The 114,594-nt window shown below is 65.3% G+C and carries 105 protein-coding genes (2 of these 105 cut by a window edge); 48 read left to right on the top strand and 57 right to left on the bottom strand.

Annotation, left to right across the window (positions count from 1 at the left end; all coding sequences use genetic code 11):
• The 4 genes in view from ACPXCG_RS04105 to ACPXCG_RS04090 are tightly spaced (at most 25 nt apart) and all read left to right on the top strand, a layout consistent with a single transcriptional unit that may run on beyond the window.
• Window positions 1–748: the 3' portion of an enoyl-CoA hydratase/isomerase family protein gene (locus ACPXCG_RS04105; RefSeq protein ID WP_425789326.1), read on the top strand. 98 nt of this gene lie to the left of the window's left edge; the window shows 748 of its 846 coding nt (coding positions 99–846); its start codon lies off the left edge, out of view; the stop codon is at window positions 746–748.
• Window positions 741–1,886 (top strand): thiolase family protein, encoded by a 1,146-nt coding sequence (locus ACPXCG_RS04100; protein ID WP_425789324.1) that lies wholly within the window; start codon window positions 741–743, stop codon window positions 1,884–1,886. Before ACPXCG_RS04105 ends, ACPXCG_RS04100 begins: the two co-directional genes overlap by 8 nt.
• Window positions 1,887–1,898: 12 nt before the next feature.
• Window positions 1,899–3,047, top strand: a complete 1,149-nt coding sequence (locus tag ACPXCG_RS04095; RefSeq protein ID WP_425789322.1) for an acyl-CoA dehydrogenase family protein — start codon at window positions 1,899–1,901, stop codon at window positions 3,045–3,047.
• Between the two features lie 25 nt (window positions 3,048–3,072).
• A complete protein-coding gene (locus ACPXCG_RS04090) occupies window positions 3,073–4,614 on the top strand; it encodes an AMP-binding protein (RefSeq protein WP_425790489.1) in 1,542 nt (513 codons plus the stop codon).
• 38 nt (window positions 4,615–4,652) lie between these two features.
• Here ACPXCG_RS04090 and ACPXCG_RS04085 read toward each other — a convergent pair whose 3' ends face one another.
• Complete coding sequence (locus tag ACPXCG_RS04085; RefSeq protein WP_425789320.1) at window positions 4,653–5,537, bottom strand: SDR family NAD(P)-dependent oxidoreductase; 885 nt, start codon at window positions 5,535–5,537, stop codon at window positions 4,653–4,655.
• Window positions 5,538–5,541: 4 nt separating this feature from the next.
• Complete coding sequence (locus ACPXCG_RS04080; protein ID WP_425789318.1) at window positions 5,542–6,456, bottom strand: LLM class F420-dependent oxidoreductase; 915 nt, start codon at window positions 6,454–6,456, stop codon at window positions 5,542–5,544.
• A gap of 292 nt (window positions 6,457–6,748) precedes the next feature.
• Here ACPXCG_RS04080 and ACPXCG_RS04075 point away from each other — a divergent pair, with 292 nt between their 5' ends.
• A complete protein-coding gene (locus ACPXCG_RS04075) occupies window positions 6,749–7,381 on the top strand; it encodes a TetR/AcrR family transcriptional regulator (protein WP_425789316.1) in 633 nt (210 codons plus the stop codon).
• Complete coding sequence (locus tag ACPXCG_RS04070; RefSeq protein WP_425789314.1) at window positions 7,378–7,884, top strand: hypothetical protein; 507 nt, start codon at window positions 7,378–7,380, stop codon at window positions 7,882–7,884. Before ACPXCG_RS04075 ends, ACPXCG_RS04070 begins: the two co-directional genes overlap by 4 nt.
• 38 nt (window positions 7,885–7,922) lie before the next feature.
• On the opposite strand, the gene ACPXCG_RS04065 is transcribed toward ACPXCG_RS04070, so the two are convergent.
• From ACPXCG_RS04065 to ACPXCG_RS04045, 5 genes are read right to left on the bottom strand one after another with little or no spacing between them, the layout of a single operon-like run.
• Entirely contained in the window at window positions 7,923–8,630 is a 708-nt protein-coding gene (locus ACPXCG_RS04065) for an SDR family oxidoreductase (RefSeq protein WP_425789312.1), read from the bottom strand.
• Between the two features lie 11 nt (window positions 8,631–8,641).
• Window positions 8,642–9,643 carry an NADPH:quinone oxidoreductase family protein gene (locus ACPXCG_RS04060; RefSeq protein WP_425790487.1) on the bottom strand — a complete coding sequence of 334 codons (1,002 nt, stop codon included), beginning with the start codon at window positions 9,641–9,643 and terminating at the stop codon, window positions 8,642–8,644.
• A 7-nt stretch (window positions 9,644–9,650) separates the two neighbouring features.
• Window positions 9,651–10,433, bottom strand: coding sequence for an enoyl-CoA hydratase/isomerase family protein (locus ACPXCG_RS04055; protein ID WP_425789310.1), 783 nt, complete (start codon window positions 10,431–10,433; stop codon window positions 9,651–9,653).
• A complete protein-coding gene (locus tag ACPXCG_RS04050) occupies window positions 10,430–11,449 on the bottom strand; it encodes a phosphotransferase family protein (protein ID WP_425789308.1) in 1,020 nt (339 codons plus the stop codon). The genes ACPXCG_RS04055 and ACPXCG_RS04050 overlap by 4 nt, the downstream gene beginning before the upstream one ends.
• A complete protein-coding gene (locus tag ACPXCG_RS04045) occupies window positions 11,446–12,747 on the bottom strand; it encodes an acyl-CoA dehydrogenase family protein (protein WP_425789306.1) in 1,302 nt (433 codons plus the stop codon). Before ACPXCG_RS04045 ends, ACPXCG_RS04050 begins: the two co-directional genes overlap by 4 nt.
• A 108-nt stretch (window positions 12,748–12,855) precedes the next feature.
• On the opposite strand from ACPXCG_RS04045, the gene ACPXCG_RS04040 reads away from it, so the two are divergent.
• The 5 genes from ACPXCG_RS04040 (at window position 12,856) to ACPXCG_RS04020 (ending at window position 18,712) form a co-directional block, all read left to right on the top strand.
• A complete protein-coding gene (locus ACPXCG_RS04040; protein WP_425789304.1) occupies window positions 12,856–13,455 on the top strand; it encodes a TetR/AcrR family transcriptional regulator in 600 nt (199 codons plus the stop codon).
• A 249-nt stretch (window positions 13,456–13,704) separates the two neighbouring features.
• On the top strand, window positions 13,705–15,246 hold the full coding sequence (locus ACPXCG_RS04035) for an acyl-CoA synthetase (RefSeq protein ID WP_425789302.1): 1,542 nt from the start codon (window positions 13,705–13,707) through the stop codon (window positions 15,244–15,246).
• Between the two features lie 36 nt (window positions 15,247–15,282).
• The gene (locus ACPXCG_RS04030) at window positions 15,283–16,737 is read left to right on the top strand and encodes an aldehyde dehydrogenase family protein (RefSeq protein ID WP_425789300.1); all 1,455 of its coding nucleotides are present in this window, start codon (window positions 15,283–15,285) and stop codon (window positions 16,735–16,737) included.
• A gap of 26 nt (window positions 16,738–16,763) precedes the next feature.
• On the top strand, window positions 16,764–17,834 hold the full coding sequence (locus tag ACPXCG_RS04025; protein WP_425789298.1) for a dihydrodipicolinate reductase: 1,071 nt from the start codon (window positions 16,764–16,766) through the stop codon (window positions 17,832–17,834).
• A 38-nt stretch (window positions 17,835–17,872) separates the two neighbouring features.
• Window positions 17,873–18,712 (top strand): mycofactocin-coupled SDR family oxidoreductase, encoded by an 840-nt coding sequence (locus ACPXCG_RS04020; RefSeq protein ID WP_425789296.1) that lies wholly within the window; start codon window positions 17,873–17,875, stop codon window positions 18,710–18,712.
• A gap of 307 nt (window positions 18,713–19,019) precedes the next feature.
• On the opposite strand, the gene ACPXCG_RS04015 is transcribed toward ACPXCG_RS04020, so the two are convergent.
• Complete coding sequence (locus ACPXCG_RS04015; RefSeq protein WP_425789294.1) at window positions 19,020–19,583, bottom strand: nuclear transport factor 2 family protein; 564 nt, start codon at window positions 19,581–19,583, stop codon at window positions 19,020–19,022.
• 138 nt (window positions 19,584–19,721) lie between these two features.
• Between ACPXCG_RS04015 and ACPXCG_RS04010 the strand changes: the two genes are divergently transcribed.
• Window positions 19,722–20,363 carry a TetR/AcrR family transcriptional regulator gene (locus ACPXCG_RS04010; protein WP_425789292.1) on the top strand — a complete coding sequence of 214 codons (642 nt, stop codon included), beginning with the start codon at window positions 19,722–19,724 and terminating at the stop codon, window positions 20,361–20,363.
• A gap of 145 nt (window positions 20,364–20,508) precedes the next feature.
• On the top strand, window positions 20,509–21,717 hold the full coding sequence (locus tag ACPXCG_RS04005) for a CaiB/BaiF CoA transferase family protein (protein ID WP_425789290.1): 1,209 nt from the start codon (window positions 20,509–20,511) through the stop codon (window positions 21,715–21,717).
• Between the two features lie 14 nt (window positions 21,718–21,731).
• Here ACPXCG_RS04005 and ACPXCG_RS04000 read toward each other — a convergent pair whose 3' ends face one another.
• The gene (locus tag ACPXCG_RS04000; protein ID WP_425789288.1) at window positions 21,732–22,595 is read right to left on the bottom strand and encodes an SDR family NAD(P)-dependent oxidoreductase; all 864 of its coding nucleotides are present in this window, start codon (window positions 22,593–22,595) and stop codon (window positions 21,732–21,734) included.
• Window positions 22,596–22,739: 144 nt separating this feature from the next.
• On the opposite strand from ACPXCG_RS04000, the gene ACPXCG_RS03995 reads away from it, so the two are divergent.
• On the top strand, window positions 22,740–24,038 hold the full coding sequence (locus ACPXCG_RS03995; RefSeq protein WP_425789286.1) for an amidohydrolase family protein: 1,299 nt from the start codon (window positions 22,740–22,742) through the stop codon (window positions 24,036–24,038).
• A 99-nt stretch (window positions 24,039–24,137) separates the two neighbouring features.
• On the opposite strand, the gene ACPXCG_RS03990 is transcribed toward ACPXCG_RS03995, so the two are convergent.
• The 5 genes from ACPXCG_RS03990 to ACPXCG_RS03970 all read right to left on the bottom strand — a co-directional run bounded on the left by ACPXCG_RS03990 (window position 24,138) and on the right by ACPXCG_RS03970 (window position 28,462).
• Window positions 24,138–25,145: an SDR family NAD(P)-dependent oxidoreductase gene (locus tag ACPXCG_RS03990; protein ID WP_425789284.1), complete on the bottom strand. Its 1,008-nt coding sequence runs from the start codon at window positions 25,143–25,145 to the stop codon at window positions 24,138–24,140.
• A 22-nt stretch (window positions 25,146–25,167) separates the two neighbouring features.
• The gene (locus ACPXCG_RS03985) at window positions 25,168–26,532 is read right to left on the bottom strand and encodes a cytochrome P450 (protein WP_425789282.1); all 1,365 of its coding nucleotides are present in this window, start codon (window positions 26,530–26,532) and stop codon (window positions 25,168–25,170) included.
• A gap of 18 nt (window positions 26,533–26,550) precedes the next feature.
• Window positions 26,551–26,769, bottom strand: coding sequence for a ferredoxin (locus tag ACPXCG_RS03980; protein ID WP_425789280.1), 219 nt, complete (start codon window positions 26,767–26,769; stop codon window positions 26,551–26,553).
• A 57-nt stretch (window positions 26,770–26,826) separates the two neighbouring features.
• The gene (locus ACPXCG_RS03975; protein ID WP_425789278.1) at window positions 26,827–27,591 is read right to left on the bottom strand and encodes an SDR family NAD(P)-dependent oxidoreductase; all 765 of its coding nucleotides are present in this window, start codon (window positions 27,589–27,591) and stop codon (window positions 26,827–26,829) included.
• A gap of 100 nt (window positions 27,592–27,691) precedes the next feature.
• Entirely contained in the window at window positions 27,692–28,462 is a 771-nt protein-coding gene (locus ACPXCG_RS03970) for an SDR family NAD(P)-dependent oxidoreductase (protein ID WP_425789276.1), read from the bottom strand.
• A 93-nt stretch (window positions 28,463–28,555) separates the two neighbouring features.
• Between ACPXCG_RS03970 and ACPXCG_RS03965 the strand changes: the two genes are divergently transcribed.
• Window positions 28,556–29,743 carry a cytochrome P450 gene (locus ACPXCG_RS03965; protein ID WP_425789274.1) on the top strand — a complete coding sequence of 396 codons (1,188 nt, stop codon included), beginning with the start codon at window positions 28,556–28,558 and terminating at the stop codon, window positions 29,741–29,743.
• A gap of 196 nt (window positions 29,744–29,939) precedes the next feature.
• Here ACPXCG_RS03965 and ACPXCG_RS03960 read toward each other — a convergent pair whose 3' ends face one another.
• The 10 genes from ACPXCG_RS03960 to ACPXCG_RS03915 form a co-directional block, all read right to left on the bottom strand.
• Window positions 29,940–31,541: a GMC family oxidoreductase gene (locus ACPXCG_RS03960; RefSeq protein ID WP_425789272.1), complete on the bottom strand. Its 1,602-nt coding sequence runs from the start codon at window positions 31,539–31,541 to the stop codon at window positions 29,940–29,942.
• Between the two features lie 104 nt (window positions 31,542–31,645).
• Complete coding sequence (locus ACPXCG_RS03955) at window positions 31,646–32,440, bottom strand: NAD(P)-dependent oxidoreductase (protein WP_425789270.1); 795 nt, start codon at window positions 32,438–32,440, stop codon at window positions 31,646–31,648.
• The gene (locus tag ACPXCG_RS03950) at window positions 32,433–33,257 is read right to left on the bottom strand and encodes an NAD(P)-dependent oxidoreductase (protein WP_425789268.1); all 825 of its coding nucleotides are present in this window, start codon (window positions 33,255–33,257) and stop codon (window positions 32,433–32,435) included. The genes ACPXCG_RS03955 and ACPXCG_RS03950 overlap by 8 nt, the downstream gene beginning before the upstream one ends.
• A 23-nt stretch (window positions 33,258–33,280) precedes the next feature.
• The gene (locus ACPXCG_RS03945; RefSeq protein WP_425789266.1) at window positions 33,281–34,189 is read right to left on the bottom strand and encodes an alpha/beta hydrolase; all 909 of its coding nucleotides are present in this window, start codon (window positions 34,187–34,189) and stop codon (window positions 33,281–33,283) included.
• Window positions 34,186–35,847: a thiolase C-terminal domain-containing protein gene (locus ACPXCG_RS03940; protein WP_425789264.1), complete on the bottom strand. Its 1,662-nt coding sequence runs from the start codon at window positions 35,845–35,847 to the stop codon at window positions 34,186–34,188. Before ACPXCG_RS03940 ends, ACPXCG_RS03945 begins: the two co-directional genes overlap by 4 nt.
• 5 nt (window positions 35,848–35,852) lie before the next feature.
• The gene (locus tag ACPXCG_RS03935; protein WP_425789262.1) at window positions 35,853–37,217 is read right to left on the bottom strand and encodes a cytochrome P450; all 1,365 of its coding nucleotides are present in this window, start codon (window positions 37,215–37,217) and stop codon (window positions 35,853–35,855) included.
• 27 nt (window positions 37,218–37,244) lie between these two features.
• Complete coding sequence (locus tag ACPXCG_RS03930; protein ID WP_164307280.1) at window positions 37,245–37,460, bottom strand: ferredoxin; 216 nt, start codon at window positions 37,458–37,460, stop codon at window positions 37,245–37,247.
• A gap of 59 nt (window positions 37,461–37,519) precedes the next feature.
• Window positions 37,520–38,380 carry a mycofactocin-coupled SDR family oxidoreductase gene (locus ACPXCG_RS03925; RefSeq protein ID WP_425789259.1) on the bottom strand — a complete coding sequence of 287 codons (861 nt, stop codon included), beginning with the start codon at window positions 38,378–38,380 and terminating at the stop codon, window positions 37,520–37,522.
• An 84-nt stretch (window positions 38,381–38,464) separates the two neighbouring features.
• The gene (locus ACPXCG_RS03920; RefSeq protein ID WP_425790485.1) at window positions 38,465–39,172 is read right to left on the bottom strand and encodes an SDR family NAD(P)-dependent oxidoreductase; all 708 of its coding nucleotides are present in this window, start codon (window positions 39,170–39,172) and stop codon (window positions 38,465–38,467) included.
• Window positions 39,169–39,975 (bottom strand): TauD/TfdA dioxygenase family protein, encoded by an 807-nt coding sequence (locus ACPXCG_RS03915; protein ID WP_425789257.1) that lies wholly within the window; start codon window positions 39,973–39,975, stop codon window positions 39,169–39,171. Before ACPXCG_RS03915 ends, ACPXCG_RS03920 begins: the two co-directional genes overlap by 4 nt.
• A 232-nt stretch (window positions 39,976–40,207) precedes the next feature.
• On the opposite strand from ACPXCG_RS03915, the gene ACPXCG_RS03910 reads away from it, so the two are divergent.
• Genes ACPXCG_RS03910 through ACPXCG_RS03895 form a run of 4 tightly spaced genes read left to right on the top strand, consistent with a single transcriptional unit; the run spans window position 40,208 to window position 45,248 of the window.
• Complete coding sequence (locus ACPXCG_RS03910; protein ID WP_425789255.1) at window positions 40,208–41,701, top strand: aldehyde dehydrogenase family protein; 1,494 nt, start codon at window positions 40,208–40,210, stop codon at window positions 41,699–41,701.
• Window positions 41,698–42,903, top strand: a complete 1,206-nt coding sequence (locus ACPXCG_RS03905) for a CaiB/BaiF CoA transferase family protein (RefSeq protein ID WP_425789253.1) — start codon at window positions 41,698–41,700, stop codon at window positions 42,901–42,903. Before ACPXCG_RS03910 ends, ACPXCG_RS03905 begins: the two co-directional genes overlap by 4 nt.
• A 12-nt stretch (window positions 42,904–42,915) precedes the next feature.
• Complete coding sequence (locus ACPXCG_RS03900; protein ID WP_425789251.1) at window positions 42,916–44,088, top strand: OB-fold domain-containing protein; 1,173 nt, start codon at window positions 42,916–42,918, stop codon at window positions 44,086–44,088.
• On the top strand, window positions 44,085–45,248 hold the full coding sequence (locus tag ACPXCG_RS03895) for a thiolase C-terminal domain-containing protein (protein WP_425789249.1): 1,164 nt from the start codon (window positions 44,085–44,087) through the stop codon (window positions 45,246–45,248). The genes ACPXCG_RS03900 and ACPXCG_RS03895 overlap by 4 nt, the downstream gene beginning before the upstream one ends.
• Window positions 45,249–45,279: 31 nt before the next feature.
• On the opposite strand, the gene ACPXCG_RS03890 is transcribed toward ACPXCG_RS03895, so the two are convergent.
• From ACPXCG_RS03890 to ACPXCG_RS03865, 6 genes are all read right to left on the bottom strand, one after another.
• Complete coding sequence (locus ACPXCG_RS03890) at window positions 45,280–45,849, bottom strand: hypothetical protein (RefSeq protein ID WP_425789247.1); 570 nt, start codon at window positions 45,847–45,849, stop codon at window positions 45,280–45,282.
• A 75-nt stretch (window positions 45,850–45,924) separates the two neighbouring features.
• On the bottom strand, window positions 45,925–47,379 hold the full coding sequence (locus ACPXCG_RS03885) for an aldehyde dehydrogenase family protein (protein ID WP_425789245.1): 1,455 nt from the start codon (window positions 47,377–47,379) through the stop codon (window positions 45,925–45,927).
• A gap of 9 nt (window positions 47,380–47,388) precedes the next feature.
• Window positions 47,389–48,669: a cytochrome P450 gene (locus ACPXCG_RS03880; protein ID WP_425789243.1), complete on the bottom strand. Its 1,281-nt coding sequence runs from the start codon at window positions 48,667–48,669 to the stop codon at window positions 47,389–47,391.
• A gap of 122 nt (window positions 48,670–48,791) precedes the next feature.
• Window positions 48,792–50,264, bottom strand: coding sequence for an aldehyde dehydrogenase family protein (locus ACPXCG_RS03875; RefSeq protein ID WP_425789241.1), 1,473 nt, complete (start codon window positions 50,262–50,264; stop codon window positions 48,792–48,794).
• 34 nt (window positions 50,265–50,298) lie between these two features.
• Window positions 50,299–51,132, bottom strand: a complete 834-nt coding sequence (locus ACPXCG_RS03870) for a mycofactocin-coupled SDR family oxidoreductase (RefSeq protein WP_425789239.1) — start codon at window positions 51,130–51,132, stop codon at window positions 50,299–50,301.
• Window positions 51,133–51,213: 81 nt separating this feature from the next.
• Window positions 51,214–51,969 carry a carboxymuconolactone decarboxylase family protein gene (locus tag ACPXCG_RS03865; RefSeq protein ID WP_425789237.1) on the bottom strand — a complete coding sequence of 252 codons (756 nt, stop codon included), beginning with the start codon at window positions 51,967–51,969 and terminating at the stop codon, window positions 51,214–51,216.
• Between the two features lie 74 nt (window positions 51,970–52,043).
• Here ACPXCG_RS03865 and ACPXCG_RS03860 point away from each other — a divergent pair, with 74 nt between their 5' ends.
• The 3 genes from ACPXCG_RS03860 to ACPXCG_RS03850 all read left to right on the top strand — a co-directional run bounded on the left by ACPXCG_RS03860 (window position 52,044) and on the right by ACPXCG_RS03850 (window position 54,010).
• On the top strand, window positions 52,044–52,700 hold the full coding sequence (locus ACPXCG_RS03860; protein ID WP_425789235.1) for a TetR/AcrR family transcriptional regulator: 657 nt from the start codon (window positions 52,044–52,046) through the stop codon (window positions 52,698–52,700).
• Window positions 52,701–52,922: 222 nt separating this feature from the next.
• Entirely contained in the window at window positions 52,923–53,759 is an 837-nt protein-coding gene (locus ACPXCG_RS03855) for a mycofactocin-coupled SDR family oxidoreductase (protein WP_425789233.1), read from the top strand.
• Window positions 53,760–53,779: 20 nt separating this feature from the next.
• Entirely contained in the window at window positions 53,780–54,010 is a 231-nt protein-coding gene (locus ACPXCG_RS03850; protein ID WP_425789231.1) for a ferredoxin, read from the top strand.
• A gap of 63 nt (window positions 54,011–54,073) precedes the next feature.
• On the opposite strand, the gene ACPXCG_RS03845 is transcribed toward ACPXCG_RS03850, so the two are convergent.
• The 4 genes from ACPXCG_RS03845 to ACPXCG_RS03830 form a co-directional block, all read right to left on the bottom strand.
• Window positions 54,074–54,712, bottom strand: coding sequence for an FMN-binding negative transcriptional regulator (locus ACPXCG_RS03845; protein ID WP_425790483.1), 639 nt, complete (start codon window positions 54,710–54,712; stop codon window positions 54,074–54,076).
• A 463-nt stretch (window positions 54,713–55,175) separates the two neighbouring features.
• Window positions 55,176–56,606, bottom strand: a complete 1,431-nt coding sequence (locus ACPXCG_RS03840; protein ID WP_425789229.1) for a FadD3 family acyl-CoA ligase — start codon at window positions 56,604–56,606, stop codon at window positions 55,176–55,178.
• Window positions 56,603–57,784, bottom strand: coding sequence for an amidohydrolase family protein (locus ACPXCG_RS03835; protein ID WP_425789227.1), 1,182 nt, complete (start codon window positions 57,782–57,784; stop codon window positions 56,603–56,605). Before ACPXCG_RS03835 ends, ACPXCG_RS03840 begins: the two co-directional genes overlap by 4 nt.
• Window positions 57,785–57,815: 31 nt before the next feature.
• The gene (locus ACPXCG_RS03830) at window positions 57,816–59,363 is read right to left on the bottom strand and encodes an AMP-binding protein (RefSeq protein WP_425789225.1); all 1,548 of its coding nucleotides are present in this window, start codon (window positions 59,361–59,363) and stop codon (window positions 57,816–57,818) included.
• A gap of 124 nt (window positions 59,364–59,487) precedes the next feature.
• Here ACPXCG_RS03830 and ACPXCG_RS03825 point away from each other — a divergent pair, with 124 nt between their 5' ends.
• From ACPXCG_RS03825 to ACPXCG_RS03810, 4 genes are all read left to right on the top strand, one after another.
• Window positions 59,488–60,204 carry an enoyl-CoA hydratase/isomerase family protein gene (locus ACPXCG_RS03825; protein WP_425789223.1) on the top strand — a complete coding sequence of 239 codons (717 nt, stop codon included), beginning with the start codon at window positions 59,488–59,490 and terminating at the stop codon, window positions 60,202–60,204.
• 17 nt (window positions 60,205–60,221) lie between these two features.
• Window positions 60,222–60,668, top strand: a complete 447-nt coding sequence (locus tag ACPXCG_RS03820) for a carboxymuconolactone decarboxylase family protein (protein WP_425789221.1) — start codon at window positions 60,222–60,224, stop codon at window positions 60,666–60,668.
• Complete coding sequence (locus ACPXCG_RS03815; protein WP_425789219.1) at window positions 60,661–61,563, top strand: NAD(P)-dependent oxidoreductase; 903 nt, start codon at window positions 60,661–60,663, stop codon at window positions 61,561–61,563. The genes ACPXCG_RS03820 and ACPXCG_RS03815 overlap by 8 nt, the downstream gene beginning before the upstream one ends.
• Window positions 61,564–61,705: 142 nt before the next feature.
• Window positions 61,706–62,227, top strand: coding sequence for a DoxX family protein (locus ACPXCG_RS03810; protein ID WP_425789217.1), 522 nt, complete (start codon window positions 61,706–61,708; stop codon window positions 62,225–62,227).
• Between the two features lie 39 nt (window positions 62,228–62,266).
• Here the strand turns inward: ACPXCG_RS03810 and ACPXCG_RS03805 are convergent, their stop codons facing one another.
• Window positions 62,267–63,775 (bottom strand): glutamate--cysteine ligase, encoded by a 1,509-nt coding sequence (locus tag ACPXCG_RS03805; protein WP_425789215.1) that lies wholly within the window; start codon window positions 63,773–63,775, stop codon window positions 62,267–62,269.
• Window positions 63,776–63,800: 25 nt separating this feature from the next.
• Here ACPXCG_RS03805 and ACPXCG_RS03800 point away from each other — a divergent pair, with 25 nt between their 5' ends.
• Window positions 63,801–64,187, top strand: a complete 387-nt coding sequence (locus ACPXCG_RS03800) for a sterol carrier family protein (RefSeq protein ID WP_425789213.1) — start codon at window positions 63,801–63,803, stop codon at window positions 64,185–64,187.
• A 32-nt stretch (window positions 64,188–64,219) separates the two neighbouring features.
• Here ACPXCG_RS03800 and ACPXCG_RS03795 read toward each other — a convergent pair whose 3' ends face one another.
• Window positions 64,220–65,002, bottom strand: coding sequence for a CPBP family intramembrane glutamic endopeptidase (locus ACPXCG_RS03795; RefSeq protein WP_425790481.1), 783 nt, complete (start codon window positions 65,000–65,002; stop codon window positions 64,220–64,222).
• A gap of 177 nt (window positions 65,003–65,179) precedes the next feature.
• Here ACPXCG_RS03795 and purF point away from each other — a divergent pair, with 177 nt between their 5' ends.
• Together purF and purM are read left to right on the top strand one after the other, a co-directional pair.
• Entirely contained in the window at window positions 65,180–66,760 is a 1,581-nt protein-coding gene (purF, locus tag ACPXCG_RS03790) for an amidophosphoribosyltransferase (RefSeq protein ID WP_425789211.1), read from the top strand.
• Window positions 66,761–66,956: 196 nt separating this feature from the next.
• Window positions 66,957–68,078 carry a phosphoribosylformylglycinamidine cyclo-ligase gene (purM, locus tag ACPXCG_RS03785; protein ID WP_425789209.1) on the top strand — a complete coding sequence of 374 codons (1,122 nt, stop codon included), beginning with the start codon at window positions 66,957–66,959 and terminating at the stop codon, window positions 68,076–68,078.
• A gap of 389 nt (window positions 68,079–68,467) precedes the next feature.
• Here the strand turns inward: purM and ACPXCG_RS03780 are convergent, their stop codons facing one another.
• From ACPXCG_RS03780 to ACPXCG_RS03770, 3 genes are all read right to left on the bottom strand, one after another.
• Window positions 68,468–68,644: a DUF3073 domain-containing protein gene (locus tag ACPXCG_RS03780; protein WP_425789207.1), complete on the bottom strand. Its 177-nt coding sequence runs from the start codon at window positions 68,642–68,644 to the stop codon at window positions 68,468–68,470.
• Between the two features lie 157 nt (window positions 68,645–68,801).
• A complete protein-coding gene (locus tag ACPXCG_RS03775; protein WP_425789205.1) occupies window positions 68,802–69,458 on the bottom strand; it encodes an MOSC domain-containing protein in 657 nt (218 codons plus the stop codon).
• Window positions 69,458–70,636, bottom strand: a complete 1,179-nt coding sequence (locus tag ACPXCG_RS03770) for a YgfZ/GcvT domain-containing protein (protein WP_425789203.1) — start codon at window positions 70,634–70,636, stop codon at window positions 69,458–69,460. Before ACPXCG_RS03770 ends, ACPXCG_RS03775 begins: the two co-directional genes overlap by 1 nt.
• 74 nt (window positions 70,637–70,710) lie before the next feature.
• Between ACPXCG_RS03770 and ACPXCG_RS03765 the strand changes: the two genes are divergently transcribed.
• The 6 genes from ACPXCG_RS03765 (at window position 70,711) to ACPXCG_RS03740 (ending at window position 79,829) form a co-directional block, all read left to right on the top strand.
• Window positions 70,711–71,580 (top strand): aminodeoxychorismate lyase, encoded by an 870-nt coding sequence (locus ACPXCG_RS03765; protein WP_425789201.1) that lies wholly within the window; start codon window positions 70,711–70,713, stop codon window positions 71,578–71,580.
• Window positions 71,581–71,830: 250 nt separating this feature from the next.
• Entirely contained in the window at window positions 71,831–73,399 is a 1,569-nt protein-coding gene (locus ACPXCG_RS03760; RefSeq protein WP_425789199.1) for a cytochrome ubiquinol oxidase subunit I, read from the top strand.
• A gap of 11 nt (window positions 73,400–73,410) precedes the next feature.
• Window positions 73,411–74,493, top strand: coding sequence for a cytochrome d ubiquinol oxidase subunit II (gene cydB, locus ACPXCG_RS03755; RefSeq protein ID WP_425789197.1), 1,083 nt, complete (start codon window positions 73,411–73,413; stop codon window positions 74,491–74,493).
• Window positions 74,490–76,232 carry a thiol reductant ABC exporter subunit CydD gene (cydD, locus tag ACPXCG_RS03750; protein ID WP_425789195.1) on the top strand — a complete coding sequence of 581 codons (1,743 nt, stop codon included), beginning with the start codon at window positions 74,490–74,492 and terminating at the stop codon, window positions 76,230–76,232. Before cydB ends, cydD begins: the two co-directional genes overlap by 4 nt.
• On the top strand, window positions 76,222–78,015 hold the full coding sequence (gene cydC / locus ACPXCG_RS03745) for a thiol reductant ABC exporter subunit CydC (RefSeq protein ID WP_425789193.1): 1,794 nt from the start codon (window positions 76,222–76,224) through the stop codon (window positions 78,013–78,015). Before cydD ends, cydC begins: the two co-directional genes overlap by 11 nt.
• Before the next feature lie 485 nt (window positions 78,016–78,500).
• Complete coding sequence (locus ACPXCG_RS03740; RefSeq protein WP_425789192.1) at window positions 78,501–79,829, top strand: hypothetical protein; 1,329 nt, start codon at window positions 78,501–78,503, stop codon at window positions 79,827–79,829.
• 13 nt (window positions 79,830–79,842) lie between these two features.
• On the opposite strand, the gene ACPXCG_RS03735 is transcribed toward ACPXCG_RS03740, so the two are convergent.
• Window positions 79,843–80,493, bottom strand: a complete 651-nt coding sequence (locus ACPXCG_RS03735; protein WP_425789190.1) for an FABP family protein — start codon at window positions 80,491–80,493, stop codon at window positions 79,843–79,845.
• A 166-nt stretch (window positions 80,494–80,659) separates the two neighbouring features.
• Here ACPXCG_RS03735 and ACPXCG_RS03730 point away from each other — a divergent pair, with 166 nt between their 5' ends.
• Window positions 80,660–81,109, top strand: coding sequence for an SRPBCC family protein (locus ACPXCG_RS03730; protein ID WP_425789188.1), 450 nt, complete (start codon window positions 80,660–80,662; stop codon window positions 81,107–81,109).
• Window positions 81,110–81,215: 106 nt separating this feature from the next.
• Here ACPXCG_RS03730 and ACPXCG_RS03725 read toward each other — a convergent pair whose 3' ends face one another.
• The 3 genes from ACPXCG_RS03725 to ACPXCG_RS03715 form a co-directional block, all read right to left on the bottom strand.
• Entirely contained in the window at window positions 81,216–81,521 is a 306-nt protein-coding gene (locus tag ACPXCG_RS03725) for a DUF1416 domain-containing protein (protein ID WP_161060271.1), read from the bottom strand.
• A 2-nt stretch (window positions 81,522–81,523) separates the two neighbouring features.
• Entirely contained in the window at window positions 81,524–82,363 is an 840-nt protein-coding gene (locus ACPXCG_RS03720; RefSeq protein ID WP_425789185.1) for a sulfurtransferase, read from the bottom strand.
• A gap of 489 nt (window positions 82,364–82,852) precedes the next feature.
• On the bottom strand, window positions 82,853–83,773 hold the full coding sequence (locus ACPXCG_RS03715) for a DUF2993 domain-containing protein (protein WP_425789183.1): 921 nt from the start codon (window positions 83,771–83,773) through the stop codon (window positions 82,853–82,855).
• 144 nt (window positions 83,774–83,917) lie between these two features.
• Between ACPXCG_RS03715 and ACPXCG_RS03710 the strand changes: the two genes are divergently transcribed.
• Window positions 83,918–84,703: a winged helix-turn-helix transcriptional regulator gene (locus tag ACPXCG_RS03710; protein ID WP_425789181.1), complete on the top strand. Its 786-nt coding sequence runs from the start codon at window positions 83,918–83,920 to the stop codon at window positions 84,701–84,703.
• Window positions 84,693–85,607, top strand: a complete 915-nt coding sequence (gene mshD, locus ACPXCG_RS03705) for a mycothiol synthase (RefSeq protein WP_425789180.1) — start codon at window positions 84,693–84,695, stop codon at window positions 85,605–85,607. Before ACPXCG_RS03710 ends, mshD begins: the two co-directional genes overlap by 11 nt.
• Before the next feature lie 27 nt (window positions 85,608–85,634).
• Here the strand turns inward: mshD and ACPXCG_RS03700 are convergent, their stop codons facing one another.
• A complete protein-coding gene (locus ACPXCG_RS03700) occupies window positions 85,635–86,501 on the bottom strand; it encodes an alpha/beta fold hydrolase (protein ID WP_425789178.1) in 867 nt (288 codons plus the stop codon).
• Window positions 86,502–86,735: 234 nt separating this feature from the next.
• Between ACPXCG_RS03700 and pstS the strand changes: the two genes are divergently transcribed.
• The 4 genes from pstS to pstB all read left to right on the top strand — a co-directional run bounded on the left by pstS (window position 86,736) and on the right by pstB (window position 90,727).
• Window positions 86,736–87,818: a phosphate ABC transporter substrate-binding protein PstS gene (gene pstS / locus ACPXCG_RS03695; protein WP_425789176.1), complete on the top strand. Its 1,083-nt coding sequence runs from the start codon at window positions 86,736–86,738 to the stop codon at window positions 87,816–87,818.
• Window positions 87,819–87,939: 121 nt separating this feature from the next.
• Window positions 87,940–88,977, top strand: a complete 1,038-nt coding sequence (gene pstC, locus ACPXCG_RS03690; RefSeq protein ID WP_425789175.1) for a phosphate ABC transporter permease subunit PstC — start codon at window positions 87,940–87,942, stop codon at window positions 88,975–88,977.
• Between the two features lies 1 nt (window position 88,978).
• Entirely contained in the window at window positions 88,979–89,881 is a 903-nt protein-coding gene (gene pstA, locus ACPXCG_RS03685) for a phosphate ABC transporter permease PstA (RefSeq protein ID WP_425789173.1), read from the top strand.
• A 69-nt stretch (window positions 89,882–89,950) separates the two neighbouring features.
• Window positions 89,951–90,727, top strand: a complete 777-nt coding sequence (gene pstB, locus ACPXCG_RS03680) for a phosphate ABC transporter ATP-binding protein PstB (protein ID WP_425789171.1) — start codon at window positions 89,951–89,953, stop codon at window positions 90,725–90,727.
• A gap of 195 nt (window positions 90,728–90,922) precedes the next feature.
• Here pstB and ACPXCG_RS03675 read toward each other — a convergent pair whose 3' ends face one another.
• From ACPXCG_RS03675 to ACPXCG_RS03645, 7 genes are all read right to left on the bottom strand, one after another.
• Window positions 90,923–91,255, bottom strand: a complete 333-nt coding sequence (locus ACPXCG_RS03675; RefSeq protein ID WP_425789169.1) for a hypothetical protein — start codon at window positions 91,253–91,255, stop codon at window positions 90,923–90,925.
• Window positions 91,256–91,417: 162 nt separating this feature from the next.
• Window positions 91,418–92,080 (bottom strand): phosphate signaling complex protein PhoU, encoded by a 663-nt coding sequence (gene phoU, locus ACPXCG_RS03670; RefSeq protein WP_425789167.1) that lies wholly within the window; start codon window positions 92,078–92,080, stop codon window positions 91,418–91,420.
• Between the two features lie 100 nt (window positions 92,081–92,180).
• The gene (locus ACPXCG_RS03665) at window positions 92,181–94,295 is read right to left on the bottom strand and encodes an LCP family protein (RefSeq protein ID WP_425789165.1); all 2,115 of its coding nucleotides are present in this window, start codon (window positions 94,293–94,295) and stop codon (window positions 92,181–92,183) included.
• A 158-nt stretch (window positions 94,296–94,453) separates the two neighbouring features.
• Window positions 94,454–95,587: a tRNA dihydrouridine synthase DusB gene (dusB, locus tag ACPXCG_RS03660; protein ID WP_425790479.1), complete on the bottom strand. Its 1,134-nt coding sequence runs from the start codon at window positions 95,585–95,587 to the stop codon at window positions 94,454–94,456.
• Between the two features lie 155 nt (window positions 95,588–95,742).
• A complete protein-coding gene (locus ACPXCG_RS03655; RefSeq protein WP_425789163.1) occupies window positions 95,743–96,735 on the bottom strand; it encodes an acyl-ACP desaturase in 993 nt (330 codons plus the stop codon).
• 318 nt (window positions 96,736–97,053) lie between these two features.
• Window positions 97,054–97,566, bottom strand: a complete 513-nt coding sequence (locus ACPXCG_RS03650; protein WP_425789161.1) for a nuclear transport factor 2 family protein — start codon at window positions 97,564–97,566, stop codon at window positions 97,054–97,056.
• A gap of 43 nt (window positions 97,567–97,609) precedes the next feature.
• Window positions 97,610–99,013, bottom strand: coding sequence for a glutamate decarboxylase (locus ACPXCG_RS03645; RefSeq protein ID WP_425789159.1), 1,404 nt, complete (start codon window positions 99,011–99,013; stop codon window positions 97,610–97,612).
• A 146-nt stretch (window positions 99,014–99,159) separates the two neighbouring features.
• Between ACPXCG_RS03645 and ACPXCG_RS03640 the strand changes: the two genes are divergently transcribed.
• Window positions 99,160–100,560 carry a WS/DGAT/MGAT family O-acyltransferase gene (locus ACPXCG_RS03640; RefSeq protein ID WP_425789158.1) on the top strand — a complete coding sequence of 467 codons (1,401 nt, stop codon included), beginning with the start codon at window positions 99,160–99,162 and terminating at the stop codon, window positions 100,558–100,560.
• A gap of 26 nt (window positions 100,561–100,586) precedes the next feature.
• Here ACPXCG_RS03640 and ACPXCG_RS03635 read toward each other — a convergent pair whose 3' ends face one another.
• From ACPXCG_RS03635 to ACPXCG_RS03625, 3 genes are read right to left on the bottom strand one after another with little or no spacing between them, the layout of a single operon-like run.
• Window positions 100,587–102,602 (bottom strand): NAD(+) synthase, encoded by a 2,016-nt coding sequence (locus tag ACPXCG_RS03635; protein WP_425789156.1) that lies wholly within the window; start codon window positions 102,600–102,602, stop codon window positions 100,587–100,589.
• 17 nt (window positions 102,603–102,619) lie between these two features.
• Window positions 102,620–103,777 carry an acyl-CoA dehydrogenase family protein gene (locus tag ACPXCG_RS03630; protein ID WP_425789154.1) on the bottom strand — a complete coding sequence of 386 codons (1,158 nt, stop codon included), beginning with the start codon at window positions 103,775–103,777 and terminating at the stop codon, window positions 102,620–102,622.
• 12 nt (window positions 103,778–103,789) lie between these two features.
• A complete protein-coding gene (locus ACPXCG_RS03625; protein ID WP_425789152.1) occupies window positions 103,790–104,989 on the bottom strand; it encodes an acyl-CoA dehydrogenase family protein in 1,200 nt (399 codons plus the stop codon).
• 516 nt (window positions 104,990–105,505) lie between these two features.
• On the opposite strand from ACPXCG_RS03625, the gene ACPXCG_RS03620 reads away from it, so the two are divergent.
• Genes ACPXCG_RS03620 through ACPXCG_RS03610 form a run of 3 tightly spaced genes read left to right on the top strand, consistent with a single transcriptional unit; the run spans window position 105,506 to window position 109,102 of the window.
• Complete coding sequence (locus ACPXCG_RS03620) at window positions 105,506–106,639, top strand: thiolase family protein (RefSeq protein ID WP_425789151.1); 1,134 nt, start codon at window positions 105,506–105,508, stop codon at window positions 106,637–106,639.
• Window positions 106,640–106,655: 16 nt separating this feature from the next.
• Entirely contained in the window at window positions 106,656–107,420 is a 765-nt protein-coding gene (locus tag ACPXCG_RS03615; RefSeq protein WP_425789149.1) for an SDR family NAD(P)-dependent oxidoreductase, read from the top strand.
• Window positions 107,417–109,102 carry a class I adenylate-forming enzyme family protein gene (locus ACPXCG_RS03610; RefSeq protein ID WP_425789147.1) on the top strand — a complete coding sequence of 562 codons (1,686 nt, stop codon included), beginning with the start codon at window positions 107,417–107,419 and terminating at the stop codon, window positions 109,100–109,102. Before ACPXCG_RS03615 ends, ACPXCG_RS03610 begins: the two co-directional genes overlap by 4 nt.
• Before the next feature lie 152 nt (window positions 109,103–109,254).
• Here ACPXCG_RS03610 and ACPXCG_RS03605 read toward each other — a convergent pair whose 3' ends face one another.
• Complete coding sequence (locus ACPXCG_RS03605; RefSeq protein ID WP_425789145.1) at window positions 109,255–110,505, bottom strand: DUF222 domain-containing protein; 1,251 nt, start codon at window positions 110,503–110,505, stop codon at window positions 109,255–109,257.
• 696 nt (window positions 110,506–111,201) lie between these two features.
• Window positions 111,202–112,404, bottom strand: coding sequence for an acyl-CoA dehydrogenase family protein (locus ACPXCG_RS03600; protein ID WP_425789143.1), 1,203 nt, complete (start codon window positions 112,402–112,404; stop codon window positions 111,202–111,204).
• Between the two features lie 119 nt (window positions 112,405–112,523).
• Here ACPXCG_RS03600 and fabG point away from each other — a divergent pair, with 119 nt between their 5' ends.
• Window positions 112,524–113,282: a 3-oxoacyl-ACP reductase FabG gene (gene fabG, locus ACPXCG_RS03595; protein ID WP_425789141.1), complete on the top strand. Its 759-nt coding sequence runs from the start codon at window positions 112,524–112,526 to the stop codon at window positions 113,280–113,282.
• 49 nt (window positions 113,283–113,331) lie between these two features.
• Entirely contained in the window at window positions 113,332–114,570 is a 1,239-nt protein-coding gene (locus ACPXCG_RS03590; protein WP_425789139.1) for an acetyl-CoA C-acetyltransferase, read from the top strand.
• A 19-nt stretch (window positions 114,571–114,589) separates the two neighbouring features.
• Here the strand turns inward: ACPXCG_RS03590 and ACPXCG_RS03585 are convergent, their stop codons facing one another.
• On the bottom strand, window positions 114,590–114,594 hold the 3' portion of the coding sequence (locus tag ACPXCG_RS03585; RefSeq protein WP_425789137.1) for a LysR family transcriptional regulator. Its footprint extends 865 nt past the window's final position; the window shows 5 of its 870 coding nt (coding positions 866–870); the start codon falls outside the window, past its right edge; it ends in the stop codon at window positions 114,590–114,592.

Below are 114,594 nucleotides of genomic sequence, written 5' to 3'. Positions count from 1 at the left end.
CGACTGGACGGCGTGGTGCGTGCTCCGCGACGTGCTGGAGGACACCGCGCGCTCGCACGGCCCCCGGGCCCTGATCCTGACCGGTGCCGGTGGCTCGTTCTGTTCGGGCGCCGACATCTCGAAGCCCGATCCGCGCCATCCCGTGGACAAGATGCGCATCCTGGCCGATGTCGCGATGGCAGTCCACGACCTGCCGATCCCGACGATCGCCAAGGTGGACGGGGTCGCGGTCGGTGCCGGGTGGAATCTGGCCCTCGGCTGTGACCTGGTGGCCGCCACCCCCGATGCACGCTTCTCGCAGATCTTCGCGCGCCGCGGCCTGTCCATGGATCTCGGCGGGTCGTGGCACCTCCCGCGGCTCGTCGGGCTGCAGCAGGCGAAGCGACTTGCGTTGTTGGCGGAGATGATCGACGCCGCGCAGGCCCACACGTTGGGCTTGGTGACCTGGGTGGTGGCCGCCGACGAGATGGACGCCTTTGTGGAGAAGATAGCGCAGCAACTGGCCGCAGGTCCGCCCGTGGCGCTCGCGCAGATCAAATCCCTGCTGAACGAGGGGGCCGATGGATCGCTGCACGAAGCACTGGCCCGTGAGTCGCGCGCGCAGGTGATCAATTTCGGGACCACGGACGCGGCCACGGCGTACGCCGCGTTCGCCCAGAAGAAGGAGCCGGCGTTCACCGGAGGTTGGGCAGTACCTCCGCCAGGGAGCGTGCCGCGCAACGAGATCGGAGAGAGTGGAAATGCGTGAAGTCGTCATCGTCGAAGCTGTTCGCACAGCGGTCGGCAAGCGCAACGGCGGAATGTCGGAGATGCATGCCGCAGACCTCTCCGCGGTGGTGCTGCAGGAGTTGTCCCGTCGCACGGGGATCGATCCGTCGGTCGTCGACGACGTCGTCTGGGGCTGTGTCTCGCAGGTCGGCGATCAGTCCAGCAACATCGGTCGGTACGCGGTGCTGGCGGCCGGATGGCCCGAGTCGATCCCGGGTACGACCATCAACCGCGCGTGCGGTTCCAGTCAGCAGGCCCTGGACTTCGCCGCCCAGGCCGTGATGTCGGGCCAGCAGGACGTCGTCGTCGCGGGCGGTGTGGAGGTGATGAGCCGGGTGCCACTGGGTTCTGCGCGCTCCACCGGGATGCCATACGGTCCCAAGGTCTTGGCCCGTTATGACGACTTCTCCTTCAACCAGGGGATCTCGGCCGAGCTCATTGCCGAGAAGTGGGGTTTGTCCCGCGCTGTCCTGGACGAGTTCGCGGTCCGGTCACATGAATTGGCCGCCGCAGCCATCGATCGAGGTGCGTTCGTCGAGCAGATCGTCCCGGTCGAGACGGGTACCGGGACGGTCTCGGTCGACGAAGGGGTTCGGCGCGGTTCCACCGTCGAGAAACTCGCCGGTCTCCGGCCGGCGTTTCGCGACGACGGTGTGATCCACGCGGGTAACTCGTCCCAGATCTCCGACGGCGCCGCTGCCCTGCTCATCACCACCCCCGAGCGTGCGCGCGAACTCGGCCTCACACCGATCGCGCACTACCGGGGCGGCGCGGTGGCGGGCGCGGACCCGGTGCTGATGCTGACCGGACCCATCCCGGCGACCGACAAGGTACTCGCGAAAGCCGGTGTGTCGCTGTCCGACGTGGGGACCTTCGAGGTCAACGAGGCCTTCGCGCCGGTGCCGTTGGCCTGGCTCGCCGAGACCGGTGCGCCGACGGATCGGCTCAATCCGCTCGGCGGCGCGATCGCTCTCGGACACCCGCTCGGAGGCTCCGGAGCGATACTGATGACCCGAATGCTGCACCATATGCGCGACAACGGCATTCGATACGGATTGCAGACCATGTGTGAAGGCGGAGGAACCGCCAACGCCACCCTGGTCGAGCTGACGGCCTGAGGGGAATCCGACATGCGACGTGGGATCTACCACGAGGATCACGAGGCGTTCCGTGCTCTCGTCCGGGAATTCGTGACGAAAGAGGTCGTCGGGGAGTACCCGAAGTGGGAGAAGGCCGGGCAGATGCCCCGCGACGTCTTCGCCCGGCTCGGCGAACTCGGTGTGCTGGGCATGGCCATCCCGGAGGAGTACGGCGGGGCCGGTCAGGAGGACTTCCGTTACAACGTGATCCTCCAGGAAGAGGCCTCCCGGGCGCTGGTCACCCTGTCGACGGTGCGCACCCAACTCGACGTGATCCTGCCGTACTTCCTGCGCTATGCGAATGCCGAGCAGCGTGATCGCTGGTTCCCCGGCCTGGCGACCGGACAACTGCTCACCGCCGTCGCGATGACAGAGCCGGGGACCGGATCGGATCTCGCAGGCGTGAGCACCAGTGCAGTCCGCGATGGCGATCACTTCGTCCTCAACGGCGCCAAGACCTTCATCACGGGTGGGCTGCTCGCCGATCTGGTCATCGTGGTCGCGCGGACCTCCACCGATCCCGAGAACCGCCGTGCCGGACTGAGTCTGCTCGTCGTCGAGGACGGGATGGAAGGCTTCGAGCGCGGGCGGGTGCTCGACAAGATGGGCTGCAAGGTCCAGGACACAGTGGAGTTGTCGTTCACCGATGTGCGGGTTCCGGTGACCAACATCCTCGGTGAGGAGGGCGCGGCCTTCGGATATCTGGGGCACAATCTGTCCCAGGAGCGGATGACCGTGGCGGCGGGTTCGGTCGCACAGGCGCGGGCGGCGCTCACTGCGACCATCGACTATGTCTCGGAGCGCAAGGCGTTCGGCAAACCGGTCTCCGGATTCCAGAACACCAAGTTCGAGCTGGCGTCGATCTCGACGGAGGTGGAGGCGGCGCAGGCGATGCTCGATCAGGCCGTCGTGGCTCTGGTGGAAGGGGAGCTGTCGGGTGCCGACGCTGCGCGGGTGAAGCTGTTCTGCACCGAGATGCAGGCCCGGGCCGTGGATCGGTGCCTCCAGCTGTTCGGCGGCTACGGATACATGATGGAGTACCCGATCGCTCGCCTCTACACCGACGCACGCGTGGCCCGGATCTATGCGGGGACGAGTGAGGTCATGCGGACCATCATCGCGAAATCGCTCGGGTTGTGATCCGCCGGTGAGTACCACGGTCCCGATGCGATCGATGTCCGACGACCTGAGGAGCCACTACCTGACGATGGGGTGGTGGAGCGATGAGTCGCTGGGGACGATGCTCGGCCGCGGATTGCACGAGCATGCCGACCTCGGGTTTCACGTCCACTCGAAGGTGCGGCCCTACACCGGAACTCTCGCCGATGTGGAGCTGGTGGCTCGCCGCTTGGCCGCGGGCCTCCGGGCGCGCGGTGTGGGGCCCGACGACGTGATCGCTTTTCAGTTGCCGAACTGGATGGAAGCGGCCGCAACCTTCTGGGCCTCATCGATTCTGGGCGCCGTCGTGGTCCCCATCGTGCACTTCTACGGACCGAAAGAGGTGGCGTTCATCCTCTCAGATGCGCGGCCGAAGGTCTTTGTCACCGCCGAGCAGCACGGACGTATGACCTACGATCCGGCGGTGAGTGCCGACGTGCCCATCGTCGGCGTCGTCGGCAGCAGTTTCGAGGGACTACTCGAGGACGAACCGTTGGGTGGTGTCCTCGACGTGGACCCCGGTCATGCGGCACTGATCGCCTACACCTCAGGGACGACCAGCGACCCGAAAGGTGTGGTTCACACGCATCAGACTCTCGGATTCGAGACTCGCCAGCAGATCGCCAACTACCAGCCGGACCGCGGTCGCCAGCTCAACGCGCTTCCGGTCGGACACTTCATGGGCATGCTGACAGCGTTCTTGATACCGATCCTCGAAGGCACCCCGGTCGACCTGTGCGACGAATGGGATCCGAAACTGGTGCTCGGCCTGATGGACTCCGACGGCATCGGCTTCGGGGGCGGACCGACGTACTTCGTCACCAGTCTGCTCGATCACCCGGATTTTCGCAGCGACCACCTGAGGTATGTCAGCCACATCGGGCTCGGGGGATCCACGATTCCCGCTGCCGTGACCAGGCGTCTCACCGACCTCGGTATCACCGTGACGCGGGCGTACGGCAGCACCGAGCATCCGTCTGTGACCGGTACGAGTGGTTCTGCGCCGCAAGACAAGCGACTGTGTACAGACGGAACGCCACGAATCGGGGTCGAGATCCGATTGGGGGACGACGGCGAGGTCTTGAGTCGCGGTCCGGACCTGTGCCTCGGCTATACCGACGAAACCCTGACCACCGGTGCTTTCGACGACGACGGCTGGTACCACACCGGAGATATCGGCGCGATCGATGCCGACGGCTACCTGACCATCGTCGATCGCAAGTCCGACATGATAATTCGTGGTGGAGAGAATGTGAGTGCCGCCGCGGTGGAAGAGGTTCTGCTGACCTTGCCCGCCGTCGCGGACGCGGTGGCGGTGTCTGCTCCGGATGCGCGTCTCGGAGAGCGTGTTGCGGCGGTGGTGCGGCTGCGCAGTGGTCATCCGATGCTCACCATGGAAGAGTTACGAGCGCATTTCGAAGAATCCGGCGTGGCACGCCAGAAGTGGCCGGAGGAGATCCACGAGGTCGAGGACTTTCCGCGCACTCCGTCGGGCAAAGTGCAAAAGCATCGAGTCCGTGAGTTGGTTGCCCGGGCGGGCCGCGGATAACCGATTCGCTGATCGAATCGGTGCTCGCCGCACTGCGCCTACACTTCGGACTGATCCGTGGCTACGGTGTTCAGCCGGTCCAGTACAGACGCCGGCGCATAGTTGGCCCAGCCGTTCTCGGGCCAGTTGAACCATCCCGATGAGGCGAGAGTGCCACCGTCGGGGTGCAGGGTGGTGCCGGTGATGTAGCTCGACAGTCCCGAGGCGAGGAACACCACGGCGTTCGAGACGTCCGACACCTCGCCCACGCGCCCCATCGGGATCGCGATGCGAGCGCCGGCCGCCGTGGCCATCGGTGGGGTCTCGCCGTGCCCGAACTTCGCGAGATTAGGGGTCGGGACGAAGTCGGGTGCGACGTTGTTGACCCGTATCCGATCGGGTGCGACCTCGATCGCCAGCGTCCGGGAGAACTGCTCGACGGCGGCTTTCGCCGCCGCGTAGACAGCGAATCCGGGTGCGGCACGATGTGCCTCGATGGTGGTGATGTTGATGATGCTGCCGCCTCGCCCGGCCGCCTGCATACGCGGCACTGCCAGTGAGCACGCATGTAGAACATGGTGAAAATTGGTGCGCAGCAGAGCATCCCAGCCCTTGGGAGTGCTGTCGACGAAATCGGCACGAAAGGTGCCACCCACAATGTTCACCAGGATGTCGACCCGGCCCCAACGCTCGGCCACCGTACCGAACAATGCCGCGAGTGCGCCCGGGTCGCGAGCGTCCCCGCAATGCACGATCGCGTCATGTCCCTGCTCGGTGAAAGCTCGGCGTAACACATCCGCCGCTGTCTCGTCGATGTCGATCACGGCCGGGCGAACGCCGTTAGCGGCGAGGTCCCGGGCGATACCCTCGCCGAGTCCGCCTGCGCCGCCGGTGATCACGGCCACCGCGTCATCGAGTCGGCTCCGATCGTCGAACCAGCTCACGAGATCACCGCCCTCCGGCGGCCAGGTACGTGGCGCCGAACGCGTCGAGGAAATCGGCGGTTGCGGAGAAGTCGGTGGTCCCACTCGACACCAGGATCCAGGTGACACCGACCTTCTCGAGCTGCGCGAATGCTTCCCGGTGTCGGTCGGCGTCGGCGGCAGGATCGGCGATCCCCGCTGCCTGGTAGGAGTAGAGGACGTCGATCGGCTCGGTCCGGCCGGCCGTGTCGGCGGCGCCACGTAGTTCGGCGATGATGTCGCCGAGTTCCGATCCCGGATCGAGCATCGGGGTCCGGGCAGTCGAACTCAACTGCGCGCCACCGGTCATCGGCATCCAACCCTGGCCCGCCCGGGCGACCCGGCGACGACTGAGCCGCGAGTTCCCGCCGATCCAGATCGGGATCGGTGTCTGCACCGGGCGGGGGCGGCACATCACGTCGCGGGCGCTGAAATGCTTGCCCTGGAAGCTGAACGGCTCTCCACTCCAATGCCGTGGGAGGACGTCCAGGGCCTCGTCGAGCAATGCGTTGCGCTCCGCGATGTCGACGCCGAGGGCATGGAACTCGCTCTTCTGATACCCGGCTCCGAGTCCGAGGATCAGCCGCCCGCCGGAGAGGGTGTCGAGAGTCGCCGCGGATTTCGCCAGCAGCAGCGGGTTCCGGTACGGCGCCACGGCGAGATAGGTGAGGAGTTTCAATCGTTGCGTTGCGGCGGCCACATAGCCCAGCGTGACGAACGGATCGAGGGTCTGATGACCGCCGGTGGCCAGCCACCTGGCGCCGGGAGCAGGATGCTCGCTGAGCGAGAATGCGTCGAATCCCGCGTGCTCGGCGCGGACGGCCACCTCCTTGATCCCACCGGCGGCGAACAGATCGCCGTCGGGGCCACTGGTCTCTGGGTAGTGATAAATGAAGCGCATGATCTCCTCGTGTTAGAGCTCTGACGTGCACGGTTTGCCGGACGTGTTCGACGGATGCCGCAGATCCTCGCGCGCAAGTCTGCCGAGAACGATACTATCGCGACGGGAGAGCTTCATTCTCGCGATTCCCGATCGGGCGGCCCACGTTGCCCGATCGTCTGGTGTGACCGCAGCATTGATTAATCTCAGAAGAGACGCTTGTCACATCACCGAAACCTACCTACTATGTGTTCACTAGGTTGGATTCGGGCAGCCCCCCGAACTTGTTCACTGGTCAGTCAGGAACGACATTGTGAGTCAGGCGTCTGGTACACGTCCGTATGACGCACTCCTCGCCAAAGGTGAGGAGCGCAAGCGACGCATCCTGGAAGTGGCACAGCAGTTGCTGGGCCGAAACGGATGGCGCAATACGACGCTGGCCCAGATCGCGGCGGAGGCGGGCGTGACGCCTGCGGGTCTCCTCCATCATTTCGAGTCGAAGGCGCAGCTGCTCCACGCGGTGTTGGAGCTTCGTGACGCCGACGACGACGAGCACGCGGATCGCACGGGCGACATCCTCGAGCAACTCGAGAACGTCGCACTTCGATTCGAACGGTCACCGGAGCAGGTCCGGATGTTCACCGTGTTACAGGCGGAGAACCTCGAACCGGACGCGCCGCTCCATGACCGGCTGTTGTTCCGTTATCACGCGGCGGTCGAGACCGTGGCCGAGGGAATTCGGCGTGGTCAGCGTGAGGGGCGCTTCCGTTCGGACCTGGACGTGGCCGCAAAGGCCGTGGAAGTCATCGCCTTTATCAATGGAATGGAAACATCATGGTTGCTCGATCCGACAATTCCACTGGTGCCCGTATTCCGGGAGTACACGAGATCTCTCGAGCGCGAACTGTCGCGAGGCGTCGTCCCTTGCGCTACCGGCTCGCAGTGATCGCCACCGATCCGTTGGAGGCGATCGAACACGCGGGTGGCTGGCTGTTCGATCAGTCGATGGCCGGCTGGGATGTCTCGGTCCACGTGATCGAGGAAGGGGACACCCGACCGTTGGCGATCCTCGGCGCACCGCTCTTCGATCTCAGGGATTCCCTCGTGGGCCGGCAGGCTTTCGATCAGCCCGGCGCCGGCCCGTGGCCACAGGCCCTGGCGATCTCGGCGAGGGTCTTCGCCGCCGACGAGCGGATCCGGGCCGGGGCCACATCGGTGATCGATCGGGGACTCGCCGACATTCGACTGTGGGGCGAGGGGTTGCCGATGGAGCTGGACGAGCGTTGCCTGACCACCTCGCACCGGCTCAGTTGTGCGGCACAGGCATTCAAACGCCAGGCCTTCGCGGCGGCCCACGTCGACCCGGACTTGCTGACTCCGGTCGAGTCCTTCCGGATGGTGGCCGACCACGCGATGACCCCGCCGCTCGGCCTGGTTCCGGCGAGCTGACACCTCTCGGTCATGGTCGGGGGACGTCGCCGCACCGCTCAGGGAATCGGTGCGGCGACGTACGGCATCGGTGACCTCCCCGGCAGAACGACGAGTTCGGTTCCCGGACTTGGCCTCAGGAGTAGCTCCTCGATGGCGGCCGCGACCTCGTCTGCGGTCAGCATGGGTATGCCGGCGGCCTGGAACCGGTCGCGGGCAGGCGAGGTGAGGGGAGTGTCCACGAGCCCCGGGCACACCGCGGCGAGACTGATTCCCTCACGTGCCAACTTTCCCGACAGTGCGCGCACGAGTCCGATGACCGCATGTTTGGTCATCGTGTAGATCGGGTCCTGCTCCACCCCGTGGAGCGCCGCGAGTGATGCCGTGACGGCGATCGACCCACGCCCTCGTCGCCGCATGACGGGTAATGCGGCGCGCAATCCCCACACGACCGCATGCTGGTTGACACCGACCACTGCGCGATATCGGTCGCGATCGAGAGATGCCGGGTCTTTGTCGACGGAGTTCATGCCGGCGTTGAGGACCAGCAGATCCAGATGGTCCCCGGCCACCTCGACGGCACGTTCCGAGGTCTCGGGTTCGGTGAGATCACCCAGCACCGCCTGACCGCCGACCGCGGCCGCCACCTCTTCGACGCGCGGGTTCTGGTCGACGAGGACGCATCGGTGTCCTGCCGCGGACAGTCGGCGTGCGGTGGCGGCGCCGATGCCTCCGGCCGCACCGGTGATGATTGCAGTGTCAGGCAACGGAGATCTCCTCATTCGTGTGGTGTGCCAGGGTCGAGACCCTCCGGGCCGCGGACGCGGATGAGGACCTTCCCGATCGCCCGGCCGTCGGCGACCGTGCGTAGGGCCTGTGCGGCCTCGTCGAGGGGGAACTCCGCACCCACGTGCGGGACAACCTGACCCGAGCCGAGAAGCTCGCGCAGCTCTGCCTCGTTCCGGGTGAACTCGTCGGCCGCGATGTCCCCGAACTGGAACCCGAGAATCTGAATTCCCTTGACCAGGACCAGATTGAGGGGAATGCGGGGTATCGCGCCAGATGCGAACCCGATGGTCACGAAGCGACCGCCGCGGCACAACGAACGCAGCGCCGGTTCCGACAGGGACCCGCCGACCGGATCGATCACCGCGGCCGCTCCCCGGGGGAGTAGAGCCTTCAGGGATGTGCGCAGGTCGGCCTCTCGATGATTGATCAACCCCGTCGCTCCGTATTGTTTTGCCGCGTCGAGCTTTTCCTGCGATGACGCGACTGCGATGACGTCGGCCCCAAGAGCTGATCCCAGGCCGACAGCGGCGAGGCCGACGCCACCGCCGCCGCCCAGCACGACGATCGAATCGCCCGGCTCGACCCGCGCGACCGACCGAAGCGAGTGGTATGCGGTGCGGTACGCGACGCCGGCCGCGGCCGCCAGACGTGTGTCGATGCCATCCGGGACGTGGCTGAGCGAGCGCGTCTCGGTCACCACCTCGACAGCGAACGCGCCGAACAGACCTGTCCCCATCACCCGGTCGCCGATCGCGAACCCGACATCCTTGCCGCCGACTTCGGAGACGATGCCGGCGAACTCACTGCCCGGTATGAACGGGGTCGGGACCTTCACCTGATACTCGTTCGCCACGACCAGCACGTCAGGGAAGTTCACAGCGGCGAAATCGACCTGGACCCGCACCTGACCTGCCGACAATGCGGGAACCGGGACCTGCTGGACAGTCACGCTTTCCGGCAGGCCATGACTCGCGCACACGGCCGCGCGGATCGTCACCTCAACGGCCCTTCCACTGCGGGTCCCGCTTCTCCATGAACGCGGTGGCCCCTTCGATCGCGTCCTCGCTGGTGAAAACCACCGACTGCCAATGCGACAGTCTTTCGGTGACCATGGTCGGGTCGGTCACCGCCAGCCGGACCAACTCCTTGCAGGCGGCGAGGCTCAACGGCGCGCACGCACCCACGCGCCGCGCGTAGTCGAGGGCGGTGGCGATGAGGTCGGTGGCATCGACCACCGCGTTCACCAGCCCGAGGTCGTAACCTCGCTGTGCACTGACGAACTCCCCGGTCATGGTCATCTCCAGAGCGGCGCCGAGCGGGATTCGGGTGCCGATGTTGGTCCCGCCGCCGCCGGGAAACAGGCCGCGTCTGGCCTCCGGTAGTCCGAATCGTGCCTCACGACAGGCGATGATGAGATCGCAGCCGAGGAGTAGTTCGAGACCGCCGCCGATGGCAGCACCGTTCACCGCAGCGATGATCGGAATCGGTGTCTCTCCCCGGGTGAGTCGGTAGTACGCCTCCGTGGCGGGATCCGATCCGCTGCCCACGTCGCCACCCTCGGCGAAGGCGCGCAGGTCCATGCCGGCGCAGAACGCGCGGTCGCCGCTGGCGGTCAGCACGATCGCCCGGGTGTCCGTGTCGCTCTCCGCTGTGAGCAAGGCATTACCGATAGCTCGGATCAGGCTGCCGGTGAGGGCGTTCCGCGCGTCGGGGCGGTTGAGGGTCAACACGACGACCTGGCCGTGTCGCTCGTGCAGGAGCTCCTCGGTGGCGGTCGTCATGACCGGTAGTCCGTGGATTCGGCGAGGTCGGCTGCCGACCGCATCAACTCGGGCACGATCGCCCCGAACGCCTGGAGCTTGTGGTCGTCCCCGGCACGTTGGAAGCCCTGTTCGAGAACGATCGCCAGCTTCCATTTGGCCAGCACGAGATAGTAATCGAGATCGTCGACCTGACGGCCCGAGACCTCCGCGTAGTGCTGCACCATCTGAGCTCGTGAAGGCATACCGCGGAGGTCGACATAGCTGGACTCGGAGGCCTTCTCGGAGGAGGTGTCCGCCGGCCAGCCCTGGACCATCCAGGCGAGATCGAGCTTGGGATCGCCGACGGTCCCCATCTCCCAGTCGACGATGGCGGCGAGGCGCGCGGGTGTGCCGTCGCGGAACATGACATTCGCGAACTGATAGTCGCCGTGCATCAGCCCGGGGATGAAGTCGATCGGTCGGTTGTCCTCGAGCCATCGGGTGGCGACATCCATCCCATCGAGTTCGCGGCCCTTGATGCGCTCGAAGAATCCCGTCCAGCGGCTCACCTGGCGCTCATGGAATCCGTCGGGCCTGCCCAGGCCCTCGAGACCGCGCGCACGCCAATCCACCTTGGAGAGAAGGGCGATGCCCTCGGCGAGCTGATAGCCGAGCTGCGGTCGCATGGTGAGATCGGAGGTGAAGGGTTCGGTCCACCGCTTGTGCTCCATGGGTGACCAACCGTCCACGAATCCCATGAGATAGAACGCTCTGCCGAGGACCGAGGCATCCTCGCAGGCCGCGATCGCCGTGGTGTGCGGGACGTCGGTGCCATCGAGCGCCTCGATGATGCGCCATTCACGCAGGATCCCCTTGTCCCGGTCCTTCGGGGCGGCCGCCGGCGGGATGCGGATCACGCAGCGCTCCTCGCCGCGGCGGATCTCGTAGATCTCGTTCTGCGTCCCGCCCGAGAGGAATCGGGCCTCGATGGGTTCACCCTTGCCTGGTAGCCCGGTGCCGTCCATCCAGTCGGCCAGTCGTTCGGTGTCGATCATCGGTTACCCACTTCGTGTTCGAGGAACTCGGCATACTTCTCGCGTGCGGCCGCTTGCTTCTTGGGGATCCACTCGGTCGGCCAGACGTCGTCGGTCGGTGAGTGATCCCGGAGCACCTGCCGCGCAACAGTGGTCTTGTGCACCTCGGTGGGACCGTCCGCCAGACCCATGACGCCTGCACCGTGGATCATCATGAAGAACGGCATCTCGTTGGTGACCCCGAGCGCGCCGTGTACCTGCATGGCCCGCCAGGCGATGTCGTGCAGCACGGTGGGCATCACCACCTTCACCGCGGCGATGTCCTTTCGCACCCTCTTGTAATCCTGGTACTTGTCGATCTCCCAGGCGGTGTAGAGCACGAACAACCGGAACTGTTTGAGCTGCGCATACGAATCGGCGATGTAGCCCTGGACGAATTGCTTGTCCGACAACGTGCTGCCGGCGGTGACGCGGCTCAGTGCCCGCTCACACATCATGTCCAGCGCCTTCTGCGCCAGTCCGATGGTGCGCATCGCGTGATGGATACGTCCACCACCGAGGCGCGTCTGCGCGATCGCGAACGCCTGCCCGGCCCCGCCGAGCAGATCATCGTCGGGAACGCGAACGTTGTCGTAGTGGATCAGGGCGTGGGAGCCGCCGTTCATCGGTTCGCCGTACAAGCCGACATTGCGCACGATCTCGATGCCGGGTGTGTCCGACGGGACGAGGAACATCGACATGCCCTTGTACACACTCACATCGGGATCGGTCACCGCCATCACGATCAGGAACGACGACGTGGCCGCGTTGGACGAGAAGTACTTCCAGCCGTTGATGACCCAGCCGTCGCCATCGCGGGTCGCGCGGGTCTCGAACCTGCTCGGGTCCGCGCCGGCCTGCGGTTCGGTCATCGAGTAAGACGAGAAGATCTCGCCTTCCAACAGGGGGCGGAGATAACGCTCCTTCTGTGCGGAGGTACCGAAGTGCGCGATGATCTCGGCGTTGCCGGTGTCGGGAGCCTGACAGCCGAACACCACCGGCGCCCACGACGACCGCCCGAGGATCTCGTTGAGAAGTGCCAGCTTGAGCTGCCCGTGTCCCTGGCCGCCGAGTTCCGGGCCCAGGTGCGTGGCCCAGAGGCCCCGTTGGCGCACTTGTTCTTTCAGTGGGTCGATCGCCTTTCGGCGAGCGCCGTCCAGCGGGACGAACTGCTCGTGCGGCCAGACGAGGTCGAGTGGCTCCACCTCGGTCCGGACGAACTCGTCCGCCCAGTCCAGTTGTTCCTGATACTCCGGATCGGTCTCGAAATCCCATGCCATGTTGTCCCCTCTCTGCAATGAGAATATAGTTCTCGCAACACAGAATGCAATTCTGAATTGCCAGAACAGCCGAAGGATCGGGGAACGCGCATATCGGACGGATCGGGGGTGGCCCGGCGGATCGCCGCACGGTCCGTCGCGAAGCGCGAGTCGGGCTATGCCGACGAGATCCGTCGGCTCATCGATGCCGGCCGAAACGTGATGGCCGAGTCGGGTTACGTGTCTGTGCCTCGCGTTGCAGACATCGTTGCCGCGGCCGGACTGTCGAATGACGCCTTCTATCGCCACTTCCGTTCGAAGGACGACCTGATCGCCGCGATCCTCGAGGACGGCACCGATCGGCTCTGCAGCTATCTGGCCCATCAGATGGGCAAAGAGGGGACTGCTCGTGGACAGGTCGTTCGCTGGGTGGAAGGTGTGCTGTCTCAGGCGCAGACCGACTCGGCGCAGACGACTCGTGCGGTGTTGTGGAACGTCGGGAGCGTGAACCAGGAGGTCATGTCGTCACCCCCGTCCGTCAACGCACGTCTCGCCGAACTGCTGCACGAGCCACTGCGCGAACTCGGCAGTGGGGATCCCGTTTTCGATGCGCGACTGATCTCGAACACCACTGTCGGGGCGCTGTCGGACTACTTGTGGCGCAAGGATTCGCCGACCGGGCATGACATCTCGCGGATCGTCTCGGCCTGTCTTCGGCTCGTCGAGTGACTCCCTGAACGCTGGTCGCCTCCGGTGACGCGAGTTGGCCGCGGTGACGCGGGCGGTCATCGACCCGCGTTCACCCGGTCTGCCCCCGTGAGCTGAGTTGGTGAACATTCCGGCCTTCAGCTCTGTGCTGAGCGATCGCTCAGGATTCTTTCTCGAAACTCTTGTCGATCGCTTCGCGGAATGCCATTCTTTCTATGACAGAATTCTGTTCTTCTCCGGAGGGGGTGCCCGATCGTGAATGCTGCGCCGATGACACTCGCCTGGCACGCACTGCGGACCCCCACCAAGCCGGCGATCGTGATGGGAGCCGACGGCGAGACGGTGACGTTCCGAGACCTCGAGGTGCGATCGAGGCAGCTCGCCGGGGCTCTGCGGCAGCGGGGGATCGAGACGGGTGCCGTTGTCGCGATCCTCCTGGAGAACAACCGTTCGTACCTCGAGGTGACGTGGGCGGCACAACGCAGCGGCCTGTACTTCACCGCCATCAACAGGCATCTGACCGCCGCGGAGGTCCAGTACATCCTGGATGACAGCGGGGCGGTGGCCCTGGTGACGAGCGAGCAGCTGGCCGATGTGGTCGATGATCTCGATCTGAGTCGGATCTCGGTACGGATCTCCGCGAAAGGCGAGGTCGACGGCTTCGAGTCCTATGAGCAACTCCTGCGCGATTCGCCACCCACCCCTCTCGACGGTGAGTGCGAGGGACGCGAGATGCTCTATTCGTCGGGAACCACCGGGCTGCCGAAGGGCGTCCGCAAGCCGTTGCCGCTGACCCCTCTGGGAGATCCGGCCGCGCCGACCGTGCAGATCGCGGCAGGTCTGGCGATGACCGGGGATACCGACGACGCCGTGTATCTCTGTCCGGCTCCGCTCTACCACGGTGCGCCCCTGATCTTCTCGATGTCGTGGCAGCGGCTGGGCGCGACGGTGGTCGTCATGGAGCGCTTCGATGCAGCGCAGGGCCTGGATCTCATCGACAGGTATCGCGTCACCACCGGGCAGTTCGTGCCGACCATGTTCACACGATTCCTCCGGCTGCCCGCCGAAGAGCGGGAACGCCACGACCTGTCGAGTCTGCGAAACGTGATCCACTCGGCCGCACCGTGCCCCATCGGGGTGAAGGAACAGATGATCGAGTGGTGGGGTCCGATCATCAGCGAGTACTACTCGGGCACCGAAGATGTGGGGACCACCTTCATCACTGCGCAGGAGTGGCTGTCCCATCGGGGATCGGTGGGGCGCCCGATGGAGACGTGTCACATCGTCGGCCCCGACGGGACGGAACTGCCCCCCGGCGAGATCGGTGAGGTCTACTTCGAGGGCGGGCGTCCGTTCGAGTACCACAACGATCCCGGCAAGACGGCGGCGGCCACCAACGACAAGGGCTGGCGAACGCTCGGCGACATCGGACAGCTCGACGAGGACGGGTATCTCTACCTGACCGATCGGGCCGCGCACATGATCATCTCCGGCGGGGTGAACATCTACCCGCAGGAGGCGGAGGACGTGCTCGCCACGCATCCGTCGGTGGCCGATGTCGCGGTCATCGGGGTACCCGATGACGAGATGGGTGAGTCCGTGCTGGCGGTCGTGCAACCGGTCGACGGCGCGACCACGGGCGACGGACTCGCCGCCGAACTCCTGGAACACGTCCGATCCCGCATCGCGGGCTACAAATGCCCGCGGGCAATGGATTTCGTCGAATCGCTACCCCGGGATCCCAACGGGAAGCTCTACAAACGCAGACTGCGCGAAAAGTATTGGTCCGATCACGATTCCCTCGTGGTGTAGTCCGCGAGGTCACCCGAGTCAAGTGAGGTATCGAGGATGGTTGTACAGACAATAGTGGACGAGCTCGGCAAGCGCGCCGGATACGGTGACGTCATCCCGGTCATCGATCCGGTGACCGAGGAGCAGATCGCGGAGTTCACCGACGGCGGGGCCAAAGCCGTCGACGAGGCCGTCGCGAGGGCCCGGGAGGCCTTCACATCCGGTGTCTGGGTGGGCAAGGCCCCCAGCGAGCGCGCCAAGATCCTGTGGCGCGTCGCGGATCTGATCGACGACCGCGCGGCAGACCTGGCCGAGCTCGACTCGTTCAACACCGGGATGCCGGTCGACCAGGCGCAGGCGATCATGGGTACCGCCGCGGAGATGTTCCGGTATTACGCCGGCTGGTGTACCAAGATCAACGGCATCGCCCACGACATCCAGATGACGGGCGGGGTCGCGCAATTGTTCTCCAACGCGCACGGTTACACCCTGCGGGAGCCATATGGCGTTGTCGGACTGATCTTCCCGTGGAACGGACCCGTCTTCAACTGGGCGACCAAACTCGCACCCGCTCTGGCGGCGGGCTGCAGCTGCGTGGTCAAGCCCGCCGAGGAGACCCCGCTGTCGGCGATGCTGTTGCACAAGCTCCTCGACGAGGCGGGCGTCCCGGAGGGAGTCGTGAATCTCGTCCAGGGGTACGGGCACACGGCCGGCAAGGCCCTCACCGAACACCCGGATGTCGACAAGATCGCGTTCACCGGTTCCACCGAGGTCGGTAAGCAGATCGTGGCCGCCGCGGCCGGAAACCTCAAGCGGGTCACGCTCGAACTCGGCGGCAAGTCCCCGGTGTTGATCTACGACGATGCCGACCTCGACCAGGCGATCCTGATGGCGTCGATGGGAATCTTCATCCATTCCGGTCAGGGTTGTATCTGCGGGTCACGGATCTTTGTGCAGCGCGGGGTCTATGAGCAGGTCGTCGAGGGTATTGCCGGTGTGGCGAACGGTCTGCAGCTCGGCGGTCCCAAGGAGGAGAACGTCCACATCGGGCCGTTGATCAGTGAGAAGCAACTCAACCGCGTGATGGGCTTCATCGACGAAGGCAAAAAAGACGGCGTCGAGGTGGTGACCGGCGGACATCGTCTGGACCGGCGCGGGTACTTCGTGCACCCGACCGTGGTGACCGACGTCGATCCCGAGATGCGCCTGTTCCAGCGCGAGATCTTCGGCCCGGTGGTCGCGGTCCTGCCGTTCGACGACGACGACGAGGTGATCGCCATGGCCAACAACTCGAGCTACGGACTCGCGGCCACCGCGTGGACGAACGACGTGAGTCGCGCACACGGTCTCGCCAAGCGACTCGAGGCCGGCACGGTCACTCTCAACTGCCAGATGGTCTACGACCATGCGATGCCGTTCGGCGGCTACAAGCAGTCCGGATGGGGACACGAGTTCGGGCGTGAGGGCATCGAGGCCTACCTGCAGACCAAGACGGTCTACACCAAGATCTGACCCGGCAGACACGAGGAGCAGATCGCATGTCCGACAGACCCGTTCACCGCGTGGTGCAGTGGACCACCGGCAATGTGGGCCGCAGCTCGGTCGCGGCCATCGCGTCGAATCCCGACTACGAGCTCGTCGGCTGTTACGCCTGGTCGAAAGACAAGGTCGGGAGAGATGTCGGCGAACTCGCCGGCGTCGGGCCCGTGGGTGTAACGGCGACCGACGATGTCACGGAACTCTTGGGGCTCAAACCCGATGTCGTGGTCTACAACCCGATGTGGATCAACGTCGACGAGCTGGTCCGGATCCTCGAGTCCGGGATCAACGTGGTGGCCACCGCGTCGTTCATCACCGGACACAATCAGGGTGAGGGGCGCGAGCGGATCGCCGAGGCGTGCCGGCGCGGCGGAACGAGCATGTTCGGCTCGGGGATCAGTCCGGGTTACGTCAATCAGTTGTCGATCGTCGCCGCCGGGATCTGTGATCGCGTCGACCGGATCACCGTCAACGAGGCCGCCGACACCACGTTCTACGACTCCCCGGAGACCGAGAAACCGGTCGGTTTCGGCCGGCCTATCGATGATCCGGCATTGCAGACGATGACCGCGCAGGGCACCGGGGTCTTCGGCGAGGCCGTGCGCATGGTCGCCGATGCGCTCGGGATCGAGCTCGACGATGTGCGCTGCGACGCCGAGTATGCGCAGACCACCGAGGATCTGGACCTCGGTTCCTGGACCATTCCGGCCGGTTGCGTCGCCGGGGTCCATGCCGGCTGGAAGGGGATCGTCGGTGACCAGACGGTGGTGGAGATCAACGTGCGGTGGCGAAAAGGTCAGACGCTGCAACCTGATTGGAAGATCGAGCAGGACGGCTGGGTCATCGAGGTGGCCGGTCGGCCGACGGTGACGATGACGGTCGGATTCTTGCCACCGCCGGATTTCGAGGCGACCACGATGGAGGAGTTCATGGTGCTCGGGCACATCATGACGGCCACCCCACCGTTGAACGCGATCCCCGCCGTCGTCGCCGCACCGCCGGGGATCGTCACCTACAACGATCTCCCGCTGATCTTGCCGCGCGGAGTCGTCCGGCGCGACGGAACCTGAACAGACCGAAGGTAATTGATGACGAAAGGTTGGGAGACATGGGTGGACGCCTAGAGGGCAGGGTTGCCTTCATCAGTGGGGCAGCGCGAGGGCAGGGGCGCAGTCATGCGGTCCGGTTGGCATCCGAAGGCGCGGACATCATCGCGGTCGACGTCTGTGGGCCGGTCACCGCCGATTCCGCGATCGCCGCCGCCACCTCGGCAGATCTCGCCGAGACGGTGGAGCTGGTCAAAGGCCAGAATCGTCGTATCGTCGCGACCGAGGTCGATGTCCGGGACTACGACGCGCTCAAGGCCGCGGTCGACAACGGAGTCGAACAGCTGGGCCGACTCGACGTGGTGGTGGCCAATGCCGGAATCGGTAACGGCGGTGAGACGCTGGACAAGACCAGTGAGTCGGACTGGCAGGACATGATCGACGTGAACCTCGCCGGCGTCTGGAAGACCGTGAAAGCGTCTGTGCCACACTTGCTCGCGTCCGGAAACGGCGGGTCTGTCGTGCTGACGAGTTCGGTGGGTGGCGCCAAGGCGTATCCGAACACCGGCCACTACATCGCGGCCAAGCACGGCGTGATCGGCCTGATGAAGAGCTTTGCCGTCGAGCTGGGCGCCGAGTCGATCCGGGTCAACTCCGTCCTCCCCACGAACGTCAACACCCCGATGTTCATGAACGAGGGCACGATGAAACTGTTCCGGCCGGATCTGGAGAACCCGGGACCCGAGGACATGAAGATCGTTGCGCAGATGATGCATGTGCTGCCGATCGGTTGGGTCGAGCCCGAGGACATCAGCAACGCCGTACTGTTCCTGGCGTCTGACGAATCGCGTTTCATCACCGGTGTTGCACTTCCGGTCGATGGTGGCAGCCTGCTGAAATAGCCCGACTGCCGCAATGGTCTCGCGGGCAACTGTGCTTACGGAACCCTTGTGACGGTGCTGTTCTGGATCCTCGGAGCGACCCACACGATGAGCTGATCACGGCACATCGTCTGGGTCGTTCCGGCATTCCAATGGTCGGGATGTGTAGACATACCTCGAACCCTCTGGTTCCGTTGCGATAGTCCAGAAGTGGCTTTGTCCGTCGACCACGAGATCGGTTCTGGGCTTGCCGGATAGAACCGAACCTCCGCTTCGGTCACGCCGGCCATGTATGCATTCCTTTCGGCCGGCGATTCGTTGCGCTGGTCTACCAGCGAGCGGGAGGTGGGGTATCGATGGAGAGCGGGCGCTCGTAGGACAGATCGGTGCGGTCACGCGTGCCGACGTGATAACCCTGCGCGGTGAAGAATTCCGACTTCAGCACACGGGAGTCGGCGATGAACATCCCCTCGACCGTCGACCGTCGAACGGCGAGCCGCCACATCCCATCTCGGTGTTCCAAGCGGTCGAGGTAGCGGCCGGTGATGACTTGGGCGCTCTTGGTGTCGGGGCTGATCAGGATCACGATCACGTAGCTCTCGGCATGGGCGGTGTCACCGTCGATCTCGCAGGTATGGGTGGTGATGTTGTGGGTGTGGACCCGGGAGGTCTGGGCATGTGATCGGTTGGCCCACGCACCGTACTCGGGCCCGGAGTTGACGGAGTGACCGTGTTCATCGACGCCGTCAGCGTGATATGCGGCGGTGATCAGGTCGATGTCGTGACGGTCGCATCCGCGGGCATGTCCAGCGATGCAATCGAGGATCGCTGTGCGATCCATGAGATAGCGGACGTCCTGGCGCAAGGTGTCCAGGTCTGTGTCGACGGTCATCGGTCTCCAGCCGTTCGTGTTGACAGTGGCAGCGTCAGGCCGGGGCTACCGATGTGGGGATCCGACCATGACGATGACTATACAAATGTACAGCATCGAGAAGTGGAGAATGGGCCAATTCGATCGACAGCGGAAACGATGGCAGCATCGACGCGGCGCGTCGGTGCCGAGACTTCCAAGACCGGGAACGCACTGCTGGACAGTGTCGAGACGATGATGCTCGACGTCGGCTATGCGGGAGAGAGCTATCGCGCGTTGGGCGCCGACGCGGGAGTCACACCGAGTTTGGTCCAGTACTACGTCCCGACACTCGACGACATCTTGCTGGTCGCGATTCAGCGCTGCTCGGAGCGCAACCTCGCGTTACTCGAGTCGGCACTCGCTGAGCGCAAAGAGGATCCGATCCGGGCGCTGTGGGAATTCGGTAGGGCTGAGGCAACCAGTCGGCTGATTGCCGAGTTCATGGCACTCGGCAATCACCGTAAAACCGGCTGCGCCGAGATCGCGGGTGTGACCGAGCGGGTGCGGCAGATGCAGCTCGATGCGCTCATCGCTGAGTACGGACGCGATGCCCGGCCTGACGGCCACCTGTCGCTGCCGGCTTTGCAGCTGCTGTTCAGCGGTCTGCCCAAGTTGCTCACGCTCGAGAAGGGCGTTGGTGTCGACACCGCCCACGACGAGGTCACTACGGCATTCGAGCAATACGTCGAGATGGTCGAGGACGGCGATCTCCCCACCGCGGCCGCGGGTGTCGCGAAGAGGTCGTGTGGACGCTCCTGAAGCGTCCTGGAAAAAGCGCCGCCCTGAGCGCGAACGGGATTCGTATCGGCCAATTCCGACGCTCATGCTGTACACACGTATAGCATGGGTGTCGGCGATCCGTGCACACGCCGGGTCGGTGACATCTGATTATGGAGGCGGCAGCGTGAGTGGACCATTGGAAGGGATTCGTGTCCTCGAGGTCGCGATGTACGGATTCGTCCCCTCGGCCGGCGCTGTGCTCGGCGAATGGGGCGCCGACGTCATCAAGGTCGAGCATGCCGTCACGGGCGATCCTCAACGAGGTCTGCGGCAGACCGGCATCCTTCGGGTCGAGGGGGACCCGAATCCGAACATCGAGCACGCCAACAGGGGCAAGCGCAGCATCGGGATCGACATGTCCGTCGCCGAGGGCAACGAACTGCTCCTGAACCTCGCCCGCAACGCCGACGTGTTCCTGACGAGCTTCTTGCCCGCGCACCGTAGAAGATTCGGCATCGACGTCGACGACATCCGTGCCGTCAATCCGTCGATCATCTACGCGCGCGGCAGTGCTCTGGGCCCTCGCGGCAGTGAGTCGGAAAAGGGTGGCTACGACATGACGGCGTTCTGGTGTCGCGCCGGTACTGCCGCGACCATCACGCCCCCTGGCGCGCCGGGCATGGTCCCTCCTCCGGGGCCCGCATACGGGGACACCATCTCGGGAACCAATCTCGCCGGCGGGGTCGCGGCTGCACTGATGCGGCGTGAGCGTACCGGTGAACCGTCCGTGGTCGACGTGTCGTTGCTCGGAAGTGGATTGTGGGCAATGGGGCACACGGTGGCGGTGACCAATCACCTCGACCAGGTGCTCGAGGCGCCGGCCCCGGGTATGCACGGTTCACCGGTCAATCCGTTGGTCGGCGTGTATCCCACTGCGGACGGGAGATTCGTCTCGCTGGTGATGATGCAGCCCACCAAGTTCTGGGCCGACGTCTGCCGGCACATGGAACTCGAGCACCTGATCGACGATCCGAGGTTCGCCACCTACGAGTCGATCGCCGAGAACACGGCCGCAGCCGTCGAGATCCTCACCGATGCGATGGGCAAACGGCCCTTGGCGGAATGGAGCGAGCGCTTCGCGACCCTCGAGGGGCCCTGGGCTCCGGTCCAGGACACACTTCAGGCCGCCAAGGATGCACAGGTTCGCGACAATGAGTACATGATTCGTGCCGGAGACCTCGAGTTGGTCGCGAACCCTGTGCAGTTCGATGTGGCCGCACCCCAGAGCGGGCCCGCCCCGGAGTTTGCCGCGCACACCGATGACATCCTGGCCGAGCTTGGACTCGACTGGGACCGGATCATCGCGTTGAAGGCGGCAGGCGCAGTCACCTGAGCCTGTGACTCGACTCAGCGCATGACGTGCGGATACTGGGTAGATGGATGCACGTCGAACAGATCCCGGTACGACGGCGGCTGCCGGTCGCCGTCGTCGCGGATGCCGTATCGGGTGGCAAGTTCGGCGCCGATCAGGGTCTGGCCGCTGACCTTCATGAGGTCGGGGTCGTTGAAGAGCGCCCAGATGACATGCCCCGTGAGTTCCGGGGTTTCGGCACTGTCGAGGATGTGTCCGAACTTTTCCGGCTTCGCGGCGATGATGGTGCGTACGCGTTCGGTGAGCAGGGAGCCCATCCAGAGCGAGATCGATGCCACGTCGAACTCGGAAAGGTCGTGCGCCATGTCGGCGGCCATCTTGTCGATTCCGGCCTTCGGGACGCCGTACGCCGGACCGAATGCGTAATGTACTGAGCCCGAGGAGGATGTGAAGATCACGAGGCCACGTCGGTGCGGAATCATCAGAGGCGCCGCGAATACGGTTGCGACGTAGCTACTTCGCAGACCGACGTGGAATGTGTCGAGCACGCTCAGCGGCTCGTCCCAGAACTTTGTGCGCCCCATCATCTCGTCGCGGATCGTCGCGGCATTGTTGACCAGGATGTCGAGCCTGCCGTGCTCGTCGGCAATCCGCTCGAAGAGCTGACGGACCTGTTCGTCATCGCCGTGATCCACTCGGACGGGGATGCCCGTACCGCCCGCGGACTCAACGAGTTCGGCGGTGTCGTGAATCGTTCCGTTCAGTGACGAATCACTCTGGTGTTCACTTCGTCCCGTGACATACACAGTCGCACCGTGGCTCCCGAGGGCATGGGCGATGCCCCTGCCTGCTCCGCGGCTGCCTCCGGTGACGACGGCGATGGGTGCGTTGTCGCTCATGCTTCTGACTCCTGTGCCAAGACGTTCGAATCGGACTCCGAGTCCGCCGAAGCGGCTCGGTTGTGTGATCTCGAGCGTATGCTATACGAACGTACAGCGGTACCCGTTCCGCCTCTGCGCCACCCTTCTACCCAAGGATCGCCAATGAAACCGGACGACATGATTCTCATCAGCGTCGACGACCATATCGTCGAACCATCGGACCTCTTCGAGGGCCATCTGCCGGCGAGGTATGCCGACGATGCGCCGCGTCTGGTGCACAACCCCGACGGCAGTGACACGTGGGAGTTCCGCGACGCGGTGATCCCCAACGTCGCCCTCAACGCGGTCGCCGGCCGCCCCAAGGAGGAGTACGGTCTCGAGCCTCAGGGGCTCGACGAGATCCGTCCGGGATGCTTCGATCCGAACGAGCGGGTCAAGGATATGAGCGCGGGCGGTGTGCTTGCGACCATGAACTTCCCGTCGTTTCCCGGGTTTGCCGCCAGACTGTTTGCAACCGACGACCCCGACTTCTCACTCGCATTGGTGCAGGCCTACAACGATTGGCACATCGACGAATGGTGTGGCAGCAATCCAGGACGTTTCATCCCGATGGCCATACCGGTGATCTGGGATGCAGAGCTGTGCGCCAAGGAGATCCGCCGTGTGTCCGAGAAAGGGGTGCATTCGCTGACCTTCACCGAGAATCCGGCCGCGATGGGATATCCGTCGTTCCATGATCTGGATTACTGGGAACCGGTCTGGAAGGCGTTGGTGGACACCGACACCGTGATGAACGTACACATCGGATCGTCGGGCAAGCTTGCGGTCACCGCAATGGACGCGCCGATGGACGTGATGATCACGCTGCAGCCGATCAACCTCGTGCAGGCTGCGGCGGACCTACTCTGGTCGGCACCGATCAAGCAGTATCCCGGGCTCAAGATCGCTCTCAGTGAGGGCGGTACCGGCTGGGTCCCGTACTTCTTGGACCGTGTGGATCGCACCTACGAGATGCACTCGGTGTGGACTCACCAGGACTTTGGTGGAAAGAAGCCGTCGGAGGTCTTCCGCGATCACTTCCTGACCTGTTTCATCTCCGATCCGATCGGGGTGAAGAACCGGCACGAGATCGGGATCGACAACATCTGTTGGGAGATGGACTATCCGCACAGCGACTCGATGTGGCCGGGTGCGCCGGAACAGCTGGCCGCGGTGTTCGACACGTACGACGTCCCGGATGCCGAGATCAATCAGATGACGTACGAGAATGCCATGCGCTGGTACAACTTCGATCCGTTCAAACACATCCCGAAGGAGCAGTCCACGGTGGGGGCGCTGCGCAGTTCGGTTGCCGATCACGATGTGTCGGTGCGGGCGCTCTCGCAGCACACGGAGAAGTCCGGTCCGAGTTTCGCCGAGTTCCAAGAAACTGCCAAGGTGATCACCGGCCTCAAGGACTGACGCCTGCTGCTCTCGCGACAATCCCCCCTGCCTGAAACGATCCTGGCAGGCGGGATCGTCTTCTGCGCCGACACGGCAACCCGTCGACTTCGTGACAGGTCAGAACTCGCTGACCTTGGCAATGGAAACGTAGTCCGCGAGTAGCTTGGTGGGTACTTCGTCACGGAACTCGGCCATCGTCCAGGCGCTTCCCTTCTTGGTGATGGAGGCAAGATGCCTCGGTTCCGAGTACAGGGCGACGTCACCTCCCCCGGTGACCGAGAACACGGCACCACTGATCTCGGACGCTTCTTCGGAAGCCAGGTAGGCAAGAAACGTCAGGTTATCGGCAGGCCCGTGGGCTTCCTCTGAGGCGCGCATACGTTCTTCATCGGCGATCACGACTCCCTGCGCGTCGAGCATGGCGCGCAGCGTCGCGTTGAAGCTGAGGTGACCGGGGGACTCGGCTTGAGGTGCGAATGCGTTGACCGTGATCCCGTGGCGGAACAGTTCTTTGGCTGTCGATTTCGTGAGCCCGACAACGCCGGAATTCGCAGCACTGTAGGCGCTGAGTGCCGCAATGCCGATCCAGGCGTCCGACGCGGCATTGAGGACGCGCCCATAACCCTGCGAGATCATATGCGGCACTGCGTGTTGCATCGTGTTGAATGCTCCGTCCAACTTGGGCCGGAGCTGATATTGCCAATCATCTCGGGACAACGTGGAGAACGGGCCGAAACCGAGTCCGGCCGCATTGTTGACCAGGATGTCGATGCGGCCGAAGTGCTCTACCGCGGTCTGGATGAGTTCTCCTGCGGCGTCGTAATCCGAGACGTCACCGAAGCAGGCGATCGACTCGCCACCTTCGGTGATGATCTCGGCCGCCACCGTGTTGGCGTCGCCGTTCAACTCGGTGAGCGTCTGTGTCTCGACGTCGGTGAACTCGGGGTGCGCGCCGGCGAGTGCAGACGATCGGAATCGGGTCTCGGAAGCCTCGTTTGCACGGGGTTTGCGGTTGTTGGTGACCACGCGAGCGCCTTCGCGCGCAAGCAGTAGGGCCACACCGCGTCCGACGCCTTGTCCCGAGCCGGTTACGACGGCGACCTTGCCGTCCAGAATACCTCGCATGTCACATCTCTCCTGTTCGGGTTCAGTTGACGATCTTGGCTGCGGCACTACGTTCGGTGACGGGTCGCGCCAGTTCCTGGTCGGTGCAGATCTGCTGCAATTTCTGGACGGTCTCGTCGACGCCAGGCCCCAGGCGCCTGCCCGGGGTGAACGAGGCCGGCAGATGCCGCATCCCCTGGATGATCCCGATGCTGTCGTAATGCACGGTTGTGTGCAGGTCGCATCGATAGTCGGGCATGCGGTCTAGTACTGCGCTGAGCATCGATTTGAACATGGTGCGTGCGACGTTGGAGCCGATGCACCGATGTACACCGAGTCCGAAACTGAAGTGCCGATTACCCGAACGGTCCAATTGGATGCTGTCGGGATCATCGAAGATCGACGGATCGCGGTTGGCCATCGCCCACGACAACCACAGGCGCTCGCCTTCGCGGAGGTGGACACCGCCGACCTCGACATCATCGGAAATGGTGCGTGCGTCTCCCGCGGCGGGTGTGAAGAATCGTAGGAACTCCTCCGTGGCCGATGCGAGCAGGACCTCTCGGTTTGCGCTGAGTCGATCTCGTTCAGTCGGATTCTCCGCCAGCCACTCCAACGCGTGCGAGGTCAAAGCCGTTGTGGTGTCGAAGCCGCCACCGATCAACAGATTCAGCATGCCGATCAGTTCGATATCCGGGGGAGCCTCACCGTCGATGCGCAGCGCGGCGAGGGCGTTGATCATTCCGGGCCGCGGGGTCTCCTTGATCTCGGCGAGGTTGGTGAACAGGTCGATGCCCATCGCCAAGTAGGCATCGCGGACCCGTTCGGCGTCAGGCGAATCGGGTGGTGTGTAGACCGAGGCATGCGCCGGCTCGTTGTACATCTGCCACTTTTCCAGCGGCACGCCCAGCATTGCCAGCGTGAGGACAGCGGGGACGACGTTCGCGAGGTCGTCGACGAAGTCGATGTGCCCGGACTCGATGTGATCGTCGATGCAGGCACGGACGATCTCGTCGATGAATGGTTGCCAGCGCTTGATCGCCGCGGGGGACAGGTAAGGGTTGAGCGCCATTCGATAGTAGCGATGTTCGGGGTCGTCCATCTCGAGCATGCCGCCTCGGAAGTCTTCCGCGTCGATCATGATCGGGATCGAGATCCCCTTGTATCCACGCCGCTGCTTGTGGACGTCGTGATCGTTGGATACATGTGGGCAGCGCGCCAATTCGAAAACCTGGTCGCTGCCGGCGGCGACCCAATGGCCATCGTAGGTGTCGGTCCAGGCGAGCGGACATGTCTCTTGCATCTCGTGCGTGATGTCCAGAAACCGCTCGCGGTAGTCGGCGCTGTGACGGTCGAAGTGGTAGTGCGTGTCGCCCGTGCCCGTGTCGTCGTTCGGATGGGTTGTCATGTCGTCATCCCTCGTCGTTCAGCGTGTATGGGCCGCCCACACTGTGTTCGAGGAGGCTGATCGCCAGCTCGGGGCAGGAGCGGATGGCTTCGTGTGCCGGGCTTGCTCATCGATGGGTACGTCCCCGGAACCGGCCTGTGCGTGCCCGTCGATGTCGTCGAGCTCGAACGTGGCAGGTGCGATAATTGCGCACAGGGTGTGTCCCTGACAGACGTGTGGGTCGACTTGTACTCGCACCGCTTCTCCTCGGGAATAGGTAGTCGGTGAACTGGTTTCATTTGCAGATGGCTCCGGTCAGATGACCGCGCCCCCGTTGACGCCGATCACCTGGCCGGTGACATAGCCGGCCGCGTCCGAGGTCAGATACGAGCACAACCCCGCCACATCCTGAGGCGATCCGAGTCGTCCGGCCGGTATCGCCTTGTTGAGGTACTCGGCGGGTGGCAGTTTTCCGGACGCCTGCTGCTCTCTCAACATCGGTGTGTCGATGACGAACGGGGGCACAGTGTTTGCGGTGATCCCCTTGGCGGCGTAATCGAGCGCCACCGTCTTCGTCATCGCGATGACTCCGCCTTTGCTGGCCGAGTAATGACCTTGAGCGGGAGCGCCCTGTTGGCCTGCGGCGGAGGAGATCGTCACGATCCGCCCCCAGCCGGCGGCCATCATGTCTGACAGCGCAGCCTGTATGCACAGGAACGTGCCGGTCAGATTGACCGCGAGATAGCGGTTCCATTCGTCCAGCGTGATCTTGTCGAATCGGGTGAAGCCGGAGATTGCAGCGCTGGTGACGAGTATCTCCACCGGCCCGAGTCTTTCGCGCACCGTGGCGAATGCCGCTTGTACCGCCTGCTGGTCGGACACGTCGACGCCGAGTCCCAACGCGTGGACTCCCGACGACTGGGCCTGCGCCGCAGACTTTTCCGCAGCTTCGCCGTCGATGTCGAGTACTGCCACATCCCGTCCGTCCGCTGCCAGCGCAGTGACAATCGATTGACCCAGGCCGGATCCGCCTCCGGTGACTACGGCAACGTGGTTCACTTCAACCCCTCGTGTGGTCATGGTCACAGTGCTGTACAAATGTATAGTGGGCGTGGCGGTCACACAAGTGGTGGTCGGCAGGCCCGTGCGGTCCCCATCTCCATGTCGACGAGCGCATCGCCTACACCCCCGCCGGGCCCGGGGCGCCGTGCATGTACAGCGTCTGACCTGAGCAGAAGCTCGAGGCGTCGGATGCGAAGAACAGCACTCCGTTGCCGATTTCTTCTGGTTCACCCAGTCTGCCGATCCCGTTGGTCATGGCGATGGCATCGGGATCGAGTCCGTAGCGGGCGGCGTCATCGGTCAAGGTCGGCGCCCGCACGGCGCCAACGGCGATCGCATTGACTCGGATGCCCTTCTTGGCCCAAGCGGCAGCCATCGAGCCCGTCAGATTGTTGACCGCCGCTTTCGCCGCGCCGTACGGGGCGGCCTGCGGCATCGCGAGCAGGCCGGCGCCGGACGAGATGTTGACGATGGCCCCCTTTCCCTGCGGGATCATATGGTCGGAGACCGCACGTGAGAGATGCCATACCGCAAAGAAGTTCAGTGCGACGACGTGCTCGAAGTCCTCGTCGCTCCATTTGCGGATCGACTGGGTCTCGGCGCCGCCTGCACAGTTCACGAGGATGTCCACCCGCCCGAACTCGTGGACGGTGGTGTCGACGAGTTCCCGGCACGCGGGGCCGGATGTGACATCGACAGACACGGCAAGTGCGCGACGGCCGAGATTCTCGACCTCCTTTGCGGTGGACTCCAGTGGATCGCGCCTGCGGCCGGCCAATACGACGTCGGCTCCATGCTCCGCCAGCGCGAGCGCGGTTCCGCGCCCGATGCCGGTGCCGCCGCCGGTGATCAGGGCAACTCGGCCTTCGAGGTTGAACGGGTCTGACATCGTCTCTCCTTCTGCCTGCGGTCAATTCGCATACTGTACGACTGTACAGTAGGTGCTATACACTCGTGCCGAAAACCGAAAGAGGAGGTCTTCGTGAACGACTTGTACTACGACCCGTGGGACGTCGAGATCGACCTGGATCCGTATCCGACGTATCAACGGCTGCGGGATGAACAGCCCGTCTACTACAACGATCGTCATGACTTCTGGGGTCTGAGCAGGTTTGCGGACGTGGACTCGGCCTTGCGAAACCCAGTCGGGCTGAGTTCGAAGAAGGGCGACATCCTGGAGGTCGTCAAGGCCGACCCGGTCATGCCACCAGGGGTCTTCATCAACGAAGACCCCCCGGTTCACACAATCCACCGGAAACTCGTGTCGCGCATGTTCACCCCGAAGAAGATCCGGGAACTCGAGGCGAAGGTCCGGACGTTCTGTGCGGCCTGCCTCGATCCGCTCGTCGGCGGCGATCGCTTCGACTTCGTCGTCGATCTCGGTGCCGAACTGCCGATGCGGACGATCGGCATGCTGGTCGGGATTCCCGATGCCGATCAACCGTCGGTGCGTGCCAAGGCTCATGCCGTGCTGCGCAACAAGCCGGGGGAGCCTCTGCCGGTCAAGAAGGACCACTATTTCGACGGAGACATGTTCACCGACTATGTGGCCTGGCGAAAGAAGAACCCATCGGACGATCTCATCACCGAGCTGCTGGCCATCGAGTTCGTCGACGAAACCGGCGAGACCCGTCATCTTCGCACTGACGAGTTGCTGATCTTCCTGGCGGTGATCGCCGGCGCCGGTGTGGAGACCACCGGTCGACTCTTCGGGTGGATGGGGAAGGTGCTCGGTGAGCACCCCGACCAACGTCAGGAGCTCGTCGAGGATCCGACACTGATCGGGTCGGCGATCGAGGAGTTGCTGCGGTTCGAGCCCCCGGGGCCACATGTGGCTCGGTACTGCGCTGAGCAGGACGTCGAGTTTCACGGTCAGACGATCCCGGAAGGCAGTGCGCTGCTGCTCATGCTGGCCTCCGCCAATCGGGATGAGCGCCACTTCGACGACGCCAACTCCTTCGATATCCATCGAAAGTCGTCAGCGCACCTGACATTTGGGAAGGGCACCCACTTTTGCCTGGGAGCTCCTCTGGCGAGGTTGGAGGGCCGGGTGGCACTCGAGGAGGTCCTCAAACGGTTCCCGAAGTGGGAGGTCGACCTGGCCAACGCTCGGCGGTCCCGGACCTCGACCGTACGGGGCTGGGACACCATGCCCGCCGTGATCGCATGAGTGAGTAGGGTCGGGACCGCACCAGGAATCCATCAACCTCCGTCGGTTCTGGAACACAATCGGGGCGAGTGCATCGTTGATGATGGACGCGACGTCACCGGAGTGTCGCTGCGGGTGGACGCGGGCTTCGCCGTGGGCTGAGAGCTTTTCGGAACCAGTGCCCGACGGGATCACCGCCGCCGGATCGGTCTCGACGTCACTGGTCGGTCTTGATGAATTCGGCGGCTCTCCACGCCATGGCCATCATCGGTCCGTTCAGGTTTCCGGCCACCATGGTCGGGAGAATGGAGCAGTCGACAACGCGGAGGTTGGCGATGCCACGGACGCGGAGAAGGGAATCGACCACGTCGTCGTCATCCGGTCCCATCGCGCAGCTGCCGATGGCATGGTAGCCGCAGTAGCCGCCGTCGAGAGCGGCATCGACGAGTTCCTCATCGCTCTGAACGGCTGTGCCGGGATAGGTTTCGTGGCTGATTCGATCGGCGATGGGCGATTGGTCGAAGATGTCCCGCATTCGGCGGATCAGATCCGCGGTGACCTGCCGATCGTGGTCGGTGCCCAGATAGTTGGGGTCGATGAGAAGGGGTGCGCCGGGGTCGGCTGAGGTGATCTGACATCGCCCGGTCGAGGTGGGGCGCAGGGTCATGCCCAAGCACGATGCACCCGCCTGACGCTCGATCGCCACGGGCTCACCGGTGTTGTACGGCGGAATCGTCCAGGGGCCGAGCATGAGCTGGCCATCCACACGGTCGACATCGGGGCGGGACCTGACGAAGGCGACGAGATCGAACGATGGTGCAGCCAGCGGCCCCTTGCGCGTGGCGAGGTACCGGATGCCGGTCAGTGCCTGACCGACGTTGCTCGACAGTCTCTTGTTGTAGCCGAGATCGTCCTTCAGCTCGAAGCGCATGGTCGCGCAGCGATGTTCGCGCAGCCCGTTACCCACGTTCTCGCTTGCGACGATCACCTCAATTCCGGCGTTCCGAAGTACTTCTCGTGGACCGATTCCCGACAGTTGCAGCAACTTGGGACTGTTGAGACTTCCCAGGGAGAGGATCACCTCTCGTCGTGCCCGGGCTTCTCCGCATCCGGACGGGCCCGTCATTGCCACGCCGGTCGCTGTGCCGTCCGCGAACAGGATTCGGTCGACCATGGTGTGGGTCGCGACGGTCAGATTGGGGCGACCCGCGACGGGTTTGAGGAACGCTCGGGCGGCGCTCACCCGGCGTCCGTTCTTGATCGTCGACGTGGCATAGCCGATGCGTTCGCTGTCGGATTCGTTGAGATCCTCGACCTCGGCCAGACCGGCGTTGACCCCGGCCTGAAGCATCTCCTGGCACAGTGGGTCGGGATCGCGTGGTACCGAGATGTGCAACGGGCCGCCGGCACCGCGGGTGGGGGACGGGCCGAATTCATTGTCTTCGAATGACTTGAAGATGGGCAGGATCTCGTCCCAGCCCCATCCCTTGTTGCCCAATCGTTCGAGTTCGTCGTAGTCGCGACGGTTCCCACGGTTGTAGATGAGCCCGTTGACGGAGCTCGAACCTCCCAGCACCTTTCCTCGCATCCAGTTCTCCGAGTGCGGATTCGGTCCGAACGCCGTAGTCGAGTAGTGCCACATGTACTGTTCGTTCTCGAACAGCATTCCGGCGCCTTTGGGGATGCTTATGAGTGGGTTCCGGTCACCGCCGCCGGCTTCGATCAGCAGGACTGTGACCGCAGGATCCTCGGAGAGCCGATTCGCCAGAACGCACCCTGCGGTTCCGGCACCCGCAATCACGTAGTCGAAGGTGGACATCGCTTACCCCTGGTGTTCGAAACGGCGTCTGCTGTACGAGCGTACAGCAGACGGTTCCGTGACGATACCGGTTTCGCCGATGCCCTTCGTGCGTGAGCCGGTCGCTATCGAGAGGGGATCAGTGGGCTGAGATCTCCGAGGTCGCCACCGAGTTCGGCTGTCACCCTGCGCACGACCTCGACGTCCTTGCCGACGAACTCCCACACACCCTCGGTGAAGGCATCGACCGACCCGTACCTGGCGATGCCGCTGAGAGCGCGACTGTTGGCGCTGGCATGGGGGAGGGCGGCGAGCAATGTTGCCTCGTCCACGCCGAGGCGAGCCGCGAGTTCGACACCGGCTCGGGCCAGACCGATCTGGGCAGCGAACATCGTATTGTTGACGAGCTTGACCCGTTGCCCCGAACCCAGCCCGCCGACGTGCATGATCGGTTCCGCGTAGGCGCCCAGCACCGGGTTCACCGCATCCACGGTGCTTTCGTCACCGCCTGCGAAGATGGTCAGTGTTCCCGCCGCGATGTCATGTGGTCCACCGCTGACGGCGCCGTCGATGACCGATATCCCGTGTGGGGCAGCGGCCTTGGCGATGGCTTCGACCGTGTTGGGGCTGCCGGTGGTGTGGACGACAATTGTGGCCGACGCCTTCATCCGTCCGAGGAGATCGCCGGACAGGCAGACGTCACGAACCTGCTCATCGGTGAGTACGACGATGAGCACGACGTCGGTGTCGCCGGTGACCACGTCGGAGATCTCCGAGGCCGCCCGAGCGCCTGCAGCGGTGATCTGCTCGCTCACTTCGCGGCGTCGGCCGAGTGCGGACACCCGGTGTCCGGCGGCGACCAGCCGCGACACGATTGGCATGCCCATGCGGCCGACACCGATGACCGCGACGTCAGCCATGGGTCAGCTCCGCGATCTTGCCGAGGGTGGCCTGTGCTGCCGCGAAAGTCGCGTTTCCGGAGGTCTTCTCGGGACCGGCGATATCGGCGACGAGCCCGACGTCCTTGCGGAGCAGGTTGCCGGCATGGGCAGCGATGCGTTCGATGGTGCCACCCGAGGCGGCAATCGATTCGAGGGCAAAGCTGCGGGCCGTGCCCTTGATGATCACGTCCGCCAGCCGGCCGGGCTCGACTCCGAGTGACTCACCGAGGGCCAGGGTGTCGACGACTGTCGCCATGTTCGCCGTGAACAGTAGGTTGTTCAGGAGCTTTGTGGTCTGCCCGGCCCCCAGGCCGCCCAGGTGGACGACCGGGTTCGCATAGATCTCGAAGACCGGTACGCACCGTGCGACGTCCTCGTCCGCGCCACCGACCATCACCAGCAAGGTGCCGGCCTCGGCACCACGACCACCGCCACTGACCGGTGCATCGACAATCCGCACACCGGTTTTCGCTGCGCGAGTTGCCAGTTCTCGGCAGGTATCCGGGTGCACGGTGCTGTGGACGACGATGATCCCGCCCTCGGCGAGTCCGTCCAGTACGCCGTCGGTACCGCAGGCCACCTCGAGTACATCCTGGTCGGCGACGACGCACAGACAGACGACGTCGCTTGCGGCACCGACCTCCGCAGGACTGCCGACGACCTTGGCGCCGGACTGGGCAAAGGGGTCGAGGGTCTCCGGGCGTCGGGCCCAGAGAGTGACGTCTTCTCCGGCGTCGATGATCCTTTGGGCCATCGGGCCGCCCTGGCTGCCGAGGCCGATGAATCCGATGCGCATGCGTTGCTCCGTTCGGTCGGTGGTCACGGTGTCGGAAGATCTGGATGCGTATGCCGGGCGACGCAGTACTCGATGAACGAGAGGACGCTCAGGTGATAGGCCCGAGCCGTGTGTCCGAGGCTGAGGTTGTGGCCGCCCCCGACGAACTCGTCGGCTACAACCCGGGGAGACGCCGAGAACAACGCAGTGATCTCGGCGAGCGCTTCGGGGTCCCGTCGCCAGACCCGTTCGAACTCGGCAGCGGTGAAATGTACCGGCACGCGCACCGCTGGGGCCAGCGCCGGAAAGGTCACCCGCGCCCAGCTGCGGAGCTCGGCACCCTCGAATGGTGGCGTCCTGGAGGCGATCATTGCGCCACCGATCACGTCCGGTGAGTACAACGACGCCGGTTCCCACAGCAGTTTGCGGACGCCTGCCGGGGCAGCGTTGCGTTCGTGGCCGCCGAGTATCTCGCGAGCGACCGCCTGGTGCTCCAGGCCGGTTCCGGCGAGCTCGAGGCCGAGCAGTGCCGCGCCGCGCTCGGCGTCGGCCGCCATGCGCACCGCCAGCTCGCTACCGGCCGAATGAGCCCAGACGAAGACACCCTCGCCGGTCGATCGGCCCGCCGTGAACTCGGCGACGGCACCGTAGGCGAGGTCTACGCGGCGGGAGGTGTCCATCTGATCTGCGAATGGCCGCGAGGTTCCGTAACCCGGCCGGTCGAGTGCTATTGCGGTGTAGCCCGCCGACTGCGCCACGCGCAACAACGAGTTGGCCGGATGACCGGGGCAGTCGAAGTAGCCGGCTCTTGTTGCGCCACCGTGCACGGCAACGATCACGCCCCGGGGATCGGCGGCGTGGGCGACGATCCCGGACATCGGTACGCCGTCGACCTCGACGACGTGCGCCGAGACAGTTCCGTCAAGATCGTCGAGCCACGGTTCAGCCGTCATGTCGCACTCCGGAGCAGCAGCACCCCACTCGGGGTGAGGCCCCCGGTGCTGACCACGCCGACCCGTGCATCGGTGACCTGTCGGTCACCCCCGTCTCCGCGCAATTGCACGATGGCCTCGTGGAGCAATCCCATGCCGTGCGTGCGGCCGTGGGAGAGCTGTCCGCCGTGGGTGTTGAGCGGGATCTGCCCTTGGAGCGAGATGTTCTTCCCGCCGTCGAGGAATTCCTTGGATTCGCCGATCCCACAGAAGCCGAGGCCCTCGATCCAGGACAGACAGTTCACCGTGAATCCGTCGTAGAGCTCGGCGACGTCGACATCCTCGGGTGTCATCGACGTCCGGGTCCACAGGTGTGCCGCCTGACCGAGCACCTGTGGCTCATGGGTCAATGTGCTCTGGTCCCAATCCATCCGGTCGATGATCTGGGTGCCCACGGCCTCGACCAGGATCGGGGGCCGTGCCAGGTCGTTCGCGGTCTCGACGGCGGACACGATCACCGCGACCGCACCGTCGCACGGGACGTCGCAGTCGTAAAGCCCGAACGGAGTGGTGATCGGACGGGCGCCGAGGTAGTCGTCCATCGTCATCGGATCGCGGTACACCGCGGTCGGATTGAGCCCGGCGTTGGCACGCTGGTTGAGTGCGATCCAGCCGAGGGTCTCCTTGGTCGTCCCGTACCGATGGAAGTGGCGTTGCGCGTTCTGCGCCAGGGTGTGTGCGGCGGAGGTCGCACCGAAGGGCACCATCCAACTCGATGTCCGCCCGGATGGTTGGACGATCGTGCCGTTCTTCATGAGTTCGCCGTAGGTGGATTCCCACACCGTTCGGTAGCACAACACGTGTCGCGCGAGGCCGCCGGCGACGGCCAGCATGGCCGCGATGACCGAGCCTCCCGGACCGAAGGTCTCGATGCCGCCGTTGTGCCAGGTCGGCCGGAGCCCGAGTGCCGCTTCCACCGGTGTGACGCCACCTTCGCCGAAGCCGCCCACGTTGCCGCCACCGGGATAGGTGGCGATGCCGTCGATGTCGGCCATGGTGAGGCCTGCGTCGGCGACCGCCGCCTGACAGGCCTCGATCGTCAGAGACAGTGGCGGTCTCATCAGCCGCCTGCCGATCTGCGACATCCCGACGCCGGTGAGTGCGACCTTGTCCTCGAATTTCTCGGTCGTCACCATTGGGCGGACGTGCCGGGCGAAATCGGTGGGGTCGATCTCGTCGTCGGGCAACTCAGCGGGTTCGGACGGCTGATCGGCGCTGGGGCGGAAGAGCGGGAGCCAGACATCCTCGATGTTCAGGAAGTCGACCTCGACGGCCATCCCGAGAAAGACATCCTCGGGTTCGCAATCGATGATGTTGGTGGTCAGCCGGATTCGTGAATCCTCGGCCAGCGCGACCTGCGCGACGACGTAGGGCGGCGACAGCCCGGGCAGCGCGAACCGTTGATTGACGGTGAAACCGGCGACGATACCGCGGCCGGACACCACACGTTCGCCGAGCTCGGTCCCGTGACAGTGGCGGCACACCGGCTGCGGCGGGTGGAGCAGTTCCCGGCAGCCGGTGCACTCCTGGATCCGCAGGTGATCGTCCGCGCCGGACTTCCAATAGAACTCGTTGGCCGGCGTCAGCTGGGGAAGGGGCCGGGTGGGGGTCTCGGGCACTCGCCCTACCCTTTCTGCTGCGCTCGGGTCAGGGCGAGAGGTTCGGCGAGATTCTCGTCCTCCACCATCTTCTGGACCTCGACGAGGGTGTCCGCGAGACTCGAATGTGTCCGCGGTCCGGGAGTGAACGTGGCGGGCAGGTGGCGCATCCCCTGGATGACACCGATCGAGTCGTAGTGCACCGCGCCTTGAGGATCACACCGGTAGTCGGGCATCCGGTCGAGCACCGCGACCACCATGCGCTTGAAAACGGTACGGGCGACGTTCGATCCGATGCAGCGATGGATACCGAGGCCGAAACTGAAGTGACGGTTGCCGGTCCGGTCCAGGTGGACGCGGTTCGGATCCTCGAAGAGTTCGGTGTCGCGGTTGGCCATCGCCCAGGACAGCCAGAGACGGTCACCCTCGCGGAAATCGGTGCCGTCAGTGGCCTCGAAATCCTCGGCGATGGTCCGTCCGTCGCCGGCAGCGGGGGTGAAGTATCGAAGAAACTCCTCGGTGGCGCCGTCGAGGAGTTCGTCGCGGTGGGCGCTGAGACGTTCGCGTTCGTCGGGGTTCTCCGAGAGCCACTCCAGTGAATGCGCGGTCAGAGCGGTCGTGGTGTCGAAGCCGCCACCGATCACGAGGCTCAGAATCCCAAGCAACTCCATGTCGTCCGGAGCGCCGCCGTCGACACTCGCGTTGGCCACCGCGTTGATCAGTCCCGGGCGTGGATTCTCCCTGATCTCGAAGAGATTCGTGATCAGGTCGATTCCGAGCTGCCGGTGCAATTCCGCCACGCGAGGCGCATCGGGGGAGTCCGGCGGTGTGTACACCGCGGCGTGGACCGGCTCGTTGTAGATCGTCCACTTCTCCACCGGGATGCCGAGCATCGCCAGAGTGAGGACCGCCGGTACGACATTTGCCAGCTCGTCGACGAAATCGATGTGACCGGTCTCGATCTTCTCATCGATGCACGCGTGGATGACCTTGTCGATGAACGGAATCCACCGCTTCACTGCCGCGGGTGCCAGATACGGGTTCAGGATGGAGCGGAAGAACTTGTGTTCGGGTTCGTCCATCTCCAGGATGCCCCCCCGGACGCCCGACGCGCGGTCGGCGGTCGGGATACTGATGCCCTTGTAGCCGCTCCGCTCGTCGCGCACGTCATGATCGTTGGACACGTATGGGCATCGCGCGAGCTCGAAGACGGCCTCGCTGCTCGCCGCGACCCAGTGGCCTCCGTAAGTGTCGCTCCACGCCACCGGACACTTCTCGTGCATCTCCTGCGTGGTCTCGAGGAACTTCTCTCGATATTCGGTCGAGTGGCGGTCGAAGGGATAACGATTCCGCTTTCGCGCGTCGTCGTCTGTGACGCTGTCAAGACTCATCGTGTCGTCTCCTGTCGTCGTGTCGGATCACTCGGTGCCCGAGGAGATGCGCTCGGACACCGATATCGCTTGTTCCGGGCAGGATCGTGAGGCCTCGCGGACCTTGTCCTCGAATCCGTCCGGTACGTCCTCGGAGACCGGCGAGGCATGGCCGTCGATGTCGCTGAGCTCGAAGATCTCGGGAGCGATCATGGCGCAGAGGGTGTGTCCTTGGCAGCGGTCGCCGTCGATGTGAACCTTCACGATCGTCCTCCTATCGGTGGGTGAAAGGTGTTGCTGGGCTGTGGTTCATGCGGTGGTTCTCAGATCTTGAAGTCGTACCACTTGAGGTAGCCGCCGGCGTCGACGCGCATCTGCATACCGGTCACGTAGCGCGCCTCCTCGGAGGCGAGGTAGAGCACGGTGTTGCTGATGTCAGAGGGTTCGATCCAGGGCGTCTTCATCGCCTGCTGCACATAGAAGGCAGGCGTTGCGTCCTCACGGGTGGGGTTCTCCAGATCGGGCCGGAAGGACCGGTACATCGGCTCACTCTGCAGCATGTCGGTGTTGCAGTTGGTGGGATGGATGACGTTCGCGCGGATGCCCTGGGGTGCGAGGTGCGTCGCCAGTTCGTGGATGTACTGGGAGAGAGCTCGTTTCGAGAAGACATAGGCGACGCCGCCCAGGTCCTTGCCGGGGACGTCGGTCTTGCTGATGTCCATCAGGGCCGCGATCGATCCGGTCGCGATGATCGATGCACCTTCGCGGAGGTGGGGCAGCGCGACCTGCACCGCGTTCATGGTGCCGATCAGGTTGGTGTCCACCACGTCGCACCACGCCTGCGTGGCCGGTTCACCCTTCATCCCGGCCACGCCTGCCTGCGCCACGACGATGTCGAGCTTGCCGAGCTCGTTGATGCCGCGCTCGAGTGCGCTGCGCAGTTGCGACGCCTCGCGGACGTCGGCCTCGATGGCGACGATCCGCCGTCCTTCCTTCTCGACCAGTCGGGCGGTCTCCTCGAGATCTTCGGGACTGGCCATCGGGTAGCCGATGGTGTCGATGTTCTTGCAGAGGTCCACGGCGATGATGTCGGCGCCCTCTTCGGCCAGACGCACGGCATGGCTACGGCCCTGTCCGCGCGCGGCGCCGGTGATGAACGCAACCTTGTCCTGAACGCGTCCCATGTCGAATCTCCTTCTGTGGTGCCACGTTCTCGGAGATCGCGGCAGATGAGTGATGATTCCCGAATGCCTCCGGGAATCAGTTGGTCAGGTGTTCCGGCCCCCGTTGACGCCGAGGATCTGTCCGGTGATGTAGCCCGCGTCCTCGGAGATGAGGAACGAACAGGCAGCCGCGATGTCTTCCGGACGTCCGACGCGACGCACCGGTGTGCGCTGGATGTGATCGTCGACCGTTCCGCCGAGACGCTTGAGCCCCTCGGCATTTCGCAGCATCGGGGTGTCGACGAAGCCCGGTGGTACCGCGTTGACCGTGATGCCGTTGGGGCCGAGTTCGAGTGCCAGGGACTTGGTGAGTCCGTTGACCGCCGACTTGGCCGACACGTAGTGCGCCATGTAGGGCTGCCCGGAATGCGCACTCGACGACGAGATGTTGACGATTCGACCCCACTTCGCCTCGAGCATGTCGGGCAGCGCCGCCTGGATGGTGTGGAAAACCCCGTTGAGGTTGACGTCGATGACCTTGTGCCACTCGTCGAAACTGAGTTTGGTGAACTTCTGGAAGCCGTCGACCCCGGCGGCATTGACCAGGATCGTGATGGGACCCAGCGCTTCCCGGATCGCCGCGAACGCGCTGTCCACCTGTTGACGGTCTGTCACGTCGGCGGCCTGGGCCAACGGATCGTCCGAGGTGGTGGTGAGGTCGATGGTGCCGACGTGGTAGCCCTGACTGCGGAGGCGCTCGGCGACGGCGAGGCCGATGCCCGATGCGCCGCCGGTGACGATTGCGGTCTTCACCCCCATGCCTCGTCTCCGGCGATCGTCGTGCGGTGCATCAAGCGCTCCGACGACGGGTCGTACGGCAGCGCGCGGTGCAGCATTCCGGTGTTGTCCCAGATGACGACGTCGTCCTTCTCCCACTCGTGGACGTAGCTGAACCGCTCCTGCGTCGACCAGGCCAGGACTTCGTCGAGCAGCTCGCGACTCTCCTCCGGTCGCATCCCGACGATGTGGTCGGCGGTCGCACCGATCACCAGGGAACGGCGTCCGTCGCGGCGCTGCCACACCAGGGAGGTCTCGTGTGACGGGAGCTGACGCCACGCCGCGACCTGTTCATCGCTCGGGTCGGGATTCACGAGTCGCTGGGATGCCTCGAAACTGTGCACCACGCGCAGGCCGTCGTACCGTTTACGGTCCTGCTCGGGCAGGTTCTCGTACGCCGCGTACGTGCTCGCGAATTCGGTTCCGCCGCCGACCATCGCCACGTGGCGCGCCGTGAGCATCGTGGCCTTCGCGGGGACGTCGTTGGTCGTGTCGTCGATATGCCAGTTGAAGGTGCCCTTCAGGTACTCGGCCGACCGCGACTTGGCGGGGTCGAGCGACACGATGAAGACCTCCTTGCCCGCGGGGGCGAGGACCGGTCCGAGTTGCTTGCTGAATGCCACCTGGCCGTCGTCGTCGAGGTGCATGCCGCGTATCAACAGGACGCCGCGCCACTTCAAGGCCTCGAGGCAGTGTCCGATCACCGCGGGATCGCGGAGGTCGTCCACGCCGGTGACTTTGACACCCATCGCGGGGGTGAGGGCTGAGGTCTGGATCACAAGAATCTCCCTTCCATGTGTGAGAACGGTACTCTCGCAAAATAGCAATCGGCAAGAGTTCGGACGGTTCGGCCGGTGGTGAAAGCTGAGTTCGGGTACCTGCATCGATGGAGTGTTCGGTCACCTCGCGACCTTGCGCACGGGAGGATTCTATGCGAATGTGACGTTAGTCATATACGAGAATGACATTTTCAACAATGGAGTGGGAGGGCGTGTGGTGGCCCAGGACACGATGACGACCAGCGGCTCGAGTGCGGTCGATGCGAGTCGGATTTCCGGCGGTATCCAGAAGCGACTGCTGATCGACGGGCAGCTCGTCACGTCGGAGACGACCTTCGAGACGATCAACCCGGCAACGGGGGATGTGTTGGGCTCGGCGCCGGACGCGAACGTGGACCAGGCGACGGCGGCGATCGCCGCGGCACGTACGGCGTTCGAGAAGTCCGGGTGGGCCACCGATGTGGCGCTCCGCGCGCGGTGCCTCGATCAGTTGCACAAGGCGCTGCTCGACAACGCCGAGGAACTGCGCGATCTGACGATCGCCGAGGTCGGCGCCACCAAGATGCTCACGAAGGGCAATCAACTCGACGCGCCGATCGAGATCGTCCGCTACTACGCCGATCTCCTCGAGAACCACTCGTTCACCGAGGATCTCGGCGAGATCGAGATCCGTGGGCAACAGCACCGCCGGTGGACCGAGCGTGAACCCGCCGGCGTGGTGGCCGCGATCATCGCCTACAACTACCCGAACCAGTTGGCGCTGGCCAAGCTCGCGCCCGCACTGGCAGCGGGTTGCACCGTGGTGCTCAAGGGGGCCCCGGACACGCCCCTGGTGACCCTGGCGCTGGGTGAGATCATCGCCGAACACACCGATATCCCGGCAGGCGTCGTCAACATCATCACGTCGTCGAAGGTCGAGGTGGGGCAGACGATGGTGGCCCATCCCGACGTGGACGTCGTGACCTTCACCGGATCGACGCCGGTGGGCAAGCAGATCATGGCCGACGCAGCGTCATCGCTGAAGCGAGTCTTCCTCGAACTCGGTGGCAAGTCTGCGCTGATCGTTCTCGACGACGCCGATCTGATGAAGGCCGCGCAGTTCGCGGCGTTCACGATCTGCAGCCATGCGGGCCAGGGATGCGCGTTGACCACCCGGTTGATCGTGCCACGCGACAAGCACGACCAGCTCGCGGAGATGGTCGGGGCGATGCTCGACCACGTGACCGTCGGGGACCCGACCGACGACAAGACCTACATGGGTCCGTTGATCAGCGAGCGACAGCGCGACAAGGTCGACGGGCTGGTTCAGCGTGCGGTCGAGGCCGGCGCCCGCCTGGTGCGTGGCGGAACCCGCATCGACCCCGGATACTTCTATGCGCCGACACTGCTCGCCGGAGTGGACCCGGACAGCGAGATCGCTCAGGAAGAGGTCTTCGGTCCGGTGCTGGCGATGATCCCGCACGACGGCGACGAGCATGCCATCGAGATCGCCAACAATTCGCGGTACGGGTTGTCCGGCGGCGTCCTCACCACCGACTCGGCCCGCGGTGCCGCCGTCGGCCGAGCGATCCGGACCGGCACGTTCAGCATCAACGGCGGCAACTACTTCTCTGCCGACGTGCCGTTCGGCGGGTACAAAGAATCCGGCATCGGCCGGGAGATGGGCGTCGCAGGCCTGCACGAGTTCACCGAGATCAAGGCGTTCGCCGAGGCGGTGGAATCGTGAAACCGCTGGAGGGATTCACCATCCTCGAGGTCGCGATGTACGGATTCGTGCCGTCGGCCGGCGCGGTCCTGCGCGAGTGGGGGGCCGAGGTCATCAAGGTCGAGCACGCGGTGACCGGTGACCCGCAGCGCGGACTCCGCCAGACCGGCACGTTCCGCGTCGAAGGCGACCTCAATCCCAATGTCGAGCATGCCAATCGCGGCAAGCGCAGCATCGGGATCGACATGTCGCGCCCGGAGGGGCGAGAGGTGCTCTACGAGTTGGTGCGCAAGGCCGACGTCTTCCTCACCAGTTTTCTGCCCGGTCCGCGTGCGCGGCTCGGGATCGACGTCGACGACATCCGTGCGGTGAACCCGTCGATCGTCTACGCGCGAGGCAGCGCGCTCGGCCCGAGGGGTGCTGAGTCGGACAAGGGTGGTTACGACATGACCGCCTTCTGGTCGCGCGGCGGTATCGCGGCGACCCTGACACCGCCCGACACCGAGGGCCTCATCAGCCCGCCGGGTCCGGCGTTCGGCGACACGATCTCGGGGACCAATCTCGCCGGTGGCATCGCCGCCGCACTGCTCAAGCGGGAACGGACCGGTGAGCCGTCGGTGGTGGACGTCTCGCTGCTGGGGAGCGGCCTGTGGTCGATGGGTCACACCGTGGCGCTCTCGCTGCATCTCGACAAGCCGATGGAGGCGCCGGCACAGGGCGGCCACGGATCGCCGACCAATCCGCTCTCGGGGCTCTACAAAACGGCGGACGACCGCTACATCTCGTTCGTCATGCTGCAGGCGGCGAAGTTCTGGCCGGATGTGTGCAAACACGTGGAGCGTCCCGAGCTTGCCGAGGATCCGAGGTTTGCCAGCGCAGAACTGCTGGCGGAGAACACGTCCGAGGCGGTGGCGATCCTGCGGGAGGTGATCGCCGAGCGCACGCTCGCGGACTGGACAGAACGATTCGCCACCCTCGCGGGCCCATGGGCGCCGGTGCAGGATTCTCGGCAGGTCGGTGACGACCCGCAGATCAGGGCCAACGACTACATCGTGAACGCGGGTGACCTCGAGCTGGTGGGCAATCCCGTCCAGTTCGACGTCGAGGCGTCGTCGGTCACCGCCGCTCCGGGATTCGCCGAGGACACCGACGACATCCTCCAGGAACTCGGGTTGGACTGGGACCGCATCATCGAATTGAAGACCGCCGGCGCGGTCACCTGACGGGAACCGACGATGCCGAACATCACCTCCATCGGAACCTATCTCCCGTGTTGGGGTGTCGTCGACCGTCGCGTCGCCGGTGACGACGAGGACGCCATCACGTTGGCCGTGGAGGCCGGGCGGGCCGCACTGAGCGGTGGTGCTTCGGTGGACTCGGTGGTGCTGGTCAGCCGTGATCTTCCGCTCACGGACAGCAGCAACGCGGCGGTTCTGTTGGCAGGCCTGGACCTGGACCCGGAACTCGAGGTCACCGAGCGCCTCGGTGGTGCGCCGGCGACGCTGGACGCACTCAGCTCGGCTCGGTCGCGCACGCTGGTGATCGGTGTCGACCTCGAACCTGCCGGTGCCGCAGCGGTGTTGACCGCCGATCGCGGCCTGAACGTGCGGACCAGCGCACGGGTGGCACGGAGCCTGCCGGTGCGCACCCGCAACACCACCGGAGCCGTCCACGACTACGGCGACCCGCGATTGCTGCATGACCGCGGGCTGGTCGCGTCGCTGGCGGCATCGTGGTTGGAGAAGCCGACCGTCGTGGCGGGCGTCGACCGCAAGTCGGCCGCTCGGCTTGCCGAGGTCGATGCGGAGGTCCCGACGGTTGGCGCCAGCTCGGGCCTGTTCGCGCTGGCCGCGATGGCCGAGCAGGGATTGTCCGGGAGTCTCGTCGCCGTCGAGCAGGCGAGCCTGTCGGGGATCTCGGTCGCCGCAGCTCCGGTCGCCGTGTACCGGCGCGAGCTGGCGCCACGTCCGAAATCGGAGGAACCGGTGGCGTCGGACGACGAACTCCGCATCTCGCTGGCCGCGTACGAGCGGGCCTTCGAGGCCAAGGTGCGGTGGGAGGCCGGGAAGTTCACCGACAGCGAGGTACTCGATTTTCCGCCGCGCTATCACGTGGGCACCGACGGCGCCCTGCGTACCGACTACGAACTCGTCCCGTTGCCTCGGGCCGGTGTCGTGTATTCAGAGGCGACCGTGCATGTTCCGGTGCCTGGCCTGCCATCGCCCTACTCTCTCGTCCTCGTCGAGCTCGACGACGTGGGCGTCCGCGCTTTGGTGAAGGTGGCCGGAGCGCACGTGGGACTGGTGGGTATCGGCGATCGGGGCAGGCTCGTACTGCGCCGCCTGGCCATCCGATCCGGCGTGCCCGACTACGGGTACGCCTTCGAGCCCGAAGAGGTGGCAGCATGAGGAAGGTCGCGGTCGTCGGGGCCGGAATGACCCCGTTCGCGGAGCATTTCGCACTCGGTGTGAAGGATCTCGTCCCGATGGCGTTCGCGGATTGCGTTGCATCGGTGGACAAGGGGATCGACAAGCACGACATCGAGGCCGCGTGGTTCGGCGCGGTGGGTGCGACGGACGGTTTCGCATCTGGCATCGTGGCCGACTCGCTCGGCATCGACGGAATCCCGGTGACCAGGGTGGAGAACTCCTGCGCCACCGGGAACGACGCCATCCGCAATGCGGTGTATGCCATCGGGTCGGGCGCGGTGGATGTGGCTCTGGTCGCCGGTGCCGACAAGCTGCGCGAGACCGCGTCGAAGAACGTCGTCTGGGAGTGGGAGGCGATCTCGCGGGACATGGCGTGGGAGTATCCACTGGGCCTCGTCGCCCCCGCCGGCGTGGCCCTACACGTGAACCGGTACTTTCACGAATCACCAGCCACCCGGGAACATCTGGCCATGGTCGCGGTCAAGAACCATCGGCACGGCGCCAACAATCCCAAGGCCAGACTGCAGTTCGAGATCACGGCAGAGCAAGCGCTCTCGGCGCCCACCGTGGTCGAACCGTTCAGCGTCTACGATTGCGCGCCGCTGAGCGATGGCGCCGCCGCGATGATCCTGGTGTCCGAGGACATCGCCGACCGTTACACCAGCCGCCCGGTGTGGGTGGCCGGTGTGGGTCTCGGGCTGGATTCGATGATGCACCAGCACAAGACCGACCTGACGACCTTCCCGGCGACGGTGCGAGCCGCGCAACGGGCGTTCGCCATGGCAGGCATCACCCCGGCTGACGTCGACGTCGCCGAGGTCCATGACTTCTTCACCGGCATCGAGCTCATCAGCTACGAGGATCTCGGCTTCGCGAACCGGTTCGAGGGATACAAGCTCCTCGAGGCGGGCGACACCACGATCGGGGGATCGCTGCCGGTGAATACCAGTGGCGGTCTGAAGTCCAAGGGGCATCCACCGGGGGCAACCGGCATCGGCCAGTGTGTCGAACTGTTCGAACAGCTCCGGGGTTCGGCGGTGAATCAGGTCGACGGGGCACGGATAGGATTGGCGCACAATGTGGGTGGCCCGACATCGGTTGCGGCGGTCACGATCCTGAGTCAGGATCGAAACCCGTGACGTGCGGGCGCACGACCTCTGTGTGGTCACATCACTCCGGCAAGGCCTCTGTGAACCTGAAATGCTCAACTGTTCCTACGAGTCCCTCGGACATACCGGCCGCCCGCCATGCTCGACGTTTGAATGCGAGCGCGGCATTGCTGACTCGGTGTTCTGCCGGTTTCGATCCGATCTCGAGATCTGCCGGGCACTCGTTGCCCCAGAGCCAGACGTGTGCTCGGCGAGAGCGGATCGCGGCCGCGGCCCCCAATCGGATCCTCTCGTCGGCGTGACACAGATCGGCCGAAATCGCCAGTGACTGCGGCCAGTGCGCGGAAGTCCGGCGGGCCAACGAATGTCGCAGGTCGAATGCGCGCGTTCCCAGTATCTCCAGTGGCACCGTCGTACTGCCGCCATCGAGGACGTGGACGCTGACGTCCCAACCGGCCATCGACTGGTCGAACAGCCATCCGCCACAGAACTCGACGACCTCTGATGGGGTTGTGGCGATCACTGCCAGGCGGTGTCGCGTGTGGCGCCGCCGCGCAGTGGCTCGCGCGCGGGTGACTTCGCGCGCTCCCATCACGCATGGTTCCATGTGATCCTGGGTGAGAAGTGTCATCGGAGTGTCCTTTTACTCGCCTGACGGAAGGCTTTCTGTCGCATCTGCCGCCGCTTGAGCGGCGGCGCACGATTCTCAGAGTTGCGTATACACGGTCTTGGTCTGTAGGTAGCTTTCGACACCCTCTCGACCCCACTCGTGCCCCCAACCCGATTGCTTGTAGCCACCGAAGGGCATGGAATGGTCGAACACCATCTGACAGTTGAGCGTGACAGTTCCGGCATGAAGGCGTTTGGCCAAGCGGTGGGCGCGCGCGATGTCCTTGGTCCATGCCGTCGCAGCAAGCCCGTAATCGGAGTTGTTGGCAAGGGCGACGACTTCGTCGTCATCATCGAAAGGCATGATGGCCACTACGGGCCCGAAGATCTCTTGTTGGTAGAGGCTCATCGACGGATCGACGTCGGTCACGACCGTGGGGTGTACGAAGTACCCCCGCCGGTCGAGTCGTTCGCCGCCGGTGACGACTTCGACGCCGTTGCGCTTGCCTTCGTCGACGAACCCCATCACCCGGTTCAACTGTTTCTCACTGATCAGCGGCCCGATGAGCGTGCCCTCCTCGTCGGGGCCGCCGAGCTTGACCCCGTTGGCAACCATCGAGATACCCTCGACCACCTGTTCGTACACCCCGCGCTGCACAAAGATTCGCGAGCCGCAGATGCATCCCTGGCCGGAGTGGATGAAGATTCCCATCGCGGCCATCGTGATCGCCGCCTCCAAATCGGCATCGTCATAGATCAGAACCGGCGACTTGCCGCCAAGCTCGAGCATGACCCGCTTGAGGTTCCCCGACGCCGCGGTGAGGATCTGCTTGCCCACCTCCGTCGAACCGGTGAAAGCGACCTTTTCCACATCCGGATGCTCGGCCAGCGCCTTGCCCGAGGTGTGGCCATAGCCGGTCACCAGGTTCACCACATCATCGGGCACACCGGCTTCGGCGATGATCTGCTCCAGCAGGATCGCTGACAGCGGTGTCTCCTCGGCAGGCTTCGCGATCATGCTGCAGCCGGCGGCCAGAGCGGGTCCAAGCTTGGCGGCGGCGTTGAACACCGGCCCGTTCCACGGGAAGATCAGACCGACGACACCGTAGGGCTCCTTGAGTGTGTACGCGTGCATGTTCGAGTATGCGCCGGTGATCCCGCCGGTCTGCTGAACGTCGTGGGCGATGCCGTTGAGCTTGGTGCACCAGCCACCGTAGTAGCGGAAGATCTCCGCACTGGTACCCATGATCGATCGCGCCTGGTCGTAGTTCATGCCGGTGTTCAATGAATCCAGTGCGGCCAGCTCGTCGGCTCGCTCATCGATGCGATCAGCGATCCGCCACATGATCTTCGCTCGTTCGCTACCGGGGAGTCCACTCCACGAGCCGGATTCGAAGGACTTACGCGCACGGGATACTGCCTCATCCACCGCTTGTAGGCCGCCGTCGGCGAACTCGGCGATCGGCTCCTCGGTGACGGGATTGATGATCGGAATGGTATCCCCGTTGCCCGGCCGATTACGCAGCTCGTCCAGGATGTTGTCCACAGTCATTGTCTCAGCTCACTTCGTCTCGTCGAACTCGATGTGCAGATCGGTGAGTCCGCGCAGCAAGAACGTGGGCTCGTAGGTGAAGTTGCGGTCGCCGGCAGGCCCGTGAACGGATTCGTCGAGCCTGATGTTGGCCATCCGGTCGAGTAGCCGGTTGATCGTCACCCGTCCCTCGACCCTCGCCAGCGGAGCGCCGGCGCAGGTGTGAATCCCTCGACCGAAGGTGATGTGCTCGCGAACATTCGTGCGATCGATCCGAAACTCGTTGGGATTCTCGAATTTTCGCGGGTCGCGATTGGCGGCCCCGAGGCAGAGCATGAGGATGGTTCCGGCCGGAATATCGACATCACCGAGCGTGGTGGACTTACGCGTGAGTCGGAAGTCGACCTTTGTAGGACTTTCCATGCGCAGCGATTCCTCGATGAACGGGACGATCAGCTTACGGTCCGCTCGAAGTTCTTCCTGGAGGTCGGGCCTCTCGCAGAGGACGAGGAGCGCGGAGCTGAGCAGTTTGGTCACCGTTTCCTGACCGGCGGCGAACAGGAAGGTGGCAGGTCGTGCGACCTCGATCACGGGCGGGACCGAACCGTCCGGGTAGGTCGCCGAAGCAAGCCCGCCGAGTACATCGCCGCGAGGATGTTCGCGCCGGTCCGTGATGTACCCGGAGAAGAGATCGTCGAGGTACTGCAGAGGGTTGCTGCCGACAGGTTCGTGATCGAGGGCCCCGACGCGGCTACCCGGCGCGTTACCCGCGCCCAGATTTCGACGGACCTCGTCCCGATCACCTTCCGGCACACCGAGGAGATCGGCGATGGCGAGCGTGGCGAACGGTTTTCCGTAGTCCCCGAGGAACTCACAACGCCCGCGTGCAATGAACTCGTCGATCTGCTGGTCGGCAAGTGCCCACACGAACTCCTCGTTCTCTTGCAGCCTTCGTGGCGTCAACAGGCGTAAGAGGAGCGACCGAGCCTTCTGATGGTCGGGTGGGTCCATGGTGACCATGTGTTCGAAAATGGGGAACTCGTGGCGGTGCGACTCGATGAGGTCGGTGATGTCATCGCCCACGGGCTCGAAGGGCAGTGGCGGGAATGGCCCCCCGATGGCGTTCACGGCCGAGAACGATTCGGTGTCCTTGAATGCCTGTTGAGCTTCCTCATAGCCGGTGACAGCGATGACGTTGTGGTGAGGCTCCTGCGTCACGGGCCCTATGCTGCGTAGATGGTCCCAGTATTCATAGGGATCCTGGGACACTGTGGCGTCGGAGAAGTAGTCGACCATGGTGGGATTGGACATCGTTCATAGACCTTTCGAGGGTCGAGAATCGGGTGACTTGTACTGGTTCGGACTCAAGTGCGGTACGGCGTCAGGCTGCGCCAACTCAGACCGGTGAAGACGCACGGACTGGTGCTGTCGCGTCAGAGCCCGATCCTGGTGTTCTTGATCTGTTGAAATTCCTGAAGGCCTTCGATGCCTCCGGCCCTGCCGCTACCGCTCTGCTTGAAACCTCCGTACGGCCCCTGCGGGGAAATGTCACTGTTGCGGTTGATCCACACCGAACCGGACTGAAGGGCACGGGAAACACGATGTGCGCGAGGTAGATTCATCGTCTGGACGTAGGCGTTGAGACCGTAGTCGCTGTCGTTGGCCAGCGCGATGGCCTCCGATTCGTCACGGAATCGGGTGACGGAGACCACGGGCCCGAAGATCTCGGTGGTCGCGAGTGGAGATCGATTGTCGACGTCGGTGAACACTGTGGGCTGAATGTAGTATCCGTCGCCGCACTCGCCGCCGACTCGCTGTCCGCCCGTTGCGAGCGTCCCGTGCTTGCCTTGGACGGCGTTGTCGATGAGACCCAGGATGCGATTCATCGCCGGCTCGCTGACCACCGGCCCCAGCATGACCTCCGGATCGAACGGATCGCCGATCTTGGCCGCCGCCAGGACCGCCAGGAACCGCTGCATGAACTCGTCATACACCTCGTCCTGCACGAAGATCCGACTCGCACACGCGCAGCTCTGCCCCGATTGCCCAAGGGGTCCTTGCCATGCGGAGAGAATTGCGGCTTGGTCCAAATCGGCATCGGCAAAGATGATATTGGCGGACTTGCCGCCGAGTTCGGTTGCCACCGGGGTCAGGTTTGCTGCGGCCGTGGTCAACACCTGCCGTGCAGTCACACCACCGCCGGTGAAGTGGATCTTCCCGAGACCAGGGTGAGCCGCGAGCGAACGGCCGCCGGTGGCGTCCGAGGGCAGTACGTTGACCAGGCCGGGTGGTAAGCCGGCCGCCACGCAGATCTCGCCGAATCGGAGGGCGCTGAAAGGGGACAACTCCGACGGCTTGAGGATGACGGCGTTGCCCGCAGCCAATGCCGGCGCGACATTCAGCCCGACGACAACCATCGGCCCGTTCCACGGGGCGATCACTCCGACCACACCATACGGTTCTCTGTCGACGATGTTGAGATCGTGCTTACCCGAGACCTCGGAGTTCTGTCCGTGCGCCTTGTCGACGTGCCCCGCGTAATAGCGGATGAAGCTCTCGGCGAGCATGGCGTGTCCGGGAGCGGTGCGAATCGGTACGGCGAAATCGTGGATGCTCAGCCGACCGAGTGTGTCTATGTTGTCGTGCACCGCGTCGGCCAGGTCGAACATGATGTCACGCCGCCGCCCGATCGGCAGGGACATCCATTCACGCTGGGCCTCTCGGGCACTGGCCACCGCTTGGTCGACCTCGTCGGGTCCGGCGAGGGTGATCTTCGCGTTGGGCTCTCCCGTGGCCGGGTAGATGTGGTCATATGTGACGGCCGACGATCCGGTCACCCAATCACCACCGATGAGGAGCTCGGTGGGCAGCACATCGGCGTTGTCGGGGCCGATCACGGCGGTCATGAACGTCCTCCCAGGTGTAGAACCATGACGAGACTCATCGCACGGTGAACCCGGCGTCGAGCGCCCATTGGGTGCCGGTGATGAACTTGGCCTCGTCGGAGACGAGATAGGCGACGGCGTTGGCCACGTCCTCGGCTTCGAGCATCTGGATCGGCAACGCATTCTGCATCCCGGAGATGGTGTTTGCTCCGCCCTTGGCCGCCTCGGCCATCAGCTTCTGCATCGCCTCATTGATGGTCATTCCACTCGCCACGCCCGTTGGGTGAATCGTGTTCACTCTGATCCACTCTGGCGCAAGGTAATTGGCAAGTCCCTGCATCAGGGCGACAACTCCGCGCTTGGCGGAGGCATAAGCGTTCCCGCTTGCATTGATGGAGGCGGAGGCCTTGATTCCCGCCGAGGAACTGGTGATCACAATCGATCCGCCACGCTCTGCCTCGCGCAGTGCAGGCAGCGCCGCCCGAATGGTGTGGAACACGCCGGTCAGGTTCGTGTCGATGACATCGTTCCACTCCGCGAGGAAGTTGTTCGGGTCCTCCGGACCCATCTTGATGATCCCGGCGTTCGCCAGGATGATGTCGACTCGGCCGAACTCGTCGTATCCCTCCTGGAAAGCGGCTGACAGTCCGGCAAAATCCCGCACATCCGCCTTTCGAGCCACGGCTCGGCGCCCCTCCTTTTCGACAAGGCGAGCAGTCTCGTCGAGATCTTCCTGAGAGGCGTTCGGATAGGTCATCGACGCGACGTTCTCGCAGATGTCGACGGCGATGATGTCTGCACCTTCACGCGCTAGCCGGATTGCGTGCGCGCGACCTTGGCCTCGCCCAGCGCCGGTGATGAAAGCCACGCGGCCTTCGAGTCCTGACATGTTGCGTATTCCCATCTCTCTATTACTTTCCGCCCGCGGCGGACCGCAGATGTATTACGACGAACCGGTGGAGCGAGGGGATCACGGGTGCAATCGGGCCCACGCCTCTTCGCTTGCGCCGTGGAGGGCTTCGGCCTTCGCGAATCCGGAATAGGCAGCGAGCTGCAGAACCACCTCATCCATCTCGGGTTTGGTGATGTCGCCGGACTCGAGTGCCGAGCCCGTGTGCGAATGCAACGGCGTCAGCGAATCGCAGACCGCCACCGAGGCGACGGTGATGAATCTGCGGTCGCGTCGACTGAGCGTCGGGCGCTGCCAGACATGGCCGAAGACGAAATTCAGGATGCCCGCATGGATGTAGGGCGTTTCCGGGCGCGGTGGTTCGATCAAGTTGACTTCGACGAATTCCCTTGTGCCATCTTCGATTCTCGAGTTCCAGTCATTCAACCCCAGACTCGCGTTGTCGGGTGGGACCACCGCGCCTGTTCCGCCGTTCGCGCGGTCGATTCTCGCCCATGCGCGACGGATCACGCCTTCGAGATGAGAGGCCTTGGGCCATCCGTTGTACACAGCGAAGTGAAGTACGAATTCCAACATCTCGTCGATGGTCATATCGCCGCTGAGGAGGGCATCCTCAACTTGATCGTCGATCGGTTTATGGGCATCAGCGGCCCCGACGCACGTCAGCGTCACCCAGCGGCGCTCGCGCCGGCCCAAACCGGGTCGGGACCACACCTGATCGTGGAGCCAGCCTTGTTGCGCCTGTTCAAAAGGGGTTTTGGGAGCTTGCGCTTCGCCATCTCCGATAGTGGCATAACTCGCCCGCGACTGTGACATGTGACCTACCTCTCAGCTATATTGACTGAATATTAAGGCGTCAGACCTAAATTGTCTATGGTTTGATTAGGTTTATGCAGACGGAAGTGCGATCCGCCAAAGAGCGACTGATATTGACCGCTGAGCGGCTCTATGCGCTCCACGGTCTCGATGGAGTTCCGTTGCGGCAGATCGCAATCGAGGCCGGAACCGCGAACAAGTCCGCTGTCCAGTACCACTTCGGGTCCAAAGATGCGCTGGTGACGGCGGTACTGGCCAATCGCGTGGACGACCTAGACCGTCGGCGCGGACTGCTGTACGCGCGGGCAGATCTCCAGGACGTCCGCGCCGTGGTCGAGGCGCAGCACCTTCCGCTCATCGAGCTCGGCGAGGACGACACTTGCTACTACCTCGAGTTCGTCGAGCAGCTCCAACGCAAGTCGCATCCCCTTCATGACCTGCCTGCTTCGAATCGTTTGACAGAGCAGGCGTACTACGACCGGGTCGGCGCTCTGCTGGAGTCCGTGCCCGTGGAATTGCGCGAGCTTCGCATCAAACAGGCGACCGCTGCGTGCCTGCACATCTGTACCGACCGCCGACGTTCAACGGAACTCGGCGAAGCGGTGCCACCTTACGGTGTGCATGTGAGTCAGCTTCTCGACAGCCTCGTGGGCATGCTCACCCTCGAACCGTCGCGTGAGACCACGGCCGCCCTGGAGGCGTGGTCGGGCGAGACGATCGGACAACGGTGACCGTGCGAATTTCTCAATTGCCTTACAGTGCAAGCAGGTTCAATTTTCCCATGGTGGAATAGCTTCGGGGCGCGATGCTTTCGTCGTCAATTTCATTGACATCTCACTGTGACTCGTGCAACACTTCGTCTCGAGTATCCGGTATCTGATCCGGACGCGGCGGCCCGATGGCGGGCGAAACTCCACTATTCACTTGGTCTTTCGAAGAAGGTTGGTAATTCAATGGCTGGTCGTATGGAAGGCAAGGTCGCCCTTGTCACGGGTGCCGCTCGGGGGCAGGGTCGCAGTCACGCGGTCCGGTTGGCTGAAGAGGGCGCCGACATCATCGCGGTCGACATCTGTGGTCCGGTAACCCGTGACACATCAATCGCGCCGTCGACTCCTGAGGATCTCGCCGAGACGGTCGAACTGGTCAAAGGACAGAATCGCCGGATCATCGCCTCCGAGGTCGATGTGCGCAATTATGATGCTCTGAAGGCGGCAGTCGACGACGGCGTGGAACAACTGGGCCGCCTTGATGTGGTCGTGGCGAACGCGGGGATCGGCAACGGCGGTGAGACGCTCGACAAGACGAGCGAGACTGACTGGCAGGACATGATCGACGTGAATCTGTCCGGTGTGTGGAAGTCCGTGAAAGCGGCAGTTCCTCACCTGCAGGCGGCCAGCGGCGGTTCGGTGGTCTTGACGAGTTCGGTCGGTGGCGCCAAGGCATACCCCAACACCGGACACTATATTGCGGCAAAGCACGGGGTCATCGGACTGATGCGGAGTTTCGCAGTCGAACTGGGGGAACAGTCGATTCGAGTGAACTCGGTCCTTCCGACGAACGTCAACACCCCCATGTTCATGAACGAGGGGACCATGAAGATGTTCCGACCGGATCTGGAGAACCCGGGCCCGGAGGACCTCAAGGTGGTCGCGCAGATGATGCATGTGCTGCCGACGGGATGGGTCGAGCCCCGTGACATCAGCAACGCGGTGTTGTTCCTCGCGTCCGATGAAGCGCGTTTTGTCACCGGCCTTGCACTGGCCGTGGACGCCGGCAGTCTGCTCAAGTAGTCGTATCTCGGAGGTCGTCGATGGAGAATGAACACGGTCCCGATGGCGGTGACGTGGTTACCGGGCCGCTGGTCGAGGTGGATACATCGCTGTGTGAGGGTCATGGGTTGTGCGCTATGCTCGCGCCCGAGGTCTTCGAGGTCGGTGATGACGACGTCGCGGTGTGGGAGCCACACCCGCCGGAAGATGCGCGCGGCATTGTCGAGGCGGCGGTGAGTGCCTGTCCGCGACAGGCGATCACGCTCAGCTGATCACTACCAAACGGTGCGGCGCCATCGGCATGGTCGCCCCCGTCGACTACCAGACCCTGGCGTTCAGACTGACTGTCCTGCAGTGTAAGTACTCACTGCGTCAGCAAGTTGACGGTCAGAGATGTTACTGGAGTGTGCGAGCCCATCGACAACGCTGGCCTGGTTGCATTCGGGCTGGTTCTGCGACATCTTGGCCTTGCCCTCCCACCGGGTGATGGTGAGTTCCAGACCCACGATTGCTTTGAGTTGGCCGGCGATGAAGTCAGCGGGTGCGTCGGTGACGGCCCATGGCATATCACGACTCTGCTCGTGACGGTTGCTGAGGGCCGACACATGGTCGAGCAGCCAGTCGGGGTCGTCGTGGACGCGAAGGGCGCCGTAGACGTTGATGGTCTCGTAATTCCACGTCGGGACCACCTTGCCGGTCTCGGCTTTGGTCGCATAAAGCGACGGTGAGATGTATCCATCGATGCCGGTGAAGATCGCGACCGACTCGGCTGCAGACTGCAGAGTGAGCCGCCAGTGCGGGTTGGCGCGGGCCATGTGCGCGACGAGTACATTGCGGTCGGGGTCGTAGATCATCGGCATCGGAGTGATCGCGAGTCCGTCTTCACCAGGCGTGATCAGGTGTGCCATCCCGGCGCTCCCGAGAGCAGACGCGATCGCCTCGTCGGACAGTTCGAATTTGCGCGGGATGTACATTGCCGTCGGCTCCATTCATCTGAGAGGATTCGCACTTGGTACTGGTGAATCCACGCCACGGTAGCAATGTGGTCACCACGGATGAGGTCAACGGCCGGAATGTGCCCTCAGTCGGGTCGACCGTGACCGCGTGACGAGTGGTTCGCCGTACGGAGCGTCAGCGTCGCACCGAGCGTCGTCATCATTTGGTGGATCGACATCTGTTGTGCCGGTGACGATCCTGTGAGGGGCCGATGTGACGCTGGTGGTCGAGTCGCTGTGTGGGTGATCTCGATACGGCGCCTCGCCTGGCGGCTCGGTGCCTACTCGATCAGCGGGTGGGAGAGATCTCGCCTGGCGGCTCGGTGCCTACTCGATCAGCGGGTGGGGGACCTTGCGGGTGGGGGTGGTCTCGCCGGTCGAGTAGCCGCGAACGGAGTGAGTGGTGTATCGAGACCACCTTCCGCGAGGAGGTGATCTCCGATCAGCGGAGCTCGCTCTTCATCACCTTTCCGGTGGCGTTGGTCGGCAGCTGATCGAGAAAGGTGATCGATCGCGGCGCCTTGAATCCGGCCATCCGTTCGCGACTCCATGCGATCAGTTCATCTTCGGTGATCACCTCACGGGTCACCACGAAGGCCTTGCCCACCTGGCCGAGGCGCTCGTCGGGGACCCCGATCACCGCGGCCTGGTCGACCGCGGGGTGCTCGAGCAGATAGCTCTCGATCTCGGCAGGATAGGCGTTGAAGCCCCCGACGATGAACATGTCCTTCTTGCGGCCGACGATGCGCAGCCGACCGCCCTCGACGATCTCGCCGAGATCGCCGGTGTGTAGCCACCCGTCGTCATCGATCGCGGCGGAGGTCGCCTCCGGGTCGTCGAGATAGCCTTGCATCACGTTGTAGCCGCGGATGAGGACCTCACCGTCGTCGGCGATGCGGATGTCGATGTCGGCGCAGGGGATTCCGACGGTGGTGGCGATCTGATCGAATGTGTCGCCGGATCTGGATGCCGTCACGGTGCCGGCCTCGGTGAGTCCGTATCCGGTCATGATCGTCTCGAACGGCAGCTCGTTCCGGATGCGGCGGATGAGATCGACCGGTATGTCGGCGGATCCGGTCACCGCGGCGCGTAACGACGAGAGATCGCGTGAACCGTCGTTCGCGGAGAGCAAGGACTGATACAGGGTCGGCGGGCCCGGGAGCATGGTGATCTTCTCGGTCTCGATCAGATCGAGGACCTGCCCGACGTCGAGGACGGGCACGGGGTGGATCGTTGCGCCACGGATGAACGAGGCGACGATTCCCGCCTTGTAACCGAACATGTGGAAGAACGGATTGACGATCAGATACCGGTCACCTTCGCGGAGATCGGCCAGGTCGCACCACTCTGCGAACAGTCGCAGTACCTGCTCGTGATTCATCATGACGCCCTTGGGGCGCCCGGTGGTGCCCGAGGTGTACATGATGTCGGCGATGTCTGACGGTCCGACCGGTGCCTCGAAAGGATCTCCGCCGGAAAGGAAGCCGCCCTTGATGTCGATGACCGCCACGTCGGCCGGCACCCCGAAGTCGAGTCCCAGGAAATCTTTCTGGACCAAAACGGCCTTCGCGCCGCTGCGCACGATGATGTCGGCGGCCTCGTCCCGCTTGTAGCGGGTGTTGACGGGCACCAATGTCCCGCCCGCCGTCAGGAGCCCGAAGACGGCGATGATCCACTCGGCCGAGTTGGGGGCCCAGATCGCGACCCGGTCACCCTTACGGATTCCTATGTCGGCGAATGAGCCTGCCGCGCAGCGGATTCGGTGTACCACATCACGGAAGGTGAGGCGGAGGGAACCGTCGACGACCGCTTCGGCATCGCCGAAGCGGTCGGCCGACGACAGGACCATCTCGGGGATGGTCTTCCAGGTCATACCTTCAGGAGTCGCGCCATGTTGCCGCCCATCACAAGCTTCTGGTCCTCGAACGGGAGGTGCTCGATGTGGCTGATGTATGTCGTGGGCTCGGCGAGGCCTTCGGGATGCGGATAGTCCGATCCGAACAGCACGCGCTCGGCGCCGATCAGCGAAGTGAGCTTGCTGAAGTCCTCTTCCCAGAACGGGCTGACGTGAATGCTCTTCTTGATCGCGGCCACCGGGTCCTGCATGCCGAAGCCTTCAGGAGCCTTCTTGTAGACGTCGGTCAGCGTCTGCAGCACGTGCGGGAGCCAGCTGGCACCGTTCTCGATCACGGCGATCCGCAGCTCCGGGAAGCGCAGCAACGCGCCGTGGCACACCCAGGAGGACACGGCGTCCTGGATCGGTCGCCATTCGCTGACCATGCGGAAGGCATTCGTGACGAAGGGGAGCATCTCCTCGCCGCTGCCCTCCCAGTCCTGGTTGTAGCGGGCGTACCCACTGTCAGACGAGTGCTGGGTGACGAGCACGTCGAGTTCGACGACACGCTTCCAGAACGGGTCGAACTCCGGCAGTGCGAACGACCGCAGCCCCTTGAAGCCAGGCACCGGAGCCGGGCGGACCAGGATTGCCTTCGCGCCACGCTCCACGCACCATTCGAGCTCCTCGATCGCCTTGTCGACAATCGGGAGGCTGATCACCGGGACAGTGAAGATGCGTTCCTTGTAGTTGAACGACCAGGTCTCGTACAGCCACTGGTTGAGCGAATGGACCACCGCGTGGATCAGTTCCGGGTTGTCGCGCATGCGCTCCTCGACGAGGCTCGCGAGTGTCGGGAACATCAGGGTGCGGTCGATCTTGAGTTCGTCCATCAGCTCGAGACGTGGTGCCGGCTCACGAAAGGCGGGGATCGCCTTGATCGGCTTGCCGAAGATCTCGCGCTTGCTCTTTCCCTCAGGATTGCCGTTCTTGAAGTAGTCCTCCATGGCACCCGGCCGCGCGACCACGTCGAAGGTCGGGTTGGGGATGTACTCGCTGATCTGGCCACGGATGGCGATCTTGGTGCGGCCCTCGACATCGACGTACTGGATGGCCTTCTTGTACTTGTCTGGCAGGAACTTGGTGAGCGCCTCCTTGGTCTCGTACAGGTGGTTGTCCGCGTCGAACAGCGGGTAAGGCAGCTGGCTCGGTGACATGTGAAACTCTCCTTTGCTACTTTCGAGAATACTATTCTCCTGAACGTGCATCGTGCAATGCGGTGCGGATTCGGAATTTCTGGACCTTGCCGCTCGCGGTGCGGGGGAAGTCGTCGACCACGTGGACCTCTTCGGGCCATTTCTGCTTGGCCAGACCGACCGCGGTCAGGTGTGCGCGGAGATCCTCGATGGTGGGGGAGCCCCGATCGGGATGGACTCGCAGGACGGCGGCAGCGCGTTCACCGAGCCGATCGTCGGGAACCGCGACGACGACGGCGTCGGCCACCGCGTCCATCCCGAGAAGGGCATCCTCGACCTCAAGGGCGCTGATGTTCTCGCCGCCGCGGATGATGATGTCTGACTTCCGGTCGGTGATGCTGAGATAGCCGTCCTCGTCGAGGACGCCGATGTCGCCGGTGTGGTACCAGCCGTCGTCGTCGAGCATTCGCGCGGTGAGGTCCGCATCGGTATATCCCATGCAGAGATCCGGTCCGCGGCTGAGGATCTCGCCGTCCTCGCCGAGCCGGATCTCGACCCCGGGTAGTGGCCGACCGTCGGTGTAGAGACGTTTGTCCTCCGCGGCGCTGGGGTGTGAACCGGTGATCGACGGGTGCTCGGTGCTGCCGTAGGAACGGAACACCGTGATGCCGAGGGCAGCCAGCCGGGTGGTGATCGCCGCCGGTACCGACGATCCGCCCAGGCCGGCGTACTTCATGTGGGGGACATCGGCTTCGGTGAAGTCGGGGTGGTCGATCAGGCTCGTCATGTAATAGGTCGCGCCGCCGCCCACCGTGACGTTCTCGGCCCGCATCAGGCGCAACGCCTCGCCGGGTTCCCAGACGTCGGTGAGATTGACGTCCGTACCGTCGAGGACTGGGATGAGGAAGGCGTTGATCATCCCGATGAAATGCCCGACCGGTGCGGCGGTGAGCTGCCTGCCGCGGTCGTCGGGGTACATCGCGGAGAGCTGTCGGGTCTCGTGTACCAGCGAATGGTGGCTGTGTAGAACCCCTTTGGGGTTGGTGGTGGTCCCGGAGGTGAACGCGATGAGTGCGCAGGTCGACGGATCCACTGCAAGGACGTCGGCCATCGGTTCGTCGTCGAGGAGGTCGGTGAAGTCCTTGTCGATCACCCCGACGATCGGGACGTCGGCGCAGACGGACAGGTCATAGGAGATCCGACCGAAACTCTCGGGGGTGACGAAGACCTTCGGTGTCACCTCGCCGAGAATGTAGGAAACCTCTTTGCGCCCATAGAAATGCACGATCGGCACGACCGCCGCGCCGAGGAAGGCCGACGCCCAGAACACCGCGGCCGCCTCCATGGAGTTCGGCAGCTGGAACGCGACGACATCGCCGGGTCCCACGCCCCGCCTGCGCAATCCGGACGCCAGCCGTCGCGCGACGAGCTCGACGTCGCGAAAGGTTCCCGACCAGGGGCGGGTCGCCGAGTGCACCAGGAAGCGGGCATCGGGGGATGCGGCCAGTCCGTCGCTGAGCAGATCGCCGAGGGTCTCGTCCGTCCACCATCCGTTGGCGACGTACTTCTCGGCGAGCTCGGTCGGTACCTGCCTGGTCATGAAGCCCCCATGCGCTCGGCCGGGGCCGCTGTCTCCGGCAGATCTGCCGTCGACCCCGGATTCGATGGTGATAATGTTCTCTCTGAACGAGAATAGCAATCTCACTTCCGGAGAGCGAGCGGTTATGGTGAAGTTGGAGACGGTCGAGGGGCTGGCCGTGATCACGATCGATCGGCCCGAGGCGCGGAACGCGATAGCCCTGTCGACGATGGACGAGCTCGACGAGGCGATCGACGCGGCGGCCGGTGCGCGGGCGCTCGCGATCACCGGCGGCGGCGACCGGGTCTTCGTGTCCGGCGGCGACCTCAAAGAACTCGCGAAGCTCCGGACGCTGGACGAGGCCAGGGCGATGGCCTGGCGGATGCGGCGGATCTGCGATCGCATCAGCGCTTTCCCGGGACCGGTGGTGGCCGCACTGAACGGGCACGCTCTCGGTGGTGGTGCCGAGGTCGCGGTGGCCGCGGACATCCGGCTCGCGGCCGACGACATCACGATCGGCTTCAATCAGTCGAGTCTGGCGATCATGCCGGCATGGGGAGGGGCGGAACGGCTCACCACCCTGGTCGGTCCGTCACAGGCCCTGTTGCTCGCCGGGTCGGGACGGAAATTGTCCGCCCAGGAAGCGATGAGGGTGGGCCTGGTCGATCAGGTCATCGAGCGGTCGCGGTTCGACGAGGGCTGGCGAGCTGTCGCGCAATCGCTGGCGACGGCGCCCGCCACCGCGATCAAGAAGGTCATCCGGGGTGTCGAGCCCGGTGAGGCCGTCGAGGAGTTCGCACACCTGTGGGTTGCCGACGAGCACTGGGCCGCGGCCGACCGGGTCCTCAAGCGGGCCAAATGATCGAGCAGGGTCCGTCGGTGAACATCGACTCCGTGGCAGCAGCGCATCGTGCCCTCTACGAGGCGGGCCTCGATGTCCGCTCCGAGGTGGTCGGCGCCGACTACGTGGCCGAATCGCTCGCCCGCAACGTCGGTTCCGACGGCGAACCATTGCAGCGGTTTGTCACGGAGTCGGTGTGGGGCTCGGTCTGGACTCGCCCCGGTCTCGACCGGCGGAGCCGGAGCCTGATGACGATCGGCATGCTGGTCGCCCTCAACCATCATGCGGAGCTGGCCGTCCACGTGCGCGCAGGTCTGGGCAACGGCCTGACCCGCGACGAGATCGTCGAGGCGATCATCCATGCCACGGCGTATTGCGGCGTGCCGGCCGGCATCGCCGCGATGCGGGTCGCGCAAGAAGTCCTGATCCGCGAATTGGGAGAGCGCCACGACGACGATGCATCCAGAGAGGAAAGCCATGGCTGACATCCCGATTCCGGATCGGCGCGTCGGCATGATCGGCCTCGGCGCCATGGGCGCGCCGATCGCAGCCAACTTCGTGGCGGCGGGACAGCCGCTGGTCGTCGCCGACGCGGCGCCCTCCGCGGTTCAACGATTTCTCGCCGGACACCCCGCCCTGGCGGAGCCGGGCGATCCCCCGGACTGCGACGTGGTGGTCCTGTCCCTGCCCACGAGTGATGTCGTCGACGAGGTGGTCCTCGGCGAGAACGGCCTGCTCCACCGCCTCGCGCCGGGGTCGATCATCGTCGACATGAGTTCCAGTGTCCCGGCCCGCACCCGAGCACTCGGGGATGCGGCCGCGGCAGCGGATGTCTCCGTCGTCGACGCGCCGGTCAGCGGTGGAGTGGCCCGTGCAGTCATCGCGGATCTGGCCGTGATGGTCGGCGGGGACGACGGCGCGGTCGACATCGTGCGGCCTCTGCTGGCCGCAACCGCCCGCGAGATCATTCATGTGGGTCCGACCGGATCGGCCCACGCCGCGAAGGCGCTCAACAACCTGCTGTCGGCGGTGGGGCTGTTCGCGGCCGCCGAAGTGCTCGTCGTCGGGGCCAAGTTCGGCATCGACCCCGCCACGCTGCTGTCGGTGCTCAACGCGGGTAGCGGTCGCAATCAGGCCACGGAGGCCAAGTTCGGGACGTTCGTGCTGAGCCGCGGTTTCGACTCGGGGTTCACGGCGTCGTTGATGAACAAGGACGTCGGCATCGCGCTCGACCTCGCCCGCGACTGCGGTGTGGACCTCGACATCGGGTCAGCGCTCGGCCGGGCGTGGGCATCGGCGACCGAAGCGATCGGACCGGGTGCCGATCAGACCGAGATCGTCCGGGTCCTCGAACAGGCCGCGGGGATCGAACTCCGTTGACCGTATCCACTGGCCGAGGGCGCCCGTCGTCAGATCACCTTGCCTGCCCGGTGATTTCGTGGGCTTGCACGGGAACTGCCGAGGCGGCAATGTTGCTGGAGACCGAAACATCCCTACGGAAATCCACGAGGTGCACGAGAAGATGACCCGCCTGTTCACCAGACCGTCGCCCGACAACACCGCCGTCCAACTGCTCATGCGCGCTGCCATCGGCGGAACGATGATCGCCCATGGCGTCAAGCACGGGCGCAGCCTCGACGGCACGGCAGGCTGGTTCGGCTCCATCGGGTTCAAGCAACCCAGACTGCAGGCCCAGGCATCCGCCGTGGTCGAGGTGGGGGCGGGCGCCGCCATTGTCGCCGGTGCCGGTACGCCGGTGGCCGCATCGGCCGTCGTCGGAACGATGGCCGTTGCTGCTCGCTCGGTTCATCTCCCCAACGGCTTCTTCATCACCTCCGAGGGATGGGAGTACGTCGCCAATCTGTCGGTGGCCGCCATCGCACTCGCCGCCCTCGGGCCGGGTAAGTGGAGCGTTGACCGCGCGCTCGGGCTCGACAGCAAGCTCACCGGCAACCGCGCTGCCGCCGTCGCCGCCGGCCTCGGTCTCGGTGCGGCCGCCGCACAGTTGGCCGCCTTCCATCGGCCTCCGAAGGCATCTGCCTGACCGGCACTCGGGCGGCTCCCCGCCCGTCGGGGTAGGTGCTCAGGATGGCCAGGTGTGCACGGGTTCGCCCTCGTGCATCAGCGTGATGTAGTCGCCGAGCATGCCGTGCAGGGCGGCGTCGCGGTCCTCGCCCGCGGCCTCGCGGGCGAGGACCGCGCGCCGTTGCCATGCCGAACCGGTCTGCCGGTTGATGCAGCGGCCTTCGATGACCGACAGGTAGCGGGAGCGTGCCTTGGCCGAGACGCCGTAGGAACGCAGGCCGTCGTCGGCGAGGGGGAGCAGCCGTCGCAGAGTGAGTTCGTCAGGCCGCACCCACCCCACATTCGGCCAGTACAACTGCGCCTCGAGGCCCGCGCGAGCGCCCGACTGCAGGTTTTCCGCGGCCGCGTTGAAGGACATCTGGGACCAGAGTGGGCGGTCGGACTCGACGAGACCGCGGACCAGACCGTAGTAGAACGCCGTGTTGGCCATCGTGTCGACGACCGTCGGTCCGGCAGGCAGGACGCGGTTCTCCACCCGCAGGTGGGCCTGCCCGTCCACGACGTCGTACACCGGCCGATTCCAGCGGTACACGGTGCCGTTGTGCAGGCGCAGCTCGTCGAGTGACGGGGTCTTTCCCTCGTCGAGTTCGGCCAGCGGATCGACATCGGTGGAGACGGGGAGCAGTGCCGGGAAGTACCGGGTGTTCTCCTCGAAGAGATCGAAGATGGTGTTGATCCATCGCTCGCCGAACCAGACCCGCGGCCGGACCCCCTGATTCTTCAGTTCCAGGGGCCGGGTGTCGGTCGCCTGCTCGAACACCGGGATGCGGCTCTCGTGCCAGAGCGCGGCGCCGGCCAGGAACGGTGAATTGCCGGCGAGCGCCACCTGTACCCCGGAAATACTCTGGGCCGCATTCCAATGTGCGGCAAAGTCTTCGGGGGCAACCCGCAGATGCAGCTGCAACGATGTGCAGGCCGCCTCGGGAAGGATCGAGTCGGTGGTGGTGTGCAGGCGATCGGTCTGGTGACCGTCGCCGAGCGGGATCCCGCTGATGTCGATCTCGATTGCCTCGCCGCGGGCGTTGAAGATCTGCTCGTTGAGCAGGTCGTACCGGGGATTGGCCGAAATCCATTGGTGGGCAAAATGTTCGGCGTTGAGCGTGGGGAGCATGCCGATCATCACGAGATGATTGTCGGTCTGCGCGGCGCGATTCTCCGCGCGGTTCAGCGACGTGCGCAGCGCCTGCTCGAGGGAGATGGTGTCGTCGGTGACGAAGGGGCGCGGGGAGACGTTGATCTCGATGTTGAACTGACCGAGTTCGGTTTGGTAATCGGGGTCGGCGATGGCGTCGAGCACCGTGGCGTTGGCCATCGCCGGATTCATGTCGTCGTCGACGAGATTGAGTTCTACCTCCATGCCCAGCAACGGCTCCGGCGGGCGACCGTGATCGGTGAACAGGCCGTCGGCCAGCATGCGTGCGATCGCCTCGGTACCGCGACTCACCTGCCTGCGGAACCGCACGCGGTCCTCGCCGGTGAACTCGCGTTTCGAGACGTCGGTTCCCATGGCTCAATGGTGCATGATGGTCGGCGTGGCAGCGCGTAAACCGATCGATCCGGCGCAGGCCCGGGCGGCGGTCCTCGCCGTCGCCGAGTGGATTCGTGACGACACGGTCGACGCTCCCGCCCGGCCCGAGGTCGCCGCTGCAGTCCGACTCACCGCCCGCACCCTCGCCCAGGTCGCGCCCGGCAACTCCGTCGAGGTGCGCGTGCCGCCCTACGTGGCCGTGCAGTGCATCGAAGGGCCGCGACACACTCGCGGAACACCGCCCAACGTGGTGGAGACGGACCCGCACAGCTGGTTGCGGATGGTCACCGGGATCGGCGAGATGGCGGCCCTGATGGAAGGTGGCGCGGTCAGCGCGTCCGGGTCGCGGGCCGGTGAGATCGCGCGTTGGATGCCGCTGTTCCCGCTGTGAGCCCGGCTGTCACTGCGTGAGGCCGGATTCGCTCACGGCGTCGGTGTGCGGGGCGGGTGCAGGTTCGATCCGCCTGCGTTCGACGACGAGGATGACGGCCAGGATCGGATAGACCAGGATCGCGGCCACCGATCCGACATGCCGCTCTGGCCGACCATGATCGACGTCCCGGTGAGGATCGAGAAGTCGAAGAGTCCGTGGACCACCGAGTTGAGGACGTTGCCCCGAGAGACCCGCCTGATCAGGTAGAAGAAGTAGCCGGCGAGGCTCACGGCGATCGCTTGCGGAATCGCCGAGGCGCCGTGGCCGATCGCGTTGGTGAGATGGACGGCCCCGAAGACGATGCTCGACCACAGCGCGACCCGGCCCTCACTCAGACCGTGCTCGCGCAGCACCGTCACGCCGACGCCGCGGAACATCGTCTCCTCGCCCCAGCCGACTATTTGGGTGGCGAGCAGGAGGACGAGGACGAACACCGGATCCTTGTCGGCGAGGGCCTGGTAGTCGATGGCTGCGGCAATGGCCACCAGCATCAGCACCGGCACGATCCACACCCACCGGGACACCGGGCGCTCATCGTGCAGGACCGGCCGCCACCAGCCGAGCCGGGTCACCACCAGAAAGGTGAAGGCCAGTGCCAACCCGAGGGGGATGATCATCGAGTACACGACGCCCCGCGTCGTGACGATGTCCTTCTCTCCGCTGGCGTGTTCGACCGCGAGCCCGCCGAATTGGATGATCGCGAGGTAGACGATCACCACGACGGCGAACCCCACATAGGTCAGCTGTCGCGACGGGTGATCGGGACGAAGCATCGACACCGAGACAAGGTAGCCCGCCCAGGTCCGGCGTGCCGCGCCTGCGCCTCGCATCGACCCCGGGAATACGGTCGGTCGGCGCGCCGTTGCCGGATTCGCGTAACGACGCTACCGGTCGGTACGCTTGGTGCGTCTCCCCAGCCACCTGCGTCCTCGATCTCAGGGAGCCCATTGATGACCGACTTGTCGATCAACAGCACAAACCTCCTCGCTCCCACGCGATCATGCGGAACCGCCCAGCCGTCCGATGAGGTCGAGAACGAGCCTCGCGAGGAGTGCGGTGTCTTCGGGGTGTGGGCACCGGGCGAGGATGTGGCCAAGCTCTCCTATTACGGGCTCTATGCTCTGCAGCACCGCGGCCAGGAGGCGGCGGGGATCGCCGTCGGCGACGGATCGCAGGTCCTGGTGTTCAAGGATCTCGGGCTCGTCAGCCAGGTCTTCGACGAGCAGACGCTGGGCGCGATGGTCGGCCACGTGGCGATCGGGCACTGCCGCTACTCGACGACCGGATCGACGACCTGGGAGAACTCCCAGCCGATCTTCCGGACCACCGACGCGGGTACGGGTGTCGCCCTCGGGCACAACGGCAACCTGGTGAACACCGCCGATCTCGCCAGCCGGGCACGCGGTCTGGGCCTGATGAGTTCGGCAGCCACGTCGGATTCGGACCTGGTCGGCGCCCTGCTGGCCCACGGCGCCGCCGACAGCAGCCTCGAACAGGCCGCGATGGATCTGCTGCCCACCCTGCAGGGCGCGTTCTGTCTGACCTTCATGGACGAGCACACGCTGTATGCGGCACGGGACCCGCACGGTGTGCGGCCACTGTCGCTCGGTCGGCTCGACCGGGGCTGGGTCGTTGCGTCGGAGACCGCCGCCTTCGACATCGTCGGTGCATCCTTCGTCCGCGACATCGAACCGGGCGAGTTGTTGGCGATCGATGCCGACGGTGTCCGCACGTCACGGTTCGCCGAGGCCAAGCCGCGTGGGTGCGTCTTCGAGTACGTCTACCTCGCCCGTCCGGACAGCGTGATCCATGGTCGGTCGGTGCATTCGACCCGGGTGGAGATCGGTCGCCGGCTGGCGCGCCAGCATCCCGCCGAGGGCGACCTGGTGATCCCGGTGCCCGAGTCCGGCACACCCGCCGCGGTCGGTTTCGCGCAGGAATCGGGCATCCCGTACGGGCAGGGGCTGATGAAGAACGCCTATGTCGGCCGCACCTTCATCCAGCCGTCGCAGACGATCCGCCAACTCGGCATCCGTCTCAAGCTCAATCCACTCAAAGAGGTCATCCGGGGCAAACGTCTTGTGGTCGTGGACGATTCGATTGTCCGCGGCAACACCCAGCGCGCACTCATCAGGATGTTGCGCGAGGCCGGGGCCGCCGAGATCCATGTCCGGATCGCGTCGAGTCCGGTGCGGTGGCCGTGCTTCTACGGCATCGACTTCGCGTCGCCCGCCGAACTGATCGCCAACGGCATGGAGTCCGAGGCCGGCATGGTCGAGGGCGTGCGGCAGGCGATCGGCGCCGACTCGCTCGGCTACATCAGCATCGACGAGATGATCGGGGCCACCGAGCAGGGTGCGGAGAATCTGTGCGCGGCGTGCTTCGACGGTGACTACCCCATCGACCTGCCCCAGGAGACCTCCATGGGCAAGGCGGTGCTCGAGCAGATGCTCGCCAGCGCCGCCGGCGAGGGTCGCGCCGACCCGCTGACCGTTGCCAACGACAACGTCAGCGCGGTGATGCGGCCCTGATCTCGGGCTGTCAGATCGCCGGCCGACGCCCCACACCGAACGGTACGGCCGCGCCGCGGTCGGGTAGCGTGTTTGAGCGGTGGTGACTCGCTTTGCCGACGTCGGAATCGCGGGCCACCGGACCACGCGCGACGACGGAGCCTCCGATCACCCGGAGATCCGACAACCTGGATTTCGACAAGGGGTGCTCAGCTAGATGACCGATCGGGATTCGGCTGCCGACAATCCGGCAAACAGCCCGCACACCGGCGACGGTGGTGCCTCGTACGCAGCCGCAGGTGTGGACATCGACGCCGGTGAGCGCGCGGTCGAACTGTTCGCGCCGCATGCCAAGCGCGCGTCCCGCCCAGAGGTCATGGGTGGTCTCGGCGGATTCTCCGGACTGTTCGCGCTCAAGGGCAACTACCGAGAGCCCGTTCTCGCTGCGGCGAGCGACGGCGTCGGCACCAAGCTCGCGATCGCCCAGGCGATGAACAAACACGACACCGTGGGCCGAGACCTGGTCGCCATGTGTGTCGACGACCTGGTGGTGTGTGGAGCTGAGCCGCTCTTTCTGCAGGACTACATCGCCGTCGGCAAGGTGGTGCCGGAGACGGTTGCGCAGATCGTCGCGGGTATCGCCGACGGCTGCGTGGATGCGGGCTGTGCACTGCTCGGCGGGGAGACCGCCGAACACCCCGGCCTCATGGGCGAGGATCACTACGACCTCTCGGCCACCGCGATCGGGGTCGTCGAGGCCGATCAGATCCTCTCGCCCGAGCGTGTTCGTCCGGGTGACGTGATCATCGGGATGGGATCGTCGGGCCTGCATTCCAACGGCTACTCGCTCGCGCGCAAGGTGCTCCTCGAATGGGGCCACATGGACCTGGCCGGACATGTCGAGGAGTTCGGCCGCTCGCTCGGCGAGGAGCTGCTCGAGCCGACCCGGATCTATGCGCGCGACTGCCTCGCCTTGGCCGCCGAGACCGATGTCCGCACCTTCGCGCATGTAACCGGTGGCGGCCTGGCCGAGAATCTGGCGCGGGTGATCCCGTCGGGTCTGGTCGCCGAGCTCGAGCGCGGGACCTGGACTCCGGCACCGGTGTTCGCCATGATCGGCCAGCGCGGCCGGGTGGAGCGCGAGGAGATGGAGCGCACGTTCAACATGGGCGTCGGCATGGTCGCCGTGGTGGCGCCCGAGGACACCGAGCGCGCACAGGCGGTACTGACGGCCCGTCATGTCGACAACTGGGTGCTCGGTGCGGTCAAACGGTCCACGGAGCCGAAGAACACCGAGCTGCCCCGGGTGGTGCTGTCCGGCGAGCATCCTCGCTTCTGACCACCGCACGCGCCCCCGCCGCCGATGTGACTTTCGCGCCGATCGTGGGCGGCTCCGGTCTCGATACGCCTCTCCTTCGTCGCGGCTACTCGACCGGCGGGGGATGCCGATGCGCGGATGTCGAACCTTGGTGGTTCTCCCGTTGATCGAGTAGCGGCGACCGGCGCGCGCTCCCGTTGATCGAGTAGCGGCGAACCAGCGGGTGAACGCGATTCTGTGCCGGTCGGCGTCGGCCCCGACAGATCAGCGAGTGTGGACAGCGCACAACCACACCTGAGCACCTCGCGCGTGGAACTGGCCACGGACGAACTGCTCAGGTGTGGTTGTTGCGTTGGTGTGCACCGAGATCGGTGCTGAGAGTAGAGGGTGGAGTCGACGACTCAGGAGCGTCAGGCTCGACGCCACTCATCCTCGTCGGCCCACTCTTCCACCGGATCCCGGCGATCCGCCGAGTCCTCCGACCCGGACAACTCGCGCTGCAAGCTGTCGAAGTCGGTGTTTGGAGTGGAGTACTTCAGCTGACGAGCAACCTTCGTCTGCTTTGCTTTCGCCCGGCCGCGGCCCATATGGGACCCCCTCGCACAATGACGGGGCGGCCAAACACTTGGCGGCCCCGTTCTCTAGGTAATGAATCTGTCGTGGCACCAGTTTAGCGCGCTCGTTCCGATAATGCGGATCGCCCTGCCGACTGTGCCGCAGCGAGTCGGGAAGTGGATCGTCGGGTCAGGCGTGGGCCAGTTTGCGCGAGGCCTCCCGTCGGACCTTGGGACCGAGGTCCTCGTAGGTCAACAGGGTCGTGAGAGCGTCCGCGTCGGCCTCGGCACCGGTCACGAGATCACGCACGGTGACCAGGTGATCGGGTCGATGGACGACACGCACCGCGTCTCCGGCGCCGACGCTGCCCGGGGTGACAACCCGCAGGTAGGAGCCGGTGTCGCCGCGCTCGAGAAAGCGCTTCACCCACTTCTCTTCCTCGGCCCAGGCGGCAAAGGTACGGCAGGGCGCGCGGGGAATTGTCGTCTCGACGACGAGCCCGTCGTCGCCGATCGCCCAGCGTTCCCCGACCGCCGCGTCGGTGATCGGCAGTCCGTCGATCCGGAGATTCTCGCCGAACCAGCCGGGCGGCAGTTCGCGGCCGAGTTCGTCGGCCCAACGAAGCGCCTCGCGTTCGCTGTAGGCGTAGACCGCCTGCTCGATGCCGCCGTGGTGCTTGGTGTCGACGACGTGGTCGGGCACCAGCCCCAGTTCTCCGACGGTGATGCGGCCGGCCAGCGGCCGCTTGTCGATTCCGCTGGCCCCGATCTTGTCGAGGATGACGTCGTCGGTTGCGGCGCACACGGCGAGCACGACGCCGGTCGTCGGATCGTCGGTGGCCGCCACTAGGAGGCCCCGCCGTGGCGGAGCCGGTCGATCGCCGCGCGGCCGGCCTGGACGCGCTCGTCGTCGCGGACCGAATCCGGATCGATCCGGGCGCTCACCGGGCGCTCGCCGTCGACGAGCAGGTCGACCTCGGGACCGACGGACCGTTTGACCAGCGCCAGTGCGATCGGACCGAGCTCGTAATGGTCGACGACCGTCCCGACCCGGCCGACCACGCGTCCGCCTGCCTTGACCGGATCGCCGGTGGACGGTCGCTCGTCTGTACTCCCGTCGAGATGGAGCAGGACGAGGCGACGTGGGGCCTTGCCGAGGTTGTGGACCCGCGCGACGGTCTCCTGTCCGCGGTAGCAGCCCTTGTCGAGGTGAACCGCCCCCAACTCGTCGGGGCCGCCGATCCAGTTCACCTCCTGCGGGATGGTGCGCTCATCGGTGTCGACACCGAGTCGGGGGCGCATCGCGGCGACCCGCAGCGCGTCGTGAGTCCAGGTGCCTGCCATCCGGGCGCCGGCGTCGGTGAGTTGTGTCCACCACGCCTCGACGGAGGATTCGGGAATCACCAGGTCGATCACGGGCAGCCGGGCGCCCTCGCCGATCGGCGGCATCACCCGCCAGAATCCGAGTGGCTCCTCTTCGTGGTGGAGTTCGGGCAGGTCGCCGGCGGTATAGACCGGGGCGTCGGGGGTGAGGTCGATGAGGTCGGCGATCGGACCGTGCACGATGTCCGGACCGATCAGTGTGAGAACCGCCATGTCGGGTCGGGCGCCCGGTTCGACCTTCGCCCAGAAGACCATCTTGGAGAGGAAATCCAGCAGGGCCGGCCCGCGCCGACCCTCGCAGTCGACCCAGGTCACCCCGTCGACATCGGTCAGCACGAAGTGTTCCTCGACCCGACCGTTCACATCGAGCGACAGGTTCTCGGCGCTGGTCCGATCCGCCAGGGACGCCACATGTTGGCTGGAGATGGTGTGCAGCCAGGTCAGTCGATCGGCACCCGGCAACTCGATCACGGCCCGGTCCGAACGGTCGACGACGGCCGCGGAACGTTCGGCGGTCCGCTGCTCCCCGAGGGGATCTCCGTAATGCCATGCGACGTCGACGAGATCGTCAGAGCCGTCCTGGGGTGGCCCGGGCACGGCGCCCTGAGTGGAATACCTGGTCAGAATGCGCGACGCGGTCACATGTCGAGTCTACGGGGCGACACGAACCGGCGAGTGCCGGTCATGACGGACGGACCTCACCTAGCCTCGACTCCATGGCGCAGCAGCAGATCCTGGTCACCCTCGACGGCACGGTGCACGATCCGGATGTCCCGTTCCTCCATGCCGACGATCTGGCGGCGGTCCGTGGCGACGGTGTGTTCGAGACCCTGCTGATCCGCTCCGGCCGAACGCGGCGCGTCGGTGCGCACCTGGATCGCCTCCAACGGAGCGCGGCGATGATGGATCTGCCCGGGCCCGACCGTGACGCATGGCAGTCGGCGATCGAGGTGGCCGAGAAGGAATGGTCGGTCGCGGGTGGCGACGGCGAGGCGTGGCTGCGGCTGGTCTACTCGCGTGGGCGGGAGAGCGTGCCGGAAGCAGGGCCGACGGCGTATTTGGTCGTGGGTGCCGTTGCCGAGCGAGTTCGACACGTGCGGTCGGAGGGACTCTCGGTGGTGACGCTCGACCGCGGCTACTCGACTGACCTCGCTGCGACCGCGCCGTGGCAGCTCCTCGGCGCCAAGTCTCTGAGCTACGCGACGAATATGGCGGCGCTGCGTCATGCCGAACAGCAGGGGTTCGACGACGTGATCTACCTCAGCAGTGAGGGAGCGGTGCTGGAGGGGCCGCGATCGACGGTCGTCACCGTGACCGGGAAAACACTGGCCACGCCGCCCCCGGAGACCGGCATCCTGCCCGGGACCACACAACGCGCAGTCTTCGACATCGCGGAGCAGGAGGGCTGGACGACGGCCACGCATTCCCTTCGACGAGCCGACCTCATCGGTGCCGATTCGGTCTGGCTGATCAGCAGCGTCACGCTGGCCGCGCGCGTCAGATCGCTCAATCGGTATGTGATGCCGACATCAACGACAGATGACGAATTCGCTGATTTGGTGGACCGCGCGATTTGCGTTGACTGACAATGGGAGCGACGTTCGTTCGTTGTCCGGTGATAGGTCACCGGCCGGCAGTGGACGGGATCCAGACCACAATTTCATCCAGGTGCGATCAGGACTTTGGGTGCTTGAACTTGCCCATCCGTGCAGCGTAGCGTGGGTCGGGTACGACTACTACGAAACGTAGTAGGTGACGGTTCGGCAATCAGGAGGTCGCACACCGCGGCCCGGCTCGTGCATCGCAGCCCGATGCACCGACTCTGATAGAGGCGACATGGACGCTCTTGATGTCTCCCGATGGCAATTCGGGATCACCACCGTCTATCACTTCATTCTGGTCCCACTGACCATCGGTCTGGCACCGATGATCGCTGTCATGCAGACCGTCTGGCACGTGACCGGCAACGAGCAGTGGCTGCGCGCGACCAAGTTCTTCGGGAAGCTCTTCCTGATCAACTTCGCGCTGGGCGTGGCCACCGGCATCGTGCAGGAATTCCAGTTCGGCATGAACTGGAGCGAGTACAGCCGATACGTCGCCGATGTGTTCGGTGCGCCACTGGCCTTCGAGGGGCTGGTCGCGTTCTTCCTCGAGTCGACCTTCATCGGTCTGTGGATCTTCGGCTGGGGTCGTTTGCCGCGACGAGTTCACTTGGCCTGTATCTGGCTGGCCGCGATCGGCGTCAACGCATCTGCCTACTTCATCATCGCCGCGAACTCGTGGATGCAGCACCCGGTGGGTGTGGAGTGGGACAATGAACGCAATCGTCCGGCGATGAACGACTTCGGGGCGGTCCTCACCAACAACACGACCCTGGCGGCATTCCCGCACGTCATCGCGGGCGCCCTGCTGACCGCCGGCACCTTCGTCGCGGCCGTAGGTTGTTGGTGGATGGCCCGGAACATGTGGCGGGCGAAGAAACTTCGCGTAGCCATCGAGACCGGGGACACCTCCGAGATGCCGACGACGACGTCGCCCAGTCAGATCGACGCCACGCCCGAGGACCTCGAGCAGGACGCTCGCCGAATGTGGCGCCCGGTGACCCGGTCCGCGCTGTGGGTGACCGTGGTCTCGGGCGTTGCCCTGTTCATCACCGGCGACATCCAAGCCGAGATCATGTTCGAGCAGCAGCCGATGAAGATGGCCTCGGCGGAATCCCTCTGCAACACCGAGACCGGTGCCGCGTTCTCGGTGCTGAGTGTGGGTAGGCAGAACAACTGCGACAACATCCACCCGGTGATCGAGATCCCCAACATGCTGTCGTTCCTGGCCAATCGCGACATCCACAGCACGGTGCAGGGGGTGAACCAGCTGCAGGTGCAGTACCAGGAGGCGCTCGACATGCCCGGGCAGAACTTCGCCCCGAACCTGTTCGTCACCTACTGGGGATTCCGGGCGATGATCACCTGGGCACTCGGGTCGGCCGTGCTCGCGCTGGGCGGACTGTGGCTGACGCGGAAGAAGCGAGTCGTCGAGTCGCGGAAGTTCGGCCTGCTGGCGCTGTGGATGATCCCTACCCCGTTCCTGGCCAACAGTTCCGGCTGGATCTTCACCGAGATGGGTCGTCAGCCCTGGGTGGTCGCGCCGAACTGGGCCGAGAATCTGGACCCGTTGCAGATCCACATGCTCGTCCAGGATGGTGTCTCCAATCATGTCGCGGCGACGGTCTGGGTGACGCTCATCGGTTTCACGGTGCTCTACGGGGCACTCGGAGTGGTGTGGTTCATGCTGCAGCGCCGCTACATCATCGAGGGGCCGGCCACCTACGATGCGATACCACCCGACGAGCCGTCGCCGGACGATTCCGATTCCGGTGAGCCCAAACAACTCTCGTTCGCGTACTGAGGAGATGACCGATGGGGCTGCAGGAGTTCTGGTTTCTGATCATCGCGATACTGTTCGTGGGCTATTTCGTGCTCGAGGGCTTCGACTTCGGGGTCGGCATGCTGATGCCCTTTCTCGGCCGCAGCCATACCGGTGGTGACGAGAAGGTCGCGCCGTCTGAGGATCTCGCCGATCCGGACAGGCGGCGCCGGGCGATCCTGAACACCATCGGGCCGGTGTGGGACGGCAACGAGGTGTGGTTGATCACGGGGGGCGCCGCGATGTTCGCGGCATTCGGCGGCTGGTACGCGACGATGTTCTCGGCCTTCTACCTGCCGCTGTTCCTGATCCTGGTCGGACTCATCACCCGTGTGTGCGCGATCGAATGGCGGGGCAAGATCAATTCCCCGAGGTGGCGTGCATGGGCCGATGTCGGAATCGGGCTGGGTTCCTGGATTCCGGCGATCCTGTGGGGCGTTGCGTTCGCGAACGTCATCCGGGGTCTCCCCATCGATGCGGATGCGCAGTACACGGCCGGGTTCTTCAATCTGCTCAATCCGTACGCGCTGCTCGGCGGTTTGACGACGTTGCTGGCCTTCCTCACCCACGGCGCGGTCTTCCTGGCACTGAAGACGAGCGGTGTGCTGAAACAGGACTCGATGAAGTACGCATCTCGTCTGGCGATACCGACGTTGGTGGTCGCGGCGGCCTTCCTGCTCTGGACCCAGTTCGCGTACGGCAACGGCTGGACGTGGATTCCGGTGTTGATCGCGGCCGTGGCGGCGGTGGTGATGGTGCTGGCGACCCGGGTGCAACGAGAGGGCGTCGCGTTCTTCGCGACCTGTGTGGCGATCGCCGGGACCGTGGGCACCCTGTTCTCCGTGCTCTACCCGAATGTATTGCCGTCCACGACGGATTCGGCCTACAACCTGACCATCGACAACACGTCGTCGAGCCACTACACGCTGACGATCATGACCTGGGCCGCGGTGCTCATCACACCGGTGGTGATCGCCTACCAGGCCTGGACCTACTGGGTGTTCCGCAAGCGGATCTCGGTGGAGCAGATCCCCGCACCGACCGGTCTTCCGTCGCTGCGCGTGCCGACTGAATGACGCGGGCCGCCAGTACCTCCGCGCCCACCGGGGAGCCCGACGTCGCGGAGGAGAGCGCACCGCCGCGGCGCGCGGGACCCGTCGACCCACGCCTGCTGCGTTATTCGCCCGCCGCCCGCGGGTACGTCGTCGTCACGGCGGTCTTCTCGTTCGCCGCATTGATCGCGATCATCGTGACGGCGGCGATGGCGGCCTCGATCGTGTCCGAACTCATCGTCGATCCCGGTCGGCGATCCGTTGGCGCCCAACAGATTCACCTCTTCGTTCTGGCCGGTGCAGTGGTCGCTCGCGTGGCGATGACCTACCTGCACGACCGGTACGCGCAACGGGCATCCGCGCGGGTGATCGCCCAGTTGCGCGCACGCGCCCTCGACGTGCTGACCGACCCTGCGACCACGCCACCCCGCGACCTCCTCGCACGACGAGAACACGCGAGCACCGTGTTACTGCGCGGGCTCGACAGCCTCGCACCGTATCTGTCGGGTTACCTGCCTGCGCTGATCGTCACCGTCACGGTCATCCCGACGGTGGTCCTCGTCATCGCTCTCACCGATTGGCCGTCGGCGCTGGTCATCCTGATCACGCTCCCGCTGATACCGCTGTTCATGGTGCTGATCGGGTTGATGACGCGGGATCGAACCGACCGCAAACTCCAGGCGATGAGTCGTCTGAACGCCCAGCTGCTCGACCTGATCGCCGGCCTTCCGACGTTGCGTGCACTGAACCGGTCACGTGGGCCGGCGGAACGAGTGGCCCAACTGGGGCGCGCCCACCGACGAACCACGATGTCGGCGCTACGGGTCGCATTCCTGTCCGGCGCCGTCCTCGAATTGCTTGCGACATTGTGTGTGGCGCTGGTGGCGGTGGGCATCGGAATCCGCCTCGTCTACGGCGAGATGAGTCTGTACGCAGGTGTTCTCGCACTGATCCTGGCTCCGGAGGCCTACCACCCGCTCCGGCAGGTCGGAGCCCAGTTCCACAACTCGGCGGATGGGGTGGCCGCGGCCGGCGAGATCGTGGAGTTGATCGAGGCGGCCGGCGCCCCGGCGCCGCCTTATCCCGGACATCGCACCTGTTCGGTTGCCGGGCAACAGATCACCCTCCTCGACGTCGGTGTCCACGGTCGAGACGGATGGGCTCCCCATCGGCTCGCTGCGACGATCGACCCGGGCCAGATGACAGTTCTGACCGGGCCGAACGGGGCGGGGAAGTCGACCACGCTGCTGGCCGTCATGGGGCTCATCGAACCCGATGAGGGTTCGGTGCTGGTCGGTGCGATCTCGGTCGCCGAACTCGACCCGGCCGCATTGCACGAGCAGATCGCATGGTTGCCGCAGCTACCGGTGATCGTCCCCGGTACGGTCACCGAGAATCTCGAGCTGTTCGGGATACTCGACCCGGCAGCGCTGCGACGTGCATCGGAGGCGACCGGTTTCGACGACGTCGTCGACGAACTGCCGGACGGTGTGGAGACCATGCTCGGCGCGGGTGGCGTCGGGCTCTCGGCAGGCCAGCGTCAGCGACTCGCGCTCACCCGGGTACTGGCCTCACCGTCGCCGCTCGTCCTCCTCGACGAGCCGACCGCGCATCTCGACGAACGGTCCGCGGCGGCCGTGCTCGATGTGCTCTCGGCCCGGGCGCGCGCCGGCGACACCGTCGTGGTGATCGCCCATCAGCCGCTCGCGCGCGCCCACGCCGACCGGATCGTCGAAATCGGTGGGGTGCACCGTGGCCACTGAACCCGGGCGCACGGGTACCGATCACCGCGAGGGCACGGCCGATCCCTTGCGGCGTGCCTTCGCGTTCCTCGGGTTGCGGGGTCGGCCGCTGGCGAAATCGATCCTGCTGGGGGTGGGTGGATCGCTGTCGGCACTCGGCTTGGCGGCGCTGTCGGCATGGCTGATCACCCGGGCGTGGCAGATGCCGCCGGTGCTCTACCTGTCGGTGGCGATCACGTCGGTTCGGGCCCTCGGGATCTCGCGCGGGGTCTTCCGGTACCTCGAGCGTCTGGCCACCCACGACCTCGCCCTCGGTGCGATGGCGACGGCGCGTGAACGCGTCTACCGCAGGCTCGCCGCGGGAGATCCCGCATACTCGGTGACGCTGCGCCGCGGTGACCTGTCGGCCCGTACCGGTGACGACATCGACGAGATCGGCAATGCCCTGATCCGGGGTGTGATCCCGATCGCCGTCGGCGCGGTGACCGCTGTTGCCGCGGTGCTCATCATGGGCCTCGTGTCGTGGTGGGCGGCCCTGATCCTCGCGGTCGCGTTGGTGGTCAGCGGGCTGGTCGCGCCGTGGTTGGCGGCGCGCGGCTCCGCGCGATCGATCGGTGATTCGTCCGAGGCCGCGACCCGCTCTTCGGAGGCGACCCTCGCCGCGCTCTGGCACGCGCCGGAACTGACCGTCGCGCGGCGTCGGGAGCATGTTCTCGCTGTCGCCGGGGCCGCCGACACCGAAGCTCTGGCGTCGGCCGATCGGGGCCTGCGTCACGAGGCCGCGGCAGCCGCCGCAACGCCACTGTCGGTGGGCGTCTCGGTGCTGGCGGCCTGCCTGATCGGGATCGAACTCGTGTCGTCGGTGCCGGGTTCGTTGGCGTCGGTCGCCTCGGGGGAGGGGCTCACGCCGATGATCCTCGGCGTCCTCATCCTGCTGCCGCTCTCCGCCTTCGAATCGACCGGACCGCTGACCGAGGCCGGGATTCAGATCGAGCGGAGTCGCCAGAGCGCCGCACGGGTCATGGCGCTGGTCGATGGCGCGGGCGTGTCCGAGGCGGGCTCGGAGCCCGACGGAGTGCCCGTGCACGACCGGGGACCGTGGGATCGCGACATCCATTCGGGTCCGGTGACGGTCGACGTCGATGCACTGCGGTGGGGTTGGTCGTCGACGAATGTCCTCGGTCCCGCCGACGGGCTGTCTGTTCAGTTGCCGCCCGGGGCGCGGATGGTGGTGGTCGGGCCCAGCGGATCGGGGAAATCAGCACTCATGCTGACCCTGGCCGGGCACTTGGCGGCTCACGCGGGAACGGTCGGCTGCCGTGATGCCGCCGCCGGCTCCGTCGACCTGCGCTCGGCGGTCTGCTATGTCGCCGAGGAGGGCCACGTCTTCTCCACGACGGTCCGGGAGAACCTGCTGGTCGCCCGGGGTGATGCCAACGATGCCGAGTTGTCGGCGGCGCTCGACGCGGTGGGCCTGCGGTCGTGGATCGACGGGCTGCCCGAGGGTATCGACACCGCCCTGACCGGGGGAGCGGACGCGGTCAGCGGCGGTCAGCGACGTCGGCTGCTCCTCGCCCGGGCCTTGCTGCACCCGGCGCCGGTGGTGCTGCTCGACGAACCGACCGAGCATCTCGACGCCGACGACGCGGCAGTGCTCCTGCGCCGGCTCGTCGCCGCCGACGGTGGGCTGTTCGGTCCGTCGAGGACCGTCGTGATCGTCACGCATCATGCTGGGGCGCAAGATCTTTCCATGGTCAATCCGAGTTGTGTGGTCCTCGAGATCGAGCCGGTCGCGGCCCGGTGAAAAAGACGTTGCCGCCCGGTCGCGGGCAGGCGTATCTTCGGCTGTACACGAGGAAGGAGGTGGTTCGAAGTTGTATGACTATTGGACACGTGAGGTGACCATCCGCTAGCGCGGATCGTGGCATTCACTGCCACGGGAGTGCGCCGAGAGGCCGCACCCTCCGTGCCGGCGAATTCCAGATGGTCACCCGACCCCCGTACCCCGATCGAGTCCGATCGGCCCCGGCCCCGCTGACGGGCGGTACGGGGGTCGTTTCCGTCCAGGGCCGTTTCGGTCCGGGAGTGACCCCACGAATCCGGCATGTGTAACGCGCGTCACCGCGATCCCGATCGGTTATTCAAGTAGTCGACTACTCGTGCTCGGACACCGACTCCGGCGTGAAATTGACACCAGTCCGTGATCGAACCCGATCAGGCCCGACCCATCCGGACCGGGTCGCGACACGAACCACAGGCGACCGAACTTCTTCGGCGAGGGAGACCGACATGACCGCGACACATGCTCACGTGGCATCCGATCACGATGCATCGAACGTGCCTCGCATGCCCGTGGGCCTCCCGCACGAGATCATCGCCGATCAGGTGGACACCGAGGTCCGGGCCCGATTCCTCACCCCCGACGATGCGGATTGGACCAACGACGGCGCGGCCACCTGGACGCCCGGGCACGTCTCGGGTCTCACCTACTCGCACACATCGGGCTCCGATCAGCTGGTCCTTCACAACCGGGGCGCCTGTGACCTGGGTGTGCTGTCGACCCCGGAGTTGCCGCGCACCGACGGAACGGTGTTCACGCATCTGCCGTCGGGGGCGTCGGTCGATCTGCCCGTCGCCGAGTCGCACATTCTGCAGACGGCCCGGGTCGGCGGCCGGCCGGTCCTCGTCGGACAGGTCGTGTCCGGGCGCGATCCGGAGAGCACCGAGCCGTTGTTCATGCTCGACGGCCCGGCTCCGGACGAGGTCGACTGGGCGGCGCTCGACCCCGGCGATGACTACTGGAAGCCGGGTGATGTCGACTTCGGCGTGCCGACGGCCCCTCAGTTCGTGTTCGCCGATCCGTTCGCGCACGGTGTCCATCACACGCGCATCGACGGTGAGGTGGCGATCCACAATCGCGGTGACAGCGAGGTGGCAGTGCTGACCGTCGGCGCCGACGGCCCGCTCGACCTGGTGGTCGCACGTCCGGGCGAGTCGGTTCCGATTCCGCCCGGAGACGCCGTCTGCTACGTTCAGGCGCCCCGAACTGATTGCAGTCCAACGCTGTTGGGTGTCATGTGGCTGCGTTCGGGCGAGCTGATGCCGAGTGTGCTGCCGATTCCGTCGCGGCGTGATCACCTCGACTACCACTACCTGACCCCGTGGAGCGCCGACTGGGATTGCGGGTACCCACAGCAGATCCATCTCGACGCCGAGGCGAGCGGCGTCACCTACCAGTACCGGGCGAGTGCGGACCGGATGACCATTCGCAACACCGGTGACGAGCCGATCGCCGTGATCTACAACCGTGCGGGTGAGCGGGTCGTCGCCGAGGTGACGGCGGGCACCCGGATGACCTTCCCGGTGTGTGCGGACGCCGACACCGGTCAGGTGTTCTCCGTCGTCGGCGAGCGCGTGGACAGCCGACCGGGCCGGTCGGCGAGCTTCGCGTCGTCGGGCGCGGTGATACCGGGAACCAGCGGGAAACCGGGTACCGCAACCAATTACGGTTCGGTCGTGATCATGCTCGGCACGGTGGTCTACAGCGCCGTGCCCAAGAAGAACCTCTACCTGGCGTGGTCTGACCGTCGTCGGTGGTTGCGGCGGTCGGCCGGGTGAGCAAGCCGCTACGTCAGCCGGCGTAGCGACGGAGTTTGGCCGACATCCGCGGGATGAGATCGCCGTCGGCGTCGACGCGTTCCTCCACATAGGCGAGGTCGCCGTCCTCGACGAGTCCGTAGAGTCGTTTTGCGCCGCCGGTACGACGCCCGGAATCGGCCTTGATCACCACGTCGGTGGCGAGTTCCCACGAGGTCTGCGTCAGGGGCTGACCGTAGAACAGTTCGATCGAACCCTCTGCGTGAGCCAGCAGCAGTTCGATGTTGTCGTCGTCGCCGATCCGCCAGAACCCGGTCTCACGTAGGTCGGGACGAACGAAACGTGCATCGTCGTCGATCACCCACGACCGGGCCTGCCAGTTGAGGAAGTTCTGACCGTCGTGACTGACGATGATCTGTTGAGCGAAGTGGTAGTCCACGCCGGTGTCGGGATCGTGTCCCTCACCCTCGCCCTGCCAGACGCCCACCATCGGCAGGAGCGCGAGGAGGCCGGAATGCAGGTCGGCGCCGTGGCGGAGATTGGCGGTGTCGTGGGGGAGCGGGAGCTCGCCCCACTCGGGGAGATTGCGGTCCGCGGTCTCCTGGGCACGCTCGGCTGCCTGGTTGATCGCGTCGTCGCCGGACCGGCGCGCCGCGCCGTCCGGTTCATCCGCAGGCTGGGTCACGACTCGTCGTTGATCAGACGGTAGAGGACGTAGACACCGAACCAGGCGATCAGAATCGATGCCAGAATCAGCAGGATCTCGAAGAAAATGACCACGCGGAGAGTTTAGCGCGCGAGTTGTGCCGCCATCGAACCGAGGTGGTCTCGTCCGATGCTTGGATGGTGACATGAGCGATGAACAGCGCATCTCGACGGCGAGCCGCCGGATCGCCGCGCCCGCCGAACGTATCTTCGAGCTGATCGCCGACCCGGCGCGCCAGCCCGAGTGGGACGGAAACGACAATCTGTCGGAGGCGCCGCCCGGCCGGCGGGTGACCGCGGTGGGCGAGGTGTTCGCGATGACCCTGACGACCGGTGCTGTCCGGGAGAACCACGTCGTCGAGTTCGAGGAAGGTCGGCGGATTGCCTGGAAGCCGTCGGAGGAGGGCTCCGAACCGCCCGGCCATCTGTGGCGGTGGGAACTCGAGTCCGACGGCGACGCGTCGACCCTGGTGACCCACACCTACGACTGGACCGATCTGGAGGACCCGCCTCGCCTGGTCCGTGCGCGCGCCACGACGTCCGATCGATTGCTTTCGTCGATCGACCGGCTCGCCGTCATCGCCGAAGGGCCGTAAGCAGCAAGGGTTTCGGACGGATCGCGGCGACGTGAGATCGCACCGGCATCCGGACATGACGAAGGCCCCCGGGGCGAACCCGGGGGCCTTCGTCATGTGGAGCGATCTACTTCTTGACCACGATGTCGTGCTCGTGCACGCCGGGGCCTTCCGGCGAGATGGTCACGTCACCGTTGCCGACCGACGACAGCGCGCGCAGCGTCCACGTGCCGGGGGCGGCGAAGAAACGGAAGTCGCCGGTCGGGCTGGCCACGACCTCGGCGGTGAACTCACCGGTCGAGTCGAGCAGCCGGACGAAGGCGCCGGCAACCGGCGTGCCCTCGGAGTCGTTGACCTGACCGGTCAGGACGGTCTCCTTCTCGACATCGACACCGGCGGGCAGCTTCTGCCCTTGCTTGGGTGCAGCACACATGGTTACTTTCCTTCTCCGAGCTCGACGGGCACGCCGACCAGCGAGCCGTATTCGGTCCAGCTGCCGTCGTAATTCTTCACGTTCTGGTGGCCCAGCAGTTCCTTCAGCACGAACCAGGTGTGGCTGGATCGCTCGCCGATACGGCAGTAGGCGATGGTCTCCTTCTCACCGTCGAGGCCCGCCTCGGAGTACAGCTCGGCGAGGTCCTCGTCGCTCTTGAACGTGCCGTCCTCGTTGGCGGCCTTGCTCCACGGCACGTTGATGGCGCTGGGGATGTGGCCGGGACGCTGGCTCTGCTCCTGGGGGAGGTGGGCCGGCGCGAGGATCTTGCCGGAGAACTCGTCTGGGCTGCGCACGTCGACCAGGTTCTTGTTGCCGATGGCGGCGACGGCCTCGTCACGGAACGCGCGGATGGTCAGGTCGGGCTCGGAGGCCTTGTAGGTGGTGGCCGGACGGCTCACCGCGTCGGTCGACAGCGGGCGGCCGTCGAGCTCCCACTTCTTGCGGCCGCCGTCGAGGAGCTTGACGTCGTTGTGGCCGTACAGCTTGAAGTACCAGTAGGCGTACGCCGCGAACCAGTTGTTGTTGCCGCCGTAGAGGATCACGGTGTCGTCGTTGGCGATGCCGCGCTCACTGAGCAGCTTGGAGAACTGCTCGGCGTCGACGAAATCGCGACGGACCGGGTCCTGCAGGTCGGTCTTCCAGTCGATCTTCACGGCGCCGGCGATGTGGCCGCCGTCGTAGGCGGAGGTGTCCTCGTCGACCTCGACGAAGACGATTCCGTCGGTGTTGAGGTTCTGCTCAGCCCAGTCGGCGCTGACCAGGACGTCGGAACGTGCCATGGTTGGGTCCTTCCCAGATACTTGCGGATATTTGTGGAGAGATGTGAAACGCAGTTGATGCCGACCGGGTGATTCGTCGCGGATGGTTCTGGTCACCGGAGGTATCCGGATGAGACGCGAGAATGTCAGAGATGCAAGGAACCGCACCGGCCACCATCGTCAGATGAACGCGCCGACAGGCGCCGCGCTCTCAGAGACTAACGACAGCAACAATCGGCGACGCGACAGAAGTCGATCGCACGACGGCGAGTGAGCATGAACTCACGGCGCAGTTGCATGCCAACGAGGGTACACAGCGGTGACCGGAGCCCCCAAACCGCTCCCGCCGTCGTCGCAGATCGGGCGCAATATCTCGTCGACCGTGCGCAGAAATCCGCCGACCGTGCGCAGAACCTCGTCGATCGTGCGTGCCCGCGCCCGTTCGACGGGAAGGTGTGCCCGATCGACGGGAAGGTGTGCCCGATCGACGGCGTGGCGGGTGAGGAGTCGTCAGAAGTCGCTCGGGACGAGGTCGGCCGCGCCGCGCTTGCCGGTCAGGAGGACGTCGCTGCCCTCACTGTGGGCCTCGGTGGGTGTGGTCTGCCAGGGCAGCGGCATCGGGGGAAGCGTCGCCGTGAAGCGCGACAGCACATATCCGCGGAGATCGTCCGCGACGTCGGCGTCGACGTGTTCCTCCGGGCCGCGATAGAAGTCGGTTGCCGAGATACGCAGGCGGCCGTCGACCACCGAGAGGTCCACGGTGACGCTCACCTTCACCTTCGGCCCGGGGTACGCCGACGCCGACGGCGGTCTCCGCGTTCCTGCGAGAATCGGGGGCAAGGGGACGGTGCCGGTCAGTAACACACCCGAGGTGCGCTGCAAGAGTCCGTCGCCCGGCCCGCCTCCGCCTGCCTTGTCCTCCGGAGCCGGGGTGTTGACCGTCAGATCGAGGATGCCGAGCATCCGTCCGAGGTTCACCGAATCCAGCCGCGTGTAGGCGTCCACCGACGCAGTGTGCAATAAGTCACTCGACTCGATGTCGAAGCCGTTCGGAGCCGACCACCGGCCCATGGTGGCGCCGAGTTCGGCACGGCAGCCGGCAGCAGACTGACAGTCGACCGCAACGCCGCGGGCGGTGATCACCGCGCCGCCGAAGTCGCCGGTGCGCGCATGCGTCAGGAACGGAAACCCGCTGATGGTGACCTCGGGCTCATAGGTCACACGTGGTGACGCGAGCAGTGCGCGAGAGAAATCGTGCTCGGTGCGCATCGCGGCGACCGTGTCGGCGAGGAGCAAGACGAGAGCGACCACGATCACCCCGACGATGCCGACACCCAGAATCCGACGTCCCCGGTGCCGGTGCCCGTGTCGGCGCCGGGATACACGCTGTCGGCCTCCCCCGGACGCCTTGTTAACAGCGAAACGCGACATTGGCGCTATTCTGTCACCTATCGCGCACACGTTGGTAAGGCGGCGTAAACAAACCGTCGGCTACGTGAGCAGCGCCGGACCGGTCCGCACGCGGGTCGGGAACGGTTGTCCACGGGTTGGGGAACGACGAGATCGGAGTACTACATGGATCTCTTATTGTTGACAGCCGATCCGAATCCAGAGTCCGTCCTGCCATCTCTGTCGCTGCTTGCGCACACCGTGCGGGTGGCGCCGACCGAGGTCTCGTCGTTGATGGAAGCGGGCAACGCGGACGTCGCGATCGTCGACGCGCGGACGGATCTCGCCGCCGCGCGCGGACTCTGCCGATTGCTCGGCAGCACCGGCTCCGCCGCGCCGGTGGCCGCGGTACTCACCGAGGGCGGGCTCGTCGCCGTGAACGCCGACTGGGGCCTCGACGAATTCCTGCTCCCCGGTACCGGGCCCGCAGAGCTCGACGCGCGTCTGCGACTGCTGGTGGTCCGTACCCGCGGGATGACCACGGAGGAGGCCAGCGGCAAGGTCACCCTGGGCGAGCTGATCATCGACGAGGGGACCTACACCGCCCGGCTGCGTGGGCGCCCCCTCGACCTCACCTACAAGGAGTTCGAACTCCTCAAGTACCTCGCCCAGAATGCCGGCCGTGTGTTCACCAGAGCGCAACTCCTGCAGGAGGTCTGGGGGTACGACTTCTTTGGTGGTACCCGCACGGTCGACGTCCATGTCCGTCGCCTGCGCGCGAAGCTGGGCAGCGAACACGAATCTCTGATCGGTACCGTACGCAACGTCGGGTACAAGGCGGTCCGCCCGAACCGCGGTAGGGGATCGGCCGACACCGACAACTCGACAGACGTGATGCCCGACGGCTTCGGTGCCGGCGATCTCGATGGACCGCTCGATGAGGAGTTCAGTGCCACCACCAATGGGAACTGACGGTGCCGGGGCCGGTTTGACGGTGGTCGACCGACTGACCTCCGAGGCTGTCGACTTCGCGCACGGGCTGGTGAGGTCCGCGACAGACGCCGACGGCGTCGCGCCACTGTCCGAACAGTCCGCGACGGCGATCGACGGAGCGTCGGATCAGGTTGTGCGTCATATCTTCTCGGACGCAGGCTATGCGAACGTGATCGCCGGGCGCTCGGGCGAGCCGGCCATGATCGAGGCCGTCGTCGATCCGGCCCGTCGCCGGAGAGGGTACGGACGGGCGCTCCTTGCTGCGGCCTTCGTCGTGGCGCGAGAGGTCACCGCCGATCCGGCGCCGCGGGTCTGGGCGCATGGCGACCTGCCCGGCGCGGTGGCTCTCGCCGCCACGTTGGGTCTGGCCCGGCGCCGCGAACTGTTGCAGCTGCGTCGACCGCTCCCGCCGACCGGCGACGCCCTGCCGCCTCTCGAGGTGGACGACCGAACCGTGCTGCGTACCTACGAAGGGTCCATCGACGACGCGGAGATCCTGCGGGTCAACAACGCAGCGTTCGACTGGCATCCAGAGCAGGGCGGATGGACCCAGGCGCAGATCACCGAACGGATCCAGAGCGACTGGTTCGACGCGAAAGGGCTGTTCCTCGCGTTCGACGCGGCGCACCCGGAACAACTGCTCGGTTTCCACTGGACGAAGGTGCACGACCCGAGTCTTGGTGAGGTCTACATCGTCGGTGTCGATCCCGCGGCGCAGGGGCGCGGACTCGGCCGGCTGCTGACCCTGGCGGGACTGCACCATCTCGCCGATCGCCACATCGGCGAGGTGGAGCTGTACGTCGAGGGCGACAACGTCGCCGCGCTGCACACATACGAGCGGCTCGGCTTCACCAGGTATGCGATCGACGTCGCGTACGGGTGATGCGGCGCCCGACTACCGGCTGGCTGCTCAGCCGAGTTTCCGGGCCCGTGCGGCGGGTGCCCCGGTCAGGAAATCCTCCAGGATCCGCACCACCTCGTCGGGCGCTTCGGCGTGCGGGTAGTGGCCGACACCCGGGAGGATCTCGAGCCGGCTCCCCGGGATGGCCTCGTGCGCGGCGATCCCGTGTGCGACCGGGATGATGTTGTCCTTGTCGCCCCAGATCAACTGGGTCGGCAACTCGGCGTTGAGGTACAACCGGTTCAGGGCGCTGACCGCCTGACCGCGGTGATCGACGACGGCACGTAGCGTCCGGAGGAACGCCCGCCGCGTCGCGGCGTCGGACAACGAGGTATAGGCCCGCCAGGTCTGATCCGCCCGGGGTGAGCGGATGCCGGCTGACGCGGCCCACGAGCGAACCGTCTCGCCCACCCGCAGTACAGGTTTCGGAGCAATGACCGGGAGGATGAGCTCTGCGCCGGGAGCGGCGAGGAATCTCAGCATCCAATTGACGTCTGGTCCGAGTCCGCCACTGCCGATCAACACGAGACGCTCGCAGTAGTCGGGGTGTTGGTAGGTGAACTGCATCGCGACCCCGCCACCGAGCGATTGGCCGATGACCGTGACCTTGTCGATCCCGATCTCGTCGAGCAGATCACGCAGGAAGGCCGCAAAGGCCCCCAGTGAATAGTCTCCCCGGGGCTTGTCGGAGTCGCCGTGCCCGGGCAGATCCGGCGCGATGATGCGGTAGCGACGGGCGAGAGCGGGGATCACGGCATCCCACGTGGCGGAGCTGCCGGCCATACCGTGGATGAGCAGCAGTGCGTCGCCGTCGCCGACATCGCGATAGGCGACTCGGTCGCCGTGCAGGTCGAGATGGTTGTACTCGTTCGTCACGGACGTCGCTCCCCACGCAGTCGGTCAGATGTCCGGCACCTCGGGTCTTAGCCGAACTCTACCGGGCGTGCGTCTCCGGGCGTTCGCTCCCGGCGCCCGAGGGCTTATCGGACCACGGTCCGGCCAATTCACCCTGCGTTCATCTGGTGTCGGTGATCAGTCCACCAGCCCCGCCTAGCGTCATTTCGGACACTCCGGAGTGCCGGAGTCATCGATCGAAAGGCTCGTGTAACGGTGAAGATCAATCGGAACGGTGCGTTGGCGGCGGTATCGACCATTGCGATGGTCGCGCTGGTCGGCGCATGCAGTAGTGGCGGGGACACCAAGACGATCAGCGGCGAGGGTTCGACTGCCCAGCAGAAGGCCATGGAGCACTTCGGCGACGTGTTGACCGACAACGGCGACATCGTGATGGACTACACGGGCAGCGGCTCGGGAGACGGCATCAAGAAGTTCATCGCCGGCGACGTCGACTTCGCGGGTTCGGATTCGGCGCTCAAGCCCGAAGAGGTCGCGTCGGCGAAGGAACGCTGCAACGGCAACGACGCGTGGCACATCCCGCTGGTCGCCGGTCCGGTGGCGGTCGCCTACAACGTGGAGGGCGTCGACAACCTCAAGCTCAACCCGACGGTGCTGGCCGGCATCTTCGATTCCAAGATCACCAAGTGGAACGATCCCGCGATCGCGGCCCTGAACCCCGGCGTCGCCCTCCCGGCCGAGAACATCGTCCCGGTGCACCGCAGCGACAGTTCCGGCACCACCGACAACTTCCAGCAGTTCCTGCAGGCATCGGCACCGCAGGCCTGGCCGTACGAGCACAGCAAGGAGTTCCAGGGCAAGGGCGGCTCGGCCGCGGCCAAGTCGACCGGCGTCGGCGACACCGTGAAGAAGACCCCGGGCTCGATCACCTATGTCGAGTGGGGCTTCGCGACCGAGAACAAGCTGGGTGTGGCCCAGATCGACTTCGGTGCGGGACCGGTCGCGTTGAACGCCGACTCGGCCGGCAAGGCCCTGGATTCGGTGAAGTTCAAGTCCCCGGGCAGCAAGGACCTCGTGGTGGACAGCGACGCGCTCTTCGCGTCGAAGACGGCGGGCGCATACCCGCTGATGCTGACCACCTATGAGATCGTGTGCTCGACCGGCTACTCCGACGAGAACATCAGCTCGACTCTCAAGGAGGCCTTCACCACTGCCCTGAACAAGGGTCAGGACGGCTTGGCCGACCTCGGCTACGTACCGCTGCCCGACGCCTACAAGGCGACAGTGCAGGGGACCGTCGACAGTCTGGGCGGCAGCTCGGGCGGTCAGAATTCCTGAGTCTCACATCACCACAGTCGCGGGGCCGGAGCGTTTGCGGCCCCGCGACCGCGGTTGAGACACTAGGCCGATCCACTATCCGGGAAGTGGCGCGATGACCAGAGCAGAACCAGAAGGACGCATGACCTCACTCAGCCAGAATCAGGGCGAGCACGCCGAGGGTGGTCCGCTGGGCACATCGCCTGCGCCGGATCTCCCGCCCGAGGCACAGCCCAGTGATCTCAAGACCGCCAAGCGCAGCAGGCTCGGTGACCAGATCTTCCGCACGCTGTCGGTGGGCTCGGGTGTCCTGGTCTCGGTCGTCATCGCCCTGATCGCGATCTTTTTACTGGCACAGGCGATTCCGTCGCTTGCCAAGAACACCGCCAACTTCTTCACCTATCAGGGCGAGTGGATCACCACCGGGACCGAGCTGAAGTTCGGCATCCCGCAGCTCTTCTATGCCACTGTCGTGGTCTCGCTGATCGCGTTGCTGCTCGCCATGCCTGTGGCTTTGGGCATCTCGATCTTCGTGACGGAGTACGCGCCGAAGCGTTTCGTCGGGCCCATCACCTACACCGTCGATCTGCTCGCCGCGATCCCGTCGATCGTCTACGGCTTGTGGGGCATCCTCGTCCTCGGACCCGCGCTGGTCCCGGTCAACAACTGGCTTGTGGGCAACCTCGGTTTTCTCCCGTTCTTCCAGCAGCCGACCCAGGTCGCGAACATGTCGACCGGTGGCACCATGCTCACCGCAGGCATCGTGCTCGGGATCATGATCCTGCCGATCATCACCGCGGTCACCCGCGAGGTGTTCATGCAGACGCCGACGGCCCACCGCGAAGCCGCCCTCGCGCTCGGTGCGACCAAGTGGGAGGTCGTGAAGGTCGCGGTGCTCCCGTTCGGGTTCTCCGGCTACATCAGCGGCGGCATGCTCGGGCTGGGGCGCGCGCTCGGCGAGACGATGGCTCTGCTGCTGATCATCTCGACGGCCGGGCCGATCGACTTCAACCTGATGGAGAGCGGCGAGACCTTCGCGACCAAGATCGCCAACAATGCGGCCGAGTTCGACTCACCGTCGAAGACCGGCGCCTACATCTCGGCCGGCCTGACCCTGTTCGTGCTGACGTTCGTCGTCAACGCCGCCGCCCGCACGGTCGTCTCCCGGAGGAATAAGTGACATGACAGCGACAATTGATTCGCGGCCGAGCGGACCTGTCAAGAGGCGCCCGTCCGGATTCCAGCCGGTGGCCACCCGGCGCAAGATCGTCAACCAGTCGACGCGGGTCCTGGTGTCGGTGGCATTGCTGATCGCACTGGTACCGCTCATATGGCTGGTCGTGACGCTCATCGCACGCGGGATCGAACCGATCCTCGACCCGCAATGGTGGTTCTCCGCCGAGCGCCGGGGCGGGGTCGCCAATGCGATCGTCGGCACCCTCATCCAGACCGCGCTGGCCGCGGTGATCTCGATCCCGCTCGGCATCTTCGTCGCGATCTACCTCGTCGAATACAGCAACGGCAAGTCGGTCCTCGCGCGCACCACGACCTTCATGGTCGACATCCTGTCCGGTGTCCCGTCGATCGTGGCCGCGCTCTTCATCTACGCCGTCTGGCGTACCTCGTTCGGGCTGCCTCGGATGGGTTTCGTGGTGTCGCTCGCGTTGGTGCTGTTGATGGTGCCGTTGGTGGTCCGTGCGACCGAGGAAATGCTGAAGATCGTCCCGCAGGATCTGCGAGAGGCGTCCTACGCGCTGGGCATCCCCAAGTGGAAGACCATCGCGCGAGTGGTCCTCCCGACGGCGTTGTCGGGCATCGTGACCGGCGTGATGCTGGCCATCGCGCGTGTGATGGGCGAATCCGCCCCGGTGCTGATCCTGGTGGGATCGACACGGGCGATGAACTGGGATCCGTTCGCCGGCAACCAGGAATCGCTACCACTGATGATGGTGCAGCAGTACAACAACGGTCCTGGAGCACTCGACAAGGTGTGGGGAGCGGCGCTCACCCTGGTCATCCTGGTCGCGATCGTGTACTTCGGCGCCAAGGCAGTGGCGAAGTTGTTCGCCCCCAAGACCTCCTGACCCTTCGAGAACCCCGTCGCTCGCCTTCGAGGAGCGGACGGACCTCCACCGCGAGAACGGATAGAGACAATGGCCAAGCGCCTCGACATCAAAGACCTGAACATCTATTACGGCGCATTCCACGCGGTGAAGGACGTGACGCTGGAGGTGCCGCCGCGCTGCATCACCGCCTTCATCGGCCCGTCGGGCTGTGGCAAGTCCACGGTGCTGCGCACGCTCAATCGCATGCACGAGGTGACACCCGGCGCCTACGCAACGGGCAATGTCCTCCTCGACAGCGAGGACATCTACGCCAAGGGCGTCGACCCGGTGAGCGTGCGCGCCACCATCGGCATGGTCTTCCAGCGGCCGAACCCGTTTCCCACCATGTCGATTCGCGACAACGTGGTGGCCGGCCTGAAGCTCCAGGGCGTGCGGAACAAGGCCCAGCTCGAAGAGGTCGCCGAGCGCAGCCTGCGCGGCGCCAATCTCTGGGACGAGGTGAAGGACCGGCTCGACAAGCCCGGTGGTGGCCTGTCCGGCGGTCAGCAGCAGCGACTGTGCATCGCGCGCGCGATCGCAGTGTCGCCGGACGTGCTGCTCATGGACGAACCGTGCTCGGCGCTCGACCCCATCTCGACGCTGGCGATCGAGGACTTGATGGGTGAGCTCAAGAAGGAATACACGATCGTCATCGTGACCCACAACATGCAGCAGGCGGCGCGGGTCAGCGATCAGACCGCGTTCTTCAACCTGGAGGGCATCGGTCAGCCGGGGCAGCTCGTCGAGCTGAACGACACCGAGACGATGTTCTCCAGCCCGTTCAAGCAGGAGACCGAGGATTACATCTCGGGCCGCTTCGGCTGAGCCGGAGAAGTCTTGAGGCATCTGCGCCGGGGTGGTCGTTCATCGACTCCCGGCGCAGTGCGTTGCCGGCTCGGTGCGGTGCTGTGAGGGGCGCCCTTCGTGACACTTCGCTGGCGCTTCGTTCCTCAGGGACCGCCGTGGCGAGCGCTGCGCCCTGAGGAGCGAGCCTGCGAGCGTCTCGAAGGGTCTCGAAGCTCACATGTTCAGCAGCAACACGATCAACGCGACGATCAGAACGAGGGTGAACCCCAGATAGCTCAGGATCTGGCGGCGGTGAGCGGCGGCTGCCTGCTCGTCGTCGGTGAGTGTGTGCTCAGCCGCTGCACTCCCGGCACCCAGACCGTAGAGGGGCATGTCGCGCGTCGCGTTCTCGGTAGTGAACATGGGCCCGCTCGCTGCGCTCCCGGCGCCCGGACTGAATGTGGGCCCGCTCGCTGCGCTCCCGGCGCCCGGACTGAATGTGGGCCCGCTCGCTGCGCTCCCGGCGCCCGGGTCGAAGTCTCGTTCCGCAGAGGGATGCTGAGCCATGTCGCCACCCTAACGCCGGGGCGACGGGGCCACGAAATCCGGTGCAGCACCAGGTGAGCGCCATCTCATCGCAGAAAAAACGCGGTCCGGATCGCATCCGGACCGCGCGAGGGACGTGCGTCCCGAGTCGTCGAGACCCGGGGACGCGGTTCCGACGATTGGTCAGGAGACCTCGAGGAACTGTTCCGGTGTCTGCCCGGTGGCCTGGAACACGACCCGGCGCCCGATGAGCACCGCGTGGTCGGCGAACCGCTCGTAGTACCGGCCGAGCAGGGTGACGTCGACGGCGGCGGCCACCCCGTGGCTCCACTCCCGGTCCATCAGCACCGTGAACAGGTGCCGGTGCAGATCGTCCATGGCATCGTCGTCTTCTTGCAGACGGACTGCTTCCTCCGGGTTCTGTGTGGTCAGGACCTCTCGCGCGGTCTCCGCGAGTTGCACCGCGAGCCGGCCCATCTCGGCAAAGTAGCCGTTGACCTCCTCGGGCAGCGCCTTGGCCGGGTGGCGACGGCGCGCAACCTTCGCCACGTGCAGGGCGAGTGCCCCCATCCGGTCGACGTCCGCCGCGATCTGGAATCCGCTGACGATTCCGCGCAGATCACCGGCCACCGGAGCCTGTCGGGCGAGCAGCGCGAACGCCTGCTCCTCGGCGCGGACCGACAACTCGTTCATCCGGTCGTTGTCGGTGATCACTTCCTCGGCGACGGCCAGCTCGGCCTGCAGCAGGGCCTGGGTGGCGCGCGCCATGGTCGCGCCGGCGAGGTCACACATCTCGCCCAAGATCGAATTGAGCACCTCAAGCTGCTCGTGGTACGCGGTACGCATAGCGTCCAGGATACTTGGTCACTCGACCGATACCCTGCCAGTGCGGATGAACACACCATGAACGGCCGGTGCATGCCCGATTTGACCCCTTTTTTGCAGGTCAGGAGCAGGTCGTGTCGCCCGCGTTGGTCACCGCAAGATCGTTCGGCAGGCCCGACGACGCCGACAGCTCCGGCAGTTGCTGGGCCGAGATGGTGCTACCGGTGGCGGGGGTCGAGTCCAGGGATCCGTCGAAGTTCGAACCCAGGATCACTTCGACGCCCGACTTCACGTTCGGGTCCTGCTGGATCGTCGCGCCTGGGAACATCTTGGCCAGGGTGGCCGCCGAATCCTGCTCGCCCGCGCCATAGCGGATGACGGTCTCGTCGCGGTTCTCCGAGGCGTCGGCGACACCGCGGACGTCGAATCCCTGGGACACGAGCTGGTCGGAGACCTCCGACGCCACGCCGCTGCGGTCGGTCCCGTTGAGGACTCGGACGCCCACGTTGCCGGGGCTCTGCGCGGTCGCGTTCAGCTTGGTCGGTGCGGCCTCACTCGAGGGTGCGGCCGAACTGCTCGAGGCCGTCTTGCTGGCGGAACTCGAGGCCTTCTTCTTCGCCTTCTCACCGGGCAGCGGGTCGTCATCGATGATCGAGTTGAAGATCGCGTTGATGGCGTCGGTCCGCGGGATCTCGTTGTTGAGACCGTCCGTCGTGGTACCCGAGGTCGGGATGGTCAGGAAGGTGACCCGTCCGGCCTCGATTCCCTGCATCGATTCGGCCAGATTGAGCAGTGACTTGGTGTCGACACCGTCCACGAAGCTGTACTGGATGAAGGTGTTGACGATGCTGTTCAGCTTGTTCGGGTTCGACAACACGTTGCCGGACAGTGTGGAACGCAGCAGTGACGACATGAACAGCTGTTGCCGCTTGATCCGGCCGTAGTCGCCGGTGCCCTCGGACGCGATGTTCCGAGCGCGGACATAGTTCAGAGCGCGTCGCCCGGTGAGCTTCTGAGGTCCGGCTTTCCGGATGATCTGGCCAAGCTCGTAGTCGTACAGGGGTGCTGTGGAACAGACCTGGACACCGCCGACGGATTTGACGACCTTCTCGAATCCGTAGAAGTCCATCGCGATGAAATGGTTGATGTTCAGGCCGCTCATCTGGGTGATCGCCTGAACCAGACATTTCGGTCCGCCGTTGGCGTAGAGACTGTTGAGCTTCACTCCGGTCTCGGCCGGTATCGGATCTCCGTAGGTGCCCGCGCTGTTGTCCCATTGCTGGCATTCGGGACGGTCCACCTGCAGGTCGCGGGGGAACGAGACGGCGACCACACGGCTGCGGTTGGCCGGCACATTGACCAGGATGACGGTATCCGAACGCGCGCCTTCGGCGTCGGCGGTGGTACCTGCGCCCACCTTGCTGTTCTGCCCGGATCGGGTGTCGGTGCCCACGATGAGATAGTTCTCGTCGCCGTACTGGGCATCCTTCTTGCGGATGTTCGCATCGTTCGGGTTCACCGCGTTGATGGTTTTCCAGTTGCCGTCCCACGATTGCAGGTAGCCCCAGACGAAGCCGGTGCCGACCAGGGCCATCACGCAGGCGACCGCGACCATGACACGGCCCGTGACGGTGACGTTTCGGGTGAGGTTGCGGCGCCGATCCTTCGGTCCGGGATGCCGGAACGGACGCGACCGTGGCGGGATGGTGTCAGAGAGGTCGGGAGTCGGCTGCAACGGCCGGGCGCGGCTGCCCTGCCCGCGCGACTCCTCGGTGACCCGTTCGCGGGTCGCGTCGTCCGAGAGATCGACGTCGACATCGGGGGCGTCGGGGCGGATGGTCGGGATCTTCTGGGTCACATCGTTCGCGTTGGGGACCTCGTCGAGGTTCCCGAATCGATGGACCGTGGTCGGATTCTCGTCGGCGGGTGGCTGTGGCTCCGGCGAACGCTTTCGGGACTGTCCCGGCTGTGCCGGTCCGGACGTCTGCGCGTCGGTCCCGGCCGCGTTCATCTGCTCCATCAGCTCACGCACGGTGAGCCGGGTGCGTCCGCGGACGTAGCGATCGGTGCCGCGTGGCTCGTGGAGGGCGCCGTGGGAAGGGCCACCGTTCACCGGTGGGTCGCCGAACATCTCCTTGAAGTCGTTGGCACCACCGGAGCGACCAGCCCGCCGACCACGACGAGGCGTGGTGCCTTCGTCGGACGGCTCGTCCGGTCCCGATGACTTACGACTCAACTGACATTCCCCTTGAACCCCGACCTTCCAGTGCCACCGCCGATGGGCTGGTACGGCGCACCATGACATGGTCCCGCCCACGCGAGACCTCGAGTCATATTACTGATTGCACCTGAGAACATGTCTCAGCTACCGCGTGGCGGGTTGCATTTCCGTATTCAGCCGCCCGAATGCATGATCTCGGCGCCGTCGGGAACGATGTCCTCGTCCGGGTCGTCGAGCCAGCCGTCGGGTAGCGCGACCTTCGCAGGCGATCCCTGCCGACCGCGAGGCCCATGTCCGTCCGCTGGGAATTCGGCGTCGGCGGGCAGCGTGCCGACGAGTTCGCGCAGCTCATCGAGGGTGTTCACCAGCGCCAGTCGATTGCGGAGATCGGAGCCGGCCGGGAAACCGCGCAGATACCAGGCGACATGTTTACGGATCTCGCGCATGCCCTTGCCCTCGCCATGATGTGCGGCGAGCAATTCACCGTGCCGGACGATGATCTGCGACACTTCGCCGAGATTCGGGGCGGCGGGCGCCGCGAATCCGTTCAATTCGGCTGCGAGTTCGGCGAACAGCCACGGCCGTCCGAGGCAGCCGCGGCCGATCACCACGCCGTCGCAGCCGGTGTGCCGCATCATCTCGACGGCATCGACCGGTTCGAAGATGTCGCCGTTGCCGAGTACCGGAACCTCGGTCACGTGCTCCTTGAGCCGGGCGATCTCATCCCAAGCGGCGGTTCCCGAATAGCGCTGCGAAGCGGTGCGCGCATGCAGGGCGACGGCCTGCGCGCCCTCGGCGGCCGCGATGCGTCCGGCGTCGAGATGCGTGTGGTGCTCGTCGTCGATACCGATCCGGAACTTCACCGTCACCGGGATCGACGTGCCCTCGGTGGCACGCACCGCGGCTGCGACGATCCGCCGGAACAGGTTGCGCTTGTAGGGAATTGCCGATCCGCCACCTTTGCGCGTGACCTTGGGGACCGGGCAGCCGAAGTTCATGTCGATGTGGTCGGCGAGATTCTCGTCGACGATCATCTTGGCCGCCGCGTAGGTGTTCTCCGGGTCCACGGTGTACAGCTGCATCGACCGTGGCGACTCGTCCGGTCCGAACGTCGTCATGTGCATCGTGACCGGGTGACGTTCCACCAGCGCGCGGGCGGTGACCATCTCGCACACGTAGAGCCCCGACACCGTGCCGGTGCGGGCGAGTTCGAGCTCGCGGCACAGGGTGCGGAAGGCGACGTTGGTGACGCCGGCCATCGGGGCGAGAACCACCGGGCTCGCCAGCTCGATGGAGCCGATTCTCAGCGCAGCGCCGTTCCCTGACGCGCCGTCCTGAGGAGCGACCCCGCGAACCGCGAAGGGCGACGCCGAACCGGCGCCCTCGGAGGTCGAGGGCGCCGGTCCTTCGTGACGCTCGCGAGCTCGCTCCTCAGGAAGCACTCGGACCGTCTGTGCGGTGCTCAGGATGCCTGCTGCTCCCGCTTCTTGGCCTCGCGGGCGAGCGAACGGTCGCGCATCTCCTCGAAGCGGATGGTGTCCTTCTGGAGCTGCTCGAGGAAGGCGCTGAGCTCCTCGCGGGTCTTCTCGCCCTCTGGTGTGAAGTCCTCACGCTCGAAGATCTTCCACTTACGGAGAACCGGCATGATGACCTCTTCGAGGTGCTGACGCAGGTCGTAGATGCCGTGCTTGGCCATCAGCACACCGTGGCGACGGAAGTTCGGCATACCGGCGCCCGGCATCTGGAAGTTGGTGACGATATCGGTCACCGCACGCAACGTCTGGTCGGGCGAGATGTCCATACCCGCACCGCAGATGTTGCGGTAGAAGATCATGTGCAGGTTCTCGTCGGCGGCGATGCGCTGCAGCATCTTGTCGGCGATCGGGTCGTTGCAGGCCTTGCCGGTGTTGCGGTGGCTGACGCGGGTGGCCAGCTCCTGGAAGGTCACATACGCGACCGAGTGCAGGATGCCCAGTTCGTCGGCGTATTCCTCGAGCTCCTCGGTGCGTCCGGCGGCGGCGAGCATCGGGTCGTAGCCGTTGGTCATGTGGATCATCCGCGCCTCTTCGAGGGCGACGGGATCGACACCGCGGGTCACCACGAGGTAGTCGCGCATGGCGATGCCGTGCCGGTTCTCCTCGGCGGTCCAGCGTCCCACCCAGTGGCCCCACGCCGAATCCATCGAGAAGTTGTCGGCGATGACCCGGTGGTAGGACGGCAGGTTGTCCTCGGTGAGGAGGTTGGTGATCATCGCGGCCTTGGCGACCTCGTCGAGCTGCGACTGCTCGGGGTCGTAGTCGACTCCGCCGAGCGCTGCGAAGTTCTTGCCGTCATCCCACGGCACGTAGTCGTGCGGGTTCCAGTTCTTGGCGATCTTGAGGTGCCGGTTGACGTTGTCCTCGGCAACCGGTGCCAGCTCCTTGAGCAGTTCAAGCTGGGTCAGAACGCGTGCCATTCTTTCCTCCGAACGGTGGTGGTCCGTATGTCATGCCTGTCAGTGGTGAGCTCGGCGCGGGACTGACATGGTGGTCAGTGGTTCAGGATACGACACCTGCCGACCCGACCCAAGTCCGTACTTACGGAATCGTAACCATGGGCGTTCGCCGTTACGTTCATCTCACGTGTCGTCGATCACGATCGTTTTCGACGACAACTCTCACGTACCGCTCGATCATCGCCGATCGGGGCACGTCTTCCCCCTGCGTGACGCGGATTCACGGCCGATTCGCAGGCCCCCTACGTGCCGTTACGCAAATCATCCGAGGCCGAGGCGTCATCGACGCCGCGCGAACATCACCCCGATGGTGTCCATCCACCGGGCCGCGTCATCGTCAAGGGTACCCAGTTCGGCCGATTTCTCGCACCATTTCATCGCCGCCTGGCCGAACTCCATCGGGTTGTAGACGTCCTCCTCCCGACTCCACAGCCCGTTGCCGGCGTAGGTCAGGATGGTGATGTTGGTCGCGGTGATCAGGGTTCCGTCGCCCGGATCGCGCATCGGGTTGTCGACCTCGCAGATCACCCGGCCGGTCGGCGCGTCCACCACGTGCCAGAGCGAGGGGTACCCGGTCATGTGGCTGCCGGGGAAGGCGGTCATCGTCTTCCAGATCCAGGCCCGGATCTCCTCGCGGCCGGACATCGTGCCGAGGGCGTGTTCGACGTAGTCGGCGTCTTCGGTGAACAGTTCGGCGAACCGGTCCCAATCACGGGTCACGGCGATCTCGGCGACAGTTCGCTGGAATTGGCCGAAGGCCTCATCGAGTTCGGAATGCGTGAATGTGCTCATCGAGGCCTGAGCGTACTAGAACTTGTTCTAGAAATTCCGTCGATCAGTGATGGAACCCGTGGGTGGCGTGTGGCGTCGGCATCGGCGTGTCGAGGCTGTCCAGGTATTCCACCGAACTGCGCAGGTCGCGCATCAACAGGTCTGCCAAGTCATGCGACAGGCCGTTGCGCACCACGATCCGTTGCACCCACTGATCGGCGAGATTGTCGGGTAGCGGGTAGGCGGGCACCTGCCAGCCGCGTTCGCGCAACTGAGTGGACAGGTGATGCAGGTTCCAGTTGTCGGAGTGTCCCGGTGCGAGTTGCCAGGCGAAGACCGGGATGTCGCTGCCATCGCTGCGCAGCACGAACTGGTCCATCGCGCCGATCTGGGACGACAGCGACATCGCGACGTCCTGGCAGTTCTGCTGGACTGCGCGGTAGCCCTCGAAGCCGAGCCGGAGGAATTGGTAGTACTGCAGCAACACCTGGGCGCCCGGCCGGGAGAAGTTGATGGCGAAGGTGGGCATGTCGCCGCCGAGATAGCTGACCCGGAACACGAGGCTCTCGGGGAGCAACGATGCGTCCCGCCAGACCACCCAGCCGATGCCGGGGTACACGAGGCCGTATTTGTGGCCGGACATGTTGATCGACGCGACCCGGTCGACGCGGAAGTCCCATTCGAGATCGGGCTGCAGGAACGGGGCGATTGCCCCACCGGAGGCCGCATCCACGTGGATGGGGATGTCGAGGCCGGTGTTCGCCTGGATCTCGTCGAGGGCGGCGGCGATCGCGGTGACCGGCTCGTACGCGCCGGTGTAGGTGACGCCCATGATCGGTACGACGCCGATGGTGTTCTCGTCGACGTAGGACGCGAGGTCGTGGCCGTCGAGGAGGGGATGCTCCTCGGAGATCGGTACATACCGGGCTTCGATCTCGAAGAAGTTGCAGAACTTCTCCCAGCACACCTGGACCGCCGACGACATGATCAGGTTCGGGGTGCCGACGGGTTTGCCCTCCGCCTTGCGGCGTTCGGCCCAGCGGCGTTTGAGCGCCATGCCGCCGAGCATGGCCGCCTCCGACGAACCGATGGTCGACGTGCCGATCGCCTTGGTCGCATCCGGCGCATTCCAGAGATTGGCAAGCATTGTCCAGCAACGGGTTTCGATCGCAGCGGTCTGCGGGTACTCGTCTTTGTCGATCATGTTCTTGTCGGCCGACTCGAGATACAGCCGATTGGCGTGATCGTCCATCCAGGTCCCCACGAAGGTGGCCAGGTTCTGGCGCGCGTTGCCGTCGAGCATGGCCTCGTCGTGGACGATCTGATAGGCGGTCTCCGGCAACGATTCGGTCTCGGGAAGTGTGAAGCGTGGGAACTCGGTGGCTTCGCCACTGCGGGTGAACAGCGGGTTCGCCGAGACCGGAAGGTCGGCGACGTCGTTGCGATCGACTTTCAGGTGATGTTCCATCGGCTCAACGTACGCCGAATCGATGCCTGACCGGCTCATCCTTCGGGCATGATTGTGCAAGCGCGCGCGGGCTGTTCATCCGTGCGCGCATGATGGTCGGTGACGGGGTCAGTAGTGACGTCGGTAGCGCAAGGGGTGATGGGTGCATGCAACGTCTCAGCGGGCTCGATGCGTCGTTTCTCTATCTCGAGACGAGGTCGCAGCTCATGCACGTCATCGGTCTCATCGAGATCGATCCGAGCACGATGCCGGGTGGTTACAGTTTCGTCAAGCTGCGCGACGAGCTCGAGCGGCGCATCGGAGCGATGCCCAATTTCCGTCGCAAACTGGATAATTCGCTGCTGAACATCGACCATCCGGTCTGGATCGAGGACGAGGACTTCGACATCGAACGTCACGTCCACCGTGTCGCGGTGCCCGCCCCGGGCGGTGAGGAGCAGGTGGCCGAGCTGTGCGCCCACCTCGCCGGCCAGACCCTCGACCGCGGCAAGCCGTTGTGGGAGTTGTGGGTCATCGAGGGACTCGCACAGGGCAAGGTCGCCGCGATGCTCCGCATGCACCATGCCGGGGTCGACGGGGTGACCAGCGCGGACCTCCTCGCCGAACTCTGCACCATGACGCCTGAGGCACCCGATCTCGATGCGGACAAGATGAAGGAGACCGCAGGCGGATCGTCGCGGACGACGATGGCGTTGACGGGGGCGGTCAATTACTTCGTCCAGCGCCCGATCGCGATGGCCAAACTCCTCCCGGAGACCGTCGGGGTGCCGATCGAATGGTTCCGCCGCACCCGGGCGAAGACCGCGATGCCGGTTCCGTTCCAGGCGCCGCGTACCCGCTTCAACGCGCCGATCACACCGCATCGCTCACTCGCGGTCACTCAGCTCTCCCTCGACGACGTCAAACGGGTCAAGAACCGTTTCGGCGTGAAGATCAACGACGTCGTGCTCGCCATCACCGGCGGTGCGATGCGCAGTTATCTCGAACAGCACGACGAGCTCCCGGAGCAACCGCTCGTCGCCATGGTGCCGGTGTCGGTGCACGGAGCGGACGAGAGCGCGCTGGTGACCGGTGGCACCAACAAGGTCACCGGCATGTTCACGCTGTTGCCGTCGAATCTCGACGACCCGGTCGAGAGGGTCGAGCAGGCATCGGAGATGGCTCGCAAGTCGAAAGAGCATCACGCCGACATCGACGCCAACATCCTTCGGGCGTGGGCACAGTTCGCCCCCGGGACCACCATGTCGACGGTGATGAAGCTCTACGGCGATCGCGGACTCTCGCTGGCACATCCGCCGGTGTTCAACGTCCTGGTCTCCAATGTCGCGGGCCCCGACTTCCCGCTCTACTTCCTCGGCTCGCGGGTCACCGCGGTCTATCCGCTCGGGCCGATCTTCCACGGGCTCGGACTGAACATCACCGTCTTCTCCGCCGACGGCCATCTCAATGTCGGCATCCTCGCCTGCACCGATCAGGCCCCGGATGTCCAGGCGATCGCCCGTGCCTTCGACGAGCAGCTCAAGCAGTTGCTCGAGCGGTGCGACTGATCTACCTCACCGGCCGGGAGGTCGGCTCACAGGCTGTCGAGCCAGGCACGTGAGCTCGCGTCGGACGGCGACCGCCAGTCACCGCGCGGCGACAATGACCCACCGGAACCGATCTTCGGGCCGTTGGGCATCGCGGTGCGCTTGAACTGATTGCTCATGAACCGCTTGAGGAAGACGATGAGCCATCGCTCGATGGTTGTCGGGTCGTACTCGTTGCGGCGCTGGGTGATGATCATCTCCGACCACGCGCCCCGTTCGCGGTCGCCCCAGGCCTGTGCCGCCAGGTAGGCGATCTTCGCCGGGCGATAACCGAATCGGGTCAGGTAGTACAGGAAGAAGTCGTGCAGTTCGTACGGTCCGACCGTGTCCTCGGTGCTCTGGATCGCGCCGTCGTCACCTGCCGGAACCAACTCGGGGGAGATCACGTCGTCGAGGATCTCGGCGAGGGTGTCGGTGGTCTCCTGCGTGTAGGCGCTGGTCGTGATCATCCACCGGATGAGGTGCTGGATCAGGGTTTTCGGCACCGACGAGTTGACGTTGTAGTGCGACATCTGGTCGCCGACACCGTAGGTGCACCAGCCCAGCGCGAGTTCGGAGAGATCACCGGTGCCGAGCACGATGGCGCCGTGGTGATTGGCCAGCCGGAACAGGTGCGATGTCCGCTCACCGGCCTGGACGTTCTCGAACGTGACGTCGTAGACCTTCTCACCGCGGGAGTACGGGTGCCCGAGGTCGGCGAGCATCTGTTCACACGACGGCCGGATGTCGAGTTCCGTGCCGCTGACCCCGAGCGAGTCCATCAGCACGTGGGCGCGCCGCAATGTCGCGGTGCCGGTGGCGAATCCGGGCATCGTGTAGGCGAGGATGTTCTGCCGCGGCAGCCCGAGGCGATCGAAGGTGTCGACGGCGACCAAGAGCGCCAAGGTGGAGTCGAGTCCGCCGGAGACGCCGATGACGATCTTCTCGATCCCGGTGGCGCGCAGCCGCGCCGCCAGGCCCTGCACCTGGATGTTCCCGACCTCCCGGCAGCGGAAGTCGCGATCGGCCGAATCGGCAGGGACGAACGGGAATCGCGGCACCTCACGGCGCAGCGTGTCGTCGACCTCTTCGGTGGCCCCGAGTCGGAAGCGGATGCGGCGCAGCGGTTTCAGGTCGCCGGCGTAGTCGCCCACCTGATCGCGCAGGCTGATCATCCGCATCCGCTCCTGCCGGAGCCGGTCGAGATCGATGTCGGCGGTGATGCGCTGATCGGTCATCGAGAACTGTTCCGTGCGGGCCAGGAGCGTACCGTTCTCCGAGATCAGCGCGTCGCCGTCCCAGGCGAGGTCGGTGGTGGACTCGCCGAATCCCGCGGCCACATAGACGTGGGCAGCGACGCATCGGGCGGAATGGCTGGTGCACAGCGACTTCCGGTACGACTCCTTGCCGACGGTGACCGGGCTGCCGGATAGGTTGGCCAAGACCGTCGCACCCGCCAATGCCGCCCAGGTGCTCGGCGGGATCGGCACCCACCCGTCCTCGCAGATCTCCAGATGCACGGCGAAGCCAGGAAGGTCGTCGGCCTCGAAGATGAGATCCGGACCGAACGGTACCTCCGCGCCCATCACCGTGGCGGTGGTGACGGCGGCGTCGCGAGCAGCGGAGAAGTACCGCTGCTCGTAGAACTCCCGGTAATTCGGCAGATACGACTTCGGGACAACGCCGAGGACCGCCCCGTCGTGGACGACGGCTGCGCAGTTGTAGAGACCGTCGCCGACCACCAGGGGCAGGCCGACGGCGATCAGTGGGCGTAACCCCGTGCTCGCCTCGACCACTGTCTGCAGGCCGTCCAGGCATGCGTCCAGTACGGCGTCCTGCTGGACGAGGTCGTCGATGCTGTACCCACACAGCCCGAGTTCGGGGAACACCACCAGCGCGGCGCCGTCATCGGCAGCGGCGCGGAGTGCATCGACCGTTCGTTCGGCATTGCGCGCCGGGTCGGCGATGGAGACGGTCGGAACCGCCCCGCTCACCCGCGCGAATCCGTGCTCGTAGACTGACACACCCCGAGCCTAATGGGTCAGAGGCCGAGGTCTTTCGCGATGATCGTCTTCATCACCTCATTGGTGCCCCCGTAGATGCGCGAGACCCGGGTGTCGGCATACAGTCGGGCGATCGGGTATTCGACGATGTAGCCGTATCCGCCGTGCAACTGCAGGCATTTGTCGATGACACGTCCGGCTGTCTCGGTTGCGAACAGCTTGGCCCGCGCCGCATCCGGCACGGAGAGTTCGCCTGCGTTGTGCAGTTCGAGGGCGCGGTCGACCAGATGCCGGATCGCCTCGACCTCGGCCGAGCATTCCGCCAGGACGAATTTCGTGTTCTGGAACGACGCCACTGGGCGACCGAAGACATCACGGTCCTTGGTGTAGTCGAGCGCGTGCTGCACGGCTGCGGCCGCGGTTGCCGCGGCGCCGATGGCGATGGTGAGCCGCTCCTGCGCGAGATTGTGCGTGAGGTACGAGAAGCCCGCACCCTCCTCACCGAGGCGGTCCTCCACGGGCACCTTCACCGAGCTGAACGACAGTTCGGCGGTGTCGGAGGCCTTGAGTCCGATCTTCTCGAGTTTGCGTCCGACGGCGTAACCCTCGGAGGTGGTGTCGACGACGAGGATCGACAGCCCGGCCCGGCGGTTCTCGCTGTCGAACGGCGACGTCCGGCACACCACCAGGACCCGGTCCGCGAGTGCGCCGCCGGTGATGAACGTCTTCGCACCGTCGAGGATGTAGTGGCTGCCGTCCTCGGACAGCTTTGCGGTGGTGGAGATGTTCGCGAGGTCCGATCCGGTGCCCGGCTCGGTCATCGCGATCGCGAACATGATGTCGCCGGAGCAGAATCCGGGAATCCAGCGATGCTTCTGGTCGTCGGTCGCGTGCTCCATCAGGTAGGGCAGGATGAGGTTGCTGTGCACGGAGTAGCTGCCGAAGGTGACCCCGGCGGCCGACGTCTCCTCGGCGATCACCATCGAATAGGTGAAGTCTGCGACGCCGCCACCGCCGTATTCCTCCGGTGCCTCGATGCCGAGCACGCCGAGATCGCCGAGCCGGTTGTAGAACTCGCGCGGCGGGTGTCCCTGCTTCTCCCACTCGTGGTACTTGGGTGCCACTTCCTTGGCGATGAACTCACGGATGGTCTTACGAAAGGCCTCGTGGTCGTCGGTGAAGATGCTGCGCTGCACGTGTTCTCCCCTTTACTTCTCGCGGTATTCGCGGAGTAGTCCTTTGCTGATGATCTGTTTCTGGATTTCGCTGGTGCCTTCGCCGATCAGCAGAAAGGGTGCTTCGCGCATCAGGCGTTCGATCTCGAATTCGGTGGAGTAGCCGTAGCCGCCGTGGATGCGGAACGAAGCCTGGGTGACCTCGGCGCAGTATTCGCTGCACAAGTATTTGGCCATGCCGGCCGCGACGTCGTTGCGTTCGCCGGAGTCTTTGAGGCGGGCGGCGTTGACCATCATCAGATGCGCGGCCTCGACCTTGGTGGCCATCTCGGCGAGGCTGAAGGCGATCGCTTGATGCTCGGCGATCGGTTTACCGAAGGTAGAACGTTGCTGGGCGTACCGTACGGCCAACTCGAAGGCCCGTTGGGCGATCCCACAGGCACGCGCGGACACATTGACCCGACCCACCTCGACGCCGTCCATCATGTGGGCGAATCCCTTGCCCGGGTCACCGCCGAGGATATCGGCGGCCTGCGCCTGGTAGTCGTCGAAGATGAGTTCGGTGGTGTCGATGCCCTTGTAGCCCATCTTGTCCAGCTTTTTCGGGATGGTCAGCCCGGGTAGCACCTCCCCGAAGCCGGCCGGCTTCTCGATCAGGAACGTGGTCAGATTCTTGTGCGGTTTCTCCTGTCCCTCGTCGGTACGCACCAGCGCGGCGACCAGGGTGGAGGTGGCACCGTTGGTCAGCCACATCTTCTGACCACTGATCGCATAACCGCCGCCTTCACCGGTGCGTGTGGCGGTCGTGGTGATCGCGGCGACATCGGAACCGAGTGCGGGCTCCGACATGGAGAACGCGCCACGCACGTCACCGGTGGCCATGCGTGGCAGGAAGCGCTGTTTCTGCTCGTCGGTGCCGTGCTGACGGATCATGTAGGCGACGATGAAATGAGTGTTGATCACCCCCGACACACTCATCCAGCCCCGGGCGAGTTCTTCCACACACAGTGCGTAGGTGAGCAGTGATTCGCCGAGGCCCCCGTACTCCTCGGGGATCATCAACCCGAACAATCCCATCTGAGCCATACCATCCACAATCTGCTGCGGATAGGCATCTGCATGCTCGAGCTCTTGGGCGACCGGAATGATCTCCTTGTCCACAAACCGGCGAACATTCGCCACGATCTCAGACTGGATCTCGGTCAATCCCAGGGTTTGTGCGAGGCGGGTCATCTGACCTCTTCTTCAGTCGGCGGGTTCTTGTCGTCTGGGCGCTCGGCGGTGGCCGAGGCACACCGGTGAACCCTCTCAGCATGCCTGCCGCTCGTGCTCGACGGAACAACATGATCGGCTATCGATGGGTTAGCGGGAGCCAATGATGCGTGGCGTGGGGTACGAACTGCCGACTCATCGACAGTGACAGTCCCACCTCTCGCCGATCTCCCCTTCTGCACTGCGAAGGAGTCCCGGCGCCGACCACCACAGTCGATCCGGACGCTGCGATCCAGCACTTTCCGGTGGCGACGGTGTTGGTGTGCGCGGTGATCGCATTCGTCCTGGTCGATCCCGTACGTGACGAGGCGCTGGTCCGGCGAGGCCGGGTGGTCAGCAACGGCCCGCCCATAGGTTGGGGCTATCCGACCGTGAGCGTGAACCGACTTGTCATCCACCCTGCTTCATGGTCGATTCAAGTGGGGCCCGATGACCTCACCACAGCCATCCGATTCACCGTCAGTAGAAGGAAGTCCCATGCGTGATGCAGTGATCGTCGACGCCGTCCGCACGCCGATCGGACGCCGTCGCGGCGCCCTGTCGGGAATCCATCCCGCCGACCTGTCGGCGCACGTACTCGAGGCCCTCGTCGAACGGACCGGCATCGACCCGTCGGTGATCGATGACGTGGTCTGGGGTTGCGTGAGTCAGACGTCCGAGCAGGCCACCAACATCGCCCGGACCGCCGTCCTCGCCGCCGGATGGCCCGAATCGGTGCCCGGTACCACGGTCAGCCGCGCCTGCGGGTCGAGCCAGCAGGCGGTCAGCATGGCTGCGGCGGCAGTGATCTCCGGTCAGCAGGACGTCGTGGTCGCCGGTGGCGTCGAGTCGATGAGTCGGGTGCCGATGGGGAGTGCGGCGCCCAACGGCGAGAATCAGCCGGCCACCGTGCTCGACCGATACGGCGTGGACCGCTTCAGCCAGGGGGTCGGGGCCGAGATGATGGCCGAGAAGTGGGCGCTGAGTCGTACCGCCCTCGACGAGTTCTCCCTACGGTCCCATGAGCTCGCCGCGACCGCTGCCGACAACGGTGCCTTCGACGGACAGCTCGCCCCCATCACGGGGGTCCTCGAAGGTGACGAGGGAATCCGCCGTGGGGGCACGCTGGAATCGATGAGCACTCTCAAGCCGGCCTTCAAAGACGACGGGGTCATCCACGCGGGCAACGCCTCCCAGATCTCAGATGGTTCCGGCGCGCTGCTCGTGATGGGCGACGACACGGCGAAGGAACTGGGCCTCTCACCGATCGCACGGGTGCACACGGCGGTGGTCGCCGGCGACGACCCGGTCATGATGCTCACCGGCCCCATCGCCGCGACCGCGAAGGCACTCGAGCGTTCGGGCCTCTCGATCGCGGACATCGGCGCTTTCGAGATCAACGAGGCGTTCGCCCCGGTCCCGCTCGCGTGGCAGATCGAGACCGGCGCGGATCCGGTGCGGGTCAATCCGCTCGGTGGTGCCATCGCCGTCGGCCACCCACTGGGCGGTTCGGGAGCGATCCTGATGACGAGGCTGATCCATCACATGCGCGACAACGGAATCCGGTACGGCTTGCAGTCGATGTGCGAGGCAGGCGGCATGGCCAACGCGACCATCGTCGAACTCGTCTGAACACCTAAGGAACACAATGGAACTCAAAGGTCAATCCTTCGCCGTCACCGGTGGCGCATCGGGATTGGGACTGGCCACGGCGAACCGCATCGCCGATGCCGGCGGGCAGGTCACGTTGATCGATCTGCCCACCTCCGACGGCGCAGCCGTCGCCGACGAACTCGGACCGGCGGCGAGCTTCGCCGCGGCCGACATCACCGATCGTGAGCAGTTCGCCGCCGCGCTCGACATCGCAGACGAGCGCGGCGGTCTGCGGGGGCTGGTGCACTGTGCGGGCGCCGGACGGCGGATGCGTGTGCTGGACAAGGAAGGCAAGGCGGGGTCGGTCGAGGACTTCGAGTTCGTGATCAAGCTGAACCTCGTCGGCTCGTTCAATGCCTTGTCGCTGGGTGCCGAGCGGATGGCGCGGCTCGACGAACTCGATGGTGAGCGCGGCTGCATTGTGCTCACGGCCTCGGTGGCCGCCTTCGAAGGGCAGATCGGTCAGATCAACTACAGCGCCTCGAAGGCCGGCATCGTCGGCATGACGATCGTCGGGGCGCGCGATCTGGCGAGCAAGCTCATCCGGGTCAACACGATCGCCCCGGGCACGATGGACACCCCGCTGCTGGCCCGGCTGCGCGACGACGTCCGCGCGTCGCTGGCGGCCGGCATCCCGAATCCGTCTCGCCTGGGCAAGCCGTCGGAGTTCGGACAACTCGCGGTCTCGATCTTGGAGAACAGCTACCTCAACGGCGAGACGATCCGCCTCGACGGTGCGATCCGGATGGCACCGCGATGAGCGAGGCGTCGGCAACGGCCGCAGACCGGTCCACCGAATGTCACGGGTCCACCGCACTTCACTATCCCGACGTCCCGGTGGCTGCACTGCCGCCGAGCATGGCGCGGATGTACGGCGGTCGGGCAGCTGTGGTCGACGGCGACCGGGTGGTGAGCTATGACGAACTCGATGTGGAAACCAGTCGTGTCGCCGCGGCATTACGGGCCTCCGGGGTCGGCGACCGTGACGTGGTCTTGCTGCATCTTGCCAACAGCATCGAGTTCGTCGTCGCGTACTACGGCTCCCTGCGCGCCGGTGCCACGGTCACCCTCGTCAATCCGCTCCAACCGGTGCCCGGATTGCGGGCGCAGCTCGCGGAAACCGGCGCGGTGGCCGCCTTCACGGGAGCCGAGCAACTCGAACGTCTGCTCGACGCGGCCCGCGCGACACGCCTGCTCGCCGTGGTGCTGGCCGAGGCCGACGCTTCGTCGGCACCCGTTGGGGTGGTGACGCTCGCGGAGTTCACCGCGGGCCACTCCGTCGCCCCGATCACCTCGGTGACTTCCGCCGACGTCGCGCACCTCGCTTTCACGGGCGGCACCACCGGAGTCTCCAAGGGCGTTCAGGTGTTGCACCGCAATGTGATCGGAAACGTCACCCAGATGATCGGGTGGCGTGCCGGGCACGCGGTGATGGAGGGCGACGACGGGTACGTCCAGCTCCGATCGCGAGGTGGAGAGAGCCGGGGAGTGGTCCCCGGCGCCGCCGCCACGGTCGTGGTGTCGCCACTTTTCCACGCGCATGCCCTCATCAACATGTCCTTCCTGCTGCTCTGTGGCGCCACTCAGGTGCTGGCGGGCAGGTTTGACGCGTCGAAGATGCTCGAACTGATCGAACGCCATCGCGCGACCTACATCACCGGCAGTCCGGCGATGTGGCACGCGTTGGCCACCCACCCAGACGTCGGAATCCGTGACCTGTCGTCGGTTCGGGTGGTGTCATCGGGCGCCGCGCCCATCGACCGCGTGACGCTCGACCTGCTGCAGGCGGCATTCCCCTCGGGAGCGGTCGTGGAGGGCTACGGACTCACCGAGGCAACCTGCTTGGTCTCGTCGGCACCGTTGACGAGTGACGGTCAATACCGGCTCGGCAGTGTGGGTTTGCCGACGTTTGACACCATGGTCGAGATCCGTTCGGTCGATGACCCGCACACCATACTGTCGGCGGGAGAACGTGGTGAGCTGTGGGTCCGTGGGCCCCAGGTCACTGCCGGCTACCTGAATCACCCCGAGATCACTGCCGCCCAGTATCTCGACGGATGGCTCGACACCGGGGACATCGCCTACTGCGACGACGATGGCTACCTCTACATCTGTGACCGCGCCAAGGACATGCTGATCTACAAGGGCTACAACGTCTATCCGCGCGAGCTCGAGGAGATACTCGTCACCCATCCGGATGTCGCTTCCGCGGCCGTGGTCGGTCGTGAGGCGGGCAGCGTCGGCCAGGAACCGGTCGCGTTCATCGTGCCCAAGGACGGCCACGTGGTCGACGAGGAACTCGTCCGCGGTTTCGTCGCCGAGCGGGTGTTGCCGTACAAGAAGATCCGCGACGTCATCCTCGTGGACTCCCTGCCGACATCGGCGGCGGGCAAGATCCAGAAGGTGGCATTGCGCGAGCGGCTCGCACCCACGGCCCGCTGATCGAGCGGCATCGGTTGCCACTCGATCAGCGGCGGCCCTGCATGTTTCACACTGTGGAGTTGTCAAGGAACGGTTGCGGTGTTCGCCGCTGATCGGGTAGGTCTGCCGGATTGGCGTTGCCGGTGTCGAGTGTGCTTGAGGACGGAGCCTTTTCAGGCGGCAGTCGGTAGGTTGTCGACGGTCATGGTGCGCCGATTGTGGGCGGGTATGGGTTGTCGTCGTGGGTCGAGGGTGGCCGGTGGGATGAGCCAGGGATGTTTGTCGAGGCCGATGGTGACGGCCCAGCCGTTGTGGTGGACGTCGGCGTGACATGACGGGCAGAGTAGACAGCCGTTGGCCACGGTGGTCTCGCCGTCGTCGGCCCAGTGCACGATGTGGTGGGCCTGGGTGCGGGCGGCCGGTGCACCGCATTTGATGCAGCAGCGATCACGGATATAGAGCGCCTTGCGCATCGCGGCGGTGAACAGTCGCTTGTCGCGGCTGATGTCGAGGGGAACCTTCTCACCATCGACGATGACAGTGGTGACGGTGGCATCGCACGTCAGTTGCGCCAGGGTGGCTTCGGTGACCGATCCCATGAACTGCAACGATGCCTGGATCGGTGCCTCGGCGGGCACCGTGATCAGTACCTGGGTACGTGGTGCCGAGGCGGTGTCGCCGCCGCGGGAGGCGATGTCCAACAACGCTTCGAGCGCATCCGCCTGCCGGCGTTCGATCGAGCGGGCGTCGGCGGAGCCGTCGGGTTCGGGCCGCGGAGCGCCGAGTTCTTCCATCGCGGCCCGAAACTTCTCACCGACCTCGGTGTCGAGGTCGGCGCGCACTTGCAGACGGCCACCGCTGTCGGCAGCTTGGGTGAGGGCATTGATCGAACGGTCCTCGGCGGCCGGCAACCCACCGTCGGTGGTGGCGGCGAGCTCGTTGCCGATCACCCTGGCGCGGGCGGTGATCTCGGCGGGAGTCGCACCGGAGAAGAACTGGCCGAGCAGATCGGTCACCTGCCCGTGCCGGGTGTCATCATCGAGAGGCTCGGGTGATCGCTTCGCGATGTGGCCGATTCCTGTGACGATCGCATCGATGTGCTCGGCAGAGACCGCGCCGTCGGCAGCATGGGCATGCGCGGTCGGCAGGGAGGTCATCGAGGCCGCGATCCGGATCAGTCGCGTGGCGACGATGGGCGCGAATCCCATGACGATCAACAACTCTCGGAGTTTACGTCCGTGGTTCTCGGGGACGCCGAGCCGTTCGAGGTGACCGGTGAGTATGGACGCGTGATGGTCGATCAGATTTCGCAGCGTCAGAATTGTGCGCATCGCCTCGAACGTGGCGGGGCCGGACATGTCGTCGGCGAATGCGACATCGCGTAGCGAGTCGGCGATGGTGGGTAGCTCCACCGTGGTGGTCATGTGCAGCCTCTCAGAGAATTCGGATGCGGTTGCAGGGCATCGTCATCGTTGTCTCTGGTCGATCAGAACTGGGTGTTCTGTGGTCGACCGGCTGTCATCATTTCGGCTTGGTGGAATTAGACTATCGGTGGGTACCGACAAGATCGGCGGGGGACGTGAGTTCTGTCCAGATGGTCGGGATCACGAGATGGTCGAGCGTCTGCCGCCACGTCGGCCGATAAGGGAGGTTCACCGTGGTGGTCATGTGCAGCCTCTCAGAGAATGCGGATGCGGTTGCAGGGCATCGTCATCGTTGTCTCTGGGTGATCAGAGTCGGAGTCCCTGATCACGGATTCGCGGCCATCATTTCGACCTGTTGAAACCCAGACTATCGGCGGGTACCGACAAGATCGGAGTGGTGTGAATCCTGTCCACACGATCGGGATTCGCGCCAGCCGTATCTGCCCGGACTGACTCGTACACGTCGTCGCACGATATGTGCGATGCCTGGTGCCAGGTCGGGGGTAGCTCCACCGTGGTGGGCATGTGCAGCCTCTCGGAGCGCACGGATGCGGTTGCAGGGCATCGTCATCGTTGTCTCTGGTCGATCAGAACCGGGTGTTCTGTGATCGACCGGCCGTCATCATTTCGGCTTGGTGGAACCAGACTATCGGCGGCCACCGACAAGATCGGCAGGAGAGGTGAATCGAGCCGCGATCAACCCCGCTGCGCCCGCTTCACCAGATTCCGGCCGATGATCAGCCGCTGGATCTCGCTGGTGCCCTCGTACAGTCGGAGTAGGCGGACGTCTCGATAGATCCGTTCCACGGGAACGTCGCGCATATACCCGCTGCCGCCGTGCACCTGCACGGCCAGATCGGCGACCTTCCCGACCATCTCGGTGCAGAAGAGCTTGGCCGCCGAGGGTGCGATCCGGCGATCTGTCTCGTCGACCCACGCGCGCGCTGCATCGCGCACCATCGCCCGGCCGGCCATCACTCCCGCCTGCTGATCGGCGAGCATGGCCTGTACGAGCTGGAACTCGCCGATCGCGGTGCCGCCCTGGGTGGCGGTGGCCGCCCATGCCACCGACTCGTCGAGTGCGCGTTGCGCCGTGCCGACCGAGAGAGCCGCGATGTGGACGCGGCCGCGGGCCAGCGATGTCATTGCCGCGCGATAGCCGACGTCCTCGCTGCCGCCGACCAGCGCGGAGGCAGGTACCCGGACGTCGTCGAAGTGGACGTCCGAGGTCCATGCGCCTTCCTGGCCCATCTTGCGGTCCTTTGCGCCGACGGTGATCCCCGACGTCTCCGCGGGAACCAGGAACACCGCGATGCCGGTGCCGTCGGAGTCGGCGGGGCGGGTGCGCGCGAACACCACGAACAGGTCGGCCAGCGGGGCATTGGTGATGAAGCGCTTCTCGCCGGTGATCACCCAGTCGGCGTCATCTCCCGATCCGTCGCGAACCGCCTTGGTGCGCAGCCCGGCCGGGTCCGAGCCCGCGCCAGGCTCTGTGAGCGCGAACGACGCTACCACCTCGCCCGAGGCGATCTTCTCCAGCCAGGTGCGCTTCTGCTCATCGGTGCCGAAGCCGACCAGGACCTGGCCGGCGATGCCGTTGTTGGTGCCGAACATCGACCGCAACGCGAGTGACGTGTAGCCGAGTTCCATGGCCAGCTCAACGTCCTGGGTGAGGTCGAGGCCGAGGCCGCTCCACTCCTGCGGGATCGCGTAGCCGAACAGGCCCATGTCCTTGGCGGTCGCGCGGATGTCGTCGGGGATCGCGTCGGCGTCGAGGATCTCCTGCTCACGCGGGACGACCTTCTCGCGGACGAACTCGCGCGTGGCGGCGAGGATGTCCGCGAAGTCGTCGGCGGACACCTGGGAAGTGGCAGCTGCTGTGTTCATGACACTGGTCATCCTCCCACTGTGACGGTCTCGACGGGAGCGGTCCACTACGAACTCGCTACTGCTCGCATAGCCGCTTCGAATGGATCGGCCGGGTTCGATTCGGTGCGCGGACCGGTAGATTCCGTCACATGGACTCTTCTGCACCCAACATCCTCCTGGACGGGCGCACCGCGGTCATCACCGGTGGTGCGCAGGGCATCGGACTCGAGATCGCACGGTCGTTCGTCGACGCGGGTGCCCGCGTGGTGCTCGGCGACCTGAACCGAGAAGCAGCCCAGGCTGCTGCGGAAAAGCTCGGTGGCGCCGACGTCGCGCGCGCCGTGCAGTGCGACGTGACCGACTCCACCAGTGTCGACGCGCTCCTGGCCGCGGCCGTCGACGGCTTCGGTTCGCTGGACGTGATGGTGAACAATGCCGGCATCACCCGTGACGCGACGATGCGCACGATGTCCGAAGACGACTTCGACCTGGTGATCTCCGTGCATCTCAAGGGGACGTGGAACGGTACCCGCAAGGCCGCCGCGATCATGCGTGAGGCCAAACGCGGTGCCATCGTGAACATCTCGTCGCTGTCGGGCAAGGTCGGCATGGTCGGGCAGACGAACTATTCGGCCGCGAAGGCGGGCATCGTGGGCATGACCAAGGCGGCGGCCAAGGAGATGGCACATCACGGGGTGCGGGTCAACGCGATCCAGCCCGGTCTCATCCGGTCCGCGATGACCGAGGCGATGCCACAGAAGGCGTGGGACCAGAAGATGGCCGAGATCCCCATGCAACGTGCCGGTGAGGTCGATGAGGTGGCTTCCGTCGCACTTTTCCTCGCCTCCGACATGTCCTCGTACATGACCGGCACCGTGCTCGAGGTGACCGGCGGGCGCTTCATGTGAACGCAGCTCACCGCCGACACCGTGGTTCGTCGAATTCGAAAGGCCTGCTATGAAAGACACCGTCTTACGCGACGTGGTGATCTGTGAACCCGTCCGTACCCCGATCGGCCGGTACGGCGGCATGTTCAAAGACGTCACCGCCGTTGAACTCGGAGTGACCGCGTTGCGCGGCATGCTGGATCGGACCGGGCTCGCGTCGGATGTCATCGAGGACGTGGTCCTGGGCCACTGCAACGGCAACAGCGAGGCGCCTGCCATCGGGCGGGTCATCGCCCTTGACGCAGGTCTCCCGATCACGGTGGGCGGCATGCACATCGACCGACGATGCGGCTCGGGACTGCAGGCGGTCATCCAGGCCGCGTTCCAGGTCGCGGCCGGCGACAATGACGTCGTCGTCGCGGGTGGGACGGAATCGATGAGCAACGCGTCGTTCTACTCCGTCGACATGCGATGGGGAGGCGCCCGGACCGGTATCGCCATGCACGACAGCCTGGTTCGTGCCCGATCCACCGCCGGAGGACAGAACTACCCGGTGCCCGGCGGCATGATCGAGACAGCGGAGAATCTGCGCAAGGAGTACGAGATCTCGCGCGAGGAACAGGACGAACTCGCCGTCGAGTCGCACCTGCGCGCGGTGCGGGCGCAGAAGGACGGCATCCTCGCCGAGGAGATCATCCCGGTGACCGTGCGCAGCCGGCGTGGCGATCAGGTCATCGACACCGATGAACATCCTCGTCCCGACGTCTCGTCGGAATCCCTCGCCAAGCTGAGGCCGATCATGGGCAAGGCCGATCCGGATGCGACCGTCACCGCCGGCAATGCGAGCGGCCAGAACGATGCGGCCGCGATGTGCATCGTGACCACACCCGACGTCGCGGAGAAACACGGTCTGCGCCCGCTGGTGCGACTGGTGTCGTGGGCAGTCGCCGGGGTGCCACCGCGCACCATGGGTATCGGGCCGGTGCCGGCGACCGAGAAGGCGTTGGCCAAGGCGGGAGTGACGCTCGCAGACATCGACGTGATCGAGCTCAACGAGGCCTTCGCCGCGCAGGCGTTGGCGGTGACCCGCGAGTGGGGTTTCGGCCGGTTCGGTGCCGGTGGCGACTTCGATCGCACCAACGTGCACGGATCGGGAATCTCACTGGGCCATCCGGTCGGCGCGACCGGCGTGCGCATGCTCGCGTCGCTGGCGAGGGAGATGTCGCGCCGCGAGGTCCGCTACGGCCTGGAGACAATGTGCATCGGCGGCGGCCAGGGCCTCGCGGCGGTTTTCGAGCGCGTCGTCTGAGTCCCGGCGCGTATCGGGATCAGG

This window comes from Gordonia sp. DT218 (genome assembly GCF_049847105.1).
In the GTDB taxonomy this organism is placed as follows: Bacteria; Actinomycetota; Actinomycetes; order Mycobacteriales; family Mycobacteriaceae; genus Gordonia.
This window is presented reverse-complemented; position numbering and strand designations above follow the sequence as displayed.

Excerpts from the sequence above, each read along its gene's own strand:
- ACPXCG_RS03845 (WP_425790483.1), bottom strand. The coding sequence starts at position 54,712 with ATGTACATCCCGCGCAAATTCGAACTGTCCGACGAGGCGATCGCGTCT.
- ACPXCG_RS03970 (WP_425789276.1), bottom strand. The coding sequence starts at position 28,462 with ATGTCAGACCCGTTCAACCTCGAAGGCCGAGTTGCCCTGATCACCGGC.
- ACPXCG_RS03975 (WP_425789278.1), bottom strand. The coding sequence starts at position 27,591 with ATGACCACACGAGGGGTTGAAGTGAACCACGTTGCCGTAGTCACCGGA.
- ACPXCG_RS03795 (WP_425790481.1), bottom strand. The coding sequence starts at position 65,002 with ATGCTTCGTCCCGATCACCCGTCGCGACAGCTGACCTATGTGGGGTTC.
- ACPXCG_RS03810 (WP_425789217.1), top strand. The coding sequence starts at position 61,706 with ATGACCCGCCTGTTCACCAGACCGTCGCCCGACAACACCGCCGTCCAA.
- ACPXCG_RS03760 (WP_425789199.1), top strand. The coding sequence starts at position 71,831 with ATGGACGCTCTTGATGTCTCCCGATGGCAATTCGGGATCACCACCGTC.
- pstA (WP_425789173.1), top strand. The coding sequence starts at position 88,979 with ATGACAGCGACAATTGATTCGCGGCCGAGCGGACCTGTCAAGAGGCGC.
- ACPXCG_RS03855 (WP_425789233.1), top strand. The coding sequence starts at position 52,923 with ATGGCTGGTCGTATGGAAGGCAAGGTCGCCCTTGTCACGGGTGCCGCT.
- ACPXCG_RS03740 (WP_425789192.1), top strand. The coding sequence starts at position 78,501 with ATGACCGCGACACATGCTCACGTGGCATCCGATCACGATGCATCGAAC.
- ACPXCG_RS03815 (WP_425789219.1), top strand. The coding sequence starts at position 60,661 with ATGGCTGACATCCCGATTCCGGATCGGCGCGTCGGCATGATCGGCCTC.
- ACPXCG_RS03600 (WP_425789143.1), bottom strand. The coding sequence starts at position 112,404 with ATGACCAGTGTCATGAACACAGCAGCTGCCACTTCCCAGGTGTCCGCC.
- ACPXCG_RS04000 (WP_425789288.1), bottom strand. The coding sequence starts at position 22,595 with ATGAGCGACAACGCACCCATCGCCGTCGTCACCGGAGGCAGCCGCGGA.
- pstB (WP_425789171.1), top strand. The coding sequence starts at position 89,951 with ATGGCCAAGCGCCTCGACATCAAAGACCTGAACATCTATTACGGCGCA.
- ACPXCG_RS03710 (WP_425789181.1), top strand. The coding sequence starts at position 83,918 with ATGGATCTCTTATTGTTGACAGCCGATCCGAATCCAGAGTCCGTCCTG.
- ACPXCG_RS04030 (WP_425789300.1), top strand. The coding sequence starts at position 15,283 with ATGGTTGTACAGACAATAGTGGACGAGCTCGGCAAGCGCGCCGGATAC.
- mshD (WP_425789180.1), top strand. The coding sequence starts at position 84,693 with ATGGGAACTGACGGTGCCGGGGCCGGTTTGACGGTGGTCGACCGACTG.
- ACPXCG_RS03640 (WP_425789158.1), top strand. The coding sequence starts at position 99,160 with ATGCAACGTCTCAGCGGGCTCGATGCGTCGTTTCTCTATCTCGAGACG.
- ACPXCG_RS04025 (WP_425789298.1), top strand. The coding sequence starts at position 16,764 with ATGTCCGACAGACCCGTTCACCGCGTGGTGCAGTGGACCACCGGCAAT.
- ACPXCG_RS03610 (WP_425789147.1), top strand. The coding sequence starts at position 107,417 with ATGAGCGAGGCGTCGGCAACGGCCGCAGACCGGTCCACCGAATGTCAC.
- ACPXCG_RS04020 (WP_425789296.1), top strand. The coding sequence starts at position 17,873 with ATGGGTGGACGCCTAGAGGGCAGGGTTGCCTTCATCAGTGGGGCAGCG.
- ACPXCG_RS03645 (WP_425789159.1), bottom strand. The coding sequence starts at position 99,013 with ATGGAACATCACCTGAAAGTCGATCGCAACGACGTCGCCGACCTTCCG.
- ACPXCG_RS03960 (WP_425789272.1), bottom strand. The coding sequence starts at position 31,541 with ATGTCCACCTTCGACTACGTGATTGCGGGTGCCGGAACCGCAGGGTGC.
- ACPXCG_RS04095 (WP_425789322.1), top strand. The coding sequence starts at position 1,899 with ATGCGACGTGGGATCTACCACGAGGATCACGAGGCGTTCCGTGCTCTC.
- ACPXCG_RS03625 (WP_425789152.1), bottom strand. The coding sequence starts at position 104,989 with ATGACCCGCCTCGCACAAACCCTGGGATTGACCGAGATCCAGTCTGAG.
- ACPXCG_RS03840 (WP_425789229.1), bottom strand. The coding sequence starts at position 56,606 with ATGACCTGGAAGACCATCCCCGAGATGGTCCTGTCGTCGGCCGACCGC.
- ACPXCG_RS03590 (WP_425789139.1), top strand. The coding sequence starts at position 113,332 with ATGAAAGACACCGTCTTACGCGACGTGGTGATCTGTGAACCCGTCCGT.
- ACPXCG_RS03910 (WP_425789255.1), top strand. The coding sequence starts at position 40,208 with ATGACGACCAGCGGCTCGAGTGCGGTCGATGCGAGTCGGATTTCCGGC.
- ACPXCG_RS03835 (WP_425789227.1), bottom strand. The coding sequence starts at position 57,784 with ATGTCACCGAGCCAGCTGCCTTACCCGCTGTTCGACGCGGACAACCAC.
- ACPXCG_RS03780 (WP_425789207.1), bottom strand. The coding sequence starts at position 68,644 with ATGGGCCGCGGCCGGGCGAAAGCAAAGCAGACGAAGGTTGCTCGTCAG.
- ACPXCG_RS03985 (WP_425789282.1), bottom strand. The coding sequence starts at position 26,532 with ATGACAACCCATCCGAACGACGACACGGGCACGGGCGACACGCACTAC.
- cydD (WP_425789195.1), top strand. The coding sequence starts at position 74,490 with ATGACGCGGGCCGCCAGTACCTCCGCGCCCACCGGGGAGCCCGACGTC.
- ACPXCG_RS04045 (WP_425789306.1), bottom strand. The coding sequence starts at position 12,747 with ATGGCATGGGATTTCGAGACCGATCCGGAGTATCAGGAACAACTGGAC.
- ACPXCG_RS03825 (WP_425789223.1), top strand. The coding sequence starts at position 59,488 with ATGGTGAAGTTGGAGACGGTCGAGGGGCTGGCCGTGATCACGATCGAT.
- ACPXCG_RS03865 (WP_425789237.1), bottom strand. The coding sequence starts at position 51,969 with ATGTCACAGTCGCGGGCGAGTTATGCCACTATCGGAGATGGCGAAGCG.
- ACPXCG_RS03605 (WP_425789145.1), bottom strand. The coding sequence starts at position 110,505 with ATGACCACCACGGTGGAGCTACCCACCATCGCCGACTCGCTACGCGAT.
- ACPXCG_RS03715 (WP_425789183.1), bottom strand. The coding sequence starts at position 83,773 with ATGTCGCGTTTCGCTGTTAACAAGGCGTCCGGGGGAGGCCGACAGCGT.
- cydB (WP_425789197.1), top strand. The coding sequence starts at position 73,411 with ATGGGGCTGCAGGAGTTCTGGTTTCTGATCATCGCGATACTGTTCGTG.
- ACPXCG_RS03730 (WP_425789188.1), top strand. The coding sequence starts at position 80,660 with ATGAGCGATGAACAGCGCATCTCGACGGCGAGCCGCCGGATCGCCGCG.
- ACPXCG_RS03895 (WP_425789249.1), top strand. The coding sequence starts at position 44,085 with ATGAGGAAGGTCGCGGTCGTCGGGGCCGGAATGACCCCGTTCGCGGAG.
- ACPXCG_RS03650 (WP_425789161.1), bottom strand. The coding sequence starts at position 97,566 with ATGAGCACATTCACGCATTCCGAACTCGATGAGGCCTTCGGCCAATTC.
- ACPXCG_RS03805 (WP_425789215.1), bottom strand. The coding sequence starts at position 63,775 with ATGGGAACCGACGTCTCGAAACGCGAGTTCACCGGCGAGGACCGCGTG.
- ACPXCG_RS03950 (WP_425789268.1), bottom strand. The coding sequence starts at position 33,257 with ATGCGCATCGGATTCATCGGCCTCGGCAGCCAGGGCGGCCCGATGGCC.
- ACPXCG_RS03765 (WP_425789201.1), top strand. The coding sequence starts at position 70,711 with ATGGCGCAGCAGCAGATCCTGGTCACCCTCGACGGCACGGTGCACGAT.
- ACPXCG_RS03860 (WP_425789235.1), top strand. The coding sequence starts at position 52,044 with ATGCAGACGGAAGTGCGATCCGCCAAAGAGCGACTGATATTGACCGCT.
- ACPXCG_RS03850 (WP_425789231.1), top strand. The coding sequence starts at position 53,780 with ATGGAGAATGAACACGGTCCCGATGGCGGTGACGTGGTTACCGGGCCG.
- ACPXCG_RS03945 (WP_425789266.1), bottom strand. The coding sequence starts at position 34,189 with ATGACGGCTGAACCGTGGCTCGACGATCTTGACGGAACTGTCTCGGCG.
- ACPXCG_RS04100 (WP_425789324.1), top strand. The coding sequence starts at position 741 with ATGCGTGAAGTCGTCATCGTCGAAGCTGTTCGCACAGCGGTCGGCAAG.
- ACPXCG_RS03720 (WP_425789185.1), bottom strand. The coding sequence starts at position 82,363 with ATGGCACGTTCCGACGTCCTGGTCAGCGCCGACTGGGCTGAGCAGAAC.
- ACPXCG_RS04080 (WP_425789318.1), bottom strand. The coding sequence starts at position 6,456 with ATGCGCTTCATTTATCACTACCCAGAGACCAGTGGCCCCGACGGCGAT.
- purM (WP_425789209.1), top strand. The coding sequence starts at position 66,957 with ATGACCGATCGGGATTCGGCTGCCGACAATCCGGCAAACAGCCCGCAC.
- pstC (WP_425789175.1), top strand. The coding sequence starts at position 87,940 with ATGACCTCACTCAGCCAGAATCAGGGCGAGCACGCCGAGGGTGGTCCG.
- ACPXCG_RS03990 (WP_425789284.1), bottom strand. The coding sequence starts at position 25,145 with ATGCGAGGTATTCTGGACGGCAAGGTCGCCGTCGTAACCGGCTCGGGA.
- purF (WP_425789211.1), top strand. The coding sequence starts at position 65,180 with ATGACCGACTTGTCGATCAACAGCACAAACCTCCTCGCTCCCACGCGA.
- ACPXCG_RS03900 (WP_425789251.1), top strand. The coding sequence starts at position 42,916 with ATGCCGAACATCACCTCCATCGGAACCTATCTCCCGTGTTGGGGTGTC.
- fabG (WP_425789141.1), top strand. The coding sequence starts at position 112,524 with ATGGACTCTTCTGCACCCAACATCCTCCTGGACGGGCGCACCGCGGTC.
- ACPXCG_RS03880 (WP_425789243.1), bottom strand. The coding sequence starts at position 48,669 with ATGTCCAATCCCACCATGGTCGACTACTTCTCCGACGCCACAGTGTCC.
- ACPXCG_RS04050 (WP_425789308.1), bottom strand. The coding sequence starts at position 11,449 with ATGATCGACACCGAACGACTGGCCGACTGGATGGACGGCACCGGGCTA.
- ACPXCG_RS03620 (WP_425789151.1), top strand. The coding sequence starts at position 105,506 with ATGCGTGATGCAGTGATCGTCGACGCCGTCCGCACGCCGATCGGACGC.
- ACPXCG_RS03675 (WP_425789169.1), bottom strand. The coding sequence starts at position 91,255 with ATGGCTCAGCATCCCTCTGCGGAACGAGACTTCGACCCGGGCGCCGGG.
- ACPXCG_RS03885 (WP_425789245.1), bottom strand. The coding sequence starts at position 47,379 with ATGACTGTGGACAACATCCTGGACGAGCTGCGTAATCGGCCGGGCAAC.
- ACPXCG_RS03725 (WP_161060271.1), bottom strand. The coding sequence starts at position 81,521 with ATGTGTGCTGCACCCAAGCAAGGGCAGAAGCTGCCCGCCGGTGTCGAT.
- ACPXCG_RS03870 (WP_425789239.1), bottom strand. The coding sequence starts at position 51,132 with ATGTCAGGACTCGAAGGCCGCGTGGCTTTCATCACCGGCGCTGGGCGA.
- ACPXCG_RS03925 (WP_425789259.1), bottom strand. The coding sequence starts at position 38,380 with ATGGGACGCGTTCAGGACAAGGTTGCGTTCATCACCGGCGCCGCGCGC.
- ACPXCG_RS04015 (WP_425789294.1), bottom strand. The coding sequence starts at position 19,583 with ATGACCGTCGACACAGACCTGGACACCTTGCGCCAGGACGTCCGCTAT.
- ACPXCG_RS04035 (WP_425789302.1), top strand. The coding sequence starts at position 13,705 with ATGACACTCGCCTGGCACGCACTGCGGACCCCCACCAAGCCGGCGATC.
- phoU (WP_425789167.1), bottom strand. The coding sequence starts at position 92,080 with ATGCGTACCGCGTACCACGAGCAGCTTGAGGTGCTCAATTCGATCTTG.
- ACPXCG_RS03875 (WP_425789241.1), bottom strand. The coding sequence starts at position 50,264 with ATGACCGCCGTGATCGGCCCCGACAACGCCGATGTGCTGCCCACCGAG.
- ACPXCG_RS04010 (WP_425789292.1), top strand. The coding sequence starts at position 19,722 with ATGGCAGCATCGACGCGGCGCGTCGGTGCCGAGACTTCCAAGACCGGG.
- ACPXCG_RS03935 (WP_425789262.1), bottom strand. The coding sequence starts at position 37,217 with ATGAGTCTTGACAGCGTCACAGACGACGACGCGCGAAAGCGGAATCGT.
- ACPXCG_RS04055 (WP_425789310.1), bottom strand. The coding sequence starts at position 10,433 with ATGACGACCGCCACCGAGGAGCTCCTGCACGAGCGACACGGCCAGGTC.
- ACPXCG_RS03830 (WP_425789225.1), bottom strand. The coding sequence starts at position 59,363 with ATGACCAGGCAGGTACCGACCGAGCTCGCCGAGAAGTACGTCGCCAAC.
- ACPXCG_RS03655 (WP_425789163.1), bottom strand. The coding sequence starts at position 96,735 with ATGGCACGCGTTCTGACCCAGCTTGAACTGCTCAAGGAGCTGGCACCG.
- ACPXCG_RS03955 (WP_425789270.1), bottom strand. The coding sequence starts at position 32,440 with ATGGCTGACGTCGCGGTCATCGGTGTCGGCCGCATGGGCATGCCAATC.
- ACPXCG_RS03615 (WP_425789149.1), top strand. The coding sequence starts at position 106,656 with ATGGAACTCAAAGGTCAATCCTTCGCCGTCACCGGTGGCGCATCGGGA.
- ACPXCG_RS03995 (WP_425789286.1), top strand. The coding sequence starts at position 22,740 with ATGAAACCGGACGACATGATTCTCATCAGCGTCGACGACCATATCGTC.
- ACPXCG_RS03890 (WP_425789247.1), bottom strand. The coding sequence starts at position 45,849 with ATGACACTTCTCACCCAGGATCACATGGAACCATGCGTGATGGGAGCG.
- ACPXCG_RS04090 (WP_425790489.1), top strand. The coding sequence starts at position 3,073 with ATGCGATCGATGTCCGACGACCTGAGGAGCCACTACCTGACGATGGGG.